This window comes from Mesorhizobium sp. B2-4-7 (genome assembly GCF_006442685.1).
Classification (GTDB): Bacteria; Pseudomonadota; Alphaproteobacteria; order Rhizobiales; family Rhizobiaceae; genus Mesorhizobium.
In genome coordinates, this window is sequence record NZ_VFVH01000016.1 from 1 (window position 1) to 113512 (window position 113512).

The following is a 113512-nucleotide window of genomic DNA, read 5'->3' on the forward strand; positions in this document are numbered from 1 at the left end:
CCGCCCTTCGCACGCGCGATGCCACCAAAGGCGGCGTATGCGATGCTTGCACCCAAGGCCGAAAGCAATACACGACGAGACGTAAACACTGTTCGATCCTCCTACAATTTCTGTGAAACTTCGGAATTTGATAATCGAAATGCGACACGCACGCGACTTCCACCCGCAAGACGAGAGGGGTCCTTAAGCGATGCTACCGTAGTGTTTAATTGATTTGCGAGTTCCGCTTTAGCTTAACTTCGTCGGCAGCAAAATATCGGATTTTACAATTTTGGCTAAGAGGAATTTCAGTGCCCAAATCGAAATCTCAACCTGTCCTGCCTTGAGCGATTTGCTGATATAGAGTGTAGTGCCTCCGCTCCCGACCACAGTTCCTTTGGCGGGCTTGGAAATTGGGGGGCCCCCATCTCACCGATACATTCAGTCTTCAACTTGAGCTTGGGGTTTGCAAGGAAATCAGCAACTACTTTCGACCCGCACGGATCGGAATCAATGACATCGTGTCCGATCCCCCGAAAGACCACCACCTGGCCGAAAGGAAGGGTCTTCGCCGCGTGGTCCGCCCATGCTGTCGGCGTTGCTGGATCATATTCTCCCGACAACAGAAGAGTGGGTATGTCAGTGCGGCGCGGCTGCACCTGCGATGCTGGCCCGTTCTCAAGCATCCAAAGAGGGCATGCCCAGGAGTAGTCGTTCAGCTCAACCCATTTCGACCAGTATTTGTCCTGCTTGCCATTCAGATCGGGGAGATCGCTGTCGGAACAACTTACAGAGAAGTCCATACCTTGGGAGATCTCCAGGTCGTCAGCATCGAAAAGTATCTCCGCCAGGGGTCTGAAATCCTGTTTGTATGTCCTCTCGATCAGCTCCGGCAGGGTCAGGAGCGCATCGCGATCGTATAAAATGCCGAATATAAGCTCGAGGAAATCTGCCCCGGAGACATATGTGTAGCGCGCCTCTTTATCTGTGCTGCGCAAGAGCAAAGGCTGCCGATCCAGCTGTCTTGCAATAAGCTGAACAGCATTGGATATCCCATTCATGCATCTGTTCGCTGCCTCACAGTCTCGCTCTAGCAATTTTAACGATCGGTCGAGATTCGGCCCATCTTCGTTCAGGTAATTGATGTCCAGAGGAACAACTGAATCCAGTATACTCGCCGATACCCCTTCGGGGTGCTGGTTCATCACTTCGAGTGCAAGCCTGGTGCCATACGAGACGCCATAGAGAACCCACTTTTCTATCCCGAGAGCCTTCCGAAGGTCATCAATATCCTCCGCATTCTCCTCAGTGTTGTAGGCATCAAGATCAATGCCCTTTGCGATCAACGCCGTCCTGCATGCAAGAACTTCATCTTTTTTGAGCTTGCTAAAGGTGGTTTCGACCTCAACGCTCGAGAGAATGGCGTTCCAATGATCGGGCTTGAAATATTGAGAACAGTCCAAGGCGGGAGCGGACTTTCCGATGCCCCGCTGATCAGCAACGATTACTCGGCGTCCGATCATCCAGCTCTGGGCGCCGATGAATTCCCACCATCCATCGATGTCGTCGCTATTGGCGATGTCGGTAGGCTGCCCCGGGCCTCCTGTGAGAAACACTACCGGTTCGTGCCGTTCGCGGTCCGGTTCGAATACGACCACGGACAGGACGACCTCGGTACCACCCGTCTTCTTTCGATTTTCTGGAACATTCACGGTCCCACACGTCATTGCCCGATCCCGGGGAATTTCGAACCAACAGCTGGTTTTCTTGAACTCACCCGCAGTGAGCTCCCCACCCCCCAGGCAAATGAGGAACGCAACCGACGTGACCACGAGAAGAAAACACCAACCTGGTTTGATGTACGCGCGTCTAAACACGGTAGACATCTCGCCCCTCATTTATAAGTATACGAAAACTGCTCGATTACGGATCGAATATTCTTCGCGTCATCGACAATCAGGAATAAAACGCCCGCAATCACGGATTCGTTATTTATTCAAGACGGAGAGTATTTCCCTCCGATGCCAAGGAACAATTCCGTATTTCAGAAAAATGGCAGGAAAAAATTTATCCCGCACCCGGCCTGACGACCCTCTCCATTTCGTGTTCCCAAGCGATATTGGGTTACTCCAACACAAAATTGGAAACAAGCTCGACAAACCGGGCGATTATATTAGCGCTTTTGATTGAGCCGTGCGCGAGACAGTTGGTCAGCACTGCGCTTATGTAAGCCGTGTTTTGCGCTACATTGCTCATCCGATTTTGCGCGGGTGCTCGCACCCTCCTCCTTATGGTGGATTCCCATTCTTTAGCATTAACGCATATAAAGACCGCGCTTCTGCACTCACGATGGGAACACAACCATGCGGAATCGAAAGTCACTTCAACTGGCGCTTTGGGCTTGTATATCGCTTTTTCTCACCGACGCCGCTTTAGCGAAAGATGCCTACAAGACTCCCTGTAGAGCGGACGCCAAGCGGGTGTGCCACATGGACAACGAAGTGAAGGCGCAAGGCTGCCTTAAACAGCACCTCAGCGAACTCACGCCGGGTTGCAAGGCCTTTCTCAGTAAACAATGAGATGGCCGCGGGTCCTGTAGCCCGATTGCGTGCTCCGATGGTGAGATTGCTCGCCGCGGGGTCTCACGCGATGGCACGATGAGCAAGGCGGACACCGTTCGCCCTGCCGGCATTCTGGTCCCGTTCGCTCCAACCGGGCGCCAGTCACGGCCCCGCCAGTTGCGTGGACATGCGAGGATGGCCGGGATTGACGAAAGGTATCAAAGGCCAGCGAGCGGCTGGCTTGTCTGTCTGACAGCCTGCCTCAGCCCACCCTGACCACGAAATGCTTCGTCACCGGCTCGATGATCTTCCAGGTTCCCTTGAAATCGGCTTCCACCACGAAGGCGTCGCCGGGGCCGACTTCGACCGGCGTGCCGCCGTCGGGCGTGATGATGATGCGGCCCGCGATCATGTGCACGAACTCATAGTCGGTGTAGGTGGCGTGATACGTACCGGGCGACGCGCGCCAGGTTCCGGAGATCACCTTGCCGTCCGCGGTCGTGTGCTGGACTGCGGTTTGCATGGTCGGCCGGCCCTCGACCGCGATCCAGCCAGGCAGGTCGCCGGCTTCCGCGTGTTCGACGGTGCCGAATTTCAGGATCGTCTTGTTCGTCATGCCGGGGCTCCGTTTTGCTTCGCTGTCGCACCGTCGGATAGCCGTTACGCGTGGCGTGGGCAATGCCGCCAGGGGGACCAGGGCAACCAATCCGGGTTCACCGGCGCCTTCGCACTGTTTGACGGAGCTCTGAACGAAAAAACCCGCCTGCTCGGCGGGTCCCTGGCGCGACTCAGCACCATAGGCAATTTGTAGCATTAACTGCCTTCACAGTCAATGAAGCTGAGTTCGCGGCCTTGCACCAGGAACCAGGCGCGTCCGCGCCTGGGGTGGGCGATTTGGCAATTCCTGCTGCTCCTCAGTCTGAAATCCTCAGGGCTTGTGGCGCGCCGCGACGAGTTCCGCCTTGCGCCTTGCCGTTTCCATTCCCAGCCCGATGAAGGCGCGCGCGTGCTTGGCCAGCGCCATGTTGTCCGTCCACAGATTACGCCAGATGGCGGTCTTCTTCGACAGGTTCTCGTCGACGATCTCCGAGGAGAAGGATTCGAAGCTGAGATCGTCGGCATAGCCGATCGCCGTCAGCGCATCGAATATCGCGGCGAAGTCGATATTGCCGGTGCCGAGGAAGCCGCGATGGCTCTCGCCGATATGGACATAGCCGATCTTGCCGGCGGCATGGCGGATGGCCAGCCCGACATCGGCCTCCTCGATGTTCATGTGGAAGGTGTCGAGGTGGAGAAAGATGTTGTCGGAGCCGGTGTCCTCGATGAAGGCCAGCCCTTGCGCGGCGGTGTTGAGCAGATTGCTCTCGAAGCGGTTGACGATCTCGAGGTTGAGCGTGACGCCTGCCGCCTTCGCGGTTTCGGCGACCTTGGCCAGCGTCCCGGCGCTGCGGTTCCACTGGTCTCGCGTCGGCGCCTCGGTCTGCAATCCGTGGCTGGTCGAGAGGATACCGGCGACCTTCTGGCCGCCGAGGTCGCGCGTCAGCGCGACGGTGTCGTTGAGGATCCCGACGCCGCGCGCGGCGACCGCCTTGTCGGCGCTCGAAATGTCGCCGTCGACCGGCAGGCCGATGCTGATCGCCACGCCGAGGTCGAGATCGGCGATGCGCTTGGCGAGCCCGCCAATATCGACATTGGCGGGATCCAGATAGGAGAATTCGATCAGGTCGAAGCCAGCCTCCTTGGTGTTGGCCAGCGTGCGTTCGAGCTCGGCCTGCGTCGAGCTCGCCGACCAGACGAAAGAGTGGATTCCGATGCGCGACATGATCGTCTCCGGTTTTGCGACGAAATGAGGAGGACGCGGCAGGTCAGCCCGGCCGCGTCCGCCTTGGACTGATCAGCGGGCCGCGGTCCAGCCCTTGTAGTCCTTCAGATTCTCGGCGGTGATCAGCTTCGGATCGAGCAGCACCACCGGCTCCGCCGGCTTCTTGCCGGCAAGCACGTCGGCGGCCATCGTCAGCGACTGGCCGGCCATCACGTAGGGATCCTGCGAGGCAGAAGCCTTGATCATGGACTTGCCGGATGCCAGTTCCTTCTCGATGTCCGGCGCGCCGTCGACGGCGGTGAAGATGAACTCCGAGCGGTTGAGCTGCTTGGCGGCGAGCTCGGCGCCGATCGCCGTCGGATCGTTGATGGCGAACACCGCATCGATCTTGTCGAAGCGGGTCAGCAGCGACTGGAACACCTTCAGGCCGCCGTCGCGCGAGCCTTCGGCGTTCTGGTCGTCGGACAGGATCTTGATGTCTGGATGCTGGGCAAGCACGTTCTTGCAGCCCTTCACGCGCTCCAGGATCGACGAGGACGCCGGACCGTTGAGGATGACGTAGTTGCCCTTGCCGCCAGTTTGGTCGACCAGATATTGGCAGGCCTCCTCGCCGGCCTTGACATTGTTGGTCATCACGGTGACGTCGGCGCCTGGCGCGGAGACGTCGAAGGCCGCGACCACGATGCCCGCCGCCTGCGCCTTCTTCACCGCGGGCGCGATCGCCTTGGCATCGACGGCGTTGAGCATGATGACGTCGACGCCGGCGGCGATGAAGGAATCGACCTGCGAGACCTGCTTGTTCAAGTCATAGTCGGCCGACACCGACGTCACCTCGACGTTCGGATTGATCTTCTTGGCCGCGTCCTCGATGCCCTTGATGGTGGCGACGAAGAAGGGGTTGCCGAGCAGGCCGACCGAGATGCCGACCTTGTTCAGGTCCTTGGCCGATGCCGGCGCAATGGCGACGGCCGCGAACGCGGCGCCGCAGAGCAGTTTGGCGATGGTCTTCATTACGCTTACTTCCTCCTGATGCCCCGCGCCTCTCACGGTGCGTTACACAAGCCGGTCTTTGATGCCGGCGACAAGGTCACTCACGTTCTTGCCCCTGCCTGGAGCCTGTAGCGGTCGAGGGCGACCGCCACGATGATGACCAATCCCTTGATGATGTACTGCCAGATGTCCGAGACGCCGGCCAGGATGAGCCCGTTGGACAGCACGGCGATGATCAGCCCGCCGATCAGCGTGCCCCAGATCGAGCCGACGCCGCCGACGAAGCTTGTGCCGCCCAGGATGACCGCGGCGATGGCGTCGAGTTCGTAGGACTGGCCGAGCTGCAGGCCGTTGGCGGCATAGAGCCTGGCCGCCGACATGGCGCCGCCGAGACCTGCCAGCAGGCCGGACACGCCATAGACGAAGAGCAGCACCAGCGGCACCTTGATGCCGGTCAGCCGCGCCGCCTCGGCATTGCCGCCCACGGCATAGATCCAGGTGCCGAGCACGGTGCGTTTCAGCACCAGCCACGACACCACCACCACCGTCAGCGCGATGATGACCAGCCAGGGAACGCCGAACAGCGATCCATTGCCGATGAAGTCGAACGGCAGGTCGGAGTTGAACACGGTCGTGTCTTCACCGAGCAGGCGGGCGACGCCGCGCACGGCAGTGAGCGAGCCCAGCGTGACGATGAAGGGCGGCAGCCTGATATAGGCGATGAGCAGCCCGTTGATGACCCCGAAGCCGAGACCGACCAGAATGGCCGCCGGCACGCCGAGCAGGCCCCAGTCCGGCACCAGCGACACCAGCACCGCCACCATTGCGGAAGCGGCAAGGATCGAGCCGACCGACAGGTCGATGCCGCCGGTGAGGATGACGAAGGTCATGCCGGCGGCGAGCACGATGTTGATCGACGATTGCTGCGTGACGATCAACAGGTTGGTGCCGGTGAGAAAACGCGGATTGATGAACTGGAAGCCGGCCGCCAGCAACACCAGCACCGGCAACATGCCGAGCGCGGCCAAAGCCGTGCGCAACCGCCGGCTCCTGACTGCCGCCTGGTCCACTGTCGTCGTCGCGGTCGTTCTGTCGGTCATTCCTTCGGTCCTTCTTGGGCCGCTCCCGTCGCAAGTTCCATGATCGCTTCCTGGCGAAGCGGCTCGCCCCGGGATGCCGTCACCTCGCCTGATATGGCGCCGTCGCGCATCACCAGAACCCGGTCGGCGACGCCGATCACCTCTGGCAATTCGCTGGAGATCATCAATATGGCGATGCCCCGGTTGGCGAGATCGTCGATCAGCCGGTAGATTTCGGATTTGGCGCCGACATCGACACCGCGCGTCGGCTCATCGAGGATGACCACTTTGGGTTCGGTCTCCAGCAGGCGGGCCAGCAGCACCTTCTGCTGGTTGCCGCCCGACAGCGAACCGGCATTGGCCTGCGCCGAGCGGGTGCGGATCGAGAGATCCGCGACGGCTTTCGCAGCGCGCCTGTCGGCGGCGGCGAAGTCCCGCAAGCCACCGGCGCGCGCATCCCTGGCCAGCACGCCCATGTTGATGTTGTCGGAAATAGACATGTCGAGGAACAGGCCGAGTTCCTTGCGGTCCTCGGTGAGATAGGCGATGCCGGCATCGAGCGCCTCGCGCGGCGAGCCGATGGCGATCGGCTTGCCGTCGAGCTCCAGCGTGCCGGCGCTGCGCCGGTCGGCGCCGAAGATGAGCCTGGCAAGTTCGGTGCGACCCGAGCCGACCAGGCCCGCCAGCGCCAGCACCTCGCCGTGATAGAGGTCGAAGGAGCAGTCCTTCAGCAGCCTGCCGTCGGACATGCCGCGCACCGACAGCGCCACGGCACGCTTTTCGCCCGGCGCGCGGTGATCCTTCTTGTAGAACGCCGAGAGATCGCGGCCGACCATCATCGAAACGAGGCGCGAGGCGCTGAGGTCGGCGCGCTCCAGCGTGCCGACATAGCCGCTGTCGCGCAGCACGCTGACGCGGTCGGCGAGCTGGTAGACCTCTTCCATGCGATGGCTGATGTAGATGATGGCGATGCCTTGCGCCTTCAGCGTCGCGATCACCTCGAACAGCCGCTCGGTCTCGCGCGAGGTCAGCGACGTCGTCGGCTCGTCCATGACGATGATGCGCGCATTGGTCGACAGCGCACGCGCGATCTCGACCAGCTGGCGCTCGCCCAGTGACAGGCCGGAAACCAGGGCACGCGCCGAAAAGGAAACGCCGAGCCGGCCAATGATCTCGGTCGCGCGCCGGTTGCACTGGTCGCGGTCGACGATGCCGAAACGGCGCGGTTCGTTGCCGAGGAAAATGTTCTGCGCCACGGTCAGATTGGGCGCCAGCGACAGTTCCTGGTAGATCACCGCGACGCCGCTGGCGCGCGCCTTGATCGGATCGCCGGTTGCCGCCGGCATGCCATCGATCAGGATCTCGCCGCCGGGATCGGGACGATAGGCGCCCGACAGCACCTTCATCAGCGTCGACTTGCCGGCGCCGTTCTCGCCCATCAGCGCGTGCAGCTCGCCGGCCTGGACGGTAAGCGAAACATCCTGCAGGGCGCGGATCGCGCCGAACGTCTTCGAAATATGGCGCATTTCCAGCACCGGGTGGCGTTCCGCCCCCATGCCGGCTGTCTCCGTCCTGGCCTGCGCGCTCATCGGGCTGCGACCTTGCCGGCGGTCCCGGCGACCAGATCGCGCCAGCCGTCGCGGTAGCCGGCGAGGCTGGTGAAGCGCACTGCTTTCACCGGCTCCGGCGGCTCGGCGGCGAATTCACGCCCGACGCTCTCGAAAGCCAGGGCCGCAGCGCCCGTGGCGCTGCCTTGCAGCGAAGCGCCCTGCATGAAGGCCTGCTCCGGCCGCAGCTGCGCCAGCAGGCTGGCGAGCAGGCCGCCAGTGTTGAGACCGCCGTCGACGATCACGGTGTTGCTGGAATGGATGAGGTCGAGGCAGAGGTCGAGCATCAGCGCGACATAGAGCAGTGCCACGGCCGCACGCTCGCCGGCATCAGGCGTGCGTCCGACCAGCCGGCCCGAACGGCCTGGCATCGGCCCGCCCGGCGCGAAGCTCGGCAATGCCATCATGCCGGCATCGATCGCCCGCTGCACCGCCGCGCCTTCGACCGGGCCTTGCCAGCCGTCGCTGATGGCGGCGAATTCGCGCCCGCCCATGAAGCGGATGGTCGGCACCGGGCCGCCGTCCACATCGACATTGACCAGCATGTCGCGATCGCGGTCGAGCGCCTCGAGCGGACAGTCGGGATTGAGCACGATGACCCAGGTGCCGGTCGAAACCACTGTCACCGAGCCCAGCCCCTGCCGCCGATAGGCATGGAGCGCGGCATTCGAGTCGTGGACGCCGTTGTGGATGGCGAGCGGCCGCGACGCGCTGCCGAAGTCCTGTTCGCCGATGACAGTACCGGCACGCGCGAAGGCCGGCATCTGGTGGCGCCACCCCTCGGCGCCGACCAGTGAGGAAAAATCGTGACGACGCGGCGCCCACAGATGCGAATGGCAGCCGAGATAGGACACTTCGCAAACCGGCCTGCCGCCAAGGCGCCAGCTCCAATATTGCGGATAGCCGAGGATCCATTTCGCCGTCGCGAAAGCGTCGGGTGCGGCCTCCTGCAGCCACAGCATGTGGCGGCCGTAGTTGAAACCGAGCGGCAGCCGCGGCGAGAACGTCTCGGCGTAGTCCGGAATGCGGCGATCGATCCGCGCGGCGATTTCGGCCGGCGGCTCCTGCTCATAGTCGAGGATCGGATGCGTCAGCGCCGCGTCGTCCACGAGGGCGAAGGTGCAGCCATGGCCCGACACCATCACCCCTTCCACGCCATGGTTTTCGATCACAGCGGTGACGGCGCCGAGCGCCCAATCGTGGAGGTCGGCCTCATCGAGCACGCTGAAGCCGCCTTGGCGCGTCCATTTCGGCTGGGTCCGGCGCTCGTCGAGAATGCGTCCGTCCTGGCCGAAGACGAACAGCTTCGAATTGGTCTTGCCGAAGTCGAGCACCGCGACCTTCATGCGATGGCTCCCGTGGTCGAAGCAATCCGCACCATGACGCCGGCATCCTCCAGCATGCGCGCGTCGGCATCGGAAAGACCGTCGTCGGTGACCAGCGTGCCGATGCGCGACAGGGGCAGCGCAACGTTACGGGCCTGGATCGAAAGCTTGCGGCTGTCGGCCAGCACGACGATCTGGTCGGCGCACTGGCTAAGCTCGACGATCGAGCGCACCAGCAGCGGGTGCGATTCCAGCAAGCCTTCCTGGCCGATGCCTTGCGCGCCGAGAAAGAACTTCGAAGCGTAGAAAGGTGCCGGATGGGTGAGCGAGTGAATGATGCCCGGCTCGCGATGCAGGTCGCCGCCGGCAACGGTCAGGCTGCAATGGCCATGATCGCTCAGATACGCCGCCAGCGGCATCGAGTTGGTGTAGAGCCGGATGCTGCGCTCGGCGAGCTTGACCCCGAGATGGAAACAGGTCGAGCCGCCATGCACGATAACCGCGTCGCCGTCGCGCACCATGGTCGCGGCTAGGTTGGCGATCTGCCGCTTGGCCTCGACCGCGAGGTCGCGATTCTCGTCATAGGGCCGGGCATAGGCGACGCCGGCCTGCGACGTGCCGTCGAGCGCCGAAACACCGCCATAGACCTTGCGCGCCTCGCCCGCCTCGTCGATCCGGTCGATGTCGCGCCGCACCGTCGCAGCCGAAACGCCGAGCCGCTCCTGCAGCTCCCGCACCGAGGCGAAGGGGCGATCACGCAAGAGTTCGACGATCTGACGCTGGCGGCCGGAGTCGCTCAACTGTTTCCTCCAAAACGCCGTTCTGCGACGGCAGTTGGTGTAACTTACTCAACATTAGCTCGATTGCAAGCCGCAACTGACGGTATTCGATCACGGTTGACGGAACTCACTCTTATCTGCGATATCAACCCGTCGAATGCCCGACCACCGCATTCGACGGTTGGCGGATTGTTGGAGGAGATGCGTGATGGCGACCCAGGCGGATGCGCAGGAATTGGCGGCGCTGCGGGCGCTTTCGGCCGCCATCGGACAGGATCCGCATCTGACCCAGGCCGCCGGCGGCAACACCTCGCTGAAAGCCGGAGACACGCTGTGGATCAAGGCTTCCGGGACCTGGCTGAAAGACGCGCTCGCCGATGACATCATGGTGCCGGTGGCGATGGCGCCATTGCTCGAGGCGGTTGAACGACGCGATCCCGCCGCCGACCAGCCTCAGGCCTTCGCCATCGGCGCGCTCAACCCGCGCGGGCTGCGTCCCTCGATCGAGACCACGGTGCATGCCTTGATGCCGCAGCGCGTGGTCCTGCATGTCCACTGCGTCGACACCATTTCGCTTGCGGTGCAGGCCGATTGCGAGGTCCTGGCCGCGCGCCGGCTCGCAGGCATCCAATGGGCCTATGTTCCCTACCGCCGGCCGGGCCTGCCGCTGGCCCAGGGCATCTCCGAAAGGCTGCGGCCGGGCATCGATGTCCTGATCCTGGGCAATCACGGCCTCGTCGTCGCGGCCGAGACCGTCACCGGGGCCGAGGCGCTGTTGCGCCGCGTCACCGGGCTTCTGGCAAGGGCGCCGCGCGACGCGGCCGCGCCCGACATCGCGGCACTGACCGCGCTTGCCGCAAATTCCGGCTACCGCTTGCCCGTCGACACCGAGGCGCACGCGGTCGCCATCGATCCCGACAGCCGCCGCATGGCATCGGGCGGCAGCCTCTATCCCGACCATGTCATCTTCCTCGGCAAGGGTTCGGTGGTGGCTGCGCCCGGCGAGGACGTCGCCGCTGTCGTCAGGCGTCGCGGCGCCCAGCCCCTGTCGATCCTGTTTCCGGGGCTCGGCGTCCTGATGCGCGCCAATGCCAGCGCCGGCGCCGACGCCATGCAGCGTTGCCTTGCCGACGTGACGGCGCGGGTCGATGTCACGGCGACGTTGAATTACCTTACCGAGGCGGAGAACGACGAACTCGTCAACTGGGACGCCGAGCAGTACCGCCAGAAACTGAACGCCTCCGGTGGCTGACATGTCGCCCGTCGCCGGCTCGCCTCTCTCGGATCGTCTAGTCATCGGCGTCGATATCGGCACCTCGGGCGCCCGCGCCGTAGCCATGCGTCCAGACTTTTCAATTGCCGGCCAAGCCGCCGTCCGCCTCGACGCATTTGGCCAGGATCCACGCAGTCCGGCGGCCTGGTGGCAAGCGGTCCGGGCAGCGCTGGCGGAGTTGATTGCGGGCATCGACCGGACCACAGTCCGCGCCATCGCCGTGGATGGCACCTCGGGCACGTTGCTGCCGGTCGACGGTGCCGGACGGCCGCTCGCCGAACCGCTGATGTACAACGACAAGGTCGCCGGCGACGATATACTGGCCGCGATCGCGCGCGAGGCGCCGGCGGGCAGCGCCGCGCACGGCGCGACCTCAGGCCTCGCCAAGGCGCTTCACTTCCAGCATCTGCCGGGCGTGGCGGCGGTGCTGCATCAGGCGGACTGGATCGCCGGACAGTTGTCGGGCCGCTTCGACGTCAGCGACGAGAACAACGCCTTGAAAACCGGCTACGATGTCGAGGCCCGCCGCTGGCCGGACTGGATCGCGGCGACCGGAATGCGCATGGATTTGCTGCCTGACGTCGTCGAGCCGGGCGACGTCACCGGCACGCTCACCGCGGCCATGGCGGATCTGTTCGGTTTGGCCCGCGACGTGATCGTCGTTGCCGGCACGACCGATGGCTGCGCCTCTTTCCTGGCGACGGGTGCGGCGGGGGTCGGCGACGGAGTCACGGCGCTTGGCTCCTCGCTTACCATCAAGATCCTGTCCGACCGGCCGATCTCGGCGCCGCGATACGGCATCTACAGCCATCGGCTGGGCAATGCCTGGCTGGCCGGCGGGGCCTCGAATTCCGGCGGCAAGGTGCTGGCGCAGCATTTTCCCCTCGCGCGCATCATCGAGCTCAGTGCCATGATCGACCCGGCGACCGAGACCGGCCTCGACTATTATCCGCTCGCCACATCGGGCGAACGCTTCCCGATCGCCGATCCGGCGCTCCCCCCGCGCCTCGTCCCGCGCCCGGTGGATGATGCCGACTATCTCAAGGCGATGTTCGAAGGCATGGCCGCGATCGAAGCGCTCGGCTATCGCCGGCTTGGCGAGCTCGGCGCGCCGGCGCTGACTTCGGTGCGCAGCGTCGGCGGCGGCGCGGCAAATCCGGCGTGGAGCGCGATCCGGCAGCGTAAGCTCGGCGTTGCGTTCTTGCCGGCTTTGTCGGACGAGGCCGCTGCCGGAACGGCGCGGCTGGCGTTGAAGGGTGCGAACAAGGCGGGGCTGCTATGAACCGGAAACTGGCTGAACGCCTCGACGGCATCGGACCGCTGGCGGAGCGCTACCAGGTCTTCCTGGTCGACCAGTTCGGCGTGCTGCATGACGGCTCGGCCCCCTATCCCGGCGCGGTGGCGGCCTTGGCGGCACTGAAGCGCGCCGGAAAGACCGTGGTGCTGGTCTCCAACTCCGGCAGGCGCGCCAAGCCCAACGAGGACCGTTTGCTGAGGCTCGGCTTCGAGGCCGGAAGCTGGGATCATTTCGTTTCCTCCGGCGAGGTGGCGTGGCGATCCTTCCACGAAATGGCGGGGACCGGAGCGTTGCGGCCCGGCACGAACTGCCTGTTGATCAGCCGCGATAATGACCGCACAGCGATCGAGGGCCTGCCTTTTGTGTTGACCGGAGCCGGCGATACCGCCAACCTGGTACTGATCGCGGCCAGCGAGGGCGACCGCTACGACCTGGACCATTATCGCCGCCTGCTGGCGCCGGCGGCGGCGCGAAAGGTGCCATGCTTCTGCACCAATCCCGACAAGATCATGCTGACGGCGGTCGGGCCTCGCTTCGGCGCCGGCGAGATCGCCGATCTCTACGAGAGCCTGGGCGGCAGCGTCACCCGCATCGGCAAGCCCGGCCCGGCGATCTTCGATGCCGCACTGGCGCTGGCCGGCGAGCCCGACCGCGCCAGCGTGGTCTGCGTCGGCGACAGTGTCGAGCATGACATAGCGGGCGGAAACGGCTCCGGCATCGCCACGGCGCTGGTCCTGAGCGGGATATTGGCGGACACTTCGGATCTTGTCGCTGTTTTCGACGAGGAGCAGGCCTGGCCGGACTACGTCACGGGGTCCTTCAGCTTCCGTTGACCGCCTCGAGCATGCGCCTTGCGCTCTCTTCGTCGGTGATCAGGATGGTCGGCGCGATCAGGTTCATGGCGCCGAGCAGCGCCGCTGTCTTCTCTTCGCCGCCGGACGTGAGAATGCGGATCGGCGCCTTGCGCAGCCGATCGACCTCCACCGACATCACATGGCTGTTGACGGGGTGGTCGACGAGATCGCCATTGCGGTCGAAGAAATGGAACAGAAGGTCGCCAACGGCGCCACGCGCAACCAAGGCCTCGCGGTCCGCCTCCTTAAGAAAGCCGCCGCGAGAGAAGGTAGTGGCCGAAGCGATGCCGCCGACGCTCAGCAGAACGGCATCGAGCACGTTGGCCATCTCAAAAACCTCCTGCAGTCCGCAACGCTCGACCAGCGCGATCTTGGTCTCGACGCTGTCGACGACGGCCGGCGTCGGGATCAGATAGCCGTCGCCCTGGAAGATTTGGGCGAAGCGCCAGGCGAACTCGGCCGGGTTGTAGCGGCGCACGACGCCCACACCGCCTAGCAGCGAAATGACCTTGAAGTCGGTGAGCGATTTGGCGCTGATGAAGGGCAGACTCGAGAACAGCGTCTGACCCCAGCCGACGCCGACGCGCATGCCGGATTTCATCGTGTCGGACAGGAAAATCCCGGTCTTCGCACTGATCGCGGGGATCGGATCGGCATTGGGCGCGGTCAGCGGCGCCACCAGCGCCTGCTTCAGGCCGAACGTGCGCTCCAGCGCGCGCTCCAGCCGCACGATCTCTGACAACTCGCTTTCGATGGTGATTTTCACCTCGTTGCGCGAGCGCGCCTCCGCCAGCATGCGAACGATGGTGACGCGGCCGACGCCGAGCACGTCGGCGATCTCGTTCTGCGTCATCTGCTCGACGAAATACATCCAGGCGGCGCGGATCCTGAGGCGGTCCGTGCGGCTCTCGTTGACGACCTGTTCGGGCGCCTCGGTCACTCCGCTTTCGCTATCGCCCTGCCGTCGCCTGCCCAACTGTCTTCTCCCCGCTCGGCGATGTAGGAGTCACTCGCCGATTCTCCACGCTGGTTTAATATCGCCTATTGAGCTACCAATCGATAGGAACAATGTAGGGTCAGCGGCCGGCTCTCGGCGGCCGAGGCCGGTAGACGTTTTCGAGGCGATTCGCGATGCTCCGACAAATCTCCAGGGATGTCCGCGTCAATTTGAAGGACCGGCTGCGCGACGTCCGCGACATCATTCGCCAGAGCCGCCACGACAGCGACAGCGAGGCCAATCTCGTGCGGGAAGCAACCAGCCATTTGCCGCCGTTCCCGGGCAAAGGCATCGAAGGCCTGCTCGGCCATGCCGCCAGTGCCGTCGACGAAGCCTTGTCGATCGCCGAATCCTTTGTCCCGCATGACCGCCCGACGAAGATCGACGGAACGACCGTGAAAGGCCTTGGCATCTATTTCCCGGCCGGCAACGAGGAACGCCGGTCCAGCGCCGAGCGCGTCTTCCGGCGCGACATGTACTATCTGACCAGGACCGTGCTCGCCGCCCTGAGGATCGACAATGCCCGGATCCACGAGGCGGATTTCGCCGCCGTCCACGCCGCCATGCGAAAACGCCACGCCGGTCTGCTGGCCGCGATACCCGCCAGACCCACCCCCGCCGCGCTGCCGGCCGTCGCCGCTGCCTGTGCGGCGCTGCTGGTCGAATGCCTCAATCACCGTCCTGTCCGCCTTGTCGAAGTCGAGCCGGAAGCAATGGGCGACCGGACCCTCGACATAGCTTGCCTGGCACCTGTCGTCCTGGCCTGCGGTCTGGCCACCACGGCCAGCGACGGTGCGCCGGAGCCCGACATGCTGGAGACCGCCATTCTGGCGGCCGGCATCCGTCATGACCGCATCGTCAAGGCCTGTGCCAAGGCCAACGCGGTCGATGAATTGACGCCTGTCTTCGCCACCTTGCTTGCCCATTTGCCGTAGCTGCCGGTTCTGGCCGAGACTATCGCCCGAGCGCCATGTCCGCGATGGTCTTCTTGGCGCGCTGGATCGAGGCCGGACTCATCGAGAGCTCGGTCAGCCCCATCTTGAGAAAGGCCGGGATGAGGTCGGGGCGTCCGGCCGCCTCGCCGCACATGCCCACCATGATGCCGGCGGCCACGCCGGCTCTTGCCGTCAACTCGATCGCCGACATGACGGCCGGGTTGGCGACATCATTGAGCTTGGCCACGGTCGGGTTGAGCCGGTCGGCGGCCATGATGTACTGGGTCAGGTCGTTGGTGCCGATCGAGAAGAACGACACTTCTTTCGCCAGCGCCGGCGCGATCAGAACGGCGGCCGGCGTTTCGATCATCACGCCGAGATCGAACGCCGCATGCGGCACGCCTTGCGCCTTCAACTCCGCCGCGCATTCGGCAACCAGAACCCGCGTCTGCCGCACCTCCGATATGTCGGAGACCATCGGCAACATCACCTTGATGTTGCCGTGCACGGCTGCCCTGAGCAGCGCCCGTAGCTGGCGCTTGAAGATGTCGGGCCGGTCGAGGCACATGCGGATGCCGCGCCAGCCGAGGAAGGGATTTTCCTCGTCGGGAAATTCGATGCCGGCGATCGGCTTGTCGCCGCCTATGTCGAGCGTGCGCACGATGACCGGATAGGGCGCGAATGCCTTGGCCAGCGCCGCATAGGTCTCCGCCTGCATGTCCTCGGAGGGCAGATGCATATGACGCATGAACAGAAGCTCGGTGCGGAACAGGCCGACGCCCATGGCGCCGGCTTCCTGCGCTGCCTCGATTTCCTCCAGCGAGCCGATATTGGCGGCGACCTCGATGATCCTGCCGTCCGCGAGTTTTGGCGTCACGGTCTTGAAGACGGCCAGTCCGGCGCGCTCCTTGACCGCCGCCTCGACGCGGGCGGCGAAGTCCGCGCGGGTCGCCGCATCGGGATCGACGATCACCTGCCCGCCATTGCCGTCCACGGCCACCTCGCGCGCGCTGCGCAGGGCATTGATCTGGTCGCCAAGGCCCAGCACTGCCGGAATGCCGTGCGAACGGGCGATGATGGCAATGTGCGAGGTGGCCCCGCCATGGCCGCACACCACCCCGCCGATGCGCTTCAGCGGCGCCCGCGCCAGGTCCCAGGCGCCGATGTCGTCGGCGATCAGGATGGCGCCTTCGGGGATATTTTCGAGGCTGGCGTCATCCTGGCCGAGCAGCGCCAGACAGATCTGTCGTCCGACCGCATGGCAGTCGTCGGCGCGCGCGTTGAGATAGTGATCATCGACCGCGCTGAAATCGGCGGCTATGGTGGAGGCGGCGGTGATGACGGCTGAGACAGCGTCATTGCCGCTTTTGATCGCCTTCTCGGCCTCGCCGGTCAGGCTGTCGTCGGCGGCGATGTCCCGCAGCGCCGCGATGATGCCGCGATCTCCGGCGGACAGGGTGTCCTGCGCCAGCGCCTTGTCCATGCGCGCCTGAACGGCGGCGACGGCGGCGCGGAACCTGTCGATCTCGCCGGCGATCTCCTCCGCCTGCAGCATGCGGCCCTGTCCAGCGATGTCAGGCGGAAAATGCGCGAAGGCAGGCCCGATGGCGACGCCCTCGCTCGCCGCGACGCCGCGCAAACCGGCCACGCCTGAAGCAGCCGGTGCGGGTTCGGACGCCGGCACAATGTCCTCGCCCGTATTGGCGGCCGGTTGCGGATCGTCATCGTCGAGACCTGCCTTCGGATTCTCGAGATAGCCGATCAGCGCCTCGATCGCCTCGATGGCGTCCGCGCCATTCGCCCGCACGGTGACTTCCTGGTTTTCCTTCACCGCCAGCAGCATCAGCTTGACCGAGCTCTTGGCGCTGACCGCCTTGCCGTCCTTGACCAGCTCGACATCGGATTCGAAACCCTTGGCAAGCTTGACGAAGCGCGTGGCGGGACGGGCGTGCAAACCTTCATGCACTCTGACGATGGTCGAGCGTTCCATGGCAAATACTCTGTTGTGGCGCCGCGCCGACATGGGTCGCGGCGCGAATGCTTCAGGCGGCGATGGTGATGATCGCGTCTGTCTTCAGGGCGGCCACGAGCGCTTGGGTGTCGACCTGCGAAGCGCAGATCTCGCCCGGCCGCTCGGCCTCGGTGGCGCCATTGAACGAGATGACGACATGCCCCATCTCGAGCACCTTGCTCCAGGCGCTGGAGCCGACCGCCGTGATTGTCGCGGAAACAGGTCCAAGGGTGATCGACGCGCCCTTCTGCGGCGCGCCTTCGCTGGGCCCGAGTTCCGTCTTGTGGAGCACGGAAACCTCGGCAAGCTCCGGCGGCGAGCCATCCGCGAACAGGATGAGCACGCCCCCTTCGGCAAGGTCCGCTACTTCAGGCCCGATGGAAGTGACCCGTGTTCTCAGCAGAACCGTCATATGGCGAACCTCATTTCCTTACTTTCCTCGAGGGGGTCACGGACGCCCGTGAACCCCTCTATCTCCGTGCTTTGGCGCAATTCCCAAGGGAAAGCGCTACGCGCCTTTTTCCGGGAAAGCCGTTTCAGGCTTTCCCGGAATTTGCTTAGAACACGATCAGACTGACGACCCAGGCGATCAGCACCGAGACCGGGCCCATGATCTGGCGGCTGATGAGAACCGCTGGGACGCCGATTTCGATCGTCTTGGGCTTGGCTTCACCGAGCGCCAGGCCGACCGGGACAAAGTCGCAGCCCACCTGGGTGTTGTAGGCAAACAGCGCCGGCAGCGCCATCGCCGGCGAAATCGTGCCGTTGGCGATCTGCGGACCGATGATGGCGACGCCGATGACCTGCGCGATGACCGCACCCGGTCCCAGGATGGGGGACAGGAACGGCAGGCCGCAGATAGCCGAGATGATCAGCAGGCCGACGATGTTGTTGGCGAGCGGTCCCATCGGCTGGGCAAGCACGTCGCCGATGCCGGTGTACAGGATCAGGCCGATGAGCATGGTCACGAAGGCCATGAACGGCAGCACGTTGCGCACCACCTGGTCGATCGTACGGCGGCCGGCATTGAAGAAGATGCCGACCACGCGGCCCATGACGCGGCCGATCGAGCTGATCAGGCCGATCAGCCCGCCTTCGCTCGGCAGCGGCCGTGGTGCCGCGGCCGCGGTGTTGTTGCCTGGACTCATCGATGCTGCTCCCCCCGCAGTGGTGACCGCCTCGGATCCGTCCGCCATCGTGACATTGGCCGGCTTCACGCCCGAAACGTAGATGTCCTCGGTGATGAACTGGGCGAGCGGCCCAGCCTGGCCGACCGGCGTCAGGTTGACGGTCGGGATGCGCTTGCGCGGATAGACGCCGCAGCGTGCGGTGCCGCCGCAGTCGACGACGACGACCGCCATCTCGCTTTCGATCGGCGGCGCCTTGAAGCCGTCGACGGCCGTGGCGCCGGTCATGTCGGCGATGAGCTGTGCCACGGGATGGATGCCGCCTCCGGTGACGGAGACGATCTTGTCGCGCTGTGCGGTCGGCTCGATGACGAGCGGGCCGCCCCAGCCCGTGGAGCCCCGGGAGATCCTTACGGCTTTGTATGTCTTGGCCATGATGTCCTCCCCGCCCTTACAGCTCGATGCCCTGGCGGCGTGCCATGATGGCGGTGATGCGCTCGGTCAGCATGCCCTTGAGCAGGATGACGACGAGGCCGACGATGGCGTACCAGATCGCCACCTTGACGTGATAGCCTCCGGCGACGACACCCCGCTTCTCCAGGTCGAGCAAGGCGACCAGCATGCCGCCCCAGACGAAGTATTCGCCGGGGTTGATATGCGGGAACAGGCCGAGCGGCGGATGCACGTAGGAGACAGCCGCGTCATAGAAGGCGGGCTTGTGCTTTTCTTCCAGGAACGATCCGAAGGTGTAAGCCATCGGATTGGTGAGGAAGAACACCGCCAGCAGAGGCAGCAGTGTATAGCGGGTCAGCGCGATCCTGCCGGCGCCGCGTGCCAGGCCGTGGACGCGCTCCTCGCCGACCAGTTCGGTGACGGCGTAGAAGGCGGTCATCAGCACCACCAGTGTCGGGATGATGCCGGTGACGAAGCCGGCGAACACTTCGCCGCCTTTCTGGAAGATGCCGATGAAGTATTTGCCGATTGCGGTCAGCCAGCCGAGTTGCTCTTCCTGCTGCACATTTTTCAGCTGTTCCTTCAGCTGATCGGCGGTGACAGGCGCGCTGTCGGTCTGCGCCTGCGCCAACACCACGAGATGATCGGTGGCATGCTCGACGCCGAGCCTGCCATGCCAGGCAGCATCCGAGACCATGGTGCCTGCAACATGCAGGTTATGCACGGCCATGTCGGCATGCTGCGCCAATAACGAAAATACAGACATTTCTCCTCCTTATGCCGCCCGCCGGTTGATTCCGGCCGGTGCGCGGCGTCCTCTAGGCCCTTGCTACGTTCAAGCCGGACAAGCCCGGCTTCTTCCCCGGCTCCGACCGTGCTTTGTCGATCTGTTCAATCGCCCGTTTCACGGCCTCGGCCACACCGGGTTCCCCCTCCCCCAAGATCGCAGGGTTGGACCGGAGTTGATCGAGGGGAACACCCTCGAATTGTTGATGTCGTTTGAATTTGGTGAATACCGAGCGCCCGCTCATGACCATCATGCGGCGCACGATGAGGTCCGGCGTCACCACGACGAGCGCGATGGTGCCCTTGGCCAGCCGGCCGCGAAAATTGCCGGCCCCGACGAAGCCATCCTTGTACTGGTCGGTGACGCCCCGGAAGACGTCCGAATAGTGCCGCATCTGCAGCCAGACGCCGAGCGACTGCAGCGCCCACACAATAACCAGCAGAAGCAGTCCCCACTGCCAAATCGCCATTCGGTTCTCCTCCCGAAGCCTTCATTGAACCGCATCTTGGACGGATGCGCGACAACAGCAAAGTGAGAACATTTGTTTCCGAGAATGTCAATATGTATGATATTGACCTCGGTCACGGTCATCCACAGGGCCGTCGGCCGATTTCGGCGACGGCACGGTTGTGCTAGCCTGTCGTCAAACGGGATATGTGAAATGGAACTGCCCTTCAGGGATGAACTGGCCCTTATGCCCGACCTTCGCCATCGGTTGCGGCAATTGCGCTGGTTCCGCGCCACGTTTCGCGGCAGCGCCAAGGTGGTGTCCGACACATTCGGCGTGCGTTTTGAAATCGACGAAGCCAGGCTCACAAGGGCTTTTCTCGACTGGGTCGAGATCATGGAGGCGCAGAAGCGTTTCGCCGCGATCGACCGCGCCGACTTCATCGTCTTTGCCGCCGGCCTCGTGCTGCGCGAACTGATACGGCAGGCGCCGGCCAGGGAAGTCTCCGGCCTCAGCCATCTCGTCGAGACCGAGCAGAATGCCGGCACGCTGGAAATCGTCCGCTTCTGGCCTGAGGGGTTCCTCTACACCAATTATTGCGTTTCGGTGATTTCGGCGATCTACGAGCAGGAATTCGGCTCAGCGCCCAGCATCGACAAATGCGCCGACGACCTGCGCACATGGTGGTCCTATCGCGAGAACGTGACCGAGATGCCGGCCTATGCCGTGGCTTTCCTCGACCGCTTCCTTGGCGCCGAACCGAACTGGATCACGCCGGATCGCGCGCAATCGCGGCAGGCCATGCAAAGGGCGCTTGGGTCGGCCCGGGCCAGCGATGCGCTACGCCAGCTTTGACAGATTTTGGCGCCCGACCACCACGCTATTGAACATTTGACTTTTTGCCGGTAGCAAAGTGCAAAACTCCGGGGAGAAGCGCGTGGCGCGATCAAGGCCTATCATTTTCGATTGCGACGGCGTTCTCGTCGACAGCGAACCGCTGGCCGCGAGGGCCTATGAGCGCGTCTATGAAAAGCACGGCATGCCGGGCGTGCACGGCGGCATCATCGCTCAGTGCATCGGCATGAAACAGTCCGACATCATCGTCAAAATCAGGGAATTGACCGGCCATCAGTTTCCGGCGGCGGCGGATGGCGACATCTGGACCGAGACCAGGATCCTGTTTTCGCAGGAACTGAAGCCGACACCAGGAATCGCCGCGTTTCTGGAGGCGCTTGACGGCGACCGCTGCATTGCCTCGTCGTCCTCCGTCGAGCGCATAAACCACAGCCTGGCAGTGACGGCGCTGGCACGGTTCTTCGGCGACGCAATTTACAGCTCCTCGATGGTTAAGAACGGCAAGCCCGCGCCGGACATTTTCCTGTTCGCCGCGGCAAAGAGGGGCGCCAATCCGGCGGACTGCATCGTCATCGAGGATTCGCCCTTCGGTATCCAGGGCGCGGTTGCCGCCGGCATGACGGCGATCGGCTACACCGGCGGCGGCCACACCTATCCCGAGCATGGAGCGCGACTGAAGGCGGCCGGCGCCGATTTCGTCTGCACCGACTGGCAAGAGATCAGCCGGCAATTGTCCGGGCTCGGTGTCCCCGCCTAAGAGCTTGTTCTAGCGAGTGGGTAGTCCAAGCCGAACCCATTCGTCGGGCGGGATTACAGATCCGACACGTAGGCCGAACGACAAAACCCTGGTCACATCGCTGTCGACCTCGCAGCGGAAGCCCAGATGGTACCACGTGCCCGTTGCGCGGAAAGCGACATCCGGGGCGTTGAGAATATTGCCGGCCTTCAGCGGCACGCTTGGGATCAAGTCGGGGAAATAGGAGGCGTCCAGCAATTGCTGCTGCAATGCGCTGGCGCAAAGTTTGGCACCACGCTGGGCGCGCGGCACGCCGCCCATCGAGGTCGTGGCCAGCGCATCGCCGGTAGCGTCTTGCGAATAGAGCTTGCGAACGCCCGGAAGCCCGGAATAGCGACGCGACGCGGCACTGGCGACATCAGGGGAAGCTGGGTCTCCCGCGCTCCCCTTGGGGGACTTCGAGACCTTTGAAGAGCCGGGCTTCGGCGCATTTGCGGGTTTGGGCGTCGGCTTTTCAGCCGATATGGGAAGCTCGACCTCAGTGTCGCCGTCATCGGCGGCCAACGGCGGTGCCGCGGCCGTTTGCTTGTCGGCGTCGGGGGTTTCCGCCTCCTCAGCATCCTTCAGGGACTCGGCATCCTTCGCGGCGGTTGCCGGCTTCTCGCCGGCCTCGGGCAACTCTGCCGGCTTTTCGGTGGCCGCCGGCGCGCCAGACTTGGTCTCCGCAGGCTCAGGCGTCACGGGCGGCTTGGACGTCTCCTCCTTGGCAGGCGCTGGCGAACTGTCTTGAGCGCTGGCTCCGTCCAGGGATTTCCTGGGGCCGGCGTCCTTGTCGCCGAACTGAAAGACAGGTCTCAAGGTCTCGATCGGCGGCGTCTTGCGCGACTGCTTTTCGGGCGGTTCTTCAGGCTTCGTTTCCGGCGGCTTCTCGGCTTTGGGCTCCTTTGGCGGTGCGGGAGCAGGTTTCGGTTTTGGCTGATCGGGCGGAGGCACGAGCGCGACATTTACCGGCTGGTCCTGCTGCGGCTCTTGGGCTGGCCTCGGCAGGTTGTAGAACACCAGCGCTGCGAGGAGCGCATGCAGGATCAGCGATGCGGGCAGCGCCCACAACAGATCCCGACGCCGCTCTCGTGCCTCGTCCTTCATGCTGACCGATGTGGAATGAAATAGCGGCGGCTTCAAGCATCGGCTTTGGATTGACGCAATTTAACCGCTGCACAGCTCGGTGATCTGAATGATCCGCGCCGCCCTCGAGGCGTTGGCACGGCTGGGCGAGCGACCGTGCCGTCCCGAATATCCGCAACGACCCTGTTCTGTGACCAGTGACTAGCCTTGCCGCTGGTGCTGGATCTCGTCCAGAAACTGTCCGTCCAGCCGCGTTTCGCCAAACCAGTTCAGCCGGTTGATGCTGACGAAGCCGGCATCGATCGCCTCGTTCTCGTCGCCCGGCTCACTTGCGTGAGCGCGCCCGCGCGGGACTGTGATGACGGTGCGATCGCCGTCGCTCTCCAGGATTTCAGCCTTGCGGCCGATCTTGTCGCGGCCGATGCGCGGCTGCCGGATCCCGGCCGGCAGCGAAGCCGGCAGGTTGATGCTGAGCCAATGGCCATCCGCCGCCCACTCTTCACGCGACCACCAGAGCGAGGCGATCAACGCGCCGAGCCACTCGTCGTCGACACCGCTGAAGTCCGGATTCTTCACCCGGGAAAAGCCGATCGCCGGAATACCCCAGAATGTCGCCTCGCGCGCAATGCCCAGCGTCCCGGAATAGGCAAGGTCCTCGGCGACGTTGCGCCCGTCGTTGACGCCCGCCAGAACCAGGTCGGGCTTTTGGCCATCCGCGAACAGCCAGGCCATCGCACTCACCACGCAGTCGGCCGGAGTACCGGAACACGAATACCAGCCGGGCTTGACGCGCCGCATGATCAACGGCCGCGCGATCGTCAGCGATGCGCCCGCGGCGGTGCGCTTGCCGTCGGGTGCCACCACCCACAAATCGTCGCTCAGGCTGCCGGCCGCCTTGACCAGCCGGGCAAGGCCCGGCGCCTCGATGCCGTCATCGTTGCAGATCAGGAGTCTCATGTCTCGTTTCCTCGGCGCACCGTGATGCTCTGGCCGGTGCGGCATTGCGGGCGCAGCGATGGAATATGGGCTTTCAGGTCGTCGAGGAGTTCGCTCGCGCAGGAATGACCGAGCGTCTCCGGGCGCCCTGCCTTCTCCCAGATACCGACATTGCCCGACAGAGTCGGGTGGGTGGGCATGCGCACCCAGTCCGCCCGGCCGGCCTTGTGCAGCAGATCGCCGGGGGAGCCGGAGGGCAGATGCCCGGTCAGCAACACCGGAAAGCCGGCCCGGTCGGCGCGCGGCAGCAGGCGGGACGAAGGCCCGGCCTCGCCCATGCCGTCATCGGCCAGCAAGGGCAGCGAGGGCAGCGGGTCGGCGTCGGTCCAGTCTGCGGCACTACCCAGCCGCAAGCGCAGGATCTCGGATACGCCAGGCAGCAGCGCTGAAGTGGCGGCGATCTGCGCTTCGAGCGAAGCACGCATGCCGGCGTGGATGGCGAAGGGTCCCGGCAAGGCCGCGATCAATTCCAGCGACCGCCCCGACAGCGGCGTCGGCAGAAGGCATCCGTTCGAATGGCGCGCCACCCAGCCCGAAATGGCCTCGGCGCGCGCCGCACCCGGCACGGGATCGGCGCCATAGGACGCGTCGAGAACGAGAAGATCGCATTCGGGGATCGCGTCCATCACGAAGACATTGCTGTCCGGCACCACGTCGGCCGAATAGACGACGCGGCTCTTGCCATCGTCGACGGCAAACCAGACGCCGCCGACGACATGTCCCGACCTCCCCGTCCTGACCCTGAGATTGCCGCTCTTCAGCAAATCGCCGGGTTCGAAAATCTCGATGCGATCTTCCGGAAAGGGAAATCGCTTGAGATCCCCGGGATCGGCATAGCCGGCGAGCGTGGCCGGAGCCTCGGCGCGGGTTTCGGCCGTCATGAAAATCGGACCGGCATAGCCGCGCGACAAAAGCCAGCTCAGAGCACCGACGTGATCCTCGTGCGCATGCGAGACAAACAACGCGTCGATGTCGGCGATCGACCCGTCAAGTGCCGGATAGTACTCCGCCCCTGTGGCCCCGACCTTGATGCCGATATCGAGCAGGATGCGATCGTTTCCGCTGCGGACGGCAACGCTGGTGCGGCCCTTTTCGCCGAAGCCGCCGGCCAGGTCCAGCTTCATCACGACGCCGCCTCCGCCGGGATTACCCAGCCGGACTTAATGCGCAGGCGCGCCTGGGCTCCGCTCTCCAGCACGACCGGGTCGGGCTGCTCGAAATGCAAGGTAAGATCAGGTCCTGCGGAAGGCGTAAATTCGATGCGCGCCGAGCCACCGTGGTAGATCACCCGCTTGACGAGGCCATCGAAGCCGGGGCCGTCCGACGAGACGTCGAGATCGGCCGACCGGCAGCAGATCCTTGCGCCAGCGCGCGGCCGCTCGCCTGCCCGGCAGCGGACGACCAGCTCGGTTCCGAGAACCCGGACCTTGCAATGACCCGCCTCCTCGGAGCTCAGCACGTCGGCCGGAAGCAGAATGCCCTGTGAAATGAAGGAGGCCACCATTTCATTCGCCGGCTCATGATAGAGCTCGCGCGGGGTCGCGAGCTGGACCAGGCGACCGTGATCCATCACCGCGATGCGATCGGCCAGCGCCATGGCCTCGGCCTGATCGTGGGTGATGTAGACGATGGTCGTGCCGGTGCGCTTGTGAAAGGCGGCGAACTCGTCCTCCATCGAGGCCCTGAGATGCACGTCGAGATTGGCGAGTGGCTCGTCGAACAATACCAGCGAGGGCGCGGCGACCAGGCAGCGCGCCAGGGCCACGCGCTGGCGCTGGCCGCCGGAGAGGTTGGCCGGCCTACGGTCTCCTAACCCCTGTAGATTGACCAGGGCCAGCGCGTCGGCAACCTTCTGGCGGGCGACCGCCTTGTCCAGCTTTGCAACCTTGAGCGAATAGCCGATGTTCTCGGCGACCGTCATGTGCGGCCACAATGCGTAGTTCTGGAAGACGATGCCGACCCGCCGCTTCTCTGGTGGAACGCTGCCGCCTGCACCCGACACGACCTCGCTGCCGACGCGGATTTCGCCCGACGTCACCTTCTCGAAGCCGGCGACAAGCCGCAGCAACGTCGTCTTGCCGCAGCCGGAAGGCCCGAGCACGGCAAGGAATTCGCCGTCGCCGACATCGATCGAAACGTCCTTGACCGCATCGAACTCGGCGAAGCTCTTGGTCACATGGTCCAGGGTCAATCGCGCCATGGCAGAACTCCACTCGGAAGGTGAGGGGCAAGCAGGTTGGTCACCAGCATCAGCACGAAGGTGACCGCGACCGTGATGACGGACATCGCCGCCGCGTAGTTGGAATCGCCGCCCTGTTCGAACGAGAACATCACGACGCCGATTGTCTCGGAACCCGACGACCACAGCAGCGCCGAGACCGTGAGCTCGCTGAGCGCCGTCATGAAGATCAGCAGGCCGCCGGCGATCGCCGCCGGCGCCACCAAAGGAAAGACGATGGTGCGCATGCGCGTGAACAGGCCGGCGCCCGCCACTTGTGCAGCCTCCTCCAGCGTCCGGTCGATCTGGTGATAGCCGCTGATGGTCGGCCGCAAGGCCAGCACCAGGAAGCGGGCGAGATAGGCGTAGAGGATGATCCAGACCGTGTTGTAGAGCTGTATGCCGGTCAGCGGGATCGGCCGCAGGAACAGCAGCAGCGATGCGATCGCCAGCACCACGCCGGGCAAGGCATAGGGCAGTTCGACCGAAAGATTGAGCAGCCGCACCCAGCGCTGTTTGCCCCAGGCAATGAGATAGCCGATCGGCACGGCGACGAGGACCGCGAAGAAGGCGGCGGCGATAGACAGCCAGAAGCTGTTGAAGAAGGCGCGGCTGGCGGCAGCGTGCTCGAACAACACGAAACGGTAATTGTCGAGCGTCGCCGTCTTGGCGCTGAGCGCGATGCCGTAGCCGGGAACCAGCGACGTCAGCACCAGCCCGAACAGCGGCAGGAACAACACCAGTACGACCAGCAGCCACATGCCGGCCTGGACGACCGGACGCCAGCGGCCAAGCTCGTAGGGCTCGGCGGGCAGCGAGGTGGAGCTGATGCGGTAGTCGCGGCGCCGGCTCATGACCTCCTGGGCGATAATGCCGGCCATGGCGATGATGCCGATCAGCACCGACAGGAACGCCGTCTCGCCGAGCACGGCCGGCCCGCCGCCGGCCAGTTTTTGATAGATCAAGGTCGGCAGCACCAAGTAATTGGCGGGAATGCCGAGAAAGGCGGGAATGCCGAAATTGCCGACGCAGGACACGAAAGCCAGTGCCGCTGCCGCCATGATCGACGGTGTCATCAGGGGTAGCACGATGGTGACGAGCACGGTGAACCAGCTCGCGCCGCCGGCTCGCGCCGCCTCGACCAGTTCGCGCGGCAGCTTGCGCAGGCCGGCGCGCACCAGCAGGAACACCAGCGGGCCATACTGCACGCCGAGCAGCAGGATGATGCCCGACGTGGAATAGAGCGGGTTCTTGGTGCCCAGCGGCGGTGCGGCGCCGAACAGCTTGAGGAACGGGCTGGCCGGTCCGAACAGTTGCAGCCAGGCAAGCGCCGTGACCTGCGGCGCGATCATCAGCGGCATGACGTAGCAGAGCACCAGCGCGCTTCGGCCGCGTATGTCGGTCAGCGTGATGAGCACCGCCACCAGCGTTCCCGACAGCACGGCAAGCACCGTGCCGCCTATGCCGACGACAAGCGTGTGCCAGGTGGCGATCCAGGTCGCCGGGCTTCTCAGTCCAGCCTCCAGGGCCATCGTCGACACCGTGCCGCCGGGTGCCACGATTTCCTTGATCAGGCGCAGCATCGGCAGCAGGGAGAGCAGCACGATGACGACGGCTACCGCCGCCGTCAGGACCATTTCCTGGCCCCGGCTTTCCCTGATCGTTGATGGCATGGTTGCTTTCCTGAAATTCGACCAGCGCGCAGTGGGGATGCCGCCGCGAAGCGGCATCCCGGCCGGATCGCCGAGCCTTGTCAGCCGCCGAACAGTTCCGAGAACTTCGCCTTGTCGGCGTCGGTCTTGGCGACGATTGCCTTGGTGTCGAACGACATCACCTTGACCTTGACGCCTTCCGGCAGCCATTCGGGCCGGCCGACCGAGGCCCGTGCCGGCAGGTAGCCCATGGAAAGCGCCAGCTTCTGGCCTTCGTCCGAAAGAATGAAGTCGACGAACTTCTTGGCGCCGTCGACATTCTTGGCCGTCTTCATGATCGCGACCGGTTCGGTCACGGCCGGCACGCCTTCCGAGGGGAACACGAATTCCACCGGCGAGCCCTTCTTCTTGGCGTTCATCGCCATGAAGTCGACGAGGATGCCATAGGGCTTCTCGCCTGATGCCACGGACTTCAGCACCGCGCCATTGCCGCGCACGCTGACGGTGTTGTTGGCCTTCAGCTTCTGGAAGAAATCCCAGCCGTAATCGGCATCGCCGGCGAAGCCCGAAAGCAGGTAGGCGGCGGCACCTGAATAGAGCGGGCTCGGCATGACGAGACCATCGGCATAGGCCGGCTTGGCGAGATCGGCCCAATGTTCCGGCTTCTCGGCGGCCGCGGTGTTGTAGACGATGCCGGTGGTGATCAGCTTGCTGCCGAAATAGGTCTTGTCGGCGTCGTAAGCATCCGGCTCGATGCCGTCGAGCTTTGCCTCGGGATAAGGCAGCAGCCGGCCGTCCTTCTTCAGCAGCTCCATCGAGACCGCATCGGCGATCAACAGCACGTCGGCCTGCGGGCTGCCGGCGGCGAATTCGGCCGCCATCTTGGTGAGGATGTCGCTGGTACCGGAACGATAGATTGCCACGTCGATGCCGGGCTGCGCCTTCTTGAAGGCCTCGACGGTCTTGGCCGCATCGGCTTCCGGCTGGGATGTGTAGAGCGTCAACGTTTCGGCACTTGCCATGCCGGCAAACAAAGTTGCCGCGAGCGCCAGCTGGCTTCCCAGCAGCTTGATGAATAGCGTCTTCATAAGACCTCCTGTCCTGTCTGTGCACGACTGGCCCGGCCCTGGCCGGTTCCCTGTCTCTTCCTCCCTGCACGGCGCATATGACTGGTGGATGACACAGCGCGTGAGATATACAAAATATGTTCATATGTTCGATGTCAATTACAAATGAACAAAACTGTGCAACAATCGACACGCCGGACATCCGGTGCCAGTTGACACGCGGCCGGCCTTTCTCCGAAGAGGCGATGCGGGGCCCAGGCCAAGGCTCATGAGGACGAAAAGCGATGCCCGTGGAAAAACCCAGACCGGCCCGCTCCGGATTGCCGATGGTGTCGTCGGATCTCAACGTCAAGACGGCGTGGCTCTATTATGTGGAGGGCTTCACGCAGGAGCAGATCGCCGAGAAGCTCGACGTCTCCAGGGTGAAGGTCATGCGCACGCTGGCCGCGTGCACGGCCGAAGGCATCGTCGTCACCATGATCAACGCGCCGACCGCCGAACAGGTGGCGCTCGAACGTGCACTCGAGAAGCGCTGGGGCCTCGACGCCGCCGTCGTCATCCCGACGCCTTCGGCGCAAGACCACCTGGAGAAGGCGATCGGCCACGCCGTGGCGGCCTATCTCGGCGAGCAGATGCAGGACGGCATGACGCTGGCAATCGGCGGCGGCGCGACCCTGCATGCCAGTTTGGGCTTTCTCGCCCGCCGGCAGCTGAAGCACGCCTCGGTCGTGGCGCTCGTCGGCAGTCTGCCGCATTCGCAATGGATCAATCCGTCCATCGTCGCCGCCAAGGTCGCCGATGTCTTCGAGGTCGACAGCTACCAGATCACCGCGCCGGTGACGGTCGACAACCCCTCGCTGCGTGACCTGCTCTGGGCGCAGCCGGCGCTGCAAGACGTGCGGCAGCGCGCTGCCGCCGCCGATATCGCGCTGCTTACCGTCGGCGACATGTCGCCGGACGCGACCATCTTCCGCCACGGCATCGTGCCGTCGTCGCTCATCGCGTCGCTGAAAGCGAAGGGCGCGGTCGCCAACATGCTGTGCTATTTCGTCGATGCCTCAGGCAGGCTGGTCGACCACGAAGTCAACGGCCGCGTCATGGCCATCGACCTCGATGTCGTCGGCCAGGTGCCGAATGTCGTGCTGGCCGCCGGCGGAAAACGCAAGGTGGCCGCGATCCTCGCCGCGCTGAAGGCCGTCAGCACCAATGTGCTGATCACCGACAGCGATACGGCGACGGCGCTGCTGGCAAAGGCTGGCTGACGCTGCTTCCAGTGCCGCTTAGATCAGGCCGCGTTCGCGCAAGAAATCCTCGACGCCGACATGGGTCATGGATTCGAATTCGGCGATCGCCTCGGCCACCCGCCTGCGCTGGGCCGCCAGCAGCGTGAACACCTGCTTCATCTCGCCGGAAACGCCGAAGCGGCCCCAGCGCTCCGCGATATGCGCAGGCAAGCCGATGTCGGCGCAGAACGCATCCAGGCTCTCATAGCCGAGACTGGCGACGAGTTGCTTGGTTTCGTCCGCCGACATGCGCGGCTCGAAAGCGTGATCGTGCAGGCGCTGCGCCACCAGCTTGATGTCGGACGGAGACGCGCCCATCACCTTGCCGAACAGGGTCTTGACGTCGGATGGATCGAATGCGGGCATGCGGACCTCCCTTGATCACAGTCCACCTGAAACATGGGCGAAGGGTTCGCGCCTGACAAGTCGATTCTGTGGTGAGCCGGCGCATCATTCGACGCCGGCTCACGTCAACGTGACCTACACCAGCATGCCCATCGGGTTCTCGATCAGCTTCTTGAAGGCGACCAGCAGTTCGGCACCGAGTGCTCCGTCGACGGCGCGATGGTCGGTCGACAGCGTCACCGACATCACGGTGGCGATTCTGATCTCGCCGTTCTTGACCACCGCCCGCTCCTCGCCGGCGCCCACCGCCAGGATCGTCGCATGCGGCGGGTTGATGACGGCGGCGAAATCCTTGATGCCGAACATGCCAAGGTTCGACACCGCCGTGGTGCCGCCTTGATACTCCTCCGGCTTCAGCTTGCGGCTGCGCGCGCGGCTGGCCAGGTCCTTCATCTCGTTGGAGATCACCGACAGCGTCTTTTCGTCCGCCTTGCGGATGATCGGCGTGATCAGGCCGCCGGGGATCGAGACGGCGACGCCGACATCGGCATGCCTGTGCTTGACCATGGCGCTTTCGGTCCACGAGGCATTGGCATCCGGCACCGCCTTCAGGGCCATGGCCATCGCCTTGATCACCATGTCGTTGACCGACAGCTTGTAGGCGGGCGCCTCGCCCTTGTCGGTCTTCTTTACCGGTGCGGCCGCATTGAGCTGCGTGCGCAGCGAAAGCAGCGCATCGAGCTCGCAGTCGAGCGTCAGGTAGAAATGCGGGATGGTGGTCTTGGCCTCGACCAGCCGGCGCGCGATGGTCTTGCGCATGTTGTCGTGCGGGACGAGTTCATAGGAGCCTTCCTCGAACAGGCGCAGCACGTCCCCCTCCCCCTTGAGGGGAGAGTGGCCGGCCGCAGGCCGGTCGGGTGGGGTCGCTTCGACGGGGCTCGGCGCAAAAGCGGTGCCTCCTGAGACGACCCCCTCCGTCCGCTTCGCGGACACCTCCCCCTCGAGGGGGGAGGAGAGTACCGCATCGATATCCGCCTTCACGACGCGGCCATGTGGGCCTGTGCCTGATATGCCGGAGAGATTCAGTCCTGCTTCACGAGCCAATCGACGCGCCAAGGGTGTAGCGCGGGTTTTTCCCTCCCCCTCGAGGGGAGGGTGGCCGGCCGAAGGCCGGTCGGGTGGGGTCGGTTCGACCGGGCTCAGCGCGATGGCGGTGCCTTCTGAGGCAACCCCCTCTGTCGGCTTCGCCGACATCTCCCCCTCGAGGGGGGAGATTGGCGCATAAGTCTCGCCCTCGGCATAGATCCACGCGACCGGTGCGCCGACGGGGATATCGACGCCTTCCTTGCCGGAGACATCGCGCAGGATGCCGCTGGCCGGCGCGTCGATTTCCATCGCCGCCTTGTCGGTCTCGATCTCGAACAGCACGTCGCCCTTCTTGACCCGGGCGCCTTCCTCGGCGAACCAGCGCGAGATCTGTCCGGTCGCCATGTCCATGTCGACCTTGGGAAGAATGACTTCGGTCGGCATGTCTCAGCGAACCCCTCTCACGAGGTCGCGGGCGGCGGTGATGATGCCGGGAACCTGCGGCACCGTCGCCTTCTCCAGCTCCGGATTGTACGGGATCGGCGTCTCCGCGCCGCCCAGCCGCACGATCGGCGCGTCGAGATAGTCGAACGCCTCGCTCTCGGCGATCATGGCGCTGACCTCGGCGCCGATGCCCAGCGTCTTGACCGCCTCGTAGACGCACATCAGCCGCGACGTCTTCTTGACGCTGTCGATGACGGTCTGCTTGTCCATCGGCCGGATCGTCCTGAGGTCGACGACTTCGACGCCGATGCCTTCCGCTTCCAGCGCGGCCGCGGCGTCGAGCGCCTTCTGCACCATGATCGAGGTGGCGACGATGGTGAGATCGCGCCCTTCGCGGCGAATATCGGCCTTGCCGATCGGCACCGTGTAGTAGCCTTCCGGAACCGGGCCCTTCATCTTGTAGAGCAGCTTGTGCTCGAAGATCATCACCGGATCGGGATCGGCGACGGCAGCCAAAAGCATGCCCTTGGCATCGTGCGGCGTCGCCGGCTGGATGACCTTCAGGCCCGGCACATGGCCGAGCCAGGCCTCCAGGCTCTGGCTGTGCTGCGCGGCGGCACCGGTGCCGGAACCGGCGGGAAAGCGCATCACCACGGGAACGGAAACCTCACCGCCCAGCATGAAGCGCATCTTGGCCGCCTGGTTGACGATCTGCTCCATGGCGAGCGTGGCAAAGTCGGAGAACTGGAACTCGAAGATCGGCCGCATCCCGGTGAGGGCCGCACCCACCGCGACACCCGCGCCGCCCAGTTCCGAGATCGGCGTATCCATCACCCGGTCCGCGCCGTAGCGCTCGACCAGATCGCCGGTCACCTGGAAGGCGCCGCCATAGACGCCGATGTCCTCGCCCATCAGGAAGACGCGTTCGTCCATGTCCATGGCGATCGCCATGGCTTCCTGGATCGCCTGGGCGTAGCTCAGTTCACGCACCATCGCGTCCATCACGCCTGCTCCGTATACACGTAATTTCCGGTCTCGCTGACATCAGGCGACGGGCTCGCCTTGGCGAACTCGATGCCGTCGGCGATTTCCTTGGCCACCGCTTCGCGGATCGCCTCGATGCCCTTGTCGTCAATGAACCCGAAGTCGCGCAGCTCGCTTTCGAACAGGGTGATCGGATCGCGGTTCGACATCCAGTCCTCGATCTCCTCCTTGGTGCGATAGCGGTTGCGGTCGCTCTTGGAATGGCCGCGATGGCGGTAGGTCTTGGACTCGATCAGCGTCGGCCCCTCGCCCGCGCGTGCGCGCTCGACGGCCTTGTAGGACGCCTCGGCGACCTCCGAAAAAATGTTGCCGTTGACGATGACGCCGGGCATCGAATAGGCGGCGGCGCGCTCGGCGATGTTCTTGACCGCGGTCGAGCGGGCCGTCGACGTCGACATGCCGTAGCCATTGTTCTCGCACACGAAAATCACCGGCAGCTTCCAGATCGCCGCCATGTTCAGCGCCTCGTGGAAAGCGCCCTCATTGTTGGCGCCGTCGCCGAAGAAGGAGACCACGACCTTGCCGGTCTTCATCATCTTGGAGGAGAGCGCCGCCCCGACGGCGATCGGAATGCCGCCGCCGACGATACCATTGGCGCCCAGATTGCCCTTGGCCACGTCGGCGATGTGCATCGAGCCGCCGCGTCCCTTGCAGTAGCCGGTGGTCTTGCCGAAGAACTCGGCGAACATGCGCTTGACCTCGGCGCCCTTGGCGATGCAGTGGCCGTGGCCGCGATGCGTCGAGGTGATCTGGTCATCCTCGCCGAGCGGCATGCAGATGCCCATGGCGCTGGCTTCCTGCCCGATCGACAGATGCATGGTGCCGTGGATGAGGCCGCGCGTGTAGCTCTCCTCCGCGCCCTCTTCGAAGCGGCGGATGAGGTACATCTTGTAGAGCACCTGTCTGAGCTGCTCGGCGCTGTACTGGCGATAGACGAAGGGCAGGTTGGCGCGGCTGTCCGCGACGGCTTTGCTGGCTGCGGCCATGATCACACCTCCACGGTTCCGTAGACGAGCTTGTCCTGGCGCGCGCGCAGTTCGACGATCTTGGAGCCGGGAGCCGGGGCGGCATTGGCGTAGGTGATGAGCTCGCCCTTCTTGATCGGCGCCGTCACCGAGCCGCCTTGCAGCAGACCGCAGGGAATGGCCCTGGCGGCATGTGCTTCCGGCGCCGTCATGATCCAGGCGCGGTAGCAATATTCGCCGATCGCATCGAGCTTCTCGCCCGGCTTCATGTCCTTCTTGGCCACGGCTGCGACTTCGGCCACCGGCTTTGCCAGCGGCACCATGTCGGCCTTGCCGTAGAGCACGACGCGGGCGCAGGTCAGGGGCACTTCGAGCGAGGTCAGATGGTAGGGCCGATGGAAGGTGAAGTACGGGCCCTTGCCCATCTTCAAATCTTCCATGCGCTCCGAAATGCGCGGATGCGACATGTCGGCGACGACGAACACGCCGGGCGCGACACCCTTGCCGATCGAATAGTCGACGACGCCGACCTTCGACAGCACGCCGCCGTCCTTCTGCGGCACCAGCACCTTGGACAATTCGCCGAGCGTCGCCGCCGGACCATGCATGCCGGCCTTGTCGGGCACCAGCCCGGTGGCGTTGGCGATCGCCGCCATCTCGACCATGGTCTTGGAGCCGTCGACGAACTCGACCAGCATACGCACATTCATGTGCCGGCGCTTGGCTTCCTCTTCATAGTCGGGCGGCGTGGCGTCGATGTTGAGCGGATTGTTCTTGCCCTTGCCGGCGGCGACGATCGGATGGCCCATCGCCGAGACGAATTCGATAAGCTCCATGCAGGAAGACGGCTCGTCGCCGGCGCCCAGCGAATAGGTGACGCCGAGCCGGTCGGCCTCGCTCTTGAGATAGGCGCCGATGGTGACGTCGGCCTCGACATTCATCATCACCAGGTGCTTGCCGTGCTCCATGGCGCGCAAGCCGATCTCGGCGCCGACGGCGGGAACGCCGGTGGCGTCGATGACGACGTCGATCAGGTCATTGTTGATGACCAGGCTGGCGTCGTTGGTGACCGCCACCTTGCCGGCCTCCATGGCGGCCGTCATCGCCGAGGCGTTCGACACTTCGCGCGCATGCCCGGTTTCCTGGAAGGCGATATCCACGGCCTTGCTGGCGGCGGGCAGGTTCAGCTCGGAAATGGCGCCGATCTCGATGCCGGACATATGGGCGACGCGGGTGACGATGTCGGTTCCCATCTCGCCCGAACCGATCAAGCCGATGCGGATTGGCTTGCCCGACTTGGCCCGCACCTCGAGATCACGGGCAAGGCCCGTCAACGAAACATTGGAAGCCATACCGCTCATTCCTCCCGTAATGCTGCTATTCAATCACCTGACGGGTATTGAACATCTGTATTTCTGTCAAGACTAATGTCCAGATTCGTAGCACTTTTGTACCCTTTCCAGCATCACGAGCAAGGTGGGAAAACCGGCAAATCCGACAACCAAACGCTCGCGACGGTTCGACGCATTCGGGCCCGGAAAGTTCGGGCTCAAGACGCGCTTGCGCGTCCCGACGCCGAGGGCTGTGCCTCTTGCAGCATCAGCGAGGAACAGAACCCCTCGCCTGGGCTCTATTGTGCCGTCCAGCCGCCGTCCATCGGCAAGGTCGTGCCGGTGATCTGCCTGGCTGAATCCGAGCACAGGAACAGCGCCAGGGCGGCAAGGTCCTGGACGGCGACGAATTCCTTTGTCGGCTGTGCGGCCAGAAGCACATCGCGCTTGACCTGTTCCTCGGTCATGCCGCGCGCCTTCATCGTGTCGGGGATCTGCTTCTCGACCAGCGGCGTCCAGACATAGCCGGGCGCGATCGCGTTGACGGTGATGCCGTCCTGCGCGACTTCCAGCGCCACCGTCTTGGTCAGGCCTGATATGCCGTGCTTGGCCGAGACATAGGCGGATTTGAACGGCGAGGCGACGAGCGCATGAGCGGAAGCCGTGTTGATGATGCGGCCCCATTTGCGGCTCTTCATGCCAGGCAGCGCCGCTTTTATCGCGTAGAAGGCCGACACGAGGTTGATGCGGATGATCGCTTCCCATTTGTCGTCCGGGAATTCCTCGATCGGCGCGACATGCTGGATGCCGGCGTTGTTGACCAGGATGTCGAGGCTGCCGAACGCCTCTTCCGCCTCATGCACCATGGCGCTGACCGCCGCGCCGTCCATCATGTTGGAATCGGAGTAGCGGCATTTGACGCCGAAATCCTTCTCGATGCCGGCGCGCTCCTGCTCGATCGCCGTGGCCTCGCCCAGGCCGTTGATGGTGAGATTGGCGCCTTCGGCGGCGAAGGCGCGGGCGATGGCCAGGCCGATGCCGCTGGTCGAGCCGGTGACGAGCGCATTCTTCGAAGACAGGGAACCCATGGGTGATCTCGATATGGTGGGAGGGAACACGAAAGATAGGGCGCGGTCTTGTGCGCCGCAACATGACGATGCCACAGCCATATATCCGCGCATGCCCGACTCGACCGGCTTCGGCGACTACACCGAGACCGGTCACGTCATTCCGGTGCGCTACAAGGCCAGCATGGCGACTATGTCCACTCGATGTACCTCGACGACGCGCCGATCACCGGCGCGAGCGCGGTTTTTCCTCCGGAATTGCCTGGAAACCGAACCGCCCTGATGGTCTGTCAGGGTCGCTTGGCCCGGGCAGGGCCAACATCGGGCGACCCGGCGATTTCCAGCAGCGACGACACCAGCAATTGCCGCTCGTCTGGGGAAAGCACGTCCGCGTCGAACAGGTTCATGCTGCGCAGGCCCTCGATGGCGAGATAGCAGACCAGCAGCGACTTGAGATCCGGCGTCTCGCTCTTCAGTCGTTGGAAGAGTTGTCGCTTGAACGTCTTTATCGGCGACATGAAGTCCGGATCCTCGGCGATCGCCGAAAATATCCACGACGCCGATGGCTGCTTGTCCTCGCAATCCTTGGCCGAAAGCCTGATGTAGACGGCGAGCGGATTTGCGCCATTGTCGTTGCTGCTGGCGGTCTCTAGCGCCTGCTCGAATTCGCGCAGATAGCCTTCGACCAGGCCCTGCATCAATTTGGCCTTGGTCGGGAAATTGTAGAGCAGTCCGCCCTTTGATACGCCGGCGCGGCTGGCGACGGCATCCAGGGACAGGCTACCGGGACCGGATTCCCGTGCGACGTCCGCCGCCGCAGCGAGAATCCTCTCGCGCGAGTTCGTTCGTTGGGCTTTCATGGCGCCTCCCATCGCAAGCTTAGGCCCAATTGACAAGACCGTCCAGACGGTACAGTAAGACCGCGGTCATTTGAAATCGGGGCCCGCAGTCGATATGTGTCCCGATATCCGCGCTTCGCGCCGGATTTCGACTGAGGGGACTTCCTTGTTCAAGCGCATACTCCGTTTCGTTATCATCATTCTTGTGTTGGCCGTGCTCGTCATCGTGGTCGGCGGCATCGTCGGGTTCAATTTCCTGCGTGACAACGGCATCAAGCAATATTTCGCCACGATGAAGCCGCCAGCGGCAACCGTGTCGACAACCATCGTCAAGCCGTCGAACTGGACGCCGGGCATCGAGGCGATCGGCACGGTCCGCGCCGTGCGCGGTGTCGACCTGACGGTTGAGACCGCCGGCATCGTCAAGGAGATCCCCTTCCATGCCAACGAGAAAGTGGCGGCCAATGCGGTGCTGCTGCAGCTCGACGACGCCGTAGAGCGTGCCGATCTCGCGGCACAGAAGGCGCAGGCGGCGCTCGATCAGACATCGCTGACCCGTGCACTCGAACTGACCAAGCGCGGTGTCGGCTCGGACTCGACCTTGGACACCGCACGTGCGGCCGCGTCCGCCTCGGCATCCCAGGTCAACAGGCTTCAGGCAGTGCTCGACCAGAAGCAGCTGACGGCGCCCTTTGCTGGAACCGTCGGCATCCCGAAGATCGATCTAGGCCAATATCTGGCGCCCGGCACCGCCGTGGTGACGCTGCAGGATCTCGACACGATGCGGGTCGACTTCACGGTTCCCGAACAGCAACTGCCGCTGCTCAAGATCGGGCAGACGGTTCGGCTGGGCCTCAGCGGCGGCGACATGCCTTTTGCCGGGACCATTCGCGGTATCGATCCCAAGATCGACCCGTCCAGCCGGCTGGTGAACATCCGGGCGGAAGTCGCCAATCCCGAAGGCAAGCTGACCCCCGGCCAGTTCGTGCAAGTGCGTGTCGAACTGCCCGAGGAGCAGAATGTGCTGGCGCTGCCGCAGACGGCGCTGACCACGAGCCTCTATGGCGACTACATATTCGTGGTGCACCCGGCAAAGCCCGCCGAGGCGCAGCCGACCAAGCCGGAGACAAACCCCGCCGCGGCGGCGACCGACAAGCCGGCGGACGCCAAGCCCGCGGCCGATGCCAAACCGGCCGAAGCCGCGAAGCCTGCCGCCGATGCGGCAAAACCAGCGGACAAGGCCGCCGCCGATCAGGCCAAGCCGGCCGCGGGGGGCGAGCAGCCTGCCCTGGTCCTGTCGCAGGTATTCGTCAAGCCCGGCCGCCGCAACGAGGGCATGGTCGAGATCGTCGAAGGCCTCAAGGCGGGCGATGAGGTTGTCACGGCAGGTCAGAATCGCCTCTTCAACGGCATGTCCGTCAACGTCGACAACACCATCGACCCAACCAAATCGGCGAACAAGCAGGCCGACCAGCAATGAGCGTTTCCGATCTCTTCATTCGCCGGCCCGTCCTCTCCACGGTCCTTGCATGCATGATCCTGCTCCTGGGTTTCCAGGGCATATTCAGCCTGTCGATCCGCCAGTATCCGAAGGTTGACGAAACCGCGATCACCATCACGACGGCCTATCCGGGCGCCAGCGCCGACCTGATCCAGGGCTTCATTTCCGCTCCGATCGCGCGCGCCGTCGCCTCGACCGAGAACATCGATTACGTCACGTCGTCGAGCCGACCGTCCTCCAGCACCGTGACTGTGCAGATGAAGCTCGGCTCCAACCCGGACGTCGCGCTGACCGAAGTGCTGTCCAAGGTCCAGGGCGTGCGCGGCACCTTGCCGGACGCCTCCAAGGATCCCGTCATCGTCAAGGGCACGGGCCAGCAGTTCGCGATGATGTACATCTCGATGCAGAACCCGAACATGACCAAGGAGCAGCTGACCGAGTATATCGAGCGCGTCATCAGGCCCCGCATGTCGACGGTCGAAGGCGTCGCCGACGTGCAGATCTTCGGTGCCCAGGAATACTCGATGCGCGTCTGGATCGATCCGGTCAGGCTCGCCGCGCGCGGCGTGACGGCATCGGAAGTGCTGACGGCGATCAACAACTCCAACTTCCTGTCGGCGCCCGGCAACACCGAGAACGAATATGTCGTCTCCTCGATCACCGTGCGCTCGACGCTGCAGACGCCGGAAGCCTTCGCCGAGCTGCCGCTGCGCTCGACCGACGGCAATGTGGTGCGGCTGCGCGATGTCGCCCGCGTCGAACTGGGCGCCGAGAACACCGACACCAGGGTTTCCTTCAACGGCAAGCCAGGCACCTTCCTCGCCATCTTCCCGACCCCGGCTGCCAATCCTCTGACCACGGCGGCGGCGCTCACCAGGCTGGTGCCTCAAATCCAGGAGACGTTGCCGAAGGGCATGACGATCGAGATCGTCTACGACGCGACCGGGCAGATCAGCGCCTCGATCGACGAAGTGTTCAAGACCATCGGCGAGGCCGTTGCCATCGTCGTCGTCGTCATCCTTCTGTTCCTTGGCTCTTTCCGTTCGGTGATGATGCCCATCGTCACCATCCCGCTGTCGCTGATCGGCGTCTGCTTCCTGTTGTTCGCGGTGGGCTATTCGATCAACCTTCTGTCCCTGCTCGCCATGGTTCTGGCGATCGGCCTCGTCGTCGACGACGCCATCGTGGTGGTGGAGAATATCCACCGCCACATGGAAGAAGACCACATGTCGCCGATGCAGGCGGCCTTCAACGGCATGCGCGAGATCGCCACCGCCATCGTCGCCATGACCATGACGCTGGCCGCGGTGTTCGCGCCATTGGCCTTCACCGGCGGCCTGACCGGCGCGCTGTTCCGCGAATTCGCCGTCACGCTCGCCGGCTCGGTGGTGCTGTCGGGCGTGATCGCCATCACCATCACGCCAATGATGTCGGCGCGCCTGCTGAAGTCCGGCACGCCAGGCCGTTTCCAGCGCATTGTCGACGGCACTTTCGCGCGGGTCGAGCACGTCTATGAGCGGGCCGTCACCGGGTCGCTCAACTATCGCCCGCTGACGCTGATCATCGTGCTGGCGCTTGTCGGGGTGACCGGCTTCATGTTCACCAAGACCTCAACCGAACTGGCGCCGGAAGAAGACCAGGGCTTCCTGCTCTCGCTTGTAACGGCGCCGCGTTACGCGACATCCGACTACACCGAGACTTACGTCAACCAGATGCTCGGTCTGGTGAAGGATATTCCCGAGACGCGGGCGCAGTTCTCGGCCGTCGCGTTCGGCGGCACGACGAACAGCGCCTTCGTCGGTTTCGCCTTCAAGGACTGGGCGGAGCGCAAGCGCAACTCGAAGGAGCTGCAGGCCGACATCACGGCCCGTCTCGCCAAGGTGGCGGGCGTCCAGGCCTTTGTCTTTGCGCCACCGACGCTGCCGGGCTCCGGCGGCGGCCTGCCCATCGCCCTGGTGGTGCGATCGACCGGCGACTCCTCGGAAGTTTACGACGTGGCCGAGAAGATCAAGAACAAGGCACAGGCCTCCGGCCGCTTCATCGTCGTGCAGAATTCGATGGCCTATGATGCGCCGCAGGTGACGGTGACCATCGACCGCGACCGCGCCGCGGCGTTGAACCTGCCGATCGCCGATATCGGCCGGACGCTGACGCTGCTGGTCGGCGGCGCCGAAGTGGCGCAGTTCGACCGCGACTCCAACAGCTACGACATCATCCCGCAGGTGCCGAAAGAATTCCGCGACAATCCCGAAAAACTCGGCGAGTACTTCGTGCGCAGCGTAACGGGCGAGATGGTACCGCTGTCGGCGGTGGTGAAGATCTCGACCAATGCGTCGCCGGCCGCGATCGAGCAGTTCAACCAGCTGAATTCGTCGACGATCTCGGCGCTGCCGCTGCCCGGCGTCACCACTGGCGATGGATTGAAAGTCCTCGAGGACATAGCCAGGGAGAGCCTGCCCGACACCTTCTTCATCGACTATTCGGGCCAGTCCAGGCAGGAGAAGGAACAGGGCAACACGATCCTGATCGCTTTCGGGGCGGCCGTCATCGTCATCTATCTGGTGCTGGCGGCGCAGTTCGAAAGCTTCCGTGATCCGCTGATCATCATGATGGCGGTGCCGCTGTCGATCTTCGGTGCCATCGTGCCGCTCAATCTCGGCCTCGGCACACTCAACATCTACACGCAGGTCGGACTGATCACGCTTATCGGCCTGATCACCAAGCACGGCATCCTGCTGGTCGAGTTCGCCAACCAGCAGCGCGAGATCCACGGTATGCGGCGGCGCGACGCCATCATCGCTTCGGCCAAGGTGCGGCTGCGGCCGATCCTGATGACGACGGCGGCGATGGCGCTTGGCGTGGTGCCGCTGATCACGTCCAGCGGCGCCGGCGCCGCGGCCCGTTATTCGATGGGCCTGGTCATCTTCACCGGCATCCTGGTAGGCACCATGTTCACGCTCTTCGTCGTGCCCATGTTCTATACCTTCATTGCCAGCAAGGACTTGCCCCAGCTGGCCGAGAAGCCGGATCCCAAATTGATGCCGGCATTGCCGAGCTGATGGAAACGGCATTGCCGAACTAACAAAAACTAACAAAAAAGAGGCCGGAAACGTCCCGGCCTCTTTTTTGGCTGTGCTCGATTACCGCGGGAAAATGTTCCGGCGGGAGCCCTGAACGGATATGGCTGCTGTGCCGATCCGTTGCCAGCCAGCTACTTGACGATGACGATGCTGGTGTTGGCCGGCCCGAAGGTTTCGACGAGCTGGTAGAAATCGGCGGCATTGTCGGGATGCAGCCGCACGCAACCATGCGAGGCCGGCCGGCCAAGCCGCTTGATGGCATAGGTGGCGTGCACCGCATAGCCGCCGCTGAAGAACACCGAATGCGGCATCGGCGCGTTGTCGTACTTCTTCGAATACCACATTTCATGCATGCGCGTCGGCTTGAACGAGCCGGTCGGCGTCACATGCGCCCTGTCGCCGGTGGAAACCTTCCAGGCGAAGGCCGGGCGGCCGTCGACCGAGACTTCCATGACCTGTTGCGAAAGCGAGACGCGCGCCACGATCTTGTTGGCGGCATGCGCGGTACCCGTGCCGGCGCCGAACAGAAGCGCCGCACCCGTCAGGGCAGCGGCGGCGGTTATGTTGATGAGCTTGGCGGAAATAGCAGTATGCATGATGTCCCTCTCTCTGCCGGGCTGGCCGGCCCCAAATTCGATGAGCGGCTTATCGATGCATCATGTTTCGGAGAGATTTCGTGAAATGCTCGTTTGTGTTTCGAATATGTTTCCTCTGGTTAACGGGCCAAAGTTCCCAAATGGCGGACATTGACGCTGTCACCCTGGACAGGAGTAGGCACATAGGTATCCAGCCCGAAACGAAAGTTCGGATTGGCCAAACTTGAAAGGTTGGAGCCCTATTTCGAAACAGAATCTGCAACAAAGCGCATTTTCGGCGGCATGAAGCGGATACAGGCCGCCGGCAGAGTTGACGTAACGAAAGCAGACGGCAACGACCACGGGAACGAAAACGAACATGCGGTCCTGGTTTCTCGGGATCAGCATCGCAGCAGCAGCCACTAGCGGCGCCGGCACGGTTGCCGACGGTTCCATGGCCCGCCTCGCGGCGATGAGTTCGAGTGAGATCTCAACCCTGCATACCGTTCTGTTTTGTGCCACGGTCTGGATTGTTCCAGCCTGCGCATCGTCCGGCTCAAGGCCCACTGGCGGGTTGGCCTTCAGCTGCTGGCATTGCGCGGCCCCTCCGGCAACTTGCTGCTGAGAGGACCGAAGGCCCGCGCCGTGACGGGGGGCTCCGTAGACGGCGCGGGCACTTCGGGAGTTCCTGAAGTATGCCGAGGCGTCACGCGCCCACCCAAGACGGGCGTTGGTCTTCGGAAAACAAGCTGCCGCAACATGATTTACTGGGGATTGACGCAATGAAAACGAAACTTGCAGCTTCGGTGCTTTCGGCACTGCTCTACGCACAGGGCCTGCTCGGCTTTGCCGGGCTCGCCACCGTGCTCTTGAAAGAGCGCGCGCATGCAGGCGAGTTCGTGGCAGGCAGCGACATGCCGCCGGGGCCATCGCTACTGGTGGTGCGCTGAGCGCAGGGCAATCGGGCCCGAGGTGAAAACCGGTTTGGAAATCCGATGCTCAACCAGAGGAATTGCGTGAGCGCCCAGCCGTCAATCGGCGAATTGCGCCGGCGGATCGAAACGGTAGCCGGCGCCGCGTATGGTGATGATAGCTTCCGTATCGAGCTTGCGGCGCAGCCGCACGATGCGCGAATCGATCGAGCGGTCGAAAGCGTCGACATTCTCGGCCGGCGCCGCCGCGATTATGTCGTCGCGCGTCAGCACCTTGCGGGGACTGGCCAGGAACAGCCGAAGCAGCGCCACCTGGCCGGGCGAAAGCTGCTCCTCCGTGCCCGAGCGGTGCATGACGATGGCCGACCTCAAATCGACGGTCGCGTTCTCCAACACGATCAGTTCCTGGGCGGCCCTGCCCCGCCGCGTCAGCAGGCCGCCGACACGGGCGGCGAGTTCCCTGACATTGAGCGGACTTTCGATGACGTCGGCCGCACCGAGCTCGAGCGCCAGCACCTTGTCGACGAGGTCGCACGGCCGGCAGATCAGGATGAAATCCGGTCCGCCTTCACCGCCCCCGCCTTGGCTGCCATAACGCCTGAGCAGATCACGTCCCTCCGCCTGGCTGAGGCTGTCACCGACGACGACGACGTCGACGCCCTTTCCCGCCAGCATAGATTCCGCTTCCCAGGGCTGGCGCGCCTGACGCACGTCGTGGCCTCGCCGCTCAAGGTGATCGGCGAGTTCGGTCGCCACCACGTCGGCGACGCAGATAAGCCCGATAACGGCGCGTGCAGCCATGTTTTCCAACCATTTCCTGGCAACCCGATATGAGTGCTGGACATCATGTTTATACCCAATCTACTTTCCACCGAAAGTGGGAGCGAGCGCATCGTGCGGGCAAGAATTTTAATTGTCGAGGATGAGCCCGATCTAAGAGAGGCGGTCGCCGAATATCTCGGCGCCGCCGGCTATGACGTGGCGACCGCCGAAACCGCGGCCGCCGCGCGCAGCCTGGTCGAAACGCAATCATTCCACCTCGCCATCCTCGACATCGCCATGCCGGGTGAGGATGGGCTATCGCTCGGCCGCTGGTTGCGCTCGAGACTGCCGATCGGCATCATCTATGCCACCGCCGCCGGCACCGCGCTTGATCGCATCGTCGGACTTGAGCTCGGCGCCGACGACTACATCGTCAAACCCTACGAGCTGCGCGAGGTGCTGGCCAGGGTCCGCAGCGTGCTGCGCCGGGTTCCGCAGCACGCGCCGATGCACGGCCAAAAGGCGAGCGATCCCCGCCGCTCCGTCGCTTTCGGCTCCTTCCAGGCTGATCTCGACGGCAGGCTGGTCACCGGCGCCAACGGCGCGGTGATCGACATGGCCAAGAGCGAGTTCGACGTGCTGGAGGTTTTCCTGACCCGCGCCAACCGGCTGCTGACACGTGCTGCCATTTCCGAAGCGATCGGCCTCACCGAAGATCCGGAATCCTCGCGCGCGGTCGACATTCGCATCATGCGCCTGCGCAAGAAGATAGAAACGGATCCGGCCAGCCCGAAATTCCTGCGCACGGTGCGCGGCGAAGGCTATATCTTCTCGCTGCCGGCCGGCGACGGCCACTAAGTGGGCGCGGGGGATTGCTCCCGCGCCTGTGCTGGTCTGTGGACGGATCCGTCGCAATACTTGTCGCCCAAAAACGCTCTTGGTTTTGGGACAACGCATAAAAACAAGGATTTGAGACGCGGCGCATGAAATCCGCTTGGCACCGCAACAATGGCTGAAAATGACCGCTGAAGCAGCAGGCACGGACATGCAAGACGGCCGGCAAGGCGCGGCGATGGCGGCCGTGCGCGTGGTGCGGCGGCTGCGCGAGGCCGGCGACTGGCAGCGCGAGATGGAAGCCATACTGGAAACGCTTTGCCACGCAATGGACTGCCAGCGCGGCATCCTGTTCCGCCTGCGCGAACTGCCCGGCCAGGGATTTGCCCAGTCGGTGGCCGCCTACTGGATCGATCCCGTGGTCGGTGGCGAGCTGGCCTCGCCGACGGTGATCGTGCAGTCGATCATCAACGCCGATCCGCTGCTGGAACGGCTGCAGGAGGATGAACGGCAGGGCAAGATTTTCGCCGGCCATACGCGCGACCTCGAGGGCTTCCTGAGAGCCGACTTCGAGAAACAGAGCATTAAGTCGTTCCTGTCGGTGTCCGTATTCGCGCATGGCCACCTGTGGGGGACGCTGGCGGTCAATGACTGTATCGAGGAGCGCGAATGGACCGATGAGGAAGAAGCGACGCTGCATATCATCGCGCTGGCCATCGGCGACGCGATCGAACGCTCGCCCTCCGACGCCCACGCCAGCGAGGTCATCCGCCGCACCATGCTGCAAGCCTCGCTCGATGCCATCCTCGTCATCGACGAGACCGGCTCGATCGTCGAATTCAATCCGGCCGCCGAGAAGATGTTCGGCTTCCTGCGCAGCGATATCCTCGGCAAGGACCTGCTCGACACCATCGTGCCGATCTATTACCGTAAGGGCTATGCGTCGGGGGCCGAATACATGTCCGGCCGCGGCGCGCCAATGGTCGGACAGCGGCTCGAGACGGTGACCCAGAACGCCGCCGGCGAGATTTTCCCCATCGAACTGACGGCGACCGAGATGCGGGTCGCCGACCGCCGCCTGATCTTCGGCTCCATCCGCGACCTGCGCGACAAGCTGCGCGCCGAGGAGGAGATCAATCGGCAGCGCGAGAAGTTGCACCAGAACGAGAAGATGGCGGCGATGGGTTCGCTGCTTGCGGGCGTCTCGCATGAGCTCAACAACCCGCTGGCCGTGGTTGTCGCCCAGTCGACGCTGCTGCACGAATTCGCCTCCGATCCGCAGACCAAGGTTCGCGCCGAGAAAGTTCGCGCCGCCGCCGAGCGCTGCGGCCGTATCGTCAAGAGTTTCCTGTCGATGGTCCGGCTGCATCCGACCGAGCGGGCCGAGACGGACCTTAACCAGGTGATCCGCGCGGCGCTCGAGGTGACCGCCTACGGCGCGCGCTCGAGCGGGATCATCATCGACACCGATTTCGCGCCTGGCCCGTTGCTGGCCATGGCCGACGCCGATCACGTCACCCAGGTGGCCGCCAATTTCCTCATCAACAGCCAGCATGCGCTGGCAGGCATAGGCGGCGACCGGCTGATCAAGGTGCGGACCTTCCGCAGCGAGCGCGGCGATCCCGGTTTCTCGGTCGAGGACAATGGGCCTGGCGTACCGGAAGCGATCCGGTCCCGCATCTTCGAATCCTATTTCACCACCAAGCCGGTCGGCGTCGGAACCGGCATCGGCCTGTCGATCTCGAAATCGATCATCGAGCGGCACAATGGCAATGTCTGGTTCGAGGAAGTGCTGCCAAGTGGCGCCCGTTTCGTCGTCCAGCTGCCGGCCATTGTAGCCGGCGTCGCCATCGTCGGCGAGGGCCAGCCGCGATCGAGCGGGCTGCGCCACGCCTTGATCATCGATGACGAGCCCGACGTCGCCGGTTCGCTCTCCGACATACTCGAACTGATGGGCATCAAGTCACGGATCGCGCCCCTCTGGGACACGGCCACAGCCATATTGGCTGGCCACATGCCGCCCGACATCGTCTTTTCGGACCTGCGCATGCCTGGAACAAGCGGCATGACCATCTATCGAGAGTTGCTTGCCGAAAGACCGGAACTGGCGCGGCGTTTCGTGCTGGTCACTGGCGACCTGATCGGCGCCAAGGCCGAAATCGAGGCGCTGCCGCCCTTGCAGCGCCCGCAGATCCTGGAGAAACCGTTCAGCACGCTGGATGTGCGCAGCGTCCTGTCCGCCATTGCCGACCAGGTAGTTTCGAAGGGATAGACCGCACCAACCGGTAAAAAAAGCCCCCGGCCGACATGCGGCGGGAGCCGAAGGGAGCGCTGGACGCGCTCGGGGAGCGCCGCGGCACGTTCCAAAGCGGAGCCGCTTCGGAACCATGTTTCAGTCGAACTCAGAAAATATTCGGCGTATTGGTCAGCGGCGCGGCATTGGCGATCATCCGGACCGCACGGGCTTTGTGGGCTCCGGACTGCTCGGCTATGGCCCGCAGGCAATCGGCGCTCTCGGCGCCCCAGGCCTGCCCCTTGCAGGCAAAGTCGATCATCGGCATCGGCAGGCGTGCGGTTCTGGTGGTGGTCATTGCGCCGCCGACGACGTTGGCCGGTGGATTGAGCGAAGCAAAGGCCGGGCCGACCGTCGGCGCGAACGCCATGCCGGCGAAGGCGCAAGCAGCCAGCGCCATGAACATCGCCATGGGGTGGTCGCTGGCGCGCCGGCGCAATGCCAGCTTCGGGCGGCGGCTAACGCGCTCCGGAGCCTGGGACCGGCGGTCATTGCTGGCAATCTGAACTTTCGCATGCATCATCATCCCCTTCGTTGACTTTCTTTTTTTGATAAAACGAACTTAGTCGCGCTCTGTATCAGCGGAAAGCTGGCGTGAATCTGATATTGTAACCGCCTTGAAACGGCCCCGTGGCCAGACCACATCAAGTGGGCATCTCGCGCAGCCGATCCCGGCTCGGCGGACCGGCAAGCGGGCAAGACGTGCGGCGACGCCCCTTTTGTCTCGGCTTCCCTCCTGGCAGGATTTGCTTCGAAAACACGCCGGAACCAAGCTTTGAAACCCGGGCTAACGCCCGGATTCTCCGGGGTTTTCGGGGCGAGCCATTGCATCGGATTGGATTGAAATCGGCGCGCCAACTTTCTTTCGAAAATATGCTTGTTTCCCCAAGCCATTGCATTTCAATGAAAAATATGATTATATTGAACGGATATTCAATAAAAAGAAGAGACGTTTTATGAACCCGCATCTCCGTGACGTGGCCATTCCCAACGATTGGGACCGGCGGGGACTGCCTGGCTGGAGCTACCATTCCGATGCCCTCCTCGAACTCGAGAAGGAGCACGTTTTCCGCAACCACTGGCAGATCGCCGGACATGTCAGCGACATCCCTGACGCCGGCGATTACCTGGCCATGGACGTCGTCGGCGAACGCGCTCTGATCGTGCGCGGCAAGGACGGCGTCGTGCGCGGTTTCAACAATATGTGCCGCCATCGCGGCAGCCGTGTCGTCGCCGACAGCCAGGGCAACTGCAAGAACGCGCTAGTGTGCCCGTTCCACGGCTGGGTCTACAATCTCGACGGCACGTTGCGCGGCGCTGCCCGCCCGCGTTCCTTTCCCGATCTCGACAAGACCGAGTTCGGCCTGATGCCGCTCGATCTGGAGGTCTGGATGGGCTTCATCTTCATCCGCTTCCGCGCTGGCGGCCCGCAGCCCTCCGTCGCCGAGCTGATGAAGCCGATCGAGCCCGAATTCTCGCACTACAAGGCCGCCGACATGGTGCCCTCCTGGGGCATCTGGACCCAGAAAACTCCGGTCAACTGGAAGTCGGTGCGCGACGTCGACAATGAGGGCTATCACGTCGCCATGGCGCACCCGGCTCTGCAGGACCTCTATGGCGCGACCTATTTCGACGAACCCTTCGTCAACGGCGTGTCGCGCTCCTTCGCCAGCTACAACCCGCATGCCGGCCGTCGCTGGAGCGTCAGGAACTACGTCAAGATCGCGCCGGAGCCGGCGCATCTGCCGGACTATCTGAAGAAGGCCTGGGTCTATTATGGCATCTTCCCCAATGCCGTCCTCTCGGTGATGCCGGAATCGGTGCAGTTCTATCAGGAATTCCCGCTTTCGACGGGTGAGACCCTGCTGCGCGGCGCCATCTACCGCTATCGCGACGAAAGCCGCGAGCAGGCTGCGGCCCGCTATCTCTCCTTCCGCATCGACCGCGACACCATGTCGGAGGATGTCCAGCTTTCGGTGTGGTCGAACGAATCCATGCTGTCGGAAGCCTTCGAGGGTTTTTACCTCTCCGACCTCGAATACGGCGTGCGCACCCACCACGACCATCTGCGCAGGCAGATCCCCGTGCTTGGGCTCGAAACGGCGCCGGAGGAGAAGGACATGTGGAACTTGAACGACGCGCTGCGGTCGCGTGGATAGGCGACGCCGATAATTGGCGAAACCATCGGTGAGAGCGCTCCTCTCCCCCTCCTATGCGGGGCGAAGAAAGAACGTCATCCCCGCCACACCCCTTCTTTCCTGAGATCATCCATCGTGCGCGAAATGCCCTCGCGCAAAATGCCGACCATGTCGTCGATCTGCTCGCGCGTGATGACTAGCGGCGGCGACATCACGCACATGTTGATCAGCGGCCGCACCAGCAGGCCGAGCTCGTGGCAATGCGCGTCGATGCGTTTGCCGACATCCTTGTCGAGCTGCAGCGGGTCCTTGCTTTCGCGGTCGGCGACACATTCGACGCAGCCCATCAATCCCAGCCCGCGCACCTCGCCGACCAACGGCAATTCTTCCAGCGTCTTCAGCTGCGCCTGGAAGTAGGGCGCGACCGCTTGCGTATGGGCAAGTACGCCCTGTTCCAGAAGGTCGAGATTCCTGAGCGCCACTGCGCAGCCGACGGGATGGGAGGTGTAGGTCAGGCCATGGCCGAACATCGCGTCGGGATGGTTCGACCGGCGCAGTTCCTCCAGCAGCCGTTCCGATATGATGACGCCGCCGAGCGGGAAATAGCCCGACGTCACGCCCTTGGCGAAGGTGATCATGTCGGGATCGATGCCGAACACATCGCCGGAGGCGAAGACATGGCCCAGCCGTCCAAAGCCCGTCACCACCTCGTCGGAGACATAGAGGATGTCGTTGTCGCGGCAGATCTCGCGGATGCGCTTGAGGTAGCCGTCCGGCGGCACGATAACGCCGCCGGAGGCCTGCACCGGCTCGCCGACGAAAGCGCCGATCCGGTCAGCACCGACTCGCGCGACGGTGTCGCGGAACTGACCGACGAGGAAGTCGGTGAAATCAGCCATGCTCATGCCCTGCGGACGACGGAACGGATCGGGCGAGGACAGCTTGATCACCAGCTCGTCGGCGCCGTCCATCCAGTCGCGGTCACGCGGGCGGCCATTGAGCGAGGCCGACAGATAGGTCGAGCCGTGATAGGCGCCGCCGCGCGACAGGATCAGCTTCTTCTCCGGCCGGCCCCGCACATTGTTGTAGAACTGCATGAAGCGCAGCGCCGTCTCCACCGCCGAGGAGCCGCCTGTGGTGTAGAAGACGTGGCTGAGATCGCCGGGCGCATGACCTGCTATGCGACCGGCAAGTTCCGCCGACGGCGCGTTCATCGTGTACCACGGCGTGTTGTAGGACAGTGCCATCGCCTGGTCGTACATCACCCTGGCGAGCTCCTCGCGCCGATGGCCGACATTGACGCACCACATGCCGGCCGGCCCGTCGATCAACCGCTTGCCGGTGCCGTCGGTGATGTAGATGCCGTCGCCTTCGCCGATCAGCGCGCGCGCTTCCGCGCCGACCGAACCGGCATACGGCCAAGGCTGGACGAGATGGCGCCTGGCCAACTCGACGGCATCGGCAGCTCCGGCTCCGGCCATTTCGCTCGCCTTCAGGTCCCTCGCAGCCGCCATTGTCGTCTCCACATCACTTGTCGAATTCAGGATTTCGAAATTTGGCCGGCAATGCCGGAAATTTCCGGCATACTCCCCACAATTTTGAATGTCCGTTCAATCAATATCTCAGAAATAGCGCTTGATTTCAATCCGCGGATGCGGGCATGATGAAAGAAAGCCGGCAAGCTCGGAGCGCGATCAGCAAAACTGGTCACCGGTTTTGCGTTCGATCGCGCTCCAAAACAAAATTGGGAACAAACAGCCGGCGCCAGTCCAACGGGATACCGCATGGCGGGACGCTCCAGGCCAGCAACCGAGATCACAGCCGGAGCCCTGCCCCCCGGAGTCTGGCAATGACGGCGGCGGTGGAAGGGTCGCCCCCGTTGCGCATGACGCGGGCCAGACGAAATGCCCTTCTGCAATCCGAACCCGTGCAGGGCTTTGCCCTGATCAGCCCAACCTTTCTCTACGCGCTCATCCTCCTGGTCCTGCCGATCCTGGTGGTCATCGCCCACTCCTTCTGGACGCAGAACTATCTGACCATCGACCGCACCTTCACGCTGGAAAACTACCGCGTCGCCCTGACCGAGCCGATCTATCGCGATCTGTTGTGGCGCTCGCTGTATATCTCGCTGACGGTCAGCTTCTTCACCGTCGTCCTGGCTTATCCGATCGCCTATTTCATTTCCTTCCACGGCGGCCGCCACAAGAGCCTGTGGCTGTTCCTCATCACCATCCCGTTCTGGACCAGCTATCTCCTGCGCGTGATGTCGTGGAAGGTCATTCTCGGCTATAACGGCGTCTTGAACTCCGGGCTGATCGGCCTCGGCATCATCAACGAGCCGTCGACGGCGCTGCTCTACAATTCGAGCGCCGTCATCATCACGCTGACCCACGCCTGGGCGGCCTTCGCCATCCTGCCGATCTTCGTCTCGCTGGAGAAGATCGACCGGACCCTGGTGGAGGCGGCTACGGATCTCGGCGATGGTCCCTTTCGTTCGTTCCTTCGCGTGACTTTGCCGCTGTCGGCGCCAGGCATCATCTCGGCGGCGCTGATCGTGATGATCCCGACGGTCGGCGACTATGTCACCCCCAAACTCGTCGGCGGCAAGGACGGCGTCATGATCGCCAACGCCATCCAGGCGCAGTTCGGCAAGGCCTCGAACTGGCCGCTGGGCGCCGCCCTTTCCGTCACCACCATGCTGGTCGTGACGTTGATGGCCGGCGCCACGGTGCTGGTCATCCGTGCCGCCCAGAGGCTTGCGCGATGAGCGCGGCGCGACGTCTGCTGCCGGGCGGCTGGCTGTCGGCCTACGCCTTCCTCTATGTCGGCTTCCTTTATCTGCCCGTGATCTTCCTGCCGATCTTTTCGATCAACACTGCGGCCACACCGAAATTCCCGCTGACCGGCTACACCCTCAAATGGTACGAGGACCTGCCCAACACGCCGGCGCTGCTCGACGCCACCTGGAACAGCCTGATCGTCGGCGTCTCGGCGTCCGTCCTTTCGACGGTTCTCGGCATCCTCGCTGCCCGCTCGATCACCCGCTACCGCTATCCCGGCCGGCGGGCCATCAACGGTCTGATCATGGCGCCGCTCGTGCTGCCGGAAGTCATCGTCGCCATCTCGATGCTGCTGGTGATGCTGCAGCTCGGCTTGAGCCTCTCCCTGTTCACCGTCGTGCTCGGCCATGTCCTGGTCTGCATCCCCTATTCGATGACGGTGCTGACCTCCGGCTTCGAGGGTTTCGATCGCAGCCTCGAGGAGGCCTCGGCCGACCTCGGCGAGAGCGCCTTCGGCACCTTCCGGCGGGTGACGCTGCCGATGGTGGCGCCGGCAATCATCTCCAGCCTGCTGGTCTGCTTCACCATTTCGCTGGACGAGTTCATCATCGCCTTCTTCCTGACCGGTACCGAGGCGACGCTGCCGATCTATATCTGGGGCCAGTTGCGCTTCGCGGCGAAACTGCCGGGCGTGCTCGCGCTTGGCACGCTGCTGCTGGTCGCCTCCTTCCTGCTGATGACCGTCGCCGAAATCCTGCGCCGCCGCGCCGCCAGACGCACCCAGAACGAGGGAGGGCTTTATGCCTGAGCAGGCCCCATCCGCACGAACCCTGTCCGAACGGACGATGATCGAGATCAACGGCGTCACCCGCAGCTACGGCGCCTTCAAGGCGCTCGACGATGCGTCCTTGACCATTCGCGAGGGCGAATTCTTCTCGCTGCTCGGCCCGTCCGGCTGCGGCAAGACCACGCTGTTGCGCATGATCGCCGGCTTCGACAACCCGACGAGCGGTTCGATTTCGGTCGGCGGCCAGCCGATGGAAGGCATTGCGCCCAATCGCCGACCGACCAACATGGTGTTCCAGAGCTATGCGATATTCCCGCATCTCAATGTCGAGCAGAACGTCGCCTATGGCCTGAAGCGGCTGAAGCTCCAGGGCGGCGAGGAGAAGCGCCGCGTCGTGGAAGCCTTGGCGCAGGTCTCTCTCACCGGCCTCGGCAAGCGTCTCGCCACCGAGCTGTCCGGCGGCCAGCGGCAACGCGTCGCGCTCGCCCGCGCGCTGGTGATGCGGCCCAAGGTGCTGCTGCTCGACGAGCCGCTGTCGGCGCTCGACAAGAAGCTGCGCGAACAGATGCAGGTCGAGTTGCGCCGCCTGCAGCAGGCCGTCGGCATCACCTTCGTGCTGGTCACCCACGACCAGTATGAAGCGCTGGCCATGTCCGACCGCATCGCCGTGATGTTCGGCGGCAAGATCGCGCAGGTCGCCTCGCCCAAGGAGATCTACCAGCGGCCGGTCAACCGCCAGGTTGCCGACTTCCTCGGCGGCATGAATTTCGTCAAGGCCGAGATCGTCGAGGAGAACGGCGGCTCGCTGGTCGTCGACACGCTGGGCTTCGGCCGTGTGAAGACCGACAAGCCAAAGGCCTTCGTGCGCAATGGCAGCGGCGCCACGCTCGGCATCCGCCCGGAGCGCCTGCGCGTGTTGTGGGACAACGCGACGGCCAAGTTCGAGGTTGCCGGAAAGGTGGTCGAACGCCACTATTTTGGCGAGATCACCCATCTGATCGTCGAGATCCCCGGCCTGGAAAAGCCGCTCTCTGTGACCGAAACCAACGATTTCGGCGCCGACGACATTCCGGTCGGCACTTCGATCCGCCTTGCCTACGATCCCGAAGCCCTGGTGGCGATGGCCGACTGAAGGTCGGCGACTATCTTGCGCGCGGCGATGCGCCCGGCAACGATCGCCCCTTCGACATAGCCGGGGAATGACGGCGACAGCTCCGACGATGCGAAATGAACAGGCGGCGCGCCGGCCAGGAGCACGGGCTCGGCATCGGTCGCGGCAACGTCGACGATGAGGTCGCTGTAGCCGCCGCCGCTCCAGCGGTCATGCGTCCAGTCGCGCTGGCTGAACTCCGCGATTTCGGCCGCGTCGGGGCCGAGGGCTTCCACCAGTTTCCCGGTCACTTCGGCGCGCAGTGCCGCCTCGCCGAGCTCACCCCAGCGCAGGGCGAGCGGGCCGCCGACGAAGACGACCAGCGCCGCGTGGCCTTCATCCGGACTGGCATCGCAGGCGAACAGCCCCGGCGGGTCGCGCCACATCACCATGCCGCTCAAGCCGCGGCGGCGCCAGAAGGCAGCGGGGTAGCGCACCAGCACCTTGATCACGGCGCCGCTTTCCCAGACGCCGAGTGCCTTCGCCAGGGATTCGGGCAAGGCGGGTGCGAAGCCCAGTTTCGCCACCATGACCGGCGGCACCGCGACAAGTGCCGCCCGCGCTTCAATGACACCCGCCGCCGAGACGATACGAACGCCTTGCGGTCCATGCTCGATGCACGAAACGGCTGCGTTGAGCCGCAGCCGGTCGCCGAGATCGCTGGCCAGGTCCTCTGCCACTGACTGCATCGTCTCGCGCAGGAAATACTGCAGCTCCGGCACCTCATTGGTGATGCGCCGATCATTGTCGATCAGGTGCCAGAGCGGCAGTTTCTCCAGCGCCAGGCACCACAGGCCTTCGATCATCGAGCGGAAGGCTGCCTTAACGGCATCGGCATCATCCTGCCGGTCGAGCCAGGCGGCAACCGTCAGCCCGGCAATCGAGGGATCGTCCGGCGCGATCGCGTTCATCCGCTCGCGGATCGCCATCGAACCAGAATAGGTTCGCTTCGCCTCGGCGGCGGAGATTGGCGGCTGGGCGACAAACGCGCCCTCGACATGGGTTTCGACAAGCGTCCTGCCGCGCGCGTCGACAAGCGCCATCAGCTCCGGCATGTCCTCGCACAGGAACTGGCCGCCACTGTCGATGCGCTCGCCGAAGCCGATCTCCACCGATTCGACGCGCCCGCCGACACGGTCGCGCGCCTCGAGCAGCACGAAATCGACGCCGGCCTTTTTCAGCTCGAGCGCTGCCGACAGACCGGAGAAGCCGGCGCCGATGATGACGACATCGGCTTTTGCGGATTCGCTGTTCAATAGCCGGCCTTGATCTTCTCGAACTCGGCGACCATGCGCTGCTTGAGCTCCGGCGCCACCAGCTGTTGGAACAGCGTCTTGTCGAGGAATTTATCGAGATCGTCGAAGCCGCGGTCGGCCAGCACCTGGTGATCGACTGCGGCCATGCCGGCACCGTTGCCATGGCCGTAGCCGAAGGTCTTGACCATATAGTCCGACACCCCGGGCGCATTGACGGCGCTCAGGAAATCATAGGCCCGGTCGAGCTTGCCCGGCGCGTCCTTCATCAGCACATAACCGCAAACCCAGGTCGAAATGCCTTCCTTGCTGTCGCGGTTCATGGCGATCGGCAGGCCTTGCCCCTTCAGCGTCACATAGGTCTCGTTCCAGCCCCAGACGAGATCGACCTCATTGCCGATGAAGGCCTGGTTGAGATCGGTGTCGTCGGTCCAGTAGAAACGGATGTTCTTGTGCACGTCGCGCAGGAAGGCGGACGCCTCCTGGAACTGGGCATCGGTCATCCCTGTCCAGTCTTTCAGCCCGATGACGAGACTCGCCAGCGCATAGGCGTCGTCGACATTGTCGCCGATGGTGACGCGGCCCTTGAACTTCGGGTCAGCGAAGATCCTGAGCGATTGCGCCTGCTCCGGCGTCACCTTGTCGGTGCGGTAGAGAAGCGAGGTGTTGCCCCAGTCGAACGGCATGAACCACGCTTTGCCGTCGTCGGTGGTGGCGAGATCCTTCATCGCCATGATGCCGGGATTGAGGTCTTTCCAGCCTGCTATCCTCGACGTGTCGAGCGGCTGCAGCAAGCCCGCCTCGCGCCACTTGACCACGCTTTGCGAACAGGGATGCGCGATGTCGGCCTTGAAGCCGGCCCGCATCTTCTCGAAGGCCTCGTCCTCGTCGCCGAAGAAGGCGAAGGTCGGCTCGGCGCCGTATTTGGCGGCATAGGCGGGGTGCAGCAGCGGGTCCTCATAGCCGGACCAGTCGAACACGACGAGGTCGCCGCCACCTTCCGCCCAGGCATAGACGGCGCCGGCGCCGATCACGCAGGCGGCGGCAAGGGCAAGGCGGCGTAGCACTGGCTTCATGGTGCGAATTCCCCCGTCGCGAAAGGCTGCCGCGAGGTTATGAGAATTCGCCTCTCTTGGCGAGCCCACCCACCATCTCCGCAGGCGGGCGGGCGGCCGAACCGGCTCAATATCCGGCTTTGATCTTCTCGAATTCGGCGATCATCTTGAGCTTGAGCTGCGACGGCACCGGCGACTGGAACAGCGTCTTATCGACGAATTTCTGCACATCGTCATAGCCTTTTTCCTTCAGCACGGCCTGATCGACGCCGGCCATGCCCTTGGCGTTGGCCTGGCCATAGCCCCAGTCCTTGACCAGCACCTTGGCGGTTTCGGGATCGTTGACGGCGTTCAGATAATCATATGCCTTGTCGACATTGCCGGGCGCATCCTTGAACAGCACATAGCCGCAGACCCAGGTCGAAATGCCTTCGTCCGTGTCCTTCTTGGCTTTGATCGGCACGCCGGCGGCGACCGATTGCACGGTGGCGTCGTTCCATGCCCAGGCAAGATCGACCTCGCCGCCGCTCAAAAGCTGCACCACGTCTGTTGTGTCGGTCCAGTAGGAGCGCACGTTCTTGTGCACCTGGCGCAGGAAATCCGACGCCTGTTTGAACTGGTCGTCGGTCATCTTGGTCCAGTCCTTAACGCCGATGGCGAGGCTCGCCAGCGCATAGGCGTCGTCGACATTGTCGCCGATCGACACCCGGCCCTTGAACTTCGGATCCGCGAACGCCTTCAGCGACTGCACGTCCTTGGCGTCGACCTTTTCGGAATTATAGGTGAGTTGGGTGTTGCCCCAGTCCCAGGGCATGAACCAGGCCTTGCCGTCCGCGGTCGTGGCGAGATCCTTCATCGCCATGATTCCGGGATTGAGATCTTTCCAGCCTGTGATCTTCGATGTGTCGAGCGGCCGCAGCAGGCCGGCCTCGCGCCATTTCACCACGCTCTGCGAGCAGGGATGGCCGAGATCGGCCTTGAAACCCGAGCGCACCTTTTCGAACGCCTCGTCCTCGTCGCCAAAGAAGGCGAAGGTCGGCGAATCGCCGTTCTTCTCGACATATTTCGGATGGAAGCTCGGATCCTCATAGCCGGACCAGTCGAACACGACCAGGTCCTTGTCGGCGGCAACCGCCAGGGCTGCGGCCGAGGCCGCCAGCACGCCGGTCAATGCCAGGGTCAATGTCAGGCGTCGGGCCAATGTCAGCCGCTGGATTGATGTCTTCATTGCTGTTCCATCCTCTTTTATTTTATCGATTGCTTCATGCCTTGCGACGGGTGGCGGCTGCTCCCTGGTAATGTTTGGGGAATGCGGCCGACAGGAATTCGTTGGCTGCCTGCAAGGCGCTCTCGCGGGTGGTGTCTTCGGTGCCCATCATCAAGCGCAGCCACAGCCCCTCCAGCATCGCGCTGAGCGCCAGCGCCATGACCTGCGGCTCGTAGTCATATCCGCCGCTTTGCTTGAGCGTCGCGCAAAGCTCGATGAAGATGTTCTGGTAGACGGCATCGCGGGCGCTGCTCAGCGCCTGGTAGGTCGGCCGCGACTTGGCCTCGCCCCAGAAGGCGCACCAGGCCGCCAGCTTGCGCTTGTTGCAGATCGAACGGTCGAAATCGGCCGCGACCAGGGTCCGCAACTGGTCGGCGGGGTCGTTCCCCGCTTTCTCCAAGGCATTGCGCCAATGCGCCGAGTACTCGTCATACATATGCTGCAAGGTCGCGATCAGCAGTTTTTCCTTGCTCTCGAAATGGAAATTGACGATGCCGCGCGACAGGCCCGCGCCATCGGCGACGTCGGCCATCGTCGTCTCCGAATAGCCGCGCTTGGCCAGCGAATCGATCGTCGCCTCGATCAGCTGAAGCTGCCTGACCTCCTTGGAGGCCTTGCGCCCGCGTTTCTCGGGTTCGCTCGATGCCTCGGCGGACTGCTCTTGGCGTGCTGCAATTTTCATGGGTGCGGTCATGCTCCACATCGCCGGCTAGCCGACCATCTTCGGTTTTTGCCCGCGAAGATGAGTGGGACGGTGCTCGCCACTGTCAAGCACCTTCTGCATGGCCTCCCAGGTTCGTATGTTCTTGTCGACATAGGCGGCGCCCACTGCCGCCGCGACCGTCGGATAGAGCGGCCCCTTCAGCCTTTCCAGTTCGCCCCGCGCCACCTCGCGGTACCAGGGATTGCGGTCGCGAACCGCGATCTCGGCAAAGCCCGCCTGGCGCATCGCCTGTGAGTAACGCGCCGGCGAGGCCATCGCGAAGGACAGCCCTTCGGCGGCGACATAGGCCTTCATCTCCGGTGATGGTTCGCCGTCATGCGAGATCATCCAGTTTGATGCCGCAAAGGCGCCGCCGGCCTTGAGCACGCGGAATATCTCCGCAAACAGCGCATCCTTGTCGGCGACATGCAGCAGCGCATCCTTGGAGAAGACGACGTCGAACGACTGATCCTCGAAAGGCAACCGCCCAGGCGGCGCCTGAATGAAGCTGGCGCGGTCGGCAAGCCCGCGGGAGGCTGCCCGGCGCCTGGCCGTTTCGATCACCGGCCGCTCGACATCGAAGCCGGTGACGTGCGCGGCGCCATGCCGTTCGACCAGATGCAGCGTGATGCCTCCGGACCCGCAGCCGATGTCGAGCACGGTCTTGCCTGCGAGCGAAAGTCCCTCGAGCACGCGGTCGACTTCGTCGGGCCCGCCCGGCGACAGGTAGCCGTCGCCCCACAGCGCCTCGAGGAAGCGGATGGCGGCTCCGTCGTACTCCGGCTCGGCCTCGGCCGTTTCGATCATCAACCCTCGATCCCCAATCGACGAATGTCCGTCTCGAACGCCTGCAAAGCCTAGCCCAGGTCTGGGAAAACGCAACATCATTTGTTGAACATTCATTCAATACGGCTGGACAAAACGACGACTACCGTGCCAAATTTCGCGCATTGAGGGGACGGATTACGCCAAAATGAACAGCGGATCGCATGGAAAGACTGGGCCAAAATGAAAGCTTGGGATGCGATCGTCATCGGCGGCGGACACAACGGACTGGTCAACGCCTGCTATCTCCAGCGCGCCGGGCTCGACGTGCTGGTGGTGGAGAAGAATCCCTGGGTCGGCGGCGCCGCCACCAGCCGGGAATTGACGTCGGGCTTCCTCTATTCCAACTGTTCCTATGTCTGTTCGCTGTTTCGCCCTGAAATCATGCGCGACCTCGAACTGCCGCGCTTCGGCCTGCAGGTTATCTCCTATGAGGGCGGCGCGGTGTTCACCAGGGATGGCGATTATCTCGCCAATTACCGGGACCATGATGCACACCGGCGCGAATTTGCGCGCTTCTCGAAACGCGATGCCGAAGCCTACGACCGTTATGCGCGCGACGTGACGCGCCAGTGCCGTTTCATCCAGCCGCTGTTGATGCGCACCGCGCCCGACCCGACCAGTCTGCGGCCGCGGGATCTGGGCGAGCTCCTTTATCTGGGCAAGAAATTCGCGGGCCTGTCGGCGGAGGAAATGGCGCTGACGCTGCGCTTCTGGACCATGTCGATCTCGGACTTCCTCGATGAATATTTCGAGACCGATGTCATCAAGGCCAATTTCGCTTTGTCCGGTATCATCGGCACGGCGCTCGGGCCGATGTCGCCCGGCACGGCTTATGTGCTGCTGCACCACTATATGGGCGAGGTCGACGGCTCGGTCGGCGCCTGGGGCTATGCGCGCGGCGGCATGGGCGCGGTGACAAAAGCGCTGGCGGCATCCTTCAAGGCGTCGGGTGGAACCATTCGCACCGGCGCCGAGGTCGACCATGTTCTGGTGAGCCGCGGCAAGGCCAAGGGTGTGGTGCTGGCCGGCGGTGAGGAGATCCGTGGCAAGCTCGTCGTCTCCAACGCCGACGTGAAGCGAACCTTCCTGAAACTGGTCGAGGAAAAGGAACTGCCCGAGATTTTCCTGCGCCGGGTCAGGAACTTCAAGATCCGAGGTTCGTCCGGCAAGGTCAACATCGCGCTGGACTCGATGCCCGAATTCCCGGCTCTGCCGAAGGATTCCCCGGTCTATCGCGGCGACATGCATTTCACCGATTCGATGGAGCGCATGGAGCGCGCCTATGACGACTGGAAGGCCGGGCGCTGGTCGGCCGATCCTTTCCTCGACATGGTCATCCCGACGACGCTCGACCCGACGATGGCGCCGCCGGGAAAACACTTCATGAGCTGCTTCGTGCAATACGCGCCGCCCAAGGTAAACGGCCATGAATGGTCCGACGCCGATCGCGACGGATTCGCCGAAAGCGTGATCGCGCAGATTGCCGACTACTCGCCCGGCTTTCGCGACCGCATCGTCCACATGGAGGTGCGCACGCCGCGCGAAATCGAGGCCGAGGTCGGGCTCACCGAAGGCAACATCTTCCAGGGCGAACTGACCTTCGACCAGCTTCTGTTCAACCGCCCGGTGCCGGGCTACGCGCAATACCGCTCGCCGGTCGGCGGTCTTTATATGTGCGGCTCCTCGACCCATCCCGGCGGCGGCGTCATGGGCGCGCCCGGCCGAAATGCCGCGGCCGAGATCCTGCGCGATCTCGCCAAATCGACCTCGCATATGAGCCCGGCCCATGACGTCATATGATGCAATCGTCATTGGCGGCGGCCATAATGGCCTCGTCACTGCTGTCACGCTGGCGAAGGCAGGGCGCAAGGTGCTGCTGCTGGAAGCGGGAGCCGATCTCGGCGGCGCCGCGCGCACGGAGGAATTCGCGCCGGGTTTTCATGTCTCGTCGATCGCCCATCTGCTGAACCGCCTGCATGCCGACGTGGTGAAGACGCTGGAGCTGGAGAAGCATGGCCTGCGGATCACCCCAGACGACTTCGCGCCGTCGGTTGCGCTGTCGATGGACGGCTCCCCGCTGGTCCTGCACCGCGCCTATGGCGAAACGCTGACCGGCGCAAGTTCGTCCGAGCAATCCGCGTGGAAGCAGTTGCGCGCGCAACTGCTTCGCTACGCCGGCATCCTGGAACCCTTCCTCTCGCGTCGTCCGCCCGATCTGGCCGGCATGTCGCTGCTGGAGACGGCGGCGCTCGGCCAGACCGCTCTGGCGCTGAAAAGGCTCGGCAAGGAAGACATGCGCGATTTCCTGCGTGTGCTTTTGATGAACGTCGCCGACCTGCTCGACGAGCAGCTTGCCGACATCAGGCTGAAAGGGCTGCTGTCCTTCGACGCGACGCTCGGCAGCCATCTCGGTCCGCGCTCGCCCACCTCGCTGCTCGGCCTCTATTACCGGCTGGCCGGCGAGGCCGGCGGTGCGGCCGGCGCGCAGATAGTGCCGAAGGGCGGCATGGGCGCGGTGATCGCCGCCATCCGCGCCTCGGCCGAAAAGGCCGGCGTGAGCGTCCGCACATCGGCGCCTGTCGCAAGGATCATTGTCGAGAAAGGCCGCGCCGTCGGTGTCGCATTGGACAATGGCGAGGTGCTGCGCGCCAGGACGACCGTCTCCGCGATCAATCCGGCGACGACTTTGCTCGACCTTGTCGGTCCACGCGAACTCGACACCGGCTTCGTACGCAAGGTGAACAACATCCGCATGAAAGGTGATGTCGCCAAGCTCCACCTGGCGATCGACAGGCCCCCGCAATTCACAAATGTCGATGCTGCCGGCCACAGGGGGCGGCTGGTTATCGCCCCCTCGCCCGATCATGTCGAGCGCGCCTTCAATCCATCCAAATACGGCGCGTTCTCGCCCGAACCGGTGATGGAGATCACGCTGCCAAGCCTCGCCGATCCATCGCTCGCGCCCGACGGCGCCTGCGTGCTGTCGGCGGCGGTGCAATACGCGCCCTATGCTCTGAAAGAGGGATGGGGCGCCGGCAAGGCGAAATTCCTGGAGGCAATCATGGCTCAGCTCGAAGCCTACGCGCCAGGCATCGGCAAGACGGTGCGCCACACCGAGCTCTTGACGCCCGCCGACATCGAAACGCGCTACCGCATGCCGGGCGGCCACTGGCACCACGGCGAGTTGCAGGCCGACCAGATGCTGATCTCGCGCCCGGTCTCGGGCTGGCCCGGCTACGACACACCGCTCGACGGGCTGTTTCTCGCCGGTGCCGGTTCACATCCCGGCGGCGGCGTCTCCGGCGCACCTGGATTGAACGCCGCTCGACGCATCATTGCGATGAAGGGGTAAGGCGATGTTTCAGTTGGCGGCAGTCGCGTTCTACGGCGAAGGATCGCCAGCATGAATCAGCAACCATCATCCGCCCGGATCGCCGCCCAATCCCACTTCCGCACGTTGCGTCTCGGCACGCCGTTCCAGCCGCGCATCGATGCTCTGGCCAAGACCCAGGATTGGTACAACTGGGCGGGCTACCGCGCCCCCCATTCGCTGTGGGACGAGGAGCTCGAATATTTCGCCATTCGCAGCCAGTCGGCGCTCTTCGACATCTCGCCGATGACCAAGTACCGCGTCGAGGGACCGGACGCCGAGGCCTTCCTCGACCGCGTCACGCTGCGCGACGTGACCAGGCTGAAGCCGGGCCGCGTCCATTACACCGCGTGGTGCGACGACGAGGGCTTCGTCCTCGATGACGGCACGCTGTTCCGGCTCTCGCCAACGCGGTTCCGGCTGTGCTCGCAGGAGCGGCATTTGCCTTGGCTGCTCGACAGCGCCATCGGGTTCGATGTGACGGTGGAGGAAGAGACCGAAGCCGTCGCGGGCCTGGCACTGCAAGGTCCGACCTCTTTCGCCGTGCTGCGTGATGCCGGTTTTGCCGATGTCGAAAAGCTGAAGGCATTCGACCTCGCCGAATTCCCGCATGATGGCGAAACCGTCACCATCTCGCGCACCGGCTTCACCGGCGACCTCGGCTATGAATTGTTCATGCCGGTCGACAAGGCGCTGAGCCTGTGGGACCGGCTGATGGCGGCCGGCGAACTGCGCGGCATCCGCGCCATCGGCTATACCGCGCTCAACCGCGCCCGGATCGAGGCCGGGCTGATCGTCGCCAATGCCGACTTCACGACAGCCGAACACGCCATCCGTGCCGACCGCTTGCGCATGCCCGACGAGATCGGGCTCGGCTTCATGATCGACCTGGAAAAGGCCCATTTCAACGGCCGTCGCGCCATCTTCGAGGGACGCGCCAAGCGCACGCTGCGGCATGTGCTGGTCGGGCTGGAGATCGAAGGCAACATCCCGGCCGAACACGCCATCGTCTATCACAGAAAAAGCCAGGAGGTCGGGCTGGTCAGCGCCGCCATGTGGTCGCCGATGGCCAAGCGCAACATCGCCATCGCTTCGCTGGCGCGACCACATGGTGATACTGTCGTCGACGACCTCTGGGTCGAGATCTACGCCATGCGCGAGCTGCAATACCAAAAGCTGATGAAGCGGGCCAAGGTGGTGCCGCGGCCGTTCATCAAGCTCGATCGTCGCACCGCCAATCCGCCGGCGGATTTCTGACCATGGGCGAGGAAGCCGACAAGCAGCAAGAAGAGGCGGCCGAACAGTGGGAACTGGTCAACACGCCACTCGGCGAAAAATGGTCGGGCCGCACACGCTATGCCGCCGCTATGTTCTTCTACAAGCGCGGCGAGATGAGCGCCGAGACGCTTGAGGTCTACCGCATCTGCGCGCGGCTCGATTCGGAAAACCCGCTGCCGATCATCCGCGACCGCGGCGTCGGCAAGGACTGGCTGAAGCGCATGGGATTCGGCTGAACTTCCTATCCTATGGTTTTCTCCAGCATGGCCAGCCAGTTTCGGTAGGCGATCTTTTCGATCAGCGCGCGGCCGAAGCCGCGTGCGGCGAGCGCATCGATGAGCTTCGGCAGGCCGGCGGCGTCGCCAATGACGGCCGGGATCATGGCTCCGTCGAAATCGGAGCCGAGGCCAACCCCATCCTCACCCAGCGCCTGCAGCAGGGAATCGATGTGGCGCACCATGATGTCGAGGCCGGTATCGGCATTCATCTTTCCGTCCTCGCGCAGGAAGCCGGTGGCGAAGTTCAGCCCGACCATGCCGCCGGTTTCGCGAATCGCACCGAGCTGCCAGTCGGTGAGGTTGCGTGAGTGGCCGCAGATCGCATGCACGTTGGAATGGGTCGCGACCAGCGGCGCATCGCTGAGCGCGGCGACGTCACGAAACCCCTTCTCGTTGAGATGCGACAGGTCGATCATGATCCTGAGTTGGTTGCAGGCCTTGACCAGCGCCTTGCCGGCATCGGTCAAGCCGGGACCGGTATCGGGCGAGGACGGAAAGCGGAACGGCACGCCATGGCCGAAAGCGTTCGGGCGGCTCCAGACGATGCCGAGCGAGCGCAAGCCGGCGGCATGCAGCACGTCGAGCATGGTGAGTTCGGGATCGATCGCCTCGACCCCTTCGATATGGAATACCGCAGCGATCGAGTCGCGCACCATGGCGCCGCGCACATCTGCGGCATTGCGGCAGACGCTCAGCGCTCCGGCCCGTTCCAGCCTGAACAGGATCGAGGCCATCGCGATCGTCGAGGCCAGCGCATCGCTGTGCGGGAGTTCGGGCGGCAAAGGCTCGGCATCGCTGGGCGTCGACGGGACAGCGCCGCGCCGGCCTCTCTCGACAGGCGGCGGGAAGATCGCGAACATGCCGCCGGCGAACCCGCCGGCCCGTGCGCGCGGCAGGTCGATATGGCCGCCCGATTTCCCTTCCATGAACAGCTTTTCGACGTCCGGGTCTTTCGACTGATAGAGTCTGAGCAGCGTGTCGTTATGGCCGTCGAAGACGGGAACGAGATCGGTTTCGGTCATGAAGGGATCATTCGGTTCGATGTGTCGCACGCCGCCCGCGATATATCATATCTACTTAGGCAAGATGGGCCGAGCGTGCAAATGCCAAAGCCGTGCTGGCCTATCACACTGTTTTACTCCCGTGGGTCCCGACTGGTAAAGCGCCGGCTGATCCTACCCCTTCAGCACGTCGGCCCACTCCGGATGACGGCGGAACTGGGCGTTGGCGAAGGGACAGAGCGGGATGATCTTCTTGCCCGCCGCGCGCGCGTCCTCGACGGCGCGGGTGACGAGCCGAAGCCCGGCACCCTGGCCGCGAAACGCGTCGGGCACTTCGGTGTGGTCGATGATGATCTGGTGCTCGCCGATCTTGGTGAAGGTCATCTCCGCCTCGGCCCCGCCCGGACCGCGCAGCACGTAGCGGCCCTTAGAGCCACGATCTTCGAGTTCGATCTCCGGCAGTTGGTCAGGCATCGCTTACTCCTTGGGCCACGCCGGCAAAGAGCCGCCGCGCCGCCTCGATTTCGTTCGGCCGCACTTCGTGCCCGCCTTCATGCCACTCCACTGTGACATCGGCGCCATCGGCGCGCAAATAGGCTTCGAGCCGCGAAGTCAGGTTCGGCGGACAGATCGGATCCCGCCTGCCGGCCGTCACCAGAATGCGGCGCCCGGCAAGACTGCCGTTCACCTCCGGTTCGAACGGGATCAGCGGGTGCATCAGCACCGCCGCGTCGAACAGGTCAGGGGCTTCGAACAGCAGCGACGCCAGGATGTTGGCGCCGTTGGAGTAGCCGAGAGCGTGTATCGCCGACGGCTTCGCCGCTGCTATCTGCGCCTTGACGAAGCCCGCCATCTTCCGAGTCGCGCGCGCCAGGTCCTGCATGTCATAGACGCCCTCGCCGGTGCGACGAAAAAAGCGCGCAGCGCCTTGTTCAGACACATCGCCGCGTGGCGAGATGATGGTTGCCCGGGGCGCGAGATCGCGCCCCAGCGAGACGAGCTGGCCCTCGTCGCCCCCGGTGCCATGGAAGACGAAGAGCAGCGGACCGCCCGGCGAACCGGGCAGTACCTTGTGGATGTAGCTGTCTGTGCTCATGACCCCGCCCCTCAGTCTTCCAACTTCTGCAGATGCTTTTCGAGATAGGGCCGCAGGTGCTGATGCTGCGCCGGCAGCTTCAAGGTTTCACCGAGATGGGCGGTGTCCTCGTCGCGGTCGAAGCCCGGCTCGTTGGTGGCGACTTCGAACAGAACGCCGCCCGGCGTGCGGAAATAGATCGCCCAGAAGTAATCGCGGTCGATCACTGGCGTCACCTGGTAGCCGGTATCCATCAGCGCCTTGCGCACTTCGAGCTGCCTGGCTCGATCCTCGACGGCGAAAGCGACGTGATGGACCGAGCCCGCGCCGAGATCGGCAAAGGCGGCACCGGGTAGCGATTCGATGTCGACGACGTCGGCGCCATTGCCGTTCCTGATCGCCAGCCGCCGGACATTGCCGGATTTGTCGACCTCCTCATAGCCCATGAACTTCAAGAGTTCCTCGGTGGCGCCGCCATCCTTCAGGCGCAGCGACACGGAGTGAAAGCCGCGGATCGCCTCGTCGGCGGGGATGCCGCCCTTCGCCCATGGCGCGCGCGTGTCGGCCCTGTCCTCGACGAGCGCGAAACCGTCGCCGTCCGGTCCGGCGAAGGCCAGACGCTTCTCGCCAAAGGTCTCTTCGCGCGACAGGCCGGCGATACCTTCCTCGGCGAAGCGCCTTTCCCAATAGGCGAGCGTGCCTTCCGGCACCGAATAGGCGGTGGTGCCGACTTCGCCGACGCCGTGACGGCCCTTGCCGATATTGGGAAACGGAAAATAGGTCATCACCGAACCCGGCGTGCCGAGCTCGTCGGCATAGTAGAGGTGGTAGACGTCGGGCGCGTCGAAATTGACCGTTTTCTTGACCCGGCGCAGGCCGAGCTTCCCAGTGAAGAACTCATTGTTCTGGCGGGCATCGCTGGCCATCGAGGTGACGTGATGCAAACCCTTGATCTGGTCGAGCATGAGTGCTGCTCCCTTGTTCTATTGCGGCCCCTGCCGCTGTCCTCGCCAATATGAGCATCGGCCTGTTCCCGTCAAAGGCGACAAAGACGGGATGGACTGTACTCTGGAAGTGAACAATCGAAAGCAGTTTGTTCACCGAACCACCAGCAGCCCGGGCTTGCGCCGGGGCGGGATTTCGGTTCCATGAGCGACGCTCGCACATTAGCCAAGGATTATCGCCAGTGACCGGAAAAGGCAGGCGTCCGAACGTTCTCCTGATCACCTGCGACCAATGGCGCGGCGATTGCCTTTCGGCGGCCGGCCATCCCCTGGTGAAGACGCCGAATGCCGACGCATTGGCAGCGGAAGGCGTATTGTTCAAGCGGCACTATGGCGGCGCGGCACCCTGCTCGCCGGCCCGTGCCTGCCTCTATACCGGCCTCTACCAGATGAATAACCGGGTTTGCCGCAACGGCACGCCGCTCGATGCCCGTCACGGCAATATAGCGCTTTCGGCGCGCGCGCTGGGCTACGATCCGACGCTGTTCGGCTACACCGACGTATCGCTGGATCCGCGCCGGCTCGCTCCGGCTGATCCGCGGCTGCGAAGCTATGAAGGCGTGCTTCCTGGTTTCACGGTGCGCCAATTGCTGCCAGAGCATCAGAAGCAGTGGCTGTCATGGCTGGGAATGCAGGGCATCGATACCGACGCCGGCTCCCCCGCGATCCATCGACCGGCGAACGGGGCAGGCGACGCCGGCTCCGTGACGACTGCGCCGCCCGTCTATTCGAAGGAGCAGACGCCGACGGCTTTTCTTGCCGGCGAATTCATCCGATGGCTGGGCGAACAGGATCATGCCGCGCCCTGGTTCGCGCATCTCTCTTTCATCAGCCCACATCCGCCCTTCATCGCGCCTGCACCATACGACGCGATGTACGACCCCGCCGACGGCCCCGGCTTTCGCCGCGCGGCAGGCTGGCAGAAAGAGGCGGACAGCCATCCCTATCTCGCCTACGATTTCGGCAGGCAGAAAAAGCACAAGTTTCGACCTGGCGCCGCCGGCAGCGTACATGACTGGAGCGAGGATGATTTCCGCCGCATCCGCGCGATCTATTACGGCATGATCTCGGAAGTCGATGCGCAGCTCGGCCGTATCTGGCAGGCGGTCAAGACGGCGGGCGCGTGGGACGACACGGTCATTGTGCTTACCTCCGACCATGCCGAGATGATGGGCGACCATTTCATGCTGGGCAAAGGCGGCTTCTTCGACGCCAGCTATCATATCCCCCTGGTCATCCGCGACCCACGTCACGGCCACACCGCAGGCGTGGCCGTCGACCGCTTTACCGAGGCGGTGGACATATTGCCGACCTTGCTCGACCTGCTGGGCGGCGAACCGGCGCCGCACCTCGACGGTCACTCGCTGCGGCCGTTCATCGCCGGCGAGGAGCCGTCGGACTGGCGCGACGCCGCGCATTGGGAATTCGATTTTCGTTCGATCGCGGAAGGCGAAGCCGAACGGCATTTCGGCCTTGCCTCGCGCCAGTGCAATCTCGCCGTGATCCGCACGGAAAAATTCAAATATGTGCATTTCGGCGGCGGCCTGCCGCCATTGCTGTTCGACCTGGAGAAGGATCCCGCCGAGCTCGCCAATCTGGCCGCCGATCCCGCCTATCTCCCGATCAGGCTCGAGTTCGCCGAACGGCTGCTTGCCTGGCGGGCCGAACATCTCGACCAGTCGCTGACGCTGGCGGAGCTGACCAGGGATGGCATTGTGGGCTATGCAAGTAGGGCAGTAGGGGAATAGGGAATCCCTATTGCCCTACTGCCGTTGTTGCTATCTCACGATCATCCGCTGCTGCTCGCGGTTCTGCGCATAGCTGCCTTTGTCATAGGCGGCCTGGGCCTCGAGCTGCTCCTTGGTGAAGGTCGTGTAGAGATATTTGTTACCGTCCTTGTCGGTCATGAATTTCAGGTTGTCCATGCCGACGGCGACTTCCTTCTCGCCGACGCCGAGGAAACCGCCGACATCCACGATGACCGCGTCGGTCTTGTTGTCGGGCGTCAGCACGACATCGCCGATCTCGCCGACCTTGACGTCGTTGGCGCCATAAACTGTGGTACCCTTGAGATCGTCGCCCCTGACCTCGCCGACAGGCATTTCGGTCAGTTTGGATTTGTCGATCGCTGCGGTCTTCGTCTGGTCGGGAGCGGTCGCATCAGGCGTGGAGGCGGACGGGGCCTGCGCCGTCTTGTCCATCGGAGCCGTATTGGTTGTCGGCGCGACGGCCGGGGTGGACGCAGCAGGTGCGTTCGATGCCGTCGTGACCGGAGCCGGATCATAAGCCTTGCGGTTGAAGTCCGGCAATGCCTGCAGCTCTTCCTTGGTGGTTTGGGCCACCAGCCAGCGGTCGCCGTTTTTCTCGGCCCACTGGGCCTTGCCGAAATCATACGTGACGTTCTTCTCGCCGATGCCGAGGAAGCCGCCGACGCCGATGACCAGTGATTGCGCCTTGCCTTCCTTGGTCAGGACGATGTCGTTGACGTTGCCGATGTTCTGCGCATCGTCGCCGGTCCCGTTATAGACGCTCTCACCGATGATATTGGTGGCGAGATTGCCGTCGGCGCGCTTCACCGGTTCCGCCGGAGCCGCGTTCATGTCGACTGGCGCCTGGGCGGTATCGCTCGGCGCGGATGTTGACGGCGCCTGTGCCGCTGTCGATGCGGCCGGTGCCGGAGCATAGGGCTTGGTGTCGAACTCCGGCTGCGCCGTCAACTGGTCCTTGGTCGTCTGGGCGACCAGCCAGCGGTCGCCGTTTTTCTCGGCCCACTGCAGCTTGTCGTAATCGAACGCGACATTCTTCGTCCCGACGCCCAGAAAGCCCCCGACGCCGATGACTATGGATTTGGCCTGACCGTCCTTGTCGAAGACGATGTCGGTTACTTTGCCGATATTCTCGGCATTGTCGCCGGTGCCGTTATAAACCGATTCACCGATGATGTTGGTGGCGATGCTGCCCTCGGCGTGCACCACAGGAGCGGCGGGTTGCTCCGCGCCAGGCGCAGCCGGTGTCGGAGTTGTCTGCGCATGCGCGCCCGTCGCCACGAACATGGCAAGAGCAGTCGTGGCTAAAAGATTGCGGATCATGATGGTGTCTCCTCGTGCCTGATTTCATGCATGCCGCACCGGCCTCCGCCGTCACCGGCGACGGGCGAACGCGGCATTCGCCTGATCACAACGTCGTGACTGCGCCCATTGTTCCGACAAAAGCCAGGACGCATATTCTCCGCACACGCGGCTCGCAACTTGCGTCCTGCAAAGGGAAATTCGCCGCATCATCCGGAACCTTTTTGCCACTTGCGCCGTTCAGCCGACGGCTGGAGCTTCTCCGGCTCGGAGTTTTTTTGAGAACACGGAGGGGACATGCGGTTTGCGGCGGTGCTGAACCGGGACGGTGGCACCTTGCGCACCCTCGACCTGGATGGCTTTCGCGATCGCATGCGCGACCTGCTGGAGGCAGCAGGCCATTCCATCGATATCGACGTGGTTGCCGGCAAGGACATCGTGCCGGCATTGGACAACGCGGCTTCGCGTCGCGGCATCGACGTGGTTCTCGCCGGCGGCGGCGATGGCACGATATCGGCGGCGGCGGCGCGGCTGATGGGCAAGAAAAAGGCGCTGGCCATATTGCCCGCAGGCACCATGAACCTCTTCGCGCGCGGGCTCGGCATCCCGCAGACGCTCGATGCGGCTTTGCGATCCTTCGCCGATGGCGAGGTGATGGCGGTGGACATCGCCACCGCCAATGGCCGGCCTTTCGTGCATCAGTTCTCGATCGGCATGCACGCCAAGATGGTGCAGCTACGCCAGAACATGGAGTTCGGCTCCCGGCTGGGCAAGATGCGGGCATCCGCGAAAGCGGCTTGGCAGACGATCAAGAATCCGCCGGCGATGACGGTCACCCTGACCATTGGCGAGGCCGAGATCACGGCGCGAACCACCGGCGTCGGCGTCACCAACAACCTGTTTGGAGAGGGTCACCTGCCCTTTGCCGACAATCCGGCGGGCGGCGTGCTCGGCATTTATGTCACCGTCGCGCGGCAGCGCGCCGAACTGGTCAAGTTCTTTTTCAACGTCGCGCGTGGCAAATGGCGTGACAATGAACATGTCGAAATCCATCAGACAGAGCGGGCTGTGCTGAAGATCCGGTCGGCGGCCAGGAAATACCGCGCCGTCCTCGACGGTGAACTTATCAAGCTCGAGGACGAAATTACCATCGAAATCCACCCGGGCGCCTTGAACGTGCTGGTGCCGCGGCACGCCATGCGGGCAAAGGCGGCCTGATGCAGGGGCAGCCGACGAGGAACAGAAGTCTAGCCGCTCGGAGCGCTGCCTTGTTCGGTGGTCGGGGATTTCGTGTACTCGCCGTAAATCTCGACGATGCCCCAAACGACAAAGGCCAGGAGAAGTCCCGCAATCAGGATCCGCAAGCCGTGCCAGCCCCAGTGTCCCTGACGCGCTTTGTTTTCAGGAATGGTCTTGGGCATAGCCGGCCTCGATGCGATGTGGACGCGTTGAGCGTCTCTGGCAAAACATCTTCGGGTAACGGTTCCTTGCTACGAAGGTTCCGCGTTTGGCCAAGCCCTTCGCCGGCAAGTCGGGAAGGCGAAGTCGGAGGGCTCGCGAGGAAGCGTTGGGGGCGCTGGTGAACAAGGCGGCGAAATTGGCGCCGGGCCTTCCGGCCGAAGTAATGCACGTCGTCAACGACGCCGGCCGGCTGGCCGTGCTGCACGGCTTGCAGGCGCTGGATACGATGGCTGACGCCGACTTCGACGGCGTCAGCCGCCTTGCCGCGGCCGCCATGCGCGCACCGATCGCGCTGGTTACACTCGTCGACGTCGAGCAGCAATGGTTCAAGTCGCGTGTCGGCCTGGACGAGATCGAGACCGCAACCGACATCTCCTTCTCCGCCCATGCGATTGCCGCGGGCGGCGAACTGATGGTGGTACCCGACGCGACCTTGGATCCGCGTTTTAAAGCCAACTCACTGGTCACGGGCAAGCATCACATCCGCTTCTTTGCGGGCGCGCCGGTGACCGTCGCCGGCGCCAGGATCGGAACGCTCTGCGTTTTCGACCGCAAGCCCCGTCCCTTTCCATCGCGCGTCAGGCTCGACCAGTTGAAGGCGCTGGCCGGCCTAGCCGCCAGCCTGTTCACGCTGAAGGATGCGACGCGCAGCGGCGCCATCGCCGAGGCAGCGCTGGTTCGCGAAGAAAAACGGCGCGCCATAGCGCTCGACGCGGCATCGCTTGCCAGCTGGGCCTGGGACATCCGCACCGACATGATCGAATGCGATGGTTTGCTGCCGGAATTGTTCAATCTGCCGCGATCGAACCGGTTGCGGGCGCGCGACATCCTGATGGCAATAGATCCACGCGACGTCTATCAAACCGAAACCCGCTTCCGCGACGCCTTGGCCGGCGGCGACGACTATTTCGGCGAGTACCGAGTGAAAGGCTTCCATCCACCCCGCTGGCTGGCGACGCGCGGCCGCGTCATCGAGCGCGATGGCGACGGCAAGCCGACGCTGATCTTCGGGGTCAATTACGACATATCCGAACGCAAGCTTGGGGAGGAAAGGCAAAGGCTGCTGCTTCGCGAACTCAATCATCGCGTCAAGAACACGCTGGCGACCGTTCAGGCGCTGGCGACGCAGACCGTGCGCCATGCCCGGCAGCCGAGCGCTTTCCTGGAAGCCTTCGGCGCCCGGCTCCAGGCACTCGGCATCGCCCATAATCTGCTGTCCGACCGGGAATGGCGCGGCATCGGCATCCATGAACTCGTCCAGATCGAGGTGAGGCCCTTCGACACCGCCGAGCAACTGCGCATGACGATCACCGGTCCCGATCTGTTGCTGTCGCCGGACCAGGCAGTGGGGCTGGGCCTGATCTTGCACGAACTGGCCAGCAACGCCCTACAATATGGGTCGCTGTCGGCGACATCCGGCAAGGTCGATCTGAGCTGGAAGACACAAGGCAGAAAAAGCGACCGGCGCCTTGTCCTGACTTGGCGCGAAAGCGGCGGTCCTGCGGTTGCCCCGCCCGAGCGGCACGGTTTCGGCTCGATCCTGATCCGCCGCAGCCTGGCCAAGGTCATCTCCAGCGAAGTGGCGCACGAGTTCCGGCCGGAAGGCGTCTTTGCCGAAATATCCATGCCGCTGGAGGATCTCTCCAAGTGACCGGCCCAGCTTTAATCCGGACGCAGCCTTCATCCGGTCAGCCTCAATCAGGATCGCCGCCAGCCGGCCCGCCGGGACCTGGTTTCACGTTCTCGCGGTAGATGGCATAAGCCGCCAACGCCACGGCGGGACCGAGAATGGCCCCGAGGCCGCCCTTTCCCTTGAGCAGCGCCGGCAGAGCGGCCAGTGCGGCGGTGACCCCGATTGCGGTCATGTCCGCCTTGCGCCGTTCTGCCCGGCGCCGTGCGCGCGAGCCGGCCGAGAAGCGATAGATCAGCAAGATCAGGCCCGCGACGATCAGAAAGCCGACGCCGAAGCCCAACGCCGCCGCGAGCGGCCCATAGCGGTCCGCAGCCCATATATAGCCGGCCCCGATCAGGAAGCCGAGACCGCACAGCGCCGCGAGCGCGGCAAGCGCATAGACAATTGCAGCCGTGCGCGCGCGGCGCATGGCTGCAACGGTTTCGCCCGAAGCCAGGCCCGAGACAAGGGAAGCCAGCAATCCCATTTGAGCGGGACTAGCGGCGCGCCAGGAGCGCGAACAGGAAGCCAACGCCGGCGGCGATCGCCAATGAAGTCACCGGCTTCTCGCGCACGCTTGCCGCTATCTGCGCCTCTATATCCCTGGTGTTGCTGCGCAGGCTGTCAAAGGCTGCCTCGCCTTGGGCGCGCAGATGCTCGACACCTTCGGCGGCGGCACGGCGGGCGGTGCCGTATCCATGCTCACCTGTCTTTGCCAGCTGCTTCGTCAGCTTGTCGATATCGGCCTTCAACTGCCTGATATCGGCTTCGAGGTCCGAGTTCGCCCGCGCTTCGCTTGCGTTCTTTCCTGCGGCAGCTGCCATCGCTTAACTCCCTGTGATTGCTTTGATTTCAACGCGCTGCATGTCTCAAGGTTCCGAGCCCCTCGGATAAACGGGCATGATCCCGCAAAGCGGGTGTCGGTTTGCCAAAAGATCACGCTCAATCCAATGGATAGAGGCCGTCCCGGTTCCATCGATCTGGACCCTAGCTCAAAACGGGGCCTCCTGCATCCGGTCAGATCAGTGGCCGTCGTTCCTTGCCCAGCCCCTCCCAGACGGCAAGCTGCTTCAACCCTTCATGATCGATGATCTCGCAGCCGCCATCGCGCCAAGCGATCAGCTTGCGATCCATCAGTTTGCGAATCGTCTTGTTGGTATGGACCAACGACAGCCCGAGCGTATCGGCGATGTGCTGCTGCGTGAACGCGATCCGGGTGAGCCGCCCGCCATTGAGGCCAACGGCCTTGGCCCGGCTGCCGATGAAGGCGATGAGATAGGCGGTGCGCTCGATCGCGCTGCGGCGGCCGACGCTGAGCAGGTTCTCATCCAGCATCCGCTCCTCGCGCGACGCGATCCAGGTGATGTCATAGGCCAGGCCCGGATGGTTGCGGAAAAGCTCATGCAGGGACTCCCGCTCGAACACGCAAAGCAGCATCGGCGACAAGGCTTCGACGGAATGCTGCATTTCGCCCATCACGCTGCCTTGCAGCCCGATGAGATCTCCAGGGATGGCGTAGTTGAGGATTTGACGGCGGCCATCCGACAACAGCTTGTAGCGGAAAGCCCAGCCCGACAGCACCGTGTAGAGATGGGCGCTGCGGCGTCCTTCCACCAGCACCGTTGCGCCCTTGTCGACCGCGAGCTCGCCTTTCTTCAATTTGTCGATGAAGGCCAGTTCCGATCTCTCGAATTTGCGGAAACCGGCAGCGGCCGCAGTGGGCAATTCTCGCAATCGTACCGGCGGCTGGAGGAAGCAAGGCCGTTCTGGATTGACATTTCGACCGCTCCTCGAGAGCCGCGGGCTCAGCCGCTGCGTTAGCATGTCTTTTTTAAATGACAGCGCGTCAAATAGCGATCATGACTCGCTGCGTTTCAAGGAGCCATTGCCTGTGTCGCCTTTGCTTGACGGATTGCGCATTCTTGTCCTGGAAGATGAATTTCTCATCGCCATGGATGTCGAGCAGCTTTGCCGTGATCACGGCGCCGACGACGTGGTGCTTGTCCGTGACCTGGCCGAGATCGATGGCCGACAGGTTGCCACCCAATTCGATGCGGCGATCGTCGACCTCATGCTGGGGGGCACTCCGACTTTCGACTTTGCATCGCGCCTGCGTGAAACGGGCGTGCCCTTCGTCTTTGCCTCCGGTTATTCGGATGCGGACGAGATCAAGGTTGCCTTTCCAGGGATAAGGCTGGTCAGCAAACCTTATTCGGGCGAAGATCTTGTGGAAGCGGTGGCCCGGGCCTGCGGACGAGTCCCGCCCGCCTGACGACGTCGCATCGCGTAAGAGTCAGAGCGGATGCGATGGCGATTCTGTCAGCCGTTTCGATGCGACGCTTTTTTAGTGCGCCGCCGTGCCCGTGACCTGTGCTGAGATCGCATCGGGACCGTACTCGTCTTCGCCGGAGATTTTCAGTATCTCCTGCAGGCGCGTGCGGGCTCGGCTGACGCGGCTCTTGATCGTCCCGACCGCGCAACCGCAAATCTCGGCCGCCTCCTCGTAAGAGAAGCCCGAGGCGCCGATGAGGATGATGGCCTCGCGCTGGTCTTCGGGCAGCTGCTCGAGCGCACCGCGGAAATCCTTGAGGTCGAGCTGGCCGTGCTGGGCGGGATGCACCGCAAGCCTGGCTGTCATGATGCCGTCGCTGTCCTGCACCTCGCGGCCGCGTTTGCGCATCTGCGAATAGAACTCGTTGCGCAGGATGGTGAAGAGCCATGCCTTCAGGTTGGTACCGGGCTGAAAGCTCTCATGCTTGTCCCAGGCCTTGACCAGCGTTTCCTGCACGAGGTCGTCGGCCTTGTCGGCATTCTGCGTCAGTGACACTGCGAAGGCACGCAAGCTCGGTATTGCCCCAAGCAGATCGGTCTTGAAGCCTTGTGAGACCGTTGCCATGCCTCAGTCCTTTTTCTGTGCGGGCTCGGCCCGCTCCAGTTGGCTGAGCAACTGCGCGAAACGATCCGGCACATCGTCGGAGACCAGCTCGTCGTAATACTGCTTGAGTTTGCGTCCGATTTCGGAATTCGGCCCGAGCGGGTCGCCCACGCCGTTCCGGCGCCTGATTGAGGCGCCAGTCAAGACATCTTTCGTCATTTCCTTCATTTCGCCCTTTAATCCAGCCCCATAGCCGCTCAACATAACTCAACACAACACAAGCGGCATCCTCGTCTGGTTGCCCATCCCCAATTCAAACGCCGTTCAGGCGTATTAGTTCCCGGGGCCGGAACTTTTTGCGAAAGCCCGCGTTTGTGTCGTTGGGGCTTGCAATGGGGCTTGACCTGCATTTTTAGTCAATCACGTCATCTGAGGGAGACGTCCGTCATGAGTTTATCCGCCACCATCGCTCCGCACCTGCCGTTCCTGCGCCGCTTCTCGCGTGCCGTATCGGGATCGCAGGAGAGCGGCGACGCGCTGGTTGCCGCGATGCTTGAGGCCATCATCGCCGATGTCGACATTTTTCCCGAGGCATCCAGCGACCGAATCGCGCTGTACAAGGTCTTCGCCAAACTGTTCACGTCCGTCGCCATCCGCGTTCCACAAGAACAGGCGCAATCGGCATGGGAACAGCGCGCTGCGGCCAATCTCAATGCGATCGCGCCGCTTCCCCGCCAGGCCTTCCTTCTGGTGGCCGTTGAGGGTTTCAGCGAGGATGAGGCGGCCGAAATTCTTGGCGTCGGCGAACAGGAATTCTCAGAACTGCTTGCCCAGGCGAGCAACGAGATTTCCCGTCAGGTGGCGACCGACGTGTTGATCATCGAGGACGAACCGCTGATCGCCATGGACATAGAGGAGATGGTCGAGAGCCTGGGCCATCGGGTCGTCGGCACCGCCCGCACCCATGCCGAAGCGGTGACGATGTTCGGCAAGACGCGGCCGAAGATGGTGCTCGCGGACATCCAACTCGCCGACGGCAGCTCGGGCATCGAGGCGGTGAACGAGATTCTGTCGTCGACTTCCGTGCCGGTGATCTTCATCACCGCCTTTCCCGAGCGTCTCCTGACCGGCGAGCGCCCCGAACCGGCTTTCCTGGTGACGAAGCCGTTCAACCCGGACATGGTCAAGGCGTTGATCAGCCAGGCTCTGTTCTTCGACCGGCAGGCGAAAGCAGCCGCATAGCCATGCGCAACTGAAGTCGCAAACGCGCGCAAAAGCAGGGCGCGACCAGCCGGAAGGTTCCGCTGGCCGCGCCTTGCTTTTCCGCGCCACGATGGTGCGCGGGGGGATCGTCTTTTTCGGCGAAAAGTGGAACAAACCGCATCCACCCACGTTTTTCTCACATAGTTGGAAGGAGATGGAACCATGCTTTACTGGGCGCTCGTATTTCTTGTCGTGGCAATCATCGCCGGCGCGCTTGGTTTCGGCGGCATTGCCGGTACATCTGCCGGGATAGCGCAGATATTGTTCTTCATCTTTCTCGCTTTCCTCATCATTTCGCTTCTCGCCGGCCTGTTCAGACGGGCCTGAGAGTTATCAGGCGAACACTGGAAGCCGCACCCCTCAAACGGTTTCCAGCCACCGCCGGGTGGTGTCCCACAAGGACGCCGCCCGGCGGACCGCTTTTGGGCGTCTGGTTCCCGTAAAACCTGCCTTGGAACCCATTGGACGGTGAGCCGTTCAGCCTGAGTTGGGTGAACAGGTCGGATGCGTTCCAGGGCTCGAGATACCAAGAAGCACGAGCGGGGGGACGAGGTCATCGCCCTGCATCCCGCCGAAAGCGGCATGCAACTTGGCCGGGCGCTTCTCCACGCACTGCACAATGCCGGCATTTCCGTCCTCTACCAGGACCGCGACATGAAAACGGTCTGGGCGCGGAACATGCGTGCGCCCTGGGCCGCCGACAGCAGCGAGGGCGACGGCATCCTGCCGCCGGCACAGGCCGACCGCATTGGCGCTGCCAAGCGCAACGTCGTCGCAAGCGGCGATCCGCAGCGCCTCGAGATCGGCGTCCCGATGGAGGACGGCATGCGCTGGTTTCAGGTCTGGATCGACGCCGACCATGGCGAGGCCGGCGACGTGCAAGGTGTCGTCACCACCATGGTCGAGACGACCGAGCAGCGACGCCGCGAACAGACGCTGACGACGCTGTTGCGCGAAGTCACGCACCGCTCGAAGAATTTGCTGGCAATCATCCAGAGCATCGCCACCCAGACGGGACGCTATTCCGACAGCATCGGCGATTTCCTGACCCGCTTTCGCGGCCGGCTCCAGTCGCTGGCCTCCTCCCAGGATTTGGTAACCTCCTCCAACTGGCGCGGTGCTGCCCTTCGCGAACTCCTCGCCGGTCAGGTCGGCCGCTACGGGACGGACGCGTCGCACAGCCTTCGCTTCCGCGGCGCAAATCCTTACCTCAACCCCAACGCCGCGCTGCATATCGGCCTTGCGATGCATGAACTGGCCGTCAACTCGGTCAGCTATGGCGCCCTGTCGCGGCCGGAGGGCTTCGTCGAAGTGACCGCCGTCCTCGACACCGCCGCCGATGGCGGCATTGCCCTGTCGCTGACCTGGGCCGAAACCATAGGAACCGACAGCAACCAAGAGGGCAAAAAGCGCTTCGGCAGCGTCGCACTGGAACGCGTAGTGCCCTCTTCCCTGAACGGAACGGCGCGCCTCGAGATCGCGGATGGTCGCCTCGAATACCATCTCGTTGTTCCGCACGGCAATTTCGAGACGGAGTAGGCGACCGCCATTTTTTAACCGGCTGTTCACCATAGAAGCAGATGCTGTTTTTGCCAGATACCGATGGAACTGCCGAGCCGACGAGCATGCTTTCGAGGGCTTTGCCGCAGCATAGTGGGGAGGAGCGCGTTGACGGTCGCCGATATCAACAGACTCGGGCAGGCCGCTCGCATTTCGATGGGCGAATTCCAGGATCCCGAGACATCCACGGCATCGCCGGTTGCTCATGGCATCCTGCCCATCGTCGCTCCGGCGTTGGCCGCGGCAATTGTCCTGATCGCCCTGTCCCAGCTGGCCTGATCCCGCCCCCACGTTCGCGCGCGCACATCGCTCGGGTTTTTCGGCGGCCGAGGCATCGGAAAGCTGCGCCCAGAAAAAGACTCTCTTCACCAACAATAAATTGGAGCAGCAAAGGTCGTTTTTTCATGCTAAGTGACGGCTGGAGCTTATTAAAGTGAGGACACGAAGTGAGGAGTGACCCTATGCGGAAAATTCTTATTGCCATGGCTGCCGTGGTCGCCGTCAGCGGCTGTACCTCGACCGAGCAGGATGTCGTCGGCGGCGGCTTGATCGGCGCCGGCGTGGGCGGCTTGGTCGGCGGCGGCAAGGGCGCGCTGATCGGCGCGGCCGTCGGTGCCGGCTCCGGCCTGCTGGTCCGCAACCTGCGCAATGGATACTGCCAGTATCGCGATCATCGGGGTCGCATCTACACGGCTCGCTGCAACTAAGGTAATTCCGGCGGGAAAAGCGCGGAGCGGTTTTCCCGCCGGAATTGCGAGCAAGGAGCGGATCGGCGATCTATCAGACGCTGAACCGCTCCGAGCAACTTGAATCGCCGCTGTCGGGCTCATTCGCGAACCCGGCAGCGGTGCGGCAATTTATTGGCCGCCGCGGGAAGCCTGGAGCGATTCCGCCAAGGCCCGATGGCATTCACGCCGGCAGCGGAATCCTGATTTCCACATTCAATCCGTCATCGCGATAATCGCGGTGGATCGTGCCACGCAGCTCACGCGTGACATTGAGGTCGATCAATTTGGTGCCGAAGCCGGTCGTGGCCGGGGCGTCGACCTTCTTCTGCCCGGTTTCCTGCCAGCTCAGAGCCAAGACCCGGTCACGCCCGCGCCCTTCGACCGACCATTCGATCCTGAGGGCGCCGACCGTATTGCCGGCCTCGCCATATTTCAGCGCATTCGTTGCCAGTTCGTGGAAGGTGAGGCCCAGTGCCTGCGTCGTGGTTTCGTCAAGCAGCACCTCCGGCCCGGACAAAAGCTCTTCCGGCAGCTCCTTTCCGAACACTTGGCCAAGCTCGATGCGCAGGAGATCGCCGAGATCCGCCTTCTGCCAGCGCGAGCGCGTCAGCATGTCCTGGGACGCGGCCATTGCCTGTAGCCGGGCCGAGAAAGATGCCGAGAACTCATTGACGTCGCTGGCACGTGACGCGGTCTGGCGCGCGATCGCCAGCACTCGCGTGATCGAATTCTTGATGCGATGCTTCATCTCCTGCAGCATCAAATCCTTTTCGAGCAGGCTCTTTTCCGTCGTCTCATGCAGCAGCGATGCTGCCTCGTAGGCTCGCTCCTGATAGCGCGCGACAAGCGCGATGGCGCCGGCCAGCAGCAACCCGAACAGGCCGAGCATGACTGGGATGGCCCGCGACGATGGCTGCGAGAAGGCGCTTGTCGGCCTGAACTGCACGGTCCACGGACGGCCCGCCACGCTGATCTTGCGGGTGACCAGCAGCCTGTCGCCAAAGCCCGACACGGGCGGCGTCTCCGACCGGAACAGCAAATGATCCGGATCGACGCCGCCATCGTAGATTTCGGTGTTGACCGGCAGCAGCGGCGCGCGGCTGAGCGCGATCTGGAACAACTCCCTGGCCCGGAAGGCCGCGTAGAGAAAGCCTACCGTCGAGGATCGCGATGCGTTTATGGCATCAGGTGCGGTCTCGACGTTGAGCCGCACGAAGACGAGAAAGCCGGTGAAGGTCTGTGCTGCACCCGTGTCCTGGCCGAGTTGCACCAGCCCGCTCGCGTGCTGCTGGTCATCTGCCATTGCCTTCTCGATTGCCGCGCGCCGCACGGGCTCGGTGAACATGTCATAGCCGATGCTGGCCTTGTTGGACGGATCGAGCGGCTCGAACAGCACAACGGGCGTGCGCCATGGCTGCGTCGTATCCGGATAGATCGCACGCCTGACGCCCTGGTCATGCAGCATGTCGCGTTCGACCGTTGCCTCGTCGCCTGCTTTCACCAGCCGGAGAAAGCCGATGCCGCGCAGGCCGGCGAAATTGGTATCGACATTGAGGGCATTGAAGAACGCTTTGAACTCGCTCTGCGAGATGTCGCCATTGCGGGCGTCGAACAAGGCTTGCGACGAGCGCAGCAGCGACAGCTGCAGGTCGATCCGGCTCTCGATACGGTTGAGCGCATCGTCCGCGGTCGCGTCGAACTTGATGCGAGCCGCCTCTTGCGTCGCGAAATAGGCGAACCCCGCCATTGTCATGCTGATCAGCGCAACGGCAACGAAAGCGACGATTGGAAAAAGCTTCTTCAACGGACAATGCGGCCTATCAGCATGTGAGCCCTTTATGGGCAAGTCGCCCGGTCAACACAATGGCAAGGCCAAGCCATCCCGCCGGCTGGCATATCACCTGATCGGCAGATCGGTAACGGGCTCAGGCCAGCAGGCTTCAGGCGGCGATCTTCAACGCGCCTGGTCCGGGAATGGCGCCAGGCGGACATTTGCCCAGGATGATCATGCCCAGCACCTCGTCCTGGGTCACATCGGTGGTGCGGGCAGTGCCGACGACCTGGCCGTTTTTCATGACGCACACCCGGTCGGCCAGTTCGAATACGTCGTGAATGTCATGGCTGATCAGGAAGATGCCGATGCCGTCGGACTTGAGCTGCCTGACCAGTTCCCCGACCTGGGCCGTTTCCTGCGGTCCAAGTGCTGCCGTCGGCTCGTCCATGATCAGGATGCGGGCGTTGAACAGGATCGCGCGTGCGATCGCCACCGACTGCCGCTGTCCGCCCGACAGCTTGATCACCGGCTCCTTGAAGCGCTGGAAGCGGGGATTGAGCCTGCCCATCACCTTGCGCGCCTCGGCCTCCATGGCGACATCATCGAGCGTGCCCCAGGCGGTCCTCAGCTCGCGGCCGAGGAACAGGTTGGCGGCGGCGTCGACATTGTCGGCGAGCGCCAGGGTCTGGTAGATCGTCTCGATGCCGTATTTCTTGGCATCGCGCGGGTTGGAGATCGAAGCCTCTTCGCCGTTGACGAAGATTTGGCCCGCGTCACGCTTGTAGGCGCCCGACAGGATCTTGATCAGTGTCGACTTGCCGGCGCCGTTATGGCCGAGCAGGGCCACGACCTCGCCGGGGAAAAGATCGATCGAGGCATCGTCGACGGCGCGAATGCCGCCGAACGCGATTGAGATGTTGCGCATGTCGACCAGCGGGTTGCCGGCGGGAGCGATCCTGTCAGCCATGATTGTCCTCCTCCCTCAAACGCGTTTGCGATAGACGGTGTCGAGCCACACCGCGATGACCAGCACGGCGCCGACGACGATGCTCTGCAGCGGCGAGTCGACGCCAAGCAGCACCATGCCGGATTGCAGCGACTGCATCAAAAGCGCGCCCAGCATGGCGCCGATGATAGTTCCCGAACCGCCGGCGAGCGATGTGCCGCCGATGACGGCCGCCGCGATCACCAGCAATTCATCGAGCGTTCCGAGCACGTTGGTGGCCGAGTTCTGCCGGGCTGACGAGATCGCGGCAGCGATCGTGGCCAGCACGCCCATGATCATGAACACTTTCATCGTGATCCAGCGCGTGTTGATGCCGGCGAGGTTGGCTGCTTCCGGATTGCCGCCGATGGCAAAGACATAGCGGCCGAAACGGGTGCGTTTGGTGATGAAGGTCATGACCAGCCCGACGGCGATGGCCATCAGCACCGGTATGGCGATGCCGTGGGCGATGAACAGGCCGCCCTCGGGCACGGTTATGTTGTTGGCGGCTGCATATCTGTTCACGATGCCGACTGGCCACGGATAGGAATTGGCCAGCCAAACCGCGCCCATGATGACGGCGCAGGTCAGCACGCCGATCAGCGTCTCGGCCCAGATCGGACGCAGCGGGAAACGGAAGCGCTTGCGCTGTACCCGCCCGTTGAACAGCGCAAGCACCACCGCAAGGCAGGCGGCGATACCGACCACCCAGCTCCAGGTCGCGCCGATCGATCCGGCCGGGCCGCCGCCCATCAGCTGGAACGTCGCGTTGAGCGGCGCCACCGTCTGGCCGCTGGTAACCCACCATGCCGCACCGCGCCAGACCAGAAGCCCGCCCAGCGTCACGATGAAGGCCGGCACTTCGAGATAGGCGATGACGAAGCCCTGGAAGGCGCCGATCAAAAGGCCGAGCACCAGGCCGATGACCAGCGCGAGCACCCAGATCCATGGATTGCCGAGCTCGAGACCGACCATCCGCACTAGGAAATGCACCTGGGCGAAGCCCATGACCATGCCGATCAACCCTTCGGCGGAACCGACGGACAGATCGATATTGCGCATGACGATGACCAGCACCATGCCGCAGGCCATGATGGCGACGGCCGAGGTCTGCACCGACAGGTTCCACAGATTGCGCGGCGTGAGAAAGGTACGGCTGTCGAAATCGAGCGGATTGACGCCGAGACGCAGGCTGGACAAGACATGCAACCCGATCCAGATCAGCAGCAGCGCGCCGATCATGCCGAGCATGCGCGTGTCGATCTCGGTCGCCTTAAGGAACCGGGCGACGGCGCCGAGTTCCGACGCACGCGCGGTGTCGGCCTGCGGGTTGGACGTCGTATCGGTCATGATTTTCTCCCACCGGCCTGCCCGTCCGATGCGGGATGCCGGAAGCCAGCCTAGAAGTTACCCGCCCGAGGCGGAAAAACAAATCTTCTTGAAAAAACGCCGCGGCTTGGCAGCCGCGGCGTTCATCGCATGAAATGGAAGATCAGTTGCAGGCCGCTACGCTGCCCGCCGCGACGCCGGCACAGACCTCGTCTTTCTTGATCCAGCCGGCGTCGATGACGACGTTGAGATTGTCCTTGGTGATCGCAACCGGGGTGAGGAACAGCGATTTGACGGTGTTCCCACCGGGCGTTGTGAAGTCCTTGACGCCGGCGATATCGGTCATCTTCTTGCCGTCGGCCAGCTGCGAGGCGATCTCGGCGGCATTCTTGCCGAGTTCACGCGCGTCCTTCCACACCGACACGGTCTGCGTGCCGAGCGCGATGCGGTTCAGCGCCGCGTGGTCGCCGTCCTGGCCCGAGACCGGAACGGTACCGGCCAGGCCTTGAGCCGTCAGCGCCGCGACGACGCCGCCGGCAGTGCCGTCATTGGCCGCGACCACCGCGTCGACCTTGTTGTCGTTGGCGGTCAGGAACTGCTCCATGTTCTTCTGCGCGTTGGCCGGCAGCCAGCCATCCGTATAGGCTTCGCCGACATTCTTGATCTTGCCGCTGTCGATGGCGTCCTTGAGCACTTCCATGGAGCCCGAGAACAGGAAATCGGCATTCGGATCGGCACCCGAGCCCTTGATGAAGACGTAGTTGCCTTCCGGCTTCACCTTGAACACTTCGCGGGCCTGCATGCGGCCGACTTCCTTGTTGTCGAAGGTCAGATAGAAGACGTCCTTGTTCTCGATCAGGCGGTCATAGCCGACGACCGGAATGCCTTCGTCGAGCGCCTTCTGCACCGCCGGGCCGATGGCGGAGGCGTCCTGCGCCAGGATGATCAGCGAATTGGCGCCCTGGGAGATCAGGCTCTCGACGTCGGTGAGCTGCTTGCCGGGATTGGACTGGGCGTCGGCGGAAATATACTTGTCGCCGGCGGCTTCGATCGCCTTCTTCATGGCGGCCTCGTCGGTCTTCCAGCGCTCTTCCTGGAAGTTCGACCAGGAAACGCCGATGACCTTGTCCTTCGCCTGCGCGACCGACGCGAGCGTCAGCGACATGGCGACACCCGCCAGGATGGCGGCTGTGAATCTCTTCATCTTAATCCTCCCTGCGCCGCGTATGGCGCGACCAAACAGGCCCGTAGGCCGGCACAAAGGCTCTATTTTTTCGAGCCTCGAAAAAACACTGGTCCATCGTCGGAACGCTGTCAACGTCGATTCTGATGTATTTTGATGTCCTCGTGAATTTTTTTCGAGCTCCGGAATAAATAATGACAGCCAAGGCCGGTTCTGCCAGTATTTGACGGTCGTCGGGATCCTGGGGAGAGAACGCGGCGACGGGGAGGATGCGAGAAACATGTCGGTCGGAATCCGCCACGACGATTTGCGCCGACGCAACCGGGCGATGGTGATCGCGGCCGTGCGCCGTGCCGGGCAGCCCTCGCGCACCGAGATTGCCGCGACCACCGGGCTCAGCCATTCCACCATATCGGCGATCTCCTCCGACCTGATTGGCGAAGGCATCCTGGCGCAGAGCAAGCCGAGCGAGGCCGGTGCGCTGAAACGCGGCCGGCCGCAGGTCGGCCTCAGCCTCAACCCTGAAGCCGCGGCGGTGATGACCGTGGTGCTGTCGCTGAATTTTCTCTCCGTCGCCGTCATCGACTATGCCGGCCAGGTGATATCTGAAGAGCAGCGCCGGCTGGACACGCTCACCCTGTCGCGCGAGGCGCTGATCGGCGAATGCGTGGCCATCGTCAGGCGGCGGTTCGAGGATCCCGACCTCGACGTCGGCAGCATCGCCCGCATCGCGCTGGCGATCCAGGGCATCACCGACACGGATGCGCGCACCATGCTGTGGTCGCCGATCACGCCGCAGACCGACATCGCCTTCGCCGACATACTGGAGGCCGAGTTCGGCATTCCCGCCACCATGGAGAACGATTGCAACATGATGGCGGTGGCGCTGCGCTGGCGCGATCCCCAGCGCTACCGCGACGACTTCATCGCCATCCTTTTGTCGCACGGCATCGGCATGGGCTTGGTGCTGAAGGGTGAACTGTTCACCGGCACCCATTCATCCGGAGGCGAGTTCGGCCACATGATCCATCGCCCCGGCGGGGCGCTCTGCCGCTGCGGGCGGCGCGGCTGCGTCGAGGCCTATGCCGGCAACTATGCCATCTGGCGCAACGCGAGGCAGCTTGGCGAGGACACCGAGCCCGTCGACGTCAGCGACGCCGACATGCGCACCCTGGCGGCCTCGGCGCGCGAAAAGGACGGGCCGGAGCGCGAAGCCTACCGCAAGGCCGGCGAGGCGCTGGGTTACGGCCTTGGCAGCCTGTTCGCGCTGATCGATCCGGCGCCGGTCGCCATGGTCGGCGTCAGCGCCGCCGCCTTCGACCTGATCGAGCCGGCTCTGCGCGAGGCCATTGCCCAGACCGCCGGCGGCCAGCACTCGAAATCGATTTCCTTCGACACCGAGCCGAACGAACTGCCACTGATCCGCGAGGGCTGCGCCATGCGCGCGCTGACCTTCGTCGACCAGGAGATTTTCGCGCCGGGGGCACAGGCGAAATCAGGCGTGGGCGAGAACGTTGCGTGACATATCCCTAGTCTTCGCGAATCGCATACCCCGCGCCCCGAATGGTGCGGATCACGTCAGGCATGCGGCCATTGTTGACCGCCTTGCGCAGCCGGCCGACATGCACGTCCACGGTGCGCTCGTCGATATAGATCGTTTCGCCCCAGACATTGTCGAGCAGTTGGCTGCGCGAGAACACGCGGCCGGGATGTCGCATCATGAATTCGAGCAGGCGGAACTCGGTCGGCCCGAGCCGGATCTCGCTTTTCTTGCGGTAGACCCGGTGCGATTCACGGTCGAGCACGATGTCGCCGACCTTGAGCACGCTGGACAGAACTTCGGGCTTGGCGCGGCGCAGCAGCGCCTTGACGCGTGCCATGAATTCCGGCGTTGAGAACGGCTTGACCAGATAGTCGTCGGCGCCGGTGGAGAGACCGCGCACCCGGTCGCTTTCCTCGCCGCGCGCCGTCAGCATGATGATCGGCAGCCGCTCGGTCTCGGGCCGCATGCGGAGACGGCGGCAGAGCTCGATGCCGGACACCGCCGGCACCATCCAGTCGAGCACAAGAAGGTCAGGGACATTCTCCTGCAAGCGGATCTCGGCTTCGTCGCCGCGCGTCACCACCTCTACCTGATAACCCTCCGATTCCAGATTGTAACGGAGCAGCACACCCAGCGGCTCCTCGTCCTCCACCACCATGATGCGTGGCGCGATCATCGACTGGTCACCCCTGCCGTCAAGCCGCTGGCGCCGACATCGCCGTCTCGTCCTGCTTCGGGCGATTGGCGGGCAATTGCGTGCCGGTCAGCACATAATAGGCATTTTCGGCAATGTTGGTCACGTGATCGCCGATGCGCTCGAGATTCTTGGCGCAGAACAAAAGATGCGTGCAGGCGGTGATGTTGCGCGGATCCTCCATCATGTAGGTCAGCAGCTCGCGGAAGACCGACGTGTATTTGACGTCGATGCGTTCATCGTCGGCGCGCAGCTTCGCAAGTGCCGCGGCATCGCGCGCCGCATACTCCTCGATCACGCCTTGCACCTGGATCAGCACAAGCTGCGCCATGGCGTCGATGGAGTGCGACAGGTCGCGCGGCGTGGCGGCAAGGCCGACGGTGCCGACGCGCTTGGCGATGTTCTTGGCGAGATCGCCGATGCGTTCGAGATCGCCCGCCATGCGGATCGAGCCGACGACATGGCGCAGATCGTCCGCCATGGGCTGCCGCTTGGCGATCAGGGTGATGGCGCGGTCGTCGAGTTCGCGCTGGCGCGCGTCCATGATGGCGTCGTCGGAGACGACGCGCTGGGCGAGCGCGTTGTCGGAATTCAGGAGCGCCTTGGTGGCGCCGCCGACCATCGATGAGGCGAGATCGCCCATGTCGCGGATCAGCCTGCTGATCTGTCCGAGATCTTCGTCAAAGGCTGCGACTGTGTGTTCGGCCATGATCTTGGTCCTCGTATGCCTGGGATCAGCCGAAGCGGCCGGTGATATAGTCCTGCGTGCGCTTCTCGCGGGGCGATGTGAAGATCTTCTCGGTGCGGTCGAACTCGACCAACTCGCCCAGATACATGAACGCGGTCTGCTTCGACACGCGCGCCGCCTGCTGCATGTTGTGGGTGACGATGACGATCGTATAGTCGGCCTGCAGCTCATCGATCAGCTCCTCGATCTTGGCGGTCGACAGCGGATCGAGCGCCGAGGCAGGCTCGTCGAGCAGGATGACCTCCGGCTTCACCGCCACCGTGCGGGCGATGCAGAGGCGCTGCTGCTGGCCGCCCGAAAGGCTGAGGCCGCTGGCGTTGAGCTTGTCCTTGACCTCGCTCCACAGTGCCGCGCGCTTCAGCGCCTGCTCGACACGGCCGTCCATCTCCGCCTTGCTGAGCTTCTCATAGAGCCTGACGCCGAAGGCGATGTTCTCGTAGATCGACATCGGGAACGGCGTCGGCTTCTGGAACACCATGCCGATCTTGGTCCTGAGCAGGTTGAGGTCCTGCGAGCGGTCGAGGATATTCTGGCCGTCGAGCAGCACCTGGCCCTCGGCGCTCTGCCTCGGGTAGAGCTCGTAGATGCGGTTGAAGACGCGCAGCAGCGTCGACTTCCCGCAGCCCGAAGGCCCGATGAAGGCGGTGACGCTGCGCTCGGGCAGCGACAGGCTGATATCCTTCAGCGCCTTCGACTGGCCATAGTAGAAATTGAGATTCTTGACCTCGATCTTGGCTTTCTCGACCGCGACTTCGGGCGTGTTCAATTCGGTGGACAACATCGGTTTCATCTGTCCTCTCTGCGTCCGGTAAGGCTGCGGGCGAAGATGCTCAGCCCGAGAACCGTAAGGGTGATTATGAGTGCGCCGGTCCACGCCAGCTGCTGCCATTCCTCGTAGGGGCTGAGAGCGAACTGGAAGATGGTGACGGGCAGGCTGGCCATCGGCGCATTGAGATTACTCGACCAGAACTGGTTGTTGAGCGCCGTGAAGAGCAGCGGCGCCGTCTCGCCGGAAATGCGGGCGATGGCCAGCAATATGCCGGTGACGATGCCCGACAGCGCCGCACGGTAGGCGACCGAGCGGATGACCACCCAGCGCGGCGCGCCGATCGCGGCGCCGGCCTCGCGCAGGGCGTTCGGCACGAGGTTGAGCATGTCCTCGGTGGTGCGCACGACGACCGGGATGACCAGGATGGCCAGCGCGACGGCACCGGCGATCGCCGAGAAATGTCCCATCGGCCGCACCAGCAGCTCGTAGACGAACAGGCCGACGATGATCGAGGGTGCCGACAGCAGGATGTCGTTGATGAAGCGCACGACGGTGGTGAGGCGCGAGAAGCGGCCATATTCGGCCATGTAGGTCCCAGCGAGGACACCGATCGGCGTGCCGACGATGACGGCGATGACTGTCATCATGATACTGCCGTAGATGGCATTGAGCAGGCCGCCGGCATCGCCGGGCGGCGGTGTCATTTCGGTGAACACAGAGAGCGAAACACCCGACAGGCCCTTATAGAGCAGTGCGCCGAGGATGAGCGCCAGCCAGGCCAGGCCGATGCCCGCCGCCGTGACGCATAGCGTCATCATCACGGCATTCCTGCGCTTGCGTCGATTGTGAAGCGATGTGGCCGTCGACATCGGTCAGGCTCCCGTGCGGCTGTCCATGCGCAGCAGCATGTAGCGCGCAAGGGCAAGGATCAGGAAAGTGATGACGAACAGGATCAGGCCGAGCGCCACCAGCGAAGACGTATAGAGATCGCCGTCGGCTTCGGTGAACTCGTTGGCGATGGTCGCCGAGATCGTCGTGCCGGGCGCGAACAGCGAGCCGCTGATGCGGTGGGCGTTGCCGATGACGAAGGTTACCGCCATGGTTTCGCCGAGCGCGCGGCCGAGGCCGAGCATGACGCCGCCCATGATGCCGACGCGGGTATAGGGGATGACGACGCGGCGCGTGACCTCCCAGGTCGTGCAGCCGATGCCGTAGGCCGATTCCTTCAGCACCGCCGGCACCGTGTCGAAGACATCCTTGGTGATCGAGGTGATGAAGGGCAGGACCATGATGGCAAGGATCAGCGCCGAGGTCAGAAGGCCGATGCCGTAGGGCGGGCCGGCAAACAGGCTGGAGAGTCCCGGCACGTCGTGGAAAAGCTTGATGATGAAGGGCTGCACCGTCGTCTGCAGGAACGGCGCGAACACGAACAGGCCCCAGATGCCGTAGATGATGGAGGGTATGCCGGCAAGCAGCTCGACGGCGATGCCGATGGGGCGCCGGAGTGGCCGCGGGCAGAGTTCGGTAAGGAAGATGGCGATGCCGATGCCGATGGGAACGGCGATCAGGATGGCGATGGCGGCGGTGACGATGGTTCCGTAGATCGGGGCCAGCGCTCCGAAATTCTCGGTGACCGGGTTCCACGATTCGGTCGTCAGGAAGGAGAACCCGAATTTCGACAGCGCTTCCCACGAGCCGGCAAACAGCGAAATCGCCACGCCGCCGAGGATGAGCAGGACGAGGATGGCGGAAAAGCGTGTCGCCGTCCGGAAAATCGTATCGGTGAGCGCGAAGCGTCGGACCGTCGCTTCCCTGGCCCGCATGGCGGCCGACGATGGCATGGCTTCGGAGACGGCGGTCATCTGGCCCTCGCGTTTCAAGGAAGACAGGGAGGGCGCCGTGAAGCGCCCTCCTCGTTCAGCAGGGATTACATGGCGGAATAGAGCGGCTTGCCGTCTTCGCCGACGATGTCCTTGGCCCACATGTCCTCGACGCTCTTGACGACCGCGTCGGGGATCGGAACGTAGTCCAGCGCCCCGGCCATGTCGTCGCCCTTGGCGTAGGACCAGGCGAAGAACTTGAGCGCTTCACCGGTCGCCGCCACGTCGCCGGGCTTCTTGTAGACCAGGATCCAGGTCGCCGACGTCATCGGCCAGGATTCGGCGCCCGGCTGGTTGGCCAGGATGACGCCGTAACCAGGCTGCGAGCTCCAGTCGGCATTGGCCGCCGCCGCCGAGAACGCCGCCGCCGTCGGCTCGACCTTCTTGCCGTCCTTGTTGATCATGTCGGCATAGGTCAACTTGTTCTGCTTGGCGTAGGCGTATTCGACATAGCCGATCGAGCCACCGGTCTGCGAGACGTTGTTGGCGACGCCTTCATTGCCCTTGGCGCCGATGCCAACCGGCCATTCGAGCGCGGTGTTGACGCCGACCTTCGACTTCCAGTCGGCGCTGACGTCGGCCAGGTAGTAGCTGAAGTTGAACGTGGTGCCCGAACCGTCGGAGCGATGCACGACGGCGATCGCCTGGTCGGGAAGCTTGACGTCGGGATTGAGCTTGGCGATCGCCGCGTCATTCCAGTTGGTGATCTTGCCGACGAAGATATCGGCCAGCGTCGGGCCGTCGAGCACCAGTTCGCCCGGCTTGATGCCTTCGAGATTGACGACCGGAACGATGCCGCCCATCACCATCGGGAACTGTGCAAGTCCGGTGGATTCGAGATCCTCGCCCTTCAGCGGCGCATCGGAAGCGCCGAAGGTGACGGTCTTGGCTTTGATCTGCTTGATGCCGCCGCCCGAGCCGATCGACTGGTAGTTGAGACCGATGCCGGTCTCCTTCTTGTAGGCATCGGCCCACTTCGCATAGATCGGGTAAGGGAAGGTGGCGCCGGCACCGGAGATGTCAGCTGCCATTGCCGCGGAAAGGGTGAGGGTGGACGCCGCAGCCATTGCGATCGCAACGGCCGCCGAGCGGATGAAATGTCTCATATGGCCTGCTCCTGTTCGGAAGATGGTCTCTCGGCGCCATTCCTTGCCAGCGCCCGCTGAGGCCAATAGCGTTCGATTATAACAGTCGCATGACAGTTTCGTGTCAGCCCGGTAACGCGTCGCCGGCGCTTGGAAAGGCGATGGCGATTAGCGGCTGCGGCATGGCGCCGGTTTGCCTTCGGGAATCAGGGACTTGCGCGATCCGGCCACCCAAACAGCCATCGGATTCGGCATGGATCGCTGATCGAAGAAAAGCCGGACGGGAGCGCGTTGCTCGAGGCCAGAGGATGTCTTGGCCGGGCCATCGCCAAAAACAGGTCCGTTGGGGTAGATTGACGCTGCTTCATACTGGCGGTCGCTGCTCCCGCCCGTAACTAGAAGAGAGCGGAAATTCGATGCCGTCATTGTCCCGGCTGGACGCCGGCTTTGATATGGTGCGATCGCACCATAGTCTTGCTCGAAGGGCTGCAGCCGGCCCCGGGTGATTCTCGCCGCAATCCGGCCGAAGGCGCAAAGTCTATCCCGCGTTGCGCCGGGCCTGGCGACCGGCGCCGACCCAGCGCTCGACCTTTTCGAGCAGGGCCCTGGGGCTGATCGGCTTGGGCAGATAGTCATCCATGCCGGCGTCCAGGCAGCGTTCGCGATCGCCCTTGAGCGCATGCGCGGTGACCCCGACGATCGGCACATGCGTGCCGGTTTCCTCTTCCAGCCGGCGGATGGCGGCGGTTGCCTCGAGCCCGTTCATCTCCGGCATCGAGACGTCCATCAGGATCATGCACGGATTGAGCCTGCCGAAAGCGTCCAGCGCCTTGCGGCCATTGCCGACGATCTCGAAACCGTAGCCGGTCTCGCCGAGGATCTGGGTGAAGACCATCTGGTTGACCTCATTGTCCTCGGCCACGAGGATGTCCAGCCGCTGCTCGCCGCCAGTCGCGGCAAGCCGAGGCCTGACCGGCGGCGGCTGCAGCAACGCGCGTTGCCCTGCCGCCGGTGGCGGTGACTGTGGATTGTTCCCGCCGCCTCCCTCGACAGCAAGCGGCCGGGCGACATCCGTGGCGTGGCGATGCCGCTGGATGGTGGCGACCAGCGTTTCCAGGAGCACCGAGGAGCGTGCGGGCTTGATGAGTTGGGCATCAATGCCGAGATCGCGGTAACTGGTGTTGGCCAGCGACTGGTCGACGGAGGTCAGCATGATGATCGGCGTGTCGGCAAGCCCGGCGGTGTTGCGCACGACACCTGCCATCTCGGCACCGCTCATCTCGGGCATCTGATAATCGAGCACGACGCAATCGACCGGCACGCCGTAGGCGGCGGCCGCGATCAGCACTTTCAGTCCCTCGGCGCCGCTCTCGGCCGCGCAGGAATCGAAGGTCCATGACGTCATCTGCTCGGTCAGGATGGCGCGGTTGACGGCATTGTCGTCGACGATCAGCACCCGCGCGCCGGTCACGTCCACCGGCATGATGCGCTGCGCGTTCTGTTGTCCGGCCCTGGGCAGCGTGACCGTGAACCAGAAGGTCGACCCCTTGCCTTCGGCGCTTTCCACGCCGATGTCGCCGCCCATCAATTCGACCAGCCGCGAGGTGATCGCGAGCCCGAGCCCAGTGCCCTCATGCCGCCTCGTCGAGGAGGTGTCGACCTGGCTGAATTTCTCGAACACCTGTTTCAGCTTTTCCTCAGGGATGCCGATCCCGGTGTCGGTGACCGAGATCGTCAGCCTGGTTCCGTCCGGCACACTTTCGCCGGTGACGTCGACGAGCACATGGCCTTCTTCGGTGAACTTCACCGCATTGCCGAGCAGGTTGGTGACGATCTGCCGGATGCGGCCGACATCGCCGATGAACAGGCTTTCGAGCCCAGGCTCGATGCGCACGATGAGCTCGAGGTCCTTTTCCTTGGCCCGCGTCGACACCAGCGTCGCCACGTCCTCGATCGCCTCGGCGAGATTGAAGGGGGCGGGATCGAGCACCAGCTGGCCGGCATCGATCTTGGAGAAATCCAGGATATCGTTGATGATGGTGAGCAGCGCGTTGCCCGATTTGACGATGATGTCGGTGAAGGTCTTCTGCTTCGGATCGAGATCGGATTTGGCCAGGAGTTCGGCCATGCCCAGCACGCCGTTCATCGGGGTGCGAATCTCATGGCTCATATTGGCGAGGAATTCCGACTTGGCGCGGTCGGCAAGTATGGCGCGCTGGCGCGCCTCGCGCAGTTCCGCCTCGCGCAGCTTCAATTCGGTGATGTCGGTGGTCGACCCGATCAGGTAGAGCGACCCGTCGGACGCGATCATCGCGCCCTTGCGGGCGAACTGGTGGCGCACGCTGCCGTCCGGGAGCATCACCGTCTCCTCGACCTCCTGGGTTTCGCCGCTGCGCAGCACCGCGAGGTCGCCATTGACGAAGGCTTCGCCGTCGGGCCCGAAAATTTCGATATCGGTCTTGCCGATCGCGTCCTGCTTGCTGAAGCCGGTGAGATCGCACCAGCCCTTGTTGACGTAGAATTGCCTGAGATCGGAGCGTTTGGCATAGATCGACACCGGCACGTTGTCGATCAGGCTGCGGAATACCTCGTTCTCGCGCATGCTTTCTTCCAGCGCCCGCTCGCGCGCCTTGACCTCGGTGATGTCGGTGCTGGAGCCGACCAGATGCACCGATCCGTCCAGCGCCACCAGCCGGCTCTTGCGCGTCATCAACTGCCGCACCGTGCCGTCGCGATGGGTGACGGGCTCCTCGACCTCCCTGACGCTGCCCGTGAGGGCAACCTCGGTATCGTCCAGGCTGTAGCTTTCTCCATCCCCGTCGCCGAACAGCTGCCGATCGGTGCGGCCGATAACGTCTTCCTTGGCGAGCCCGGTGATCGCGCACCAGGCCTTGTTGACGAACTCGATGCTGAGGTCCTGCGCCTTGATGAAGGCGGCCACGGGCAGTTCGTCCAGCACGTGCCGGAACAGGTCGATCTGCCGCATCGAATCGTGCAGCGCCTTTTCGCGGCTCTTGATCTCGGAGATGTCGACGCGCACGCCGATGAACGTGCCGTCATCGGTGCGCATGTCATAAACCTGATACCAGCGGCCGTCGGGATTGAGACGTTCGAAGGATGAGTATGGCAGGTGGTAACGGGCGAGGATGCTGTCCAGCCAGCCATCGAGATCGCCATCATAGAGCGCATCGACCCGCGGATCGCCGCTCGAGCGGAAATAGCCAGCCGAATGACCGAGTGCCAGCGCGTCGCGGAAGGTGCGGCCGGGCTGCCACGCCGGCTTCAGCGCCGGCAGCGTGTCCTGCATCTTGCGGTTGGCGAAAACGAAATTGTCCTCGCGGTCGTAGATGATCACGGCGGCCGGCAGCGATTCCAGCACGCTGGCCAGGTGTTTGCGGGCGTCCTGCGCCTCGGTCTCACGGCCCTTCATGTCCGAGACGTCGAACAGGAAGCCGGCCACGTAGTTGCGGCCGCTTACCATTCTAACGCGGTTCTTCCTGACGACGCGCGAGCGGTTGACGCCGTCGACCTGGAAACTTTCCTCCACCTCGTAAGGCCGCCCGGTCGCCAGCACCGCGCGCTCGCTTTCCTCGAACAGCGCGACCTCGGCGGGCGCGAGAAAATTGCCGCCGGGCTTGCCAAGCATGGTTTGCGGCGTCTGGCCGAACAGGCCCGCAAACGCTTCGTTGACGAAGACGAAGCGCAGATCGTCGTCCTTGACGAAGATCGGATCCTTGACGCCGTTGATCACCGCTTCCGCCAGTCGCGCCTTTTCCAGCGCGTCGGCCAGCTCGGCCTCGCGATCCTTCATGTCGGTGACATCGACATAGGAGATGAGCCGCTTGCCGCCGGCCAGCGGCGCCAGCGATGCAACCAGGGTACGCCCGTCATTGCGCGGCAATTGTCTCGAGCCGGCGACGCCGGCCCTGATCTCGGCCTCGCGCTCGGCGGTATGACGCTGCCAGGCAACGTCGTCGGCGCCGTAGGAATCGGCGGCGCGGCTGGCCTCCATCAACTCGCGGAAGCCCGAGCCGATCCCGGCGCGCTGGGGATCGATTTTCCACAAATTGTAGAAGGCCTGGTTGATCACTTCGGCGCGCAGGTCGGCGTCGAGGACCATGATCCCGATCGGCATCGAATCGACCATCGTGCGAAGGTCGGGAAGGCCTCCCGAAGACGCCTCTCCTTGCTGCTTCTGCTCCAGTTCTTCGAAGGCGACGGCCAATCCCGTGACATTGCGTCCAATGCCACGATAGCCGGCGAATTTCCCCTCGTCATCGAAGCGTGGAAAGCCTGAGGTCAGCACCCAGCGGCAATCGGCGCGACCTCCCTTCAGTTCGTAGACAAAGTCACGGAACGGCCGATGCGCCTGCAGATCCTCCAGATGCATTGCCGCGCTGCGGTTGCCGTTCAGGACCTGCTTCAGGAAATCGAAACGGAAGCGGCCGAGCACGGCGGCCGGGTCGATGCCCGTGACCGCCTGGTAGTTGTGCGAAAGCCAGGAAAAGCGCAGCTCGGCGTCGGTCTCCCAGATCCAGTCCGAGCCCGTTTCGACCAGCTGGCGTAGCATGGCCAAATCCATGCCTGCGGTGAACGAAGCCGCGTCGTTCACCGCCATTTCGCCCGACCCGCGCTCGCCGCGCACGCCGGCTGTCTCGTTCGCTTCAGCCATGCCGTCCCCACCCCGAATCCAAGGCCGAACCCTCCCTCCGCGGTTCGTCGGCGGAATGTGCCCGAGAAGCATTAACGATCCGCTAACCTTAACAAGCCGTTGCGCACCGGACGGGCCCTGGCCTGCGCCATTGCGCCCGGTTGTCGGCCTGATCGAAGCCGCGCTATAAGCCAATATTGGGGTGTTGCTGATGTTTGGACGGATTGTGCCTTGCTTGCTGAGCGCGGCGCTGCTTTTCGGCAGCGGCTGTTCGCGCAGCTATGACGGCACCGTCGTCATTCCGCGCCCGCTCGATGCCCGGCGTTTCTGGGACCGGCCGCCGCCCAATGTGGAATACGGGCCGTCCGGAATGGAAAACGGCGCTTTTCCGGCGCCGCCACAACCGCCAACCCGGTTTTCCGAGCGCAGGCCCCTGCCGCGCGCCGCACCGAGACGTCATCTTTCAAGAGTTTCGAGGCCACCTCCGCCGTCCTCCGATGAGGAAAAGCCCCTGGCATGCAGGAATGTCAGCGAACCCGGAAAGAGGGTTCGCATGGTCTGCGACTGATGGGTGCCACCCAAAACTGACCTTGGCTGAGAAACCGGCGCCTACAACCGGGGGCGGATGATCATTCGGCTGGGAAGAAGGCCGGGCCGACTATTCTCACCGGCCGCTTGCCGGCCTCTATCGACTGATGCTGGGCCGCCCCGGAGGCTTCGGCGTCCGCCGCGGGAATTGCCGCGACGCTGCCGAGGTCCGGCTTGGCCGACGGCAAGGGGATGATGGCATTGGTCATGTTTGTGGGCGTTACCGTTCGGGCCCTCAATTCGGCGACCCTGCTGTAGTAGCGTTTTAGGTCACATGCCTTGAAATTGACGTCGTCGCGGTAGCGGAATGCGGTCGGCAGATCGGTGTAGGGCTTGCGCGTGTCGAGAGAGACCATCTTTTCGGTTTCGAGGCTGACGTCGCTGAGCGTATAGAGGTCGACGCCCGGCTCGTCGCAGATGTAGCGGCATTGATCGGCCATATCCTTCACATCGTCGCTGCCGGCGAACTGCGACTTGGGTGCTGGGAAGAAATATCCATCCGAAAGGCGCACGCAGAACAGCATCGCGTTGCCGGCGCCCGTTGCCCTCGCCGCTGGCGCCGCCGCAGACACCGATTGGGTCTTCGCCGCCGCGCGCTTTGCCGCTGGCGCGCAGCCAAGCGCGACAAAGCGTGCCCGCAGCCCCGACATGTCCCGGCCTGAATTAGAGGCCGCCGCGATCTGGCGCTGCACCTCGCTCCTGTTCCTGGCAAGATCGGCGCATGCGTTGAAGAAACCACCGAGGGAATTTTTCGCCGTACACTTGCGCTGCCTCTCGATGCCTTGGATCGCGGCAAGCTGGCGGTGCAACTGGGCGAGCTCGGGGCTCGTGCCGCCGCCACGGCCGGCCGAAGACAACTGATTTTTTATTGCACTGCAACTGTCGGCATAAGAACTGGACATGCCGAGCGCGAGCACGGTCAAGGTGACGAGCGCGATCATCATGGGGGACCAGAAACGGATCATCGGAAGGACGCGGTCATTGTTGCTGAGAACCTGGAATGACAACTCTTTCGATTTCGGTAAGCTTCCACTAAATGAGTTTCATCTAATCTTTCTAGTCTCCATGCATTGAGAGACTTGCCTCTAGTTTAATAGAAGAATCCCTGTGAATTCAATATTGCATTTTTATTTCAAGATTGAGACGAACTGCAAAACAATGCAGCCGGACCGACGGCTGGCAGGCCTGCCGGATCACTCCGGCGTTATCGGCATCCGGTCCTGAAACCTTTGCCCGGCCTTTCGCGTTGAAGCGCGAAGGAGAACGCAGATGTCGATCCAGATCACGGTATCGGAACTGACAAGAAATCTTTTTCATTCCCTGGGACTTGACCCGAGGCCCCTGAGCGCCGAGCAAAACCTGCTGCTGGAATGCTATCTGGCCGGGCAAATCCCGGAATCGGCCTGGAACGACTACGTCTTCGAGACACCCGACCTGGCGCGGCACGCTGAGGCGCGGCGTACCAGTCACTGACCGGTGAAGGCGGTGCTGGGCTTGGTAGTAGCTACCTGAGCGGCTCGCTGACCCTGGCAGATGTTTTCCGGCAGGAATTGCGTAAAAAATGGAAGCGGGATCGGCGATCCGCCGAACGCCGAACGCCGAACGGCGCTAGCACATTAAGCCGCGGCGCGCCCTGCGCGGAGAGTTGCGGAAAACAGCTATTGGCGGATCTTGGGAGATACGAATTGCAAGGTGAACACGTTGCCGGCAATCCCTTGCGCCAGTTGCGGCGAAAGGCTGAGCGGCGTGCAATCCTTCACCGCGGTCATTGCGGCGTCGATGAACGACTTTCGCGCCTTGTCGTCGCCGGCCACCTTGGCGGCGGTCGGCCGTGGCGGACCAAGCAGCGTGCCGTCGCGCTTGAAGCTGAAGCTCAGCGTGACGATGGAATTTCCGGCATCCACCGGCGGCGTCCAGCATGCCTGGATCGCCGTGCCAACTTCCTCCATCGTGTTGAGCTGGGCGGCAGCCGATGGGCAGGTGGCGCCAATCGCCAATGCGCCGCTAATCAGGAGCATTCCAGCGGTTCTTTTCATTGCAATTCCTCCACCGTCGACCCTTCCGGCCGCCCGCGTGCGATCGTCAGGATTGATGGTAGGGCTGGAGATGGCAAGGGCAATATGCTTTGGCGAAAGCTCTTGCCGAAAGCATTGGAGGCAGCCCCGCCCGCAGCGGCCGGCCAAAAAACAAAAGGCCGGCAGTGGGCCGACCTTTGTTTCACCGCAGCGCCAGTACATCCGTGGTCGCGGGTGAATTGTCTCCAATAGACAGATTATAGGTAAACGAAACGTTAATCGAAGCCGCCATGCCATAGCTCCGAGCCCGGCTTTTGCCAGCGCTCCATGCGGTCATATGCGCGCATATGACGAAGCTTCCGCGGAGGCCTTGAACATTGTTTGATGTTGGAGGGATCATCAACGGCTGAGCCGTCGCCTTCTTGGTACGCCCAAGGGGAATCGAACCCCTGTTCCCGCCGTGAGAGGGCGGTGTCCTGACCGCTAGACGATGGGCGCGTTCAAGAACCGGCGATATAGGCTGGCGGCGGAGAAAAAGCAACTGGGGTCCGCCGGCTTTCCCGGGATCAAGAAAAAGCTGGCTGCTGCTAGCGTTTTGGCTCGATCAGGTCCCATAGATTGCCGTGGAAATCGGCGAAAACCGCCACCGTGCCGTAGGGCTCCAAGCGCGGTGGCTCGCGAAATTCGACGCCCTTCGCCACCATCGCCGCATGATCGCGGGCAAAGTCGTCGGTTTCCAGGAAGAGAAAAACCCGCCCGCCGGTCTGGTTGCCGATGCTCTTCCTTTGTGCCTCGTCGGAGGCCTCGGCCAGAAGCAGCCGCGCGCCGCGCCCGCTGGCCGGCGCGACCGTCACCCAGCGCTTGCCGCCGCCAAGGTCCACATTCTCCAGGAGCACAAAGCCCATTCGCTCGACATACCAGTCGATTGCTTCGTCATAGCTGTCGACGACCAGCGCAACGGTGGCGATATGACGGTTTTCGGCAAAGCCGGTCATTGCGCGCCGGGCTTCATTTGTTGCGGATTGCGAAGCGGCCGATTATGCGCCGCTCGCCCATATCGTAGACGAAGATCGTGCGGCTGCCATCGACAAGTTCGGCGTCGATCGAGACGCGATTGCCGGATAGCGACTGGCTGACCACCCTGGCGCCGACCGGCAGCACGATGTCTCCGCTGAGCGGTTCGCCGGCGGGCACCTGGATGTCGCCGGCCAGCGGCGGGCTCACCGGCGCTGCCTTGCGTGATTTGTAGACAATCGCCGCGATCACCACCATAAGGGCCAGCAAGAGCAGGCCGAGATTGATGGCCATGAAGCGGATGAGCCTGCCGCGCACCTTTTCGATCTCGGGGTTGAGCGGCTTTTCCCCGCCTTCAACAACGGCGTCTTCGTCGGCGGCGGGGCGGGCCATGGCAAACATTCCGGAACGATTCTCGATGAGCGCTCATAACGAAGAGGCCCCCGGATTGATAGAGGACCAATTCATGCAGGCAGAACCGATCGTGCTCGTGGCCGGCGCCGACGATGCCGGCCAACGCCTCGATCAGTGGCTGGCAGGCAGGCTCGGCCCGGACATGTCGCGCAGCCGCGTGCAGATGCTGATCAGGCAGGGCGCGGTCTTGGTCGACGGCAAGGCCGTTGTCGAGACCAAGCGCAAGATGTCGCCGGGCGAAACTGTCTCGGTCGCCATGCCGGAGCCGGAACCGGCGGAGCCACAGGGGGAAAACATCGCCCTCGATATCCTCTATGAAGATGACGAACTGATCGTCATCAACAAACCCGCCGGGCTTGTCGTCCATCCCGGCGCCGGCAATTGGACCGGCACGCTGGTCAATGCGCTGATCCATCATTGCGGCGACAGCCTGTCCGGCATCGGCGGCGTGCGCCGGCCGGGCATCGTTCATCGCCTCGACAAGCAAACCAGCGGCGTCATGGTCGTGGCCAAGACCGACCGCGCCCACAAGGCGCTTTCGGAGGCCTTTGCCGATCACGGCCTGACAGGCGATCTCGAGCGCGCCTACCTGGCGCTGGTCTGGGGCATACCGCAGCGGCCGGCCGGAACGGTGGATGCCCCACTCGGCCGCGCCGCCGACCGTGTACGTCGCGCCGTAGTACCCGAAGGACGCGACGATGCCCGCCACGCCGTCACCCATTTTGCGGTGCAGGAGCGCTTCGGCGAAAACCAAAAGGAATTCGCAACCGCAAGTCTGGTTGAATGCCGGCTGGAGACCGGCCGCACCCATCAGATCCGCGTCCATATGGCCCATATCGGTCATCCGGTGCTCGGTGATCCCGATTACGGCCAAACCTTTCGCACCAAGGCCAACCGGTTGCCCGAACCGCTGAGAAGCCAGGTCAAGGCCTTCTCCCGGCAAGCTTTGCACGCCTGGCTCCTTGAATTTCGCCATCCGACTACCCATCTATCGATGAGGTTCGAGGCACCGATACCGAGGGACATGGAGGAACTCGTCGGCGGCTTTCGCAGTCTCTGAATCCGCCGCCCGGCAAGCTTCAAATCAACCATCAAAAAACCTGACTGGCGTTGTTCACTTCAGCGTGACACACTGTTTCGTGTTGAACAAAAGCCTGTCTTTTCTGGTTTTGTTCCTGTATATATCTGATGTCGCGAGCGAGCCTTTGGTGCTCGCGTCACATGCCCGCCGCGTTTCGGGGGCATCACTCCAATAGAGAGGGGGCGCTATCATGGCCCAGTCACTACCCAGTATCGTTTCCGGCGAAGGCGGCCTCAGCCGCTACCTGGAAGAGATCCGCCGCTTTCCGATGCTTCAGCCGCAGGAAGAGTACATGCTCGCCAAGCGTTATGCCGAGCATGAGGACACTTCCGCAGCGCACAAGCTCGTCACCAGCCATTTGCGGCTCGTCGCCAAGATCGCCATGGGCTATCGCGGCTACGGCCTGCCGATTGGCGAAGTGATCTCGGAAGGCAATGTCGGCCTGATGCAGGCCGTCAAGAAATTCGAGCCAGAGCGTGGCTTCCGCCTCGCGACCTACGCCATGTGGTGGATCAAGGCCTCGATCCAGGAATACATCCTGCGCTCGTGGAGCCTGGTCAAGATGGGCACGACCGCCAACCAGAAGCGTCTGTTCTTCAACCTGCGCAAGGTGAAGGGCAAGATCCAGGCGCTTGACGACGGCGACCTCAAGCCCGACCAGATCGCCGAAATCGCCACGAGGCTGAACGTCTCGGAAGCGGAAGTCGTGTCGATGAACCGCCGCCTGTCGGGCGACGCCTCACTCAACGCGCCGATCCGGGCGACGGAAGGCGAGTCCGGCGAATGGCAGGACTGGCTGGTCGACGACCACGAAAGCCAGGAAGAGATGCTGATCGAGCAGGACGAGCTGGAAAACCGGCGCGGCATGCTGTCGGGTGCTCTTGCGGTGCTCAACGAACGCGAACGGCGCATCTTCGAGGCGCGCCGCCTCGCTGATGAGCCGCTGACCCTGGAAGAACTGTCGGCTGAGTTCGACATCAGCCGCGAGCGCGTGCGCCAGATCGAAGTGCGCGCTTTCGAGAAGGTACAGGATGCCGTCAAGGCCGCCGCCAAGCGCCAGACCCAGGCGCTGCGTACCATCGAGGCGCAGCCGGCGGCTTAAAGCCGGCATCGGCAACAAGATAAAAAGGCGGCGTCAGGAGACTGGCGCCGCCTTTTTCGTATACCGCAGCGGGTGGCGTGATTGCTTCAAAGCCCATCCAGCGGAAATTTCAGATACCGTCGGCCATTGGCTTCCGGTTCCGGCAGGCGTCCGCCATTCATGTTGACCTGCAGCGCATGCAGGATCAGCCTCGGCATCGGCAATGTCCGGTCGCGCGCCTCGCGCAGGGCAACGAATTCGGCCTCGCCGCGCGCGGCGGCAAGATGTATGTTGTCGGCTTTCTGCGCGGCAACCGTGCTCTCCCATAACGCCTGGCGCCCGCCGGGCTGATAATCATGGCCGACAAAGACGCGCGTGTCCTCCGGCAGGGCCAGAATGCCCTGGATCGAGTGCCACAGGCGCGCGGCGCTGCCGCCGGGAAAATCCGTCCTTGCCGTGCCGCTGTCGGGCATGAACAGCGTGTCGTGAACAAAGGCTGCATCCCCGATCACATAGGTGATCGACGCCAGCGTGTGCCCGGGCGAGAAAAGCACCCTTGCTGGAAGCGTTCCCACCCGAAAAACCTCGCCGTCGCCGAACAGCCGGTCCCACTGCGAGCCGTCGGCGGGGAAATCCGGCCAGTTATAGATCGCCTTCCACAATTTCTGGACCTCGACGATCCTCTCGCCGATCGCCGTCGGCGCCGCGGTCCTTTGCTTCAGGTACTGCGCGGCCGAGAAATGATCGGCATGCGGATGGGTGTCGAGAATCCATTCGACGCTCAGTCCCTCCGCCCTGACGAAATCCAGCAGCGCATCGGCATTGGCTGTCGAAACTGCGCCGGACTTCTCGTCGAAGTCGAGGACCGGATCGATTATGGCACACCGCTTCGTCACCCGGTCGGCGACGACATACTGGATGGCGCCGGTCGGCTTGTCGTGGAAACCGGTGACCTCAGGCTTTGCCGAACCTATGTCCAATCCGACGTCCCCTCCGTTAGCCAGACAGGAATGATTTTCTCTGCCAGAGCAACATAAGAGCATGCTTGTCTAGCGGGGCCCTGCCGTCAAGCACGCCTTGCCAGAAAAGCGACGGAAGTCGAAAAATGCCGGCCAGGCAACTGGAGCAATTCCAAGCGCTTTCCCGGGAAAGGCGCGTGGCGCTTTGCCCAAGGAATTGCGCAAAAACAAAGAGATGGTTCGCCGTTTCCGTGAACCGGAGAGCCGCTTTACGCGGAAGGCTGCTTGGTCTTCCTGAGATAGGGCAGGATGGTCTCGTAGGCGCCGAAGCGCTTGATGGCGTCCTCGTTGGAAACGGCCGCGGTGATGATGACGTCCTCGCCCTGTTTCCAGTTCGCCGGCGTCGCCACCTGGTGCTTGGCGGTCAGCTGCATGGAATCGACCGCGCGCAGGATCTCGTCGAAGTTGCGGCCCGTGGTCATCGGATAGGTCAGCACCAGCTTGATCTTCTTGTCGGGCCCAATGACATAGACCGAACGCACGGTGGCATTGTCGGCGGGCGTGCGGCCTTCCGAGGTCTCGCCGGCACCAGCAGGCAGCATGTCGTAAAGCTTGGCGACCTTGAGATCCTTGTCGCCGATCAGCGGATAGTTCACCGAATGGCCGGTCGCCGTCTTGATATCGTCCTGCCATTTGCCGTGGCTTTCGACCGGATCGACCGAAATGCCGATGATCTTGACATTGCGCTTCTTGAACTCGCCCTCGAGTCCCGCCATCGTGCCCAACTCGGTCGTGCAGACGGGAGTGAAATTCTTCGGGTGGCTGAACAGCACCGCCCAGCCGTCACCGATCCACTGGTGAAAGCTGATCGGTCCTTGCGTGGTCTCGGCGGTGAAATCCGGGGCGATATCGTTGATGCGAAGGCTCATGTTGTTTCCCTACCCTTGAAATGTTGCCGGCAACGGCTGGCGAGCGCTCAAATCTTTTTAACACCTCGGCGGCAACCCACAAATGCCTAAAGCCACAGGCGCCCGTCGCGCCCGCGAAAAAATTTCTCTTCTTGCCGCCAAGTTCGGCAGGAATTTCCGAGGAGACCGCTTATGCCTTGTTGACGGCCAGCGTCGCCGCAAGATCTTCCATGCGCTGCGCCAGCGCGCCAAGCGCGTTGGTCAGCACGCTGTCGCTCTTGTCGGCCTTGGTCAGCGCCTCGTCGCGGGTCTTGCGCAAGGTCAGCACTTCGCTTTCCATGCCCTTGACGCGCTTCTGCAGCTCCGAGAGTTCATCCATGACCATGATGCCGGCCATGACCGTCAGCCGCTGGTCGCCGATCTCGCCGAATGAATCCTTCAGATGCGAGACGTAGCGGTCGAAACGCTCGGCGAGATCGATCAGATGCTCTTCCTGGCCTTCGTCGCAGGCCATCCGATACTGCTTGCCGTCGATGGAAACCGTGACCTGTGCCATCAGCCTACCTATCCAACACAGCGCGGATGGTTTCCATGGCGGTCACCAGTCGTCGCGACACTTCCTTGTTGGCATCCTCCAGCCGCTCGGCGCGCGCCTCGGAACTGTCGAGCTCCTGCGCCAGCCGCGAGCGGTCGGCATTCATCCGCTGCACCTCGGCCTCGGCTTCCGAATAATCGCGCTCATGCTCGAGCTTGGCCGCGACGGCGTTTTCCAGGCCTTCCATGGCCTTGCCCAGCCTTGCGATGACTTCCTTGAGTGTCGTTTCCCCGGTCATGGCCTCGTCCTGTGCCCTGCCCATCACCGAATCGCTCGCGTTCAGAACGCGTTATCTCTGAAACATTAGGCACCGGGTGAAGGCGACGTCAACAAAGCTCTCGCGACTGTCCCCTGCTAACGCTAATATAGGCCTGCCCGCGGCATCACAAGGCCGGCAAATGCGCACCGGTTTGTTGACTAAAAGTGCGCGCCTGCTATGTGTCGCGCACGCTTTTCAAGGGCTCTCCCAAGGCCCCAAACCCCACCCCGGAGGAACCATGACGTCGCGTGAACAACATGACCGGATGGCCAATGCGATCCGCTTTCTCTCCATGGACGCGGTCGAGAAGGCGAACTCCGGCCATCCCGGCCTGCCCATGGGCTGCGCCGACATTGCCACGGTGCTGTTCACCCGTTTCCTGAAATTCGACGCCAAGGCGCCGCATTGGGCCGACCGCGACCGCTTCATCCTGTCGGCCGGCCACGGCTCGATGCTGCTCTACTCGCTGCTCTACCTGACCGGCTACGAAGACATGACGATCGACCAGATCAAGCACTTCCGCCAGTTGGGCTCGAAAACCGCCGGCCATCCCGAATATGGCCACGCCGCCGGCATCGAAACGACCACCGGCCCGCTCGGCCAGGGCCTTGCCAATTCTGTCGGGTTCGCGCTCGGCGAGCGCATCATGAACGCCGCCTTCGGCAACGACCTCGTCAGCCACTACACCTATGTGCTGGCCGGCGACGGCTGCCTGATGGAAGGTGTCTCCCAGGAGGCGATCGCGCTTGCCGGGCACCTCAAGCTCAACAAGCTGATCGTGTTCTGGGACAACAACAACATCTCGATCGACGGCCCGGTGTCGCTGGCTGACAATACCGACCAGGTCGCGCGCTTCCAGGCTTCCGGTTGGAACGCCAGCCACATCGACGGCACGGATCCGGAAGCCATCGCCTATGCGATCGAAGCCGCCCGCCATTCCGACAAGCCGACGATGATCGCCTGCAAGACGACCATCGGCTTCGGCGCCCCGACCAAGGCCGGCACCAACAAGGCGCACGGCTCGCCCCTCGGCGCCGACGAGATCGCCGGCGCGCGCAAGTTCTTCAACTGGGAGTCACCCCCCTTCGAGGTTCCAGCCGACATCCTCGATGCCTGGCGCACGGCCGGCACGGCCGGCGCCGAGGCGCGCGCCGACTGGGAAGGTCGCCTCGCCAAGGCCGACGCCAAGCTCAGGGCACAGTTCGAGCGCCGCGTTGCCGGCAAGCTGCCGTCCAACTTCGACGCCGTCATTGCCGACTACAAAAAGAAGCTCTCCGCCGACAAGCCGAAGGTCGCCACCCGCAAATCTTCCGAAATGGCGCTGGAAGTCATCAACGGCGCCGTGCCCGAAACCATCGGCGGCTCGGCCGATCTCACCGGCTCCAACAACACCAAGACCAGCCAGACCAAGAACATCACCCCGGACGACTACGGCCAGCGCTATGTTCACTACGGCATCCGCGAACACGGCATGGCTGCCGCCATCAACGGGCTGACGCTGCATGGCGGCCTGATCGCCTATGGCGGCACTTTCCTGTGCTTCTCAGACTATGCCCGCCCCTCGATGCGGCTGGCCTCGCTGATGGGCATCCGCTCGATCTTCGTCATGACCCATGACTCCATCGGTCTCGGCGAAGACGGCCCGACCCATCAGCCGGTCGAGCATGTGGCGGCACTGCGCGCCATCCCCAACCACAACGTGTTCCGTCCGGCGGACGCGGTCGAGACCGCCGAATGCTGGCAGTTGGCCCTTGAATCGGAAAAGACGCCGTCAACGCTGGCGCTGACCCGACAGAACCTGCCGACCGTGCGCACCGAATTCACAGAGAAGAACCTGAGCAGCCAGGGCGCCTATGAGCTCGCCGCCGCCAGCGGCGAAGCCGCGGTGACGATCTTCGCCACGGGTTCGGAAGTCGAGATCGCGCTCGGCGCCCGCGACCTCCTGGAGAAGCACGGCCATCCGACCCGCGTCGTCTCGGTTCCTTGCTTCGAACTGTTCGATAAGCAGAGCGAGGACTACCGCCGCAAGACGATCGGCAATGCGAAGGTGAAGATGGCGATCGAAGCCGGCATCCGCCAGGGCTGGGATCACCTCATCGGCTCCGATGGCATCTTCATCGGCATGACCGGCTTCGGCGCCTCGGGAACGATCGAGCAGCTCTATCCGCATTTCGGCATCACCGCCGAGGCGGCCGCCAAGGCGGCGGAAGCCCGCCTGCATGGCAAGTAAGGCCTGCTTGTTGCCCAAAAGTGTATCTCGATTTTGGGACAGCGACATGTATGAAACAAGAACGCTCGGCGAAACCGCGTACAGCGGTTCCGCCGGACTGACCTAATCGATTTAAATCCACGTCGCCGCGGCTGGATTCTTTCCGCTTCCGCCGCTATGAAGCTGCGGACCAATCGTCTGCCCTCCAGCTCCCAAGGAGAGAAAAATGACCGTCAGAGTTGCCATCAACGGATTCGGCCGCATCGGCCGCAACATCCTGCGCGCCATCCATGAATCCGGCCGCAAGGACATCGACGTCGTCGCCGTCAACGACCTCGGCCCGGTTGAAACCAACGCCCACCTCCTGCGCTACGACAGCGTACACGGCCGCTTCCCGCACGAAGTATCGGTTTCCGGCGACCAGATCACCGTCGGCAAGGAGACGTTCAAGGTCACCGCGATCAAGGATCCGACCCAGCTGCCGTGGAAGGAGCTCGGCGTCGACATCGCGCTCGAATGCACCGGCATCTTCACCGCCCGCGACAAGGCAGCCGCACACCTGACCGCCGGCGCCAAGCGCGTCCTCGTTTCGGCGCCCGGTGAAGGCGCCGACCTCACCGTCGTCTACGGCATCAATCACGACAAGCTGAACAAGGACCACATCGTCATCTCGAACGCGTCCTGCACCACCAATTGCCTGGCGCCGCTGGCCGCAGTCCTGCACGAGACGGTCGGCATCGAAAAGGGCATGATGACGACGATCCATTCCTACACCGGCGACCAGCCGACGCTGGACACCATGCACAAGGATCTCTACCGCGCCCGCGCCGCGGCACTCTCGCAGATCCCGACCTCGACCGGTGCCGCCAAGGCCATCGGCCTGGTGCTGCCCGAGCTCAAGGGCAAGCTCGACGGCATCTCGATCCGCGTGCCGACGCCGAACGTCTCGCTCGTCGACTTCAAGTTCATCGCCAAGCGCTCGACGTCGGCGCAGGAGATCAACGAGGCGGTGATCGCCGCCTCCAATGGCAAGCTCAAGGGCATCCTGTCGGTTACCCATCATCCGAACGTGTCGATCGACTTCAACCACGACCCGCACTCCTCGATCGTGGCGCTCGACCAGACCAAGGTGATGGACGGCAACTTCGTTTCGGTGCTGTCCTGGTACGACAATGAATGGGGCTTCTCCAATCGCATGGGCGATACCGCGGTCGCCTTCGGCAAGACCATCGCCTGATCGCGGGCCCATCTTCCAGAGACTTGAAACGCCCGGTTTCGTCCGGGCGTTTTCGTCGGAGTGCTCGGCAACGCGTCGCTTCGCTCCTGCTAAGCCCAAGGACGACGAAGTTGTGGGGCTTCGGCCCAAAAAACCGCTCTCCCGCCTTGCGCCGGCCATGCCTTCGCCCCACTCTTCCTTGAATCGAGAGAAGAGGCAGGGGACAAGTCACGGATGGAGCATGCGATCTATCTCGTCACGCTGGTGGGCACCGCGCTTGTCGTCGTCGCCGCGTTTTCGAGCCTGATCGCCTTCCGCTTCGGCGCACCGCTGCTGCTTCTGTTTCTCTGCATCGGGCTCGCCACCGGGACCGATGGCCTCGGCATCGAGTTCGACAACGCCCGCATCGCCTATTTTGCCGGCTCACTGGCGCTGGCGGTGATCCTGTTCGATTCCGGCTTCGGCACGCCTCTCAATGCCTTGCGGCAGGCAGCCGGGCCGGCGCTGTCTCTGGCCACATTCGGCGTGATCCTCACCACTGGCCTGTTCGGCGCCGCCGCCTACTATATGCTCGATCTCACCTGGCTGGAATCCTTCCTGCTCGGTGCCGCCGTCGCCTCCACCGACGCGGCCGCCGTGTTCTTCCTTTTGCGCGCCGGCGAGATCAATCTGCGCGAGCGCGTGCGCTCCACGCTGGAGGTGGAGTCCGGCACCAACGATCCGATCGCCATCTTCCTGACCATCACCCTGGTCGAGATCATAGCCGCCCATGCCGACCCCGAGGCCAATGTCCTGGTCACCAACCTCGTCCTCGGCTTCCTCATCAACATGGGCCTGGGCGCCATTGTCGGCGTGCTGGGGGGCCTCGCCATCGTGCGCCTCGTCGACCGGCTCAATCTCGACCATGGCCTGCTGCCGATCTTCGTGCTGACCCTATCGCTGATGGTCTTCGCCGCCGCCGGCGCCATCGGCGGCTCCGGTTTCCTGGCGGTCTATCTTGCCGGTCTCATCGCGGGTAATTCCGACATCCGCGCCGTCACCATCCTCAAGCGCTTCCAGGACGGCATGTCCTGGCTGGCGCAGATCATCATGTTCCTGATCCTCGGCCTGTTCGCGACGCCCTCGCAATTCCCGGCGATCATGGTGCCGGCGGTGCTGCTTGGCCTGTTCCTGATGTTCGTCGCCCGGCCGATCGCGGTCTGGCTTTGCCTGGTCCCGTTTCGTCTGCCGCGCCCCGAAGTCGCGTTTGTTTCCTGGGTCGGCCTGCGCGGCGCCGTCTCGATCCTGCTTGCCATCACTCCCTTGCTCGGCGGGCTGGAGAATGGCCGCACCATCTTCAACGCCGCCTTCATCATCGTCCTGGTGTCACTCGTCATCCAGGGCTGGACCGTTGGTCCGCTGGCGCGCCGTCTCGGCCTGATCGTGCCGGCGCGGCTCGGACCTCTGGACAAGGTCGAGCTCGAACTGCCGGGCTCGGCCCATCACGAACTCCTCGCCTACCGCGTCGCGCCGGGCAGCCCGGTGGCGCGCGGCGAGCGCATCCCTCGCTGGGCGCGGCCCTCGCTGGTGTTGCGCGACGGACGCTCGATGCGTTTCCAGGACATGGGCAGGCTTGCCGCCGGCGACCAGGTCTACATCTTCGTGCCGGACCGCTATCCACGCCTGCTCGACAAGCTGTTCGCCAGCCGCGCCGTCGTCGACCCCGAGGACGCCGATTTCTTCGGCGCCTTCGCCGTCGATCCGGCGCGTTCCGCTGCCGAACTGGAAGCCGCATACGCGCCGGGCCTGAGCGAGGCGGAACAGAAGCTCACCGTCGGCGCCCTGGTCACGGCGCGGCTCGGCGGCCATGCCGAATATGCCGACCGCGTGCTGATCGGCCCGATCGAGCTGATCGTGCGCGACGTCGACGACAAGGGCAGGATCACAGGCCTGGGCCTCTCCTTCGAACCGACCGCGCCCGTGGCGCGGGTACCGGTCTTCCTCAGCGCCGGCGAGATCGCCGACCGGATCAAAGCCTTCGTCCAGACCTGGCGCAAGCCGGTGGAAACACCGATCACCGCCGCACGCGCAGACGAGAAAACCGAGCCGGCGGTGGAAAAGGCAACGACCGAAAGCTGACACGGCGATCCTTTGCGCCGCACCCATCCGCCTGCCGTGACGCTTCGCGACGTCGACGCCTTCGCCTTCGCCTTCGCCTTCGCCTTCGCCTTCGCCTTGAAAATTTCGCGCCCTCCCCAGCCAAGTCTTGCATCGTCGTCGGTGCGGGGTATGGTCCCGGCGATTTCTCAGCGAAAGGAACCAGCATGGCCAGCTTCAAGACACTGGACGATATCGGCAACATCAATGGCAAGCGCGTGCTGGTGCGCGTCGACCTCAACGTTCCCGTCGCTGACGGCAAGGTCACCGACACGACCCGCATCGAACGCATCGCGCCGACCATCGCTGAATTGTCAGGCAAGGGCGCCAAGGTCATCCTGCTCGCCCATTTCGGCCGGCCCAAGGACGGTCCCTCGCCGGAATTCTCGCTGGAGCCGATCGCCAGGGCGACGGCCGAGGTGCTTGGCCGTCCCTTGGGCTTTGCCGGCGACTGCGTCGGCGACACGGCGGGAAGCGCGGTCGCCGCCATGAACAAGGGCGACGTGCTGCTGCTCGAGAACACCCGCTTCTACAAGGCCGAGGAGAAGAACGACCCGGCCTTCACCGAACGGCTCGCCGCCAATGGCGATATCTTCGTCAACGACGCCTTCTCCGCTGCCCACCGGGCGCATTCCTCGACCGAGGGACTGGCGCATCTGTTGCCAGCCTTTGCCGGCCGCACCATGCAAGCCGAACTGGAAGCGCTGGAGAAGGGCCTTGGAAATCCTGTTCGCCCGGTGGTCGCCATCGTCGGCGGCGCCAAGGTCTCGACCAAGATCGACCTGCTGATGAACCTGGTCAAGAAAGTCGACGCGCTGGTCATCGGCGGCGGCATGGCCAACACCTTTCTCGCCGCACGCGGCACCGATGTCGGCAAGTCGCTGTGCGAGCACGACCTCGCCGCTACCGCCAAGCAGATCATGATCGAGGCGGCCGAGGCCGGCTGCGCCATCATCCTGCCCGTCGACGGCGTCGTGGCGAAGGAATTCAAGGGGGGCGCGGCCAGCGAAACCGTGGCCATCGCCGACGTGCCTGCGGATGGCATGATCCTCGATGTCGGCGAAAAGACCGTGAGGGCCGTTGCCGACTGGATCGACCGCGCCGCGACCTTGGTCTGGAACGGGCCGCTCGGCGCGTTCGAGATCGAACCCTTCGATCGCGCGACGATGGCGGCAGCCAGGCATGCGGCGGCGCGCACCAAGGCCGGCAAGCTGGTTTCGGTGGCCGGTGGCGGCGATACCGTGGCGGCGCTCAACCAGGCCGGGGTTGCCGACGATTTCACCTATGTCTCGACTGCCGGCGGCGCCTTCCTCGAATGGATGGAAGGCAAGCCGCTGCCGGGCGTCGACGTGCTCAAGCATTGAGACGATCAACTCGAGGCGAGCGCGCGGCGTTGCCGGGACTTTCGATCGATTGGAGCTTTCCGGCGTCATTCCTTTGGCGGTAGTGTCCTGTCAGGCGCAGAACAACACCGTCAAGGAGAAGCACGATGAGCGAACGTCTCGAAGACATTGCCGCCGCGATGGTGGCCAACGGCAAGGGCCTGCTGGCCGCCGACGAAAGCTCGGGAACCATCAAGAAGCGCTTCGACGTCATCGGCGTCGAATCGACCGCGGACAGCCGGCGCGACTACCGCGAGATGATGTTCCGCACCAGTGACGCCATGACCAGGTATATTTCCGGCGTCATCCTTTACGACGAGACTATTCGGCAGAAAGCGGCCGATGGCACGCCGCTGGTCGATATCATCAAGGCTTCAGGCGCCATCCCCGGAATCAAGGTCGATGCCGGCGCCAAGCCCCTGGCCGGCTTTCCCGGCGACACGGTCACCGAGGGCCTCGACGGCCTGCGCGAGCGGCTCGCCGACTATTACAAGCTCGGCGCCCGCTTCGCCAAATGGCGTGCCGTGATCGACATCGACAAGGCAAAGGGCGTGCCGTCGGTCACCTCGATCAGCGCGAACACCCATGCGCTCGCCCGCTATGCGGCCCTTTGCCAGGAAGCCGGCATCGTGCCGATCGTCGAGCCGGAAGTGCTGATGGACGGCGCCCACGACATCGACACGTGCTATGAAATCTCGAGGGCGACGCTGACGAAGCTCTACGACGAGCTCTACGCGGCCCGGGTGGTGCTCGAGGGCACGATCCTGAAGCCCAACATGGTGCTGGCGGGCAGGAAGTCGGGCGCGGTGAGCAGCCCTGAAGAGGTCGCGCAAAAGACCATAAAACTGTTCCGTGAGGCCGTGCCGGCGGCGGTGCCGGGCATCGCCTTCCTCTCCGGCGGCCAGGAGGACGAGGAAGCGACCGCCAACCTCAACGCCATCAACGCCATCGGCCCGCATCCGTGGAAGCTGACCTTCTCCTATGGCCGCGCCCTGCAGGCTGCCCCGCAGAAGGCCTGGAGCGGCAAGGCATCCAATGTTGCCGCGGGTCAGGCCGCCTTCACCCA

105 protein-coding genes, 1 tRNA gene and 2 pseudogenes (1 of these 108 cut by a window edge) are annotated in these 113512 nt (G+C 63.7%); 40 read left to right on the forward strand and 68 right to left on the reverse strand.

What is annotated here, in order from left to right; translation table 11 throughout:
* Positions 1 to 287: 287 nt before the first annotated feature.
* The 8 genes from FJ946_RS29085 to FJ946_RS29120 form a co-directional block, all read right to left on the reverse strand.
* On the reverse strand, positions 288 to 1865 hold the full coding sequence (locus FJ946_RS29085; RefSeq protein ID WP_181165413.1) for an alpha/beta hydrolase: 1578 nt from the start codon (positions 1863 to 1865) through the stop codon (positions 288 to 290).
* Positions 1866 to 2802: 937 nt separating this feature from the next.
* Complete coding sequence (locus tag FJ946_RS29090; RefSeq protein WP_140501578.1) at positions 2803 to 3156, reverse strand: cupin domain-containing protein; 354 nt, start codon at positions 3154 to 3156, stop codon at positions 2803 to 2805.
* 312 nt (positions 3157 to 3468) lie between these two features.
* A complete protein-coding gene (locus FJ946_RS29095; RefSeq protein ID WP_140501580.1) occupies positions 3469 to 4362 on the reverse strand; it encodes a sugar phosphate isomerase/epimerase in 894 nt (297 codons plus the stop codon).
* Between the two features lie 72 nt (positions 4363 to 4434).
* Positions 4435 to 5373 carry an ABC transporter substrate-binding protein gene (locus FJ946_RS29100; protein WP_140517934.1) on the reverse strand — a complete coding sequence of 313 codons (939 nt, stop codon included), beginning with the start codon at positions 5371 to 5373 and terminating at the stop codon, positions 4435 to 4437.
* Between the two features lie 80 nt (positions 5374 to 5453).
* A complete protein-coding gene (locus FJ946_RS29105) occupies positions 5454 to 6452 on the reverse strand; it encodes a ribose ABC transporter permease (protein ID WP_140554329.1) in 999 nt (332 codons plus the stop codon).
* Positions 6449 to 8020 carry a sugar ABC transporter ATP-binding protein gene (locus FJ946_RS29110; RefSeq protein ID WP_140567513.1) on the reverse strand — a complete coding sequence of 524 codons (1572 nt, stop codon included), beginning with the start codon at positions 8018 to 8020 and terminating at the stop codon, positions 6449 to 6451. Before FJ946_RS29110 ends, FJ946_RS29105 begins: the two co-directional genes overlap by 4 nt.
* Positions 8017 to 9384: an FGGY-family carbohydrate kinase gene (locus FJ946_RS29115; RefSeq protein WP_140567511.1), complete on the reverse strand. Its 1368-nt coding sequence runs from the start codon at positions 9382 to 9384 to the stop codon at positions 8017 to 8019. The genes FJ946_RS29110 and FJ946_RS29115 overlap by 4 nt, the downstream gene beginning before the upstream one ends.
* Entirely contained in the window at positions 9381 to 10163 is a 783-nt protein-coding gene (locus tag FJ946_RS29120) for a DeoR/GlpR family DNA-binding transcription regulator (RefSeq protein WP_140525811.1), read from the reverse strand. Before FJ946_RS29120 ends, FJ946_RS29115 begins: the two co-directional genes overlap by 4 nt.
* A gap of 187 nt (positions 10164 to 10350) precedes the next feature.
* Between FJ946_RS29120 and FJ946_RS29125 the strand changes: the two genes are divergently transcribed.
* The 3 genes from FJ946_RS29125 to FJ946_RS29135 are packed head-to-tail and all read left to right on the forward strand — an operon-like array spanning position 10351 to position 13545.
* Entirely contained in the window at positions 10351 to 11394 is a 1044-nt protein-coding gene (locus FJ946_RS29125) for a class II aldolase/adducin family protein (protein ID WP_140567509.1), read from the forward strand.
* Position 11395: 1 nt separating this feature from the next.
* Positions 11396 to 12697, forward strand: coding sequence for an FGGY-family carbohydrate kinase (locus FJ946_RS29130; protein WP_140567507.1), 1302 nt, complete (start codon positions 11396 to 11398; stop codon positions 12695 to 12697).
* Positions 12694 to 13545 carry a TIGR01459 family HAD-type hydrolase gene (locus tag FJ946_RS29135; RefSeq protein ID WP_140567505.1) on the forward strand — a complete coding sequence of 284 codons (852 nt, stop codon included), beginning with the start codon at positions 12694 to 12696 and terminating at the stop codon, positions 13543 to 13545. The genes FJ946_RS29130 and FJ946_RS29135 overlap by 4 nt, the downstream gene beginning before the upstream one ends.
* Here the strand turns inward: FJ946_RS29135 and FJ946_RS29140 are convergent.
* Positions 13532 to 14542, reverse strand: coding sequence for a sugar-binding transcriptional regulator (locus tag FJ946_RS29140; RefSeq protein WP_140561617.1), 1011 nt, complete (start codon positions 14540 to 14542; stop codon positions 13532 to 13534). The two genes, FJ946_RS29135 and FJ946_RS29140, sit on opposite strands and share 14 nt — an antisense overlap.
* A 155-nt stretch (positions 14543 to 14697) precedes the next feature.
* Here FJ946_RS29140 and FJ946_RS29145 point away from each other — a divergent pair, with 155 nt between their 5' ends.
* Complete coding sequence (locus FJ946_RS29145) at positions 14698 to 15498, forward strand: hypothetical protein (protein ID WP_140567503.1); 801 nt, start codon at positions 14698 to 14700, stop codon at positions 15496 to 15498.
* Positions 15499 to 15517: 19 nt separating this feature from the next.
* On the opposite strand, the gene ptsP is transcribed toward FJ946_RS29145, so the two are convergent.
* From ptsP to FJ946_RS29170, 5 genes are all read right to left on the reverse strand, one after another.
* The gene (gene ptsP, locus FJ946_RS29150) at positions 15518 to 17488 is read right to left on the reverse strand and encodes a phosphoenolpyruvate--protein phosphotransferase (protein WP_140525807.1); all 1971 of its coding nucleotides are present in this window, start codon (positions 17486 to 17488) and stop codon (positions 15518 to 15520) included.
* A 52-nt stretch (positions 17489 to 17540) separates the two neighbouring features.
* A complete protein-coding gene (locus tag FJ946_RS29155) occupies positions 17541 to 17921 on the reverse strand; it encodes a PTS glucitol/sorbitol transporter subunit IIA (protein WP_140501604.1) in 381 nt (126 codons plus the stop codon).
* A gap of 145 nt (positions 17922 to 18066) precedes the next feature.
* On the reverse strand, positions 18067 to 19071 hold the full coding sequence (locus tag FJ946_RS29160) for a PTS glucitol/sorbitol transporter subunit IIB (protein ID WP_140501606.1): 1005 nt from the start codon (positions 19069 to 19071) through the stop codon (positions 18067 to 18069).
* Between the two features lie 16 nt (positions 19072 to 19087).
* On the reverse strand, positions 19088 to 19855 hold the full coding sequence (locus FJ946_RS29165; protein ID WP_140501608.1) for a PTS glucitol/sorbitol transporter subunit IIC: 768 nt from the start codon (positions 19853 to 19855) through the stop codon (positions 19088 to 19090).
* 52 nt (positions 19856 to 19907) lie between these two features.
* Complete coding sequence (locus FJ946_RS29170; RefSeq protein ID WP_140517924.1) at positions 19908 to 20345, reverse strand: transcriptional regulator GutM; 438 nt, start codon at positions 20343 to 20345, stop codon at positions 19908 to 19910.
* A gap of 192 nt (positions 20346 to 20537) precedes the next feature.
* Between FJ946_RS29170 and FJ946_RS29175 the strand changes: the two genes are divergently transcribed.
* Together FJ946_RS29175 and FJ946_RS29180 are read left to right on the forward strand one after the other, a co-directional pair.
* Complete coding sequence (locus FJ946_RS29175) at positions 20538 to 21179, forward strand: hypothetical protein (RefSeq protein WP_140517923.1); 642 nt, start codon at positions 20538 to 20540, stop codon at positions 21177 to 21179.
* An 82-nt stretch (positions 21180 to 21261) separates the two neighbouring features.
* Positions 21262 to 21936, forward strand: a complete 675-nt coding sequence (locus FJ946_RS29180; protein ID WP_140567501.1) for an HAD family phosphatase — start codon at positions 21262 to 21264, stop codon at positions 21934 to 21936.
* Positions 21937 to 21945: 9 nt separating this feature from the next.
* Here FJ946_RS29180 and FJ946_RS29185 read toward each other — a convergent pair whose 3' ends face one another.
* The 6 genes from FJ946_RS29185 to FJ946_RS29210 form a co-directional block, all read right to left on the reverse strand.
* Positions 21946 to 23061 (reverse strand): DUF930 domain-containing protein, encoded by a 1116-nt coding sequence (locus FJ946_RS29185; RefSeq protein WP_140558489.1) that lies wholly within the window; start codon positions 23059 to 23061, stop codon positions 21946 to 21948.
* 180 nt (positions 23062 to 23241) lie between these two features.
* Positions 23242 to 23997, reverse strand: coding sequence for a 5'/3'-nucleotidase SurE (locus FJ946_RS29190; RefSeq protein WP_140567499.1), 756 nt, complete (start codon positions 23995 to 23997; stop codon positions 23242 to 23244).
* Positions 23994 to 25160, reverse strand: a complete 1167-nt coding sequence (locus FJ946_RS29195; protein WP_140567519.1) for an MBL fold metallo-hydrolase — start codon at positions 25158 to 25160, stop codon at positions 23994 to 23996. Before FJ946_RS29195 ends, FJ946_RS29190 begins: the two co-directional genes overlap by 4 nt.
* Positions 25160 to 26236: an ABC transporter ATP-binding protein gene (locus FJ946_RS29200; RefSeq protein WP_140567497.1), complete on the reverse strand. Its 1077-nt coding sequence runs from the start codon at positions 26234 to 26236 to the stop codon at positions 25160 to 25162. The genes FJ946_RS29195 and FJ946_RS29200 overlap by 1 nt, the downstream gene beginning before the upstream one ends.
* On the reverse strand, positions 26224 to 27927 hold the full coding sequence (locus tag FJ946_RS29205; protein WP_140517918.1) for an iron ABC transporter permease: 1704 nt from the start codon (positions 27925 to 27927) through the stop codon (positions 26224 to 26226). Before FJ946_RS29205 ends, FJ946_RS29200 begins: the two co-directional genes overlap by 13 nt.
* Positions 27928 to 28007: 80 nt before the next feature.
* Positions 28008 to 28994: an ABC transporter substrate-binding protein gene (locus tag FJ946_RS29210; protein ID WP_140500630.1), complete on the reverse strand. Its 987-nt coding sequence runs from the start codon at positions 28992 to 28994 to the stop codon at positions 28008 to 28010.
* A gap of 263 nt (positions 28995 to 29257) precedes the next feature.
* Between FJ946_RS29210 and FJ946_RS29215 the strand changes: the two genes are divergently transcribed.
* Complete coding sequence (locus FJ946_RS29215; protein ID WP_140500629.1) at positions 29258 to 30235, forward strand: sugar-binding transcriptional regulator; 978 nt, start codon at positions 29258 to 29260, stop codon at positions 30233 to 30235.
* Positions 30236 to 30253: 18 nt separating this feature from the next.
* On the opposite strand, the gene FJ946_RS29220 is transcribed toward FJ946_RS29215, so the two are convergent.
* The 6 genes from FJ946_RS29220 to FJ946_RS29245 form a co-directional block, all read right to left on the reverse strand.
* Positions 30254 to 30622, reverse strand: a complete 369-nt coding sequence (locus FJ946_RS29220; protein WP_140500628.1) for a hypothetical protein — start codon at positions 30620 to 30622, stop codon at positions 30254 to 30256.
* Positions 30623 to 30736: 114 nt separating this feature from the next.
* Positions 30737 to 32131, reverse strand: coding sequence for a pyruvate dehydrogenase complex dihydrolipoamide acetyltransferase (locus tag FJ946_RS29225; protein ID WP_140567495.1), 1395 nt, complete (start codon positions 32129 to 32131; stop codon positions 30737 to 30739).
* A 3-nt stretch (positions 32132 to 32134) separates the two neighbouring features.
* Positions 32135 to 33133, reverse strand: a complete 999-nt coding sequence (locus tag FJ946_RS29230; protein WP_140567493.1) for an alpha-ketoacid dehydrogenase subunit beta — start codon at positions 33131 to 33133, stop codon at positions 32135 to 32137.
* Positions 33133 to 34161, reverse strand: coding sequence for a thiamine pyrophosphate-dependent dehydrogenase E1 component subunit alpha (locus FJ946_RS29235; RefSeq protein ID WP_140500625.1), 1029 nt, complete (start codon positions 34159 to 34161; stop codon positions 33133 to 33135). Before FJ946_RS29235 ends, FJ946_RS29230 begins: the two co-directional genes overlap by 1 nt.
* 2 nt (positions 34162 to 34163) lie before the next feature.
* A complete protein-coding gene (locus FJ946_RS29240) occupies positions 34164 to 35492 on the reverse strand; it encodes an NAD(P)H-dependent oxidoreductase (RefSeq protein ID WP_140567491.1) in 1329 nt (442 codons plus the stop codon).
* 278 nt (positions 35493 to 35770) lie between these two features.
* A complete protein-coding gene (locus FJ946_RS29245) occupies positions 35771 to 36559 on the reverse strand; it encodes a 3-hydroxybutyrate dehydrogenase (RefSeq protein ID WP_140517914.1) in 789 nt (262 codons plus the stop codon).
* 88 nt (positions 36560 to 36647) lie between these two features.
* Between FJ946_RS29245 and FJ946_RS31395 the strand changes: the two are divergent.
* Positions 36648 to 36772: pseudogene (locus tag FJ946_RS31395) on the forward strand (acetoacetate decarboxylase family protein); the annotation flags it as partial.
* Positions 36773 to 36828: 56 nt separating this feature from the next.
* On the opposite strand, the gene FJ946_RS29255 reads toward FJ946_RS31395, so the two are convergent.
* Positions 36829 to 37398 (reverse strand): TetR/AcrR family transcriptional regulator, encoded by a 570-nt coding sequence (locus tag FJ946_RS29255; RefSeq protein WP_140517913.1) that lies wholly within the window; start codon positions 37396 to 37398, stop codon positions 36829 to 36831.
* 145 nt (positions 37399 to 37543) lie between these two features.
* Here FJ946_RS29255 and FJ946_RS29260 point away from each other — a divergent pair, with 145 nt between their 5' ends.
* Both FJ946_RS29260 and FJ946_RS29265 read left to right on the forward strand, forming a co-directional pair.
* The gene (locus FJ946_RS29260; protein WP_140525491.1) at positions 37544 to 38857 is read left to right on the forward strand and encodes an efflux RND transporter periplasmic adaptor subunit; all 1314 of its coding nucleotides are present in this window, start codon (positions 37544 to 37546) and stop codon (positions 38855 to 38857) included.
* Positions 38854 to 41937: an efflux RND transporter permease subunit gene (locus FJ946_RS29265; RefSeq protein ID WP_140517912.1), complete on the forward strand. Its 3084-nt coding sequence runs from the start codon at positions 38854 to 38856 to the stop codon at positions 41935 to 41937. The genes FJ946_RS29260 and FJ946_RS29265 overlap by 4 nt, the downstream gene beginning before the upstream one ends.
* Before the next feature lie 152 nt (positions 41938 to 42089).
* On the opposite strand, the gene FJ946_RS29270 is transcribed toward FJ946_RS29265, so the two are convergent.
* Complete coding sequence (locus FJ946_RS29270) at positions 42090 to 42554, reverse strand: L,D-transpeptidase (protein ID WP_140517911.1); 465 nt, start codon at positions 42552 to 42554, stop codon at positions 42090 to 42092.
* A 213-nt stretch (positions 42555 to 42767) separates the two neighbouring features.
* Here FJ946_RS29270 and FJ946_RS30905 point away from each other — a divergent pair, with 213 nt between their 5' ends.
* Both FJ946_RS30905 and FJ946_RS29280 read left to right on the forward strand, forming a co-directional pair.
* Entirely contained in the window at positions 42768 to 42959 is a 192-nt protein-coding gene (locus FJ946_RS30905; protein WP_181165414.1) for a hypothetical protein, read from the forward strand.
* A 356-nt stretch (positions 42960 to 43315) separates the two neighbouring features.
* Positions 43316 to 43483, forward strand: coding sequence for a hypothetical protein (locus tag FJ946_RS29280; RefSeq protein WP_140500618.1), 168 nt, complete (start codon positions 43316 to 43318; stop codon positions 43481 to 43483).
* An 81-nt stretch (positions 43484 to 43564) separates the two neighbouring features.
* Here the strand turns inward: FJ946_RS29280 and FJ946_RS29285 are convergent, their stop codons facing one another.
* A complete protein-coding gene (locus tag FJ946_RS29285) occupies positions 43565 to 44266 on the reverse strand; it encodes a response regulator transcription factor (protein ID WP_140500617.1) in 702 nt (233 codons plus the stop codon).
* A 45-nt stretch (positions 44267 to 44311) separates the two neighbouring features.
* On the opposite strand from FJ946_RS29285, the gene FJ946_RS29290 reads away from it, so the two are divergent.
* The gene (locus tag FJ946_RS29290) at positions 44312 to 45085 is read left to right on the forward strand and encodes a response regulator transcription factor (protein WP_181167426.1); all 774 of its coding nucleotides are present in this window, start codon (positions 44312 to 44314) and stop codon (positions 45083 to 45085) included.
* A gap of 160 nt (positions 45086 to 45245) precedes the next feature.
* Positions 45246 to 47333: a sensor histidine kinase gene (locus FJ946_RS29295; RefSeq protein WP_181167728.1), complete on the forward strand. Its 2088-nt coding sequence runs from the start codon at positions 45246 to 45248 to the stop codon at positions 47331 to 47333.
* 130 nt (positions 47334 to 47463) lie between these two features.
* Here the strand turns inward: FJ946_RS29295 and FJ946_RS29300 are convergent, their stop codons facing one another.
* The gene (locus FJ946_RS29300) at positions 47464 to 47874 is read right to left on the reverse strand and encodes a hypothetical protein (RefSeq protein WP_140517910.1); all 411 of its coding nucleotides are present in this window, start codon (positions 47872 to 47874) and stop codon (positions 47464 to 47466) included.
* A 436-nt stretch (positions 47875 to 48310) separates the two neighbouring features.
* Between FJ946_RS29300 and FJ946_RS29305 the strand changes: the two genes are divergently transcribed.
* Positions 48311 to 49513 carry an aromatic ring-hydroxylating dioxygenase subunit alpha gene (locus tag FJ946_RS29305; protein ID WP_140500615.1) on the forward strand — a complete coding sequence of 401 codons (1203 nt, stop codon included), beginning with the start codon at positions 48311 to 48313 and terminating at the stop codon, positions 49511 to 49513.
* Positions 49514 to 49587: 74 nt separating this feature from the next.
* Here FJ946_RS29305 and FJ946_RS29310 read toward each other — a convergent pair whose 3' ends face one another.
* Positions 49588 to 51006 carry an aminotransferase gene (locus tag FJ946_RS29310; protein ID WP_140567489.1) on the reverse strand — a complete coding sequence of 473 codons (1419 nt, stop codon included), beginning with the start codon at positions 51004 to 51006 and terminating at the stop codon, positions 49588 to 49590.
* A gap of 26 nt (positions 51007 to 51032) precedes the next feature.
* Complete coding sequence (locus FJ946_RS29315) at positions 51033 to 51278, reverse strand: hypothetical protein (protein ID WP_140567487.1); 246 nt, start codon at positions 51276 to 51278, stop codon at positions 51033 to 51035.
* Positions 51279 to 51341: 63 nt separating this feature from the next.
* Here FJ946_RS29315 and FJ946_RS29320 point away from each other — a divergent pair, with 63 nt between their 5' ends.
* The 3 genes from FJ946_RS29320 to FJ946_RS29330 are packed head-to-tail and all read left to right on the forward strand — an operon-like array spanning position 51342 to position 54191.
* Positions 51342 to 52259, forward strand: coding sequence for an ABC transporter permease (locus FJ946_RS29320; RefSeq protein ID WP_140517906.1), 918 nt, complete (start codon positions 51342 to 51344; stop codon positions 52257 to 52259).
* Positions 52256 to 53080: an ABC transporter permease gene (locus FJ946_RS29325; protein WP_140525484.1), complete on the forward strand. Its 825-nt coding sequence runs from the start codon at positions 52256 to 52258 to the stop codon at positions 53078 to 53080. Before FJ946_RS29320 ends, FJ946_RS29325 begins: the two co-directional genes overlap by 4 nt.
* 37 nt (positions 53081 to 53117) lie before the next feature.
* Complete coding sequence (locus FJ946_RS29330) at positions 53118 to 54191, forward strand: ABC transporter ATP-binding protein (RefSeq protein ID WP_140567515.1); 1074 nt, start codon at positions 53118 to 53120, stop codon at positions 54189 to 54191.
* Here FJ946_RS29330 and FJ946_RS29335 read toward each other — a convergent pair.
* The 5 genes from FJ946_RS29335 to FJ946_RS29355 form a co-directional block, all read right to left on the reverse strand.
* Entirely contained in the window at positions 54155 to 55465 is a 1311-nt protein-coding gene (locus FJ946_RS29335) for a flavin monoamine oxidase family protein (RefSeq protein WP_181167727.1), read from the reverse strand. The two genes, FJ946_RS29330 and FJ946_RS29335, sit on opposite strands and share 37 nt — an antisense overlap.
* Entirely contained in the window at positions 55462 to 56538 is a 1077-nt protein-coding gene (locus FJ946_RS29340) for an extracellular solute-binding protein (RefSeq protein ID WP_140567485.1), read from the reverse strand. The genes FJ946_RS29335 and FJ946_RS29340 overlap by 4 nt, the downstream gene beginning before the upstream one ends.
* Positions 56539 to 56644: 106 nt before the next feature.
* On the reverse strand, positions 56645 to 57745 hold the full coding sequence (locus FJ946_RS29345) for an ABC transporter substrate-binding protein (protein WP_140525481.1): 1101 nt from the start codon (positions 57743 to 57745) through the stop codon (positions 56645 to 56647).
* 34 nt (positions 57746 to 57779) lie between these two features.
* Positions 57780 to 58466 (reverse strand): transcriptional regulator BetI, encoded by a 687-nt coding sequence (betI, locus tag FJ946_RS29350; RefSeq protein WP_224647079.1) that lies wholly within the window; start codon positions 58464 to 58466, stop codon positions 57780 to 57782.
* Between the two features lie 27 nt (positions 58467 to 58493).
* Positions 58494 to 59294, reverse strand: a complete 801-nt coding sequence (locus FJ946_RS29355; protein WP_140561592.1) for a class I SAM-dependent methyltransferase — start codon at positions 59292 to 59294, stop codon at positions 58494 to 58496.
* A gap of 201 nt (positions 59295 to 59495) precedes the next feature.
* On the opposite strand from FJ946_RS29355, the gene FJ946_RS29360 reads away from it, so the two are divergent.
* Genes FJ946_RS29360 through FJ946_RS29375 form a run of 4 tightly spaced genes read left to right on the forward strand, consistent with a single transcriptional unit; the run spans position 59496 to position 64199 of the window.
* Positions 59496 to 61115 (forward strand): NAD(P)/FAD-dependent oxidoreductase, encoded by a 1620-nt coding sequence (locus FJ946_RS29360; protein WP_140500605.1) that lies wholly within the window; start codon positions 59496 to 59498, stop codon positions 61113 to 61115.
* Positions 61102 to 62667 carry an NAD(P)/FAD-dependent oxidoreductase gene (locus tag FJ946_RS29365; RefSeq protein ID WP_140567483.1) on the forward strand — a complete coding sequence of 522 codons (1566 nt, stop codon included), beginning with the start codon at positions 61102 to 61104 and terminating at the stop codon, positions 62665 to 62667. The genes FJ946_RS29360 and FJ946_RS29365 overlap by 14 nt, the downstream gene beginning before the upstream one ends.
* 51 nt (positions 62668 to 62718) lie before the next feature.
* Positions 62719 to 63942: an aminomethyltransferase family protein gene (locus FJ946_RS29370; RefSeq protein ID WP_140567480.1), complete on the forward strand. Its 1224-nt coding sequence runs from the start codon at positions 62719 to 62721 to the stop codon at positions 63940 to 63942.
* Between the two features lie 2 nt (positions 63943 to 63944).
* Complete coding sequence (locus FJ946_RS29375; protein WP_140517897.1) at positions 63945 to 64199, forward strand: hypothetical protein; 255 nt, start codon at positions 63945 to 63947, stop codon at positions 64197 to 64199.
* Positions 64200 to 64204: 5 nt separating this feature from the next.
* Here the strand turns inward: FJ946_RS29375 and FJ946_RS29380 are convergent, their stop codons facing one another.
* From FJ946_RS29380 to FJ946_RS29395, 4 genes are all read right to left on the reverse strand, one after another.
* Positions 64205 to 65263, reverse strand: a complete 1059-nt coding sequence (locus FJ946_RS29380) for a dipeptidase (RefSeq protein WP_140567477.1) — start codon at positions 65261 to 65263, stop codon at positions 64205 to 64207.
* A 153-nt stretch (positions 65264 to 65416) separates the two neighbouring features.
* Positions 65417 to 65716: a GNAT family N-acetyltransferase gene (locus FJ946_RS29385; RefSeq protein ID WP_140567475.1), complete on the reverse strand. Its 300-nt coding sequence runs from the start codon at positions 65714 to 65716 to the stop codon at positions 65417 to 65419.
* Positions 65709 to 66338, reverse strand: a complete 630-nt coding sequence (locus tag FJ946_RS29390; protein ID WP_140567472.1) for an alpha/beta hydrolase — start codon at positions 66336 to 66338, stop codon at positions 65709 to 65711. The genes FJ946_RS29385 and FJ946_RS29390 overlap by 8 nt, the downstream gene beginning before the upstream one ends.
* A gap of 11 nt (positions 66339 to 66349) precedes the next feature.
* Positions 66350 to 67282, reverse strand: a complete 933-nt coding sequence (locus tag FJ946_RS29395; RefSeq protein ID WP_140567470.1) for a VOC family protein — start codon at positions 67280 to 67282, stop codon at positions 66350 to 66352.
* Positions 67283 to 67503: 221 nt separating this feature from the next.
* Between FJ946_RS29395 and FJ946_RS29400 the strand changes: the two genes are divergently transcribed.
* Positions 67504 to 69069 carry an alkaline phosphatase family protein gene (locus tag FJ946_RS29400; RefSeq protein WP_140517893.1) on the forward strand — a complete coding sequence of 522 codons (1566 nt, stop codon included), beginning with the start codon at positions 67504 to 67506 and terminating at the stop codon, positions 69067 to 69069.
* 30 nt (positions 69070 to 69099) lie between these two features.
* On the opposite strand, the gene FJ946_RS29405 is transcribed toward FJ946_RS29400, so the two are convergent.
* Positions 69100 to 70410: a PRC-barrel domain-containing protein gene (locus FJ946_RS29405; protein ID WP_140517892.1), complete on the reverse strand. Its 1311-nt coding sequence runs from the start codon at positions 70408 to 70410 to the stop codon at positions 69100 to 69102.
* Between the two features lie 276 nt (positions 70411 to 70686).
* Between FJ946_RS29405 and FJ946_RS29410 the strand changes: the two genes are divergently transcribed.
* Positions 70687 to 71607 (forward strand): diacylglycerol kinase family protein, encoded by a 921-nt coding sequence (locus FJ946_RS29410; RefSeq protein ID WP_140500595.1) that lies wholly within the window; start codon positions 70687 to 70689, stop codon positions 71605 to 71607.
* A 29-nt stretch (positions 71608 to 71636) separates the two neighbouring features.
* Here the strand turns inward: FJ946_RS29410 and FJ946_RS30910 are convergent, their stop codons facing one another.
* Entirely contained in the window at positions 71637 to 71810 is a 174-nt protein-coding gene (locus FJ946_RS30910) for a hypothetical protein (protein WP_181165417.1), read from the reverse strand.
* 158 nt (positions 71811 to 71968) lie between these two features.
* Here FJ946_RS30910 and FJ946_RS29415 point away from each other — a divergent pair, with 158 nt between their 5' ends.
* The gene (locus tag FJ946_RS29415) at positions 71969 to 73501 is read left to right on the forward strand and encodes an HWE histidine kinase domain-containing protein (RefSeq protein WP_246671781.1); all 1533 of its coding nucleotides are present in this window, start codon (positions 71969 to 71971) and stop codon (positions 73499 to 73501) included.
* Between the two features lie 43 nt (positions 73502 to 73544).
* Here FJ946_RS29415 and FJ946_RS29420 read toward each other — a convergent pair whose 3' ends face one another.
* From FJ946_RS29420 to FJ946_RS29430, 3 genes and pseudogenes are all read right to left on the reverse strand, one after another.
* Entirely contained in the window at positions 73545 to 74009 is a 465-nt protein-coding gene (locus FJ946_RS29420; RefSeq protein ID WP_140500594.1) for a hypothetical protein, read from the reverse strand.
* A gap of 10 nt (positions 74010 to 74019) precedes the next feature.
* Positions 74020 to 74346 carry a DUF883 family protein gene (locus FJ946_RS29425; RefSeq protein ID WP_140517891.1) on the reverse strand — a complete coding sequence of 109 codons (327 nt, stop codon included), beginning with the start codon at positions 74344 to 74346 and terminating at the stop codon, positions 74020 to 74022.
* 193 nt (positions 74347 to 74539) lie between these two features.
* Positions 74540 to 75300, reverse strand: a pseudogene (locus FJ946_RS29430) (Crp/Fnr family transcriptional regulator).
* Positions 75301 to 75344: 44 nt separating this feature from the next.
* Between FJ946_RS29430 and FJ946_RS29435 the strand changes: the two are divergent.
* Positions 75345 to 75794: a response regulator gene (locus tag FJ946_RS29435; protein ID WP_140500637.1), complete on the forward strand. Its 450-nt coding sequence runs from the start codon at positions 75345 to 75347 to the stop codon at positions 75792 to 75794.
* A 72-nt stretch (positions 75795 to 75866) separates the two neighbouring features.
* Here FJ946_RS29435 and FJ946_RS29440 read toward each other — a convergent pair whose 3' ends face one another.
* Complete coding sequence (locus tag FJ946_RS29440; RefSeq protein ID WP_140500591.1) at positions 75867 to 76418, reverse strand: RNA polymerase sigma factor; 552 nt, start codon at positions 76416 to 76418, stop codon at positions 75867 to 75869.
* Between the two features lie 3 nt (positions 76419 to 76421).
* Positions 76422 to 76625 (reverse strand): NepR family anti-sigma factor, encoded by a 204-nt coding sequence (locus FJ946_RS29445; protein WP_181165418.1) that lies wholly within the window; start codon positions 76623 to 76625, stop codon positions 76422 to 76424.
* Between the two features lie 219 nt (positions 76626 to 76844).
* Between FJ946_RS29445 and FJ946_RS29450 the strand changes: the two genes are divergently transcribed.
* From FJ946_RS29450 to FJ946_RS29465, 5 genes are all read left to right on the forward strand, one after another.
* Complete coding sequence (locus FJ946_RS29450; RefSeq protein ID WP_140500589.1) at positions 76845 to 77639, forward strand: response regulator; 795 nt, start codon at positions 76845 to 76847, stop codon at positions 77637 to 77639.
* 183 nt (positions 77640 to 77822) lie between these two features.
* Positions 77823 to 77987, forward strand: a complete 165-nt coding sequence (locus tag FJ946_RS29455; protein ID WP_006203859.1) for a DUF1328 domain-containing protein — start codon at positions 77823 to 77825, stop codon at positions 77985 to 77987.
* Positions 77988 to 78164: 177 nt separating this feature from the next.
* Positions 78165 to 79199 carry a PAS domain-containing sensor histidine kinase gene (locus FJ946_RS29460; RefSeq protein WP_140517890.1) on the forward strand — a complete coding sequence of 345 codons (1035 nt, stop codon included), beginning with the start codon at positions 78165 to 78167 and terminating at the stop codon, positions 79197 to 79199.
* 129 nt (positions 79200 to 79328) lie between these two features.
* The gene (locus FJ946_RS30915; RefSeq protein ID WP_181167726.1) at positions 79329 to 79499 is read left to right on the forward strand and encodes a hypothetical protein; all 171 of its coding nucleotides are present in this window, start codon (positions 79329 to 79331) and stop codon (positions 79497 to 79499) included.
* A gap of 182 nt (positions 79500 to 79681) precedes the next feature.
* Entirely contained in the window at positions 79682 to 79927 is a 246-nt protein-coding gene (locus FJ946_RS29465) for a YMGG-like glycine zipper-containing protein (RefSeq protein WP_140500585.1), read from the forward strand.
* 202 nt (positions 79928 to 80129) lie between these two features.
* On the opposite strand, the gene FJ946_RS29470 is transcribed toward FJ946_RS29465, so the two are convergent.
* The 4 genes from FJ946_RS29470 to xylF all read right to left on the reverse strand — a co-directional run bounded on the left by FJ946_RS29470 (position 80130) and on the right by xylF (position 85240).
* Positions 80130 to 81752, reverse strand: a complete 1623-nt coding sequence (locus tag FJ946_RS29470; RefSeq protein WP_140517889.1) for a CHASE domain-containing protein — start codon at positions 81750 to 81752, stop codon at positions 80130 to 80132.
* 136 nt (positions 81753 to 81888) lie between these two features.
* On the reverse strand, positions 81889 to 82689 hold the full coding sequence (locus FJ946_RS29475; protein WP_140500582.1) for an ATP-binding cassette domain-containing protein: 801 nt from the start codon (positions 82687 to 82689) through the stop codon (positions 81889 to 81891).
* 15 nt (positions 82690 to 82704) lie between these two features.
* Positions 82705 to 84057, reverse strand: a complete 1353-nt coding sequence (locus FJ946_RS29480; protein ID WP_140517888.1) for a sugar ABC transporter permease — start codon at positions 84055 to 84057, stop codon at positions 82705 to 82707.
* A 142-nt stretch (positions 84058 to 84199) separates the two neighbouring features.
* Complete coding sequence (xylF, locus tag FJ946_RS29485; RefSeq protein ID WP_140500579.1) at positions 84200 to 85240, reverse strand: D-xylose ABC transporter substrate-binding protein; 1041 nt, start codon at positions 85238 to 85240, stop codon at positions 84200 to 84202.
* Positions 85241 to 85499: 259 nt separating this feature from the next.
* On the opposite strand from xylF, the gene FJ946_RS29490 reads away from it, so the two are divergent.
* Positions 85500 to 86741, forward strand: coding sequence for an ROK family protein (locus FJ946_RS29490; RefSeq protein WP_140500577.1), 1242 nt, complete (start codon positions 85500 to 85502; stop codon positions 86739 to 86741).
* A gap of 7 nt (positions 86742 to 86748) precedes the next feature.
* Here the strand turns inward: FJ946_RS29490 and phoB are convergent, their stop codons facing one another.
* The 8 genes from phoB to FJ946_RS29535 all read right to left on the reverse strand — a co-directional run bounded on the left by phoB (position 86749) and on the right by FJ946_RS29535 (position 98142).
* Entirely contained in the window at positions 86749 to 87438 is a 690-nt protein-coding gene (gene phoB / locus FJ946_RS29495; protein ID WP_010911896.1) for a phosphate regulon transcriptional regulator PhoB, read from the reverse strand.
* A 19-nt stretch (positions 87439 to 87457) separates the two neighbouring features.
* The gene (gene phoU / locus FJ946_RS29500) at positions 87458 to 88165 is read right to left on the reverse strand and encodes a phosphate signaling complex protein PhoU (RefSeq protein WP_140500575.1); all 708 of its coding nucleotides are present in this window, start codon (positions 88163 to 88165) and stop codon (positions 87458 to 87460) included.
* 25 nt (positions 88166 to 88190) lie between these two features.
* Positions 88191 to 88994 carry a phosphate ABC transporter ATP-binding protein PstB gene (gene pstB, locus FJ946_RS29505; protein WP_140561568.1) on the reverse strand — a complete coding sequence of 268 codons (804 nt, stop codon included), beginning with the start codon at positions 88992 to 88994 and terminating at the stop codon, positions 88191 to 88193.
* Positions 88991 to 89842, reverse strand: coding sequence for a phosphate ABC transporter permease PstA (gene pstA / locus FJ946_RS29510; RefSeq protein WP_140500572.1), 852 nt, complete (start codon positions 89840 to 89842; stop codon positions 88991 to 88993). The genes pstB and pstA overlap by 4 nt, the downstream gene beginning before the upstream one ends.
* A gap of 3 nt (positions 89843 to 89845) precedes the next feature.
* On the reverse strand, positions 89846 to 90835 hold the full coding sequence (gene pstC / locus FJ946_RS29515; protein WP_140558429.1) for a phosphate ABC transporter permease subunit PstC: 990 nt from the start codon (positions 90833 to 90835) through the stop codon (positions 89846 to 89848).
* Between the two features lie 65 nt (positions 90836 to 90900).
* On the reverse strand, positions 90901 to 91959 hold the full coding sequence (gene pstS, locus FJ946_RS29520; RefSeq protein WP_140517885.1) for a phosphate ABC transporter substrate-binding protein PstS: 1059 nt from the start codon (positions 91957 to 91959) through the stop codon (positions 90901 to 90903).
* A gap of 517 nt (positions 91960 to 92476) precedes the next feature.
* Complete coding sequence (locus tag FJ946_RS29525) at positions 92477 to 96610, reverse strand: PAS domain-containing protein (protein WP_181165420.1); 4134 nt, start codon at positions 96608 to 96610, stop codon at positions 92477 to 92479.
* Positions 96611 to 97218: 608 nt separating this feature from the next.
* Positions 97219 to 98142 (reverse strand): DUF2865 domain-containing protein, encoded by a 924-nt coding sequence (locus FJ946_RS29535; protein WP_140517883.1) that lies wholly within the window; start codon positions 98140 to 98142, stop codon positions 97219 to 97221.
* A gap of 304 nt (positions 98143 to 98446) precedes the next feature.
* On the opposite strand from FJ946_RS29535, the gene FJ946_RS29540 reads away from it, so the two are divergent.
* Positions 98447 to 98650 (forward strand): hypothetical protein, encoded by a 204-nt coding sequence (locus FJ946_RS29540; protein ID WP_140517882.1) that lies wholly within the window; start codon positions 98447 to 98449, stop codon positions 98648 to 98650.
* 185 nt (positions 98651 to 98835) lie between these two features.
* Here the strand turns inward: FJ946_RS29540 and FJ946_RS29545 are convergent, their stop codons facing one another.
* The 4 genes from FJ946_RS29545 to FJ946_RS29560 all read right to left on the reverse strand — a co-directional run bounded on the left by FJ946_RS29545 (position 98836) and on the right by FJ946_RS29560 (position 100599).
* Entirely contained in the window at positions 98836 to 99195 is a 360-nt protein-coding gene (locus tag FJ946_RS29545) for a hypothetical protein (RefSeq protein ID WP_246672828.1), read from the reverse strand.
* A gap of 420 nt (positions 99196 to 99615) precedes the next feature.
* A tRNA-Glu gene (locus FJ946_RS29550) sits at positions 99616 to 99690 on the reverse strand.
* A gap of 89 nt (positions 99691 to 99779) precedes the next feature.
* Positions 99780 to 100187: a VOC family protein gene (locus tag FJ946_RS29555; RefSeq protein WP_140567461.1), complete on the reverse strand. Its 408-nt coding sequence runs from the start codon at positions 100185 to 100187 to the stop codon at positions 99780 to 99782.
* Positions 100188 to 100200: 13 nt separating this feature from the next.
* Positions 100201 to 100599, reverse strand: coding sequence for a fimbrial protein (locus tag FJ946_RS29560; RefSeq protein ID WP_140500558.1), 399 nt, complete (start codon positions 100597 to 100599; stop codon positions 100201 to 100203).
* A gap of 25 nt (positions 100600 to 100624) precedes the next feature.
* Here FJ946_RS29560 and FJ946_RS29565 point away from each other — a divergent pair, with 25 nt between their 5' ends.
* Positions 100625 to 101680, forward strand: a complete 1056-nt coding sequence (locus FJ946_RS29565; protein ID WP_140567458.1) for an RluA family pseudouridine synthase — start codon at positions 100625 to 100627, stop codon at positions 101678 to 101680.
* Positions 101681 to 101891: 211 nt separating this feature from the next.
* The gene (rpoH, locus tag FJ946_RS29570; protein WP_027023478.1) at positions 101892 to 102803 is read left to right on the forward strand and encodes an RNA polymerase sigma factor RpoH; all 912 of its coding nucleotides are present in this window, start codon (positions 101892 to 101894) and stop codon (positions 102801 to 102803) included.
* Between the two features lie 86 nt (positions 102804 to 102889).
* Here rpoH and FJ946_RS29575 read toward each other — a convergent pair whose 3' ends face one another.
* The 4 genes from FJ946_RS29575 to FJ946_RS29590 form a co-directional block, all read right to left on the reverse strand.
* Positions 102890 to 103762 (reverse strand): MBL fold metallo-hydrolase, encoded by an 873-nt coding sequence (locus FJ946_RS29575; RefSeq protein ID WP_140500555.1) that lies wholly within the window; start codon positions 103760 to 103762, stop codon positions 102890 to 102892.
* A 248-nt stretch (positions 103763 to 104010) separates the two neighbouring features.
* Entirely contained in the window at positions 104011 to 104670 is a 660-nt protein-coding gene (locus FJ946_RS29580; protein WP_140500553.1) for a peroxiredoxin, read from the reverse strand.
* A gap of 169 nt (positions 104671 to 104839) precedes the next feature.
* Positions 104840 to 105205, reverse strand: coding sequence for a cell division protein ZapA (locus FJ946_RS29585; RefSeq protein ID WP_140500552.1), 366 nt, complete (start codon positions 105203 to 105205; stop codon positions 104840 to 104842).
* 4 nt (positions 105206 to 105209) lie between these two features.
* Positions 105210 to 105482, reverse strand: coding sequence for a DUF4164 domain-containing protein (locus tag FJ946_RS29590; protein ID WP_140500550.1), 273 nt, complete (start codon positions 105480 to 105482; stop codon positions 105210 to 105212).
* 259 nt (positions 105483 to 105741) lie between these two features.
* Here FJ946_RS29590 and tkt point away from each other — a divergent pair, with 259 nt between their 5' ends.
* From tkt to FJ946_RS29615, 5 genes are all read left to right on the forward strand, one after another.
* The gene (gene tkt, locus FJ946_RS29595) at positions 105742 to 107733 is read left to right on the forward strand and encodes a transketolase (RefSeq protein WP_140517877.1); all 1992 of its coding nucleotides are present in this window, start codon (positions 105742 to 105744) and stop codon (positions 107731 to 107733) included.
* A 205-nt stretch (positions 107734 to 107938) separates the two neighbouring features.
* Complete coding sequence (gap, locus tag FJ946_RS29600; RefSeq protein WP_140500546.1) at positions 107939 to 108949, forward strand: type I glyceraldehyde-3-phosphate dehydrogenase; 1011 nt, start codon at positions 107939 to 107941, stop codon at positions 108947 to 108949.
* A 213-nt stretch (positions 108950 to 109162) separates the two neighbouring features.
* Complete coding sequence (locus FJ946_RS29605; protein ID WP_140517876.1) at positions 109163 to 111046, forward strand: potassium/proton antiporter; 1884 nt, start codon at positions 109163 to 109165, stop codon at positions 111044 to 111046.
* Positions 111047 to 111231: 185 nt separating this feature from the next.
* Positions 111232 to 112428, forward strand: a complete 1197-nt coding sequence (locus FJ946_RS29610; RefSeq protein WP_140567456.1) for a phosphoglycerate kinase — start codon at positions 111232 to 111234, stop codon at positions 112426 to 112428.
* 125 nt (positions 112429 to 112553) lie between these two features.
* Positions 112554 to 113512, forward strand: the 5' portion of a protein-coding gene (locus tag FJ946_RS29615; protein WP_140500540.1) for a class I fructose-bisphosphate aldolase. 67 nt of this gene lie beyond the right edge of the window; only the first 959 of its 1026 coding nucleotides appear in the window; the start codon lies at positions 112554 to 112556; its stop codon lies beyond the right edge, outside the window.

Bases quoted from the DNA above. Each gene is read 5' to 3' on its own strand.
- FJ946_RS29455 (WP_006203859.1), top strand. From the start codon at position 77,823: ATGCTTTACTGGGCGCTCGTATTTCTTGTCGTGGCAATCATCGCCGGC.
- pstB (WP_140561568.1), bottom strand. From the start codon at position 88,994: ATGAAACCGATGTTGTCCACCGAATTGAACACGCCCGAAGTCGCGGTC.
- FJ946_RS29310 (WP_140567489.1), bottom strand. From the start codon at position 51,006: ATGGCGGCTGCGAGGGACCTGAAGGCGAGCGAAATGGCCGGAGCCGGA.
- FJ946_RS29385 (WP_140567475.1), bottom strand. From the start codon at position 65,716: ATGCCTGACCAACTGCCGGAGATCGAACTCGAAGATCGTGGCTCTAAG.
- xylF (WP_140500579.1), bottom strand. From the start codon at position 85,240: ATGAAGAGATTCACAGCCGCCATCCTGGCGGGTGTCGCCATGTCGCTG.
- FJ946_RS29405 (WP_140517892.1), bottom strand. From the start codon at position 70,410: ATGATCCGCAATCTTTTAGCCACGACTGCTCTTGCCATGTTCGTGGCG.
- FJ946_RS29300 (WP_140517910.1), bottom strand. From the start codon at position 47,874: ATGCATGCGAAAGTTCAGATTGCCAGCAATGACCGCCGGTCCCAGGCT.
- betI (WP_224647079.1), bottom strand. From the start codon at position 58,466: ATGAAAATTGCAGCACGCCAAGAGCAGTCCGCCGAGGCATCGAGCGAA.
- FJ946_RS29175 (WP_140517923.1), top strand. From the start codon at position 20,538: ATGGAACTGCCCTTCAGGGATGAACTGGCCCTTATGCCCGACCTTCGC.
- FJ946_RS29190 (WP_140567499.1), bottom strand. From the start codon at position 23,997: ATGAGACTCCTGATCTGCAACGATGACGGCATCGAGGCGCCGGGCCTT.
- FJ946_RS29220 (WP_140500628.1), bottom strand. From the start codon at position 30,622: ATGCCCGCATTCGATCCATCCGACGTCAAGACCCTGTTCGGCAAGGTG.
- gap (WP_140500546.1), top strand. From the start codon at position 107,939: ATGACCGTCAGAGTTGCCATCAACGGATTCGGCCGCATCGGCCGCAAC.
- FJ946_RS30910 (WP_181165417.1), bottom strand. From the start codon at position 71,810: ATGCCCAAGACCATTCCTGAAAACAAAGCGCGTCAGGGACACTGGGGC.
- FJ946_RS29145 (WP_140567503.1), top strand. From the start codon at position 14,698: ATGCTCCGACAAATCTCCAGGGATGTCCGCGTCAATTTGAAGGACCGG.
- phoB (WP_010911896.1), bottom strand. From the start codon at position 87,438: ATGATCGCGCCACGCATCATGGTGGTGGAGGACGAGGAGCCGCTGGGT.
- FJ946_RS29130 (WP_140567507.1), top strand. From the start codon at position 11,396: ATGTCGCCCGTCGCCGGCTCGCCTCTCTCGGATCGTCTAGTCATCGGC.
- FJ946_RS29225 (WP_140567495.1), bottom strand. From the start codon at position 32,131: ATGCCGACCGAAGTCATTCTTCCCAAGGTCGACATGGACATGGCGACC.
- FJ946_RS29435 (WP_140500637.1), top strand. From the start codon at position 75,345: ATGTCTTTTTTAAATGACAGCGCGTCAAATAGCGATCATGACTCGCTG.
- FJ946_RS29460 (WP_140517890.1), top strand. From the start codon at position 78,165: ATGCGTTCCAGGGCTCGAGATACCAAGAAGCACGAGCGGGGGGACGAG.
- FJ946_RS29440 (WP_140500591.1), bottom strand. From the start codon at position 76,418: ATGGCAACGGTCTCACAAGGCTTCAAGACCGATCTGCTTGGGGCAATA.
- FJ946_RS29365 (WP_140567483.1), top strand. From the start codon at position 61,102: ATGACGTCATATGATGCAATCGTCATTGGCGGCGGCCATAATGGCCTC.
- FJ946_RS29185 (WP_140558489.1), bottom strand. From the start codon at position 23,061: ATGAAGGACGAGGCACGAGAGCGGCGTCGGGATCTGTTGTGGGCGCTG.
- FJ946_RS29085 (WP_181165413.1), bottom strand. From the start codon at position 1,865: ATGTCTACCGTGTTTAGACGCGCGTACATCAAACCAGGTTGGTGTTTT.
- FJ946_RS29205 (WP_140517918.1), bottom strand. From the start codon at position 27,927: ATGCCATCAACGATCAGGGAAAGCCGGGGCCAGGAAATGGTCCTGACG.
- FJ946_RS29380 (WP_140567477.1), bottom strand. From the start codon at position 65,263: ATGACCGAAACCGATCTCGTTCCCGTCTTCGACGGCCATAACGACACG.
- FJ946_RS29215 (WP_140500629.1), top strand. From the start codon at position 29,258: ATGCCCGTGGAAAAACCCAGACCGGCCCGCTCCGGATTGCCGATGGTG.
- FJ946_RS29525 (WP_181165420.1), bottom strand. From the start codon at position 96,610: ATGGCTGAAGCGAACGAGACAGCCGGCGTGCGCGGCGAGCGCGGGTCG.
- FJ946_RS29195 (WP_140567519.1), bottom strand. From the start codon at position 25,160: ATGAAGCTGGACCTGGCCGGCGGCTTCGGCGAAAAGGGCCGCACCAGC.
- FJ946_RS29155 (WP_140501604.1), bottom strand. From the start codon at position 17,921: ATGACGGTTCTGCTGAGAACACGGGTCACTTCCATCGGGCCTGAAGTA.
- FJ946_RS29110 (WP_140567513.1), bottom strand. From the start codon at position 8,020: ATGAGCGCGCAGGCCAGGACGGAGACAGCCGGCATGGGGGCGGAACGC.
- FJ946_RS29245 (WP_140517914.1), bottom strand. From the start codon at position 36,559: ATGGGTTCCCTGTCTTCGAAGAATGCGCTCGTCACCGGCTCGACCAGC.
- FJ946_RS29450 (WP_140500589.1), top strand. From the start codon at position 76,845: ATGAGTTTATCCGCCACCATCGCTCCGCACCTGCCGTTCCTGCGCCGC.
- FJ946_RS29100 (WP_140517934.1), bottom strand. From the start codon at position 5,373: ATGAAGACCATCGCCAAACTGCTCTGCGGCGCCGCGTTCGCGGCCGTC.
- FJ946_RS29265 (WP_140517912.1), top strand. From the start codon at position 38,854: ATGAGCGTTTCCGATCTCTTCATTCGCCGGCCCGTCCTCTCCACGGTC.
- FJ946_RS29170 (WP_140517924.1), bottom strand. From the start codon at position 20,345: ATGGCGATTTGGCAGTGGGGACTGCTTCTGCTGGTTATTGTGTGGGCG.
- FJ946_RS29280 (WP_140500618.1), top strand. From the start codon at position 43,316: ATGAAAACGAAACTTGCAGCTTCGGTGCTTTCGGCACTGCTCTACGCA.
- FJ946_RS29490 (WP_140500577.1), top strand. From the start codon at position 85,500: ATGTCGGTCGGAATCCGCCACGACGATTTGCGCCGACGCAACCGGGCG.
- FJ946_RS29115 (WP_140567511.1), bottom strand. From the start codon at position 9,384: ATGAAGGTCGCGGTGCTCGACTTCGGCAAGACCAATTCGAAGCTGTTC.
- FJ946_RS29445 (WP_181165418.1), bottom strand. From the start codon at position 76,625: ATGAAGGAAATGACGAAAGATGTCTTGACTGGCGCCTCAATCAGGCGC.
- FJ946_RS29565 (WP_140567458.1), top strand. From the start codon at position 100,625: ATGAGCGCTCATAACGAAGAGGCCCCCGGATTGATAGAGGACCAATTC.
- FJ946_RS29330 (WP_140567515.1), top strand. From the start codon at position 53,118: ATGATCGAGATCAACGGCGTCACCCGCAGCTACGGCGCCTTCAAGGCG.
- FJ946_RS29560 (WP_140500558.1), bottom strand. From the start codon at position 100,599: ATGGCCCGCCCCGCCGCCGACGAAGACGCCGTTGTTGAAGGCGGGGAA.
- FJ946_RS29290 (WP_181167426.1), top strand. From the start codon at position 44,312: ATGTTTATACCCAATCTACTTTCCACCGAAAGTGGGAGCGAGCGCATC.
- FJ946_RS29390 (WP_140567472.1), bottom strand. From the start codon at position 66,338: ATGAGCACAGACAGCTACATCCACAAGGTACTGCCCGGTTCGCCGGGC.
- tkt (WP_140517877.1), top strand. From the start codon at position 105,742: ATGACGTCGCGTGAACAACATGACCGGATGGCCAATGCGATCCGCTTT.
- FJ946_RS29535 (WP_140517883.1), bottom strand. From the start codon at position 98,142: ATGATCCGTTTCTGGTCCCCCATGATGATCGCGCTCGTCACCTTGACC.
- FJ946_RS29465 (WP_140500585.1), top strand. From the start codon at position 79,682: ATGCGGAAAATTCTTATTGCCATGGCTGCCGTGGTCGCCGTCAGCGGC.
- FJ946_RS29270 (WP_140517911.1), bottom strand. From the start codon at position 42,554: ATGCATACTGCTATTTCCGCCAAGCTCATCAACATAACCGCCGCCGCT.
- FJ946_RS29360 (WP_140500605.1), top strand. From the start codon at position 59,496: ATGAAAGCTTGGGATGCGATCGTCATCGGCGGCGGACACAACGGACTG.
- FJ946_RS29555 (WP_140567461.1), bottom strand. From the start codon at position 100,187: ATGACCGGCTTTGCCGAAAACCGTCATATCGCCACCGTTGCGCTGGTC.
- FJ946_RS29285 (WP_140500617.1), bottom strand. From the start codon at position 44,266: ATGGCTGCACGCGCCGTTATCGGGCTTATCTGCGTCGCCGACGTGGTG.
- FJ946_RS29375 (WP_140517897.1), top strand. From the start codon at position 63,945: ATGGGCGAGGAAGCCGACAAGCAGCAAGAAGAGGCGGCCGAACAGTGG.
- rpoH (WP_027023478.1), top strand. From the start codon at position 101,892: ATGGCCCAGTCACTACCCAGTATCGTTTCCGGCGAAGGCGGCCTCAGC.
- FJ946_RS29230 (WP_140567493.1), bottom strand. From the start codon at position 33,133: ATGGACGCGATGGTGCGTGAACTGAGCTACGCCCAGGCGATCCAGGAA.
- pstA (WP_140500572.1), bottom strand. From the start codon at position 89,842: ATGTCGACGGCCACATCGCTTCACAATCGACGCAAGCGCAGGAATGCC.
- FJ946_RS29255 (WP_140517913.1), bottom strand. From the start codon at position 37,398: ATGAAAGCCCAACGAACGAACTCGCGCGAGAGGATTCTCGCTGCGGCG.
- FJ946_RS29200 (WP_140567497.1), bottom strand. From the start codon at position 26,236: ATGGCGCGATTGACCCTGGACCATGTGACCAAGAGCTTCGCCGAGTTC.
- FJ946_RS29135 (WP_140567505.1), top strand. From the start codon at position 12,694: ATGAACCGGAAACTGGCTGAACGCCTCGACGGCATCGGACCGCTGGCG.
- FJ946_RS29165 (WP_140501608.1), bottom strand. From the start codon at position 19,855: ATGTCTGTATTTTCGTTATTGGCGCAGCATGCCGACATGGCCGTGCAT.
- FJ946_RS29345 (WP_140525481.1), bottom strand. From the start codon at position 57,745: ATGAAGACATCAATCCAGCGGCTGACATTGGCCCGACGCCTGACATTG.
- FJ946_RS29160 (WP_140501606.1), bottom strand. From the start codon at position 19,071: ATGGCCAAGACATACAAAGCCGTAAGGATCTCCCGGGGCTCCACGGGC.
- FJ946_RS29125 (WP_140567509.1), top strand. From the start codon at position 10,351: ATGGCGACCCAGGCGGATGCGCAGGAATTGGCGGCGCTGCGGGCGCTT.
- pstC (WP_140558429.1), bottom strand. From the start codon at position 90,835: ATGACCGCCGTCTCCGAAGCCATGCCATCGTCGGCCGCCATGCGGGCC.
- FJ946_RS29585 (WP_140500552.1), bottom strand. From the start codon at position 105,205: ATGGCACAGGTCACGGTTTCCATCGACGGCAAGCAGTATCGGATGGCC.
- FJ946_RS29355 (WP_140561592.1), bottom strand. From the start codon at position 59,294: ATGATCGAAACGGCCGAGGCCGAGCCGGAGTACGACGGAGCCGCCATC.
- FJ946_RS29105 (WP_140554329.1), bottom strand. From the start codon at position 6,452: ATGACCGACAGAACGACCGCGACGACGACAGTGGACCAGGCGGCAGTC.
- FJ946_RS29325 (WP_140525484.1), top strand. From the start codon at position 52,256: ATGAGCGCGGCGCGACGTCTGCTGCCGGGCGGCTGGCTGTCGGCCTAC.
- FJ946_RS29545 (WP_246672828.1), bottom strand. From the start codon at position 99,195: ATGCTCCTGATTAGCGGCGCATTGGCGATTGGCGCCACCTGCCCATCG.
- FJ946_RS29420 (WP_140500594.1), bottom strand. From the start codon at position 74,009: ATGGGATTGCTGGCTTCCCTTGTCTCGGGCCTGGCTTCGGGCGAAACC.
- FJ946_RS29315 (WP_140567487.1), bottom strand. From the start codon at position 51,278: ATGCGGTATCCCGTTGGACTGGCGCCGGCTGTTTGTTCCCAATTTTGT.
- FJ946_RS29240 (WP_140567491.1), bottom strand. From the start codon at position 35,492: ATGGCTTCCAATGTTTCGTTGACGGGCCTTGCCCGTGATCTCGAGGTG.
- FJ946_RS29370 (WP_140567480.1), top strand. From the start codon at position 62,719: ATGAATCAGCAACCATCATCCGCCCGGATCGCCGCCCAATCCCACTTC.
- ptsP (WP_140525807.1), bottom strand. From the start codon at position 17,488: ATGGAACGCTCGACCATCGTCAGAGTGCATGAAGGTTTGCACGCCCGT.
- FJ946_RS29090 (WP_140501578.1), bottom strand. From the start codon at position 3,156: ATGACGAACAAGACGATCCTGAAATTCGGCACCGTCGAACACGCGGAA.
- FJ946_RS29235 (WP_140500625.1), bottom strand. From the start codon at position 34,161: ATGGCCGCAGCCAGCAAAGCCGTCGCGGACAGCCGCGCCAACCTGCCC.
- FJ946_RS29305 (WP_140500615.1), top strand. From the start codon at position 48,311: ATGAACCCGCATCTCCGTGACGTGGCCATTCCCAACGATTGGGACCGG.
- FJ946_RS29210 (WP_140500630.1), bottom strand. From the start codon at position 28,994: ATGAAGACGCTATTCATCAAGCTGCTGGGAAGCCAGCTGGCGCTCGCG.
- FJ946_RS29295 (WP_181167728.1), top strand. From the start codon at position 45,246: ATGACCGCTGAAGCAGCAGGCACGGACATGCAAGACGGCCGGCAAGGC.
- FJ946_RS29410 (WP_140500595.1), top strand. From the start codon at position 70,687: ATGCGGTTTGCGGCGGTGCTGAACCGGGACGGTGGCACCTTGCGCACC.
- FJ946_RS29340 (WP_140567485.1), bottom strand. From the start codon at position 56,538: ATGAAGCCAGTGCTACGCCGCCTTGCCCTTGCCGCCGCCTGCGTGATC.
- FJ946_RS29605 (WP_140517876.1), top strand. From the start codon at position 109,163: ATGGAGCATGCGATCTATCTCGTCACGCTGGTGGGCACCGCGCTTGTC.
- FJ946_RS29480 (WP_140517888.1), bottom strand. From the start codon at position 84,057: ATGACCGATACGACGTCCAACCCGCAGGCCGACACCGCGCGTGCGTCG.
- FJ946_RS29320 (WP_140517906.1), top strand. From the start codon at position 51,342: ATGACGGCGGCGGTGGAAGGGTCGCCCCCGTTGCGCATGACGCGGGCC.
- FJ946_RS29425 (WP_140517891.1), bottom strand. From the start codon at position 74,346: ATGGCAGCTGCCGCAGGAAAGAACGCAAGCGAAGCGCGGGCGAACTCG.
- FJ946_RS29395 (WP_140567470.1), bottom strand. From the start codon at position 67,282: ATGCTCGACCAGATCAAGGGTTTGCATCACGTCACCTCGATGGCCAGC.
- FJ946_RS29540 (WP_140517882.1), top strand. From the start codon at position 98,447: ATGTCGATCCAGATCACGGTATCGGAACTGACAAGAAATCTTTTTCAT.
- FJ946_RS29095 (WP_140501580.1), bottom strand. From the start codon at position 4,362: ATGTCGCGCATCGGAATCCACTCTTTCGTCTGGTCGGCGAGCTCGACG.
- FJ946_RS29580 (WP_140500553.1), bottom strand. From the start codon at position 104,670: ATGAGCCTTCGCATCAACGATATCGCCCCGGATTTCACCGCCGAGACC.
- FJ946_RS29475 (WP_140500582.1), bottom strand. From the start codon at position 82,689: ATGGCTGACAGGATCGCTCCCGCCGGCAACCCGCTGGTCGACATGCGC.
- phoU (WP_140500575.1), bottom strand. From the start codon at position 88,165: ATGGCCGAACACACAGTCGCAGCCTTTGACGAAGATCTCGGACAGATC.
- pstS (WP_140517885.1), bottom strand. From the start codon at position 91,959: ATGAGACATTTCATCCGCTCGGCGGCCGTTGCGATCGCAATGGCTGCG.
- FJ946_RS29610 (WP_140567456.1), top strand. From the start codon at position 111,232: ATGGCCAGCTTCAAGACACTGGACGATATCGGCAACATCAATGGCAAG.
- FJ946_RS29590 (WP_140500550.1), bottom strand. From the start codon at position 105,482: ATGACCGGGGAAACGACACTCAAGGAAGTCATCGCAAGGCTGGGCAAG.